Genomic DNA, 94,518 nt, shown 5'->3' on the forward strand with positions numbered 1-94,518 from the left:
GAATTTAAAACTTCCACAATTAGAAGAACAAGAAAAGCTATCAGGCTTTTTATCTCTTTTAAATTCTCGTATCCAAACCCAAAAGAAAATAATTGGAGATTTGAAATTATTAAAAAAAGAAATAACCAAAAAAATTTTTAACCAAAAGATAAAATTTAAAACATGCAATCAAGAAGAATTTCCAATTTGGAAATTAACAAAATTGGAAAACATATTAATCAAATATGAAGAAAGATCTACTTATAGTAATCAATATCCAATTTTAACTTCTGCAAGAACTGGGATATATTTTCAGAAAGATTATTTTGATGATAATGAAGTTGCTAGTAAGGATAACACAGGTTATAATATTGTTCCTAGAGGATATTTTACATACAGACATATGAGTGATGATATTGTGTTTAAGTTTAATATAAATAATCTTTGTGATAAAGGTATTGTTAGTACCCTTTATCCAGTATTTACAACTAAAGGAGTAAATGATTATTTTCTAAAAGAGTATTTAAATGAAGGACAAGAATTCAAAAATTATGCTCTCCTACAAAAGCAAGGTGGATCAAGAACTTATATGTACTTTAACAAACTAAATAAACTAGCATTATATTTCCCTTGTATTCAAGAACAAACGAAAATAGCTGAGTTTTTATCAAAATTTGATGCAAAGATAAATCTAGAAAATAAGTTACTAACTCAATACGAAAATCAGAAAAAATATTTATTGCAAAATCTTTTTGTTTAATAGAGCTTTATTTTCTGGAGAGCCTTGTCAATATTTAAAATCTTGACAAGGCTCTGTTTTCAAACAAACAAATTAGCCAAAAGAAACTTCTTCTGAAGTTCTAATTTTTCTAAAATTTGTTTTTCTGTTTCTAATTTTTCTTGAATAGAAGAAAGAAAATTAGCTATTTTAGTTTGTTCTTCTCTACTTGGTAAACTTATTTTGATATCAAAAAAATCAGTTATACTTATATTTAAAAGTCCATGATTTCTTGCTCCTTCTTGGGCTATCTTTTCTATTTCTACATTGTGATATCCTGAGTCAAAATAATGTTTCATATACTCAGAGTTTATATAGTCGTGGAATCTAAAGCAAATATATAATGTTGAAACGACACCCTTTTTATAATTTATAAGCTGTTTAATTGCTCCCATCGGATAGCCATTTGAATAACTCTTATTATAAGCAAAATCATTTTTTTCTAATAAATAATAATTATCTATGTTTTTAGCTGACACGGATTTACTGAAAAAATCTAATTGGCTAATTAAACCGTATTGTGCTGAAATTGTTAAAACATTTTTATTACTTTCTATGTTTTTTGTTGTTATTCTTATTGATATATCTTTTAATTTTTTTATCTCCCAACTAGAAAAGTTATTTCCTTCATTCTTGAATCTAACTTTTTGAGAAAATATTCTTTCACGCCATCCTTGCATTAAGGATTCTAATTTTTCAATTATTTTCTTTTGGGTTTGTATGCGCTTGTCCATAAGAGATAGACATTCGGAAATCTTGTGTTGCTCTGAAAATGAAGGAAATGATAAATAAATATTAGAAATTCTACCCGCATTAATGCTTAACACCTTAGAACCTTGGGCTTCTCTTTTTATTTGATTTCTTACACTATCAGATTTTAATAAATATCCAAGAAAGCCTTTAAAAAAAATATTTTTTTGCGGTCTTGCTAAAAGGGTGTGTAAGCCTGAAAGTAATTTTTCACCATTAAGATTTGTAACTTCAATACTTTTCCCAACATCGTTTAAATCTTCAGATGCATCTGCAAAAATAATATCTCCTTCTTGACAATAAAAATCTTCTGAAATTCTACTTAGAGGAATATCTTCATTTATATAAGGTACATTTTCTTTTTCTAAATCAAATAGAGTTTGAAATTTAGTATGAATATCTCCATAGTGAATATTTTTTACGGTTCCTGATTCATAATTAAGATTATCTCTTGAATAAGAATTAGTTACTTTGAAGGTCATTAGCTCTCCAAGTTTCTCATTTTCCCATGGATCGGTGAATTGAGAAAACCTTAATTTCGGTACATTTCTCAAATTAGGAAAATTCTTTACACTTTTATTTTCTTCTGTCATCTTGATTATTTATTTGTTAAAATTCTAAGCCTTGAGGATTTTACTAAGCCAAAAAATTAGCTTACTAATCCCAATTCTTTCAAATAAACTTCAATTTCAGAATCAAGTTGAGAACGCTTTGCTTCAAGTTCCTTGATTTCAGCCATTACTGCTTGAATATCAATTTCCTCTTCCTCTTCAAAAGTATCGACATACCTTGGAATATTCAAGTTGTAATCATTATCAGCAACTTCTTGTAAGGTAGCTTTATGACTGAATTTTTCAATTACTGTACGATTTTGATAGGTATCAACAATTTTGTCAATATGTTCATTGAGAAGCACATTTTGATTTTTCTGTTTTTCAAACTCTTTACTGGCATCCACAAACAGAATATCTTCATCGGCTTCACGGCATTTCTTAAAAATTAAAATACAAGTTGGAATACTTGTACCAAAGAAAATATTGGCAGGTAGACCAATAACAGCATCTAAATAATTTTTTTCTTTGATAAGGTATTTTCGGATAACTAATTCTGCTGCTCCTCGGAATAGAACTCCATGAGGCATAACAACTGCCATAATTCCATTCTCATCCAAATGATGAATCATATGTTGTATAAAAGCAAAGTCTGCTTTTGAAGATGGGGCTAGTTTTCCGTATTGTGAAAATCTTTCATCTAAAAGATGAAGCTCATTCGCACTCCATTTAGCTGAGAAAGGTGGGTTGGCAACAATAGCATCAAACGTTTTATCAAGATGTTGAGGCTTTTCCAGTGTATCTTCTTGGCGGATATCAAAATTACTGTAATTAACACCATGAAGAATCATATTCATTCTTGCAAGGTTGTAGGTAGTACGGTTCATTTCCTGACCATAAAAGTCACTTACTTTTGCTTCACGAGCAACACGTAAAAGTAAGGATCCACTACCACAGGTAGGATCGTAAACAGATTTTAATTGTGATTTTCTACTGGTAACTATTCTTGCCAAAATAGTAGAAACTTGCTGCGGGGTATAGAACTCACCAGCCTTTTTTCCAGCACCGCTGGCAAATTGTGCTATTAAATATTCATAGGCATCTCCCAAAACATCAGCGTTAGTATCAGATAAATTGAAATCAATATCATCAAGGTGATATAAGACTTTTGAAATCAATGTGTTCTTTTCGTCTTCTGTTCTCCCTAATTTTGCTGAGGTAAGATCTAAATCATCAAACAATCCTTCAAAGTCATCTTCACTACTAGTTCCAAGAGTAGATTGCTCAATATTATTAAGGATTTTGGAAAGCTCAGCTAAGATGAAATTAGATTTTCCTTCCTGCTTTTGATGTCCTTTTTTAGCAATATTACTAAAAAGTTCAGAAGGTTTTAGAAAATAACCTAGATCTTCAACAACTTCTTCATAAATAGCTTCAACAATTTCCTTTCCAGATTCAGAATTTTCATCAACATCATTATAATCAATATCTTCTCCAGAATCTAATAAAATTTTGCTTGCTGTAAAATGAATTTTTTCAGAAAGATACTTGTAAAAGATAAATCCTAAAATGTAATCTCTGAATTCATCAGCATCCATTTTACCACGTAAAGTATTAGCTATATTCCAAAGTTGCTGCTGCAACTGTCGTTTCTGTTCTTCTGACATTTTATCCTTAATTAAAAACTTTAAAGATATTTTATTTTAGATTAAAAAGAAAGAGTAGAACCGAAAATTTTGTATAATGTTGATGTCTTAATTGTAAGGTATTGTAATATAAATGAATGGTTGTAAAGTTTTAATATTCTTCTACTATGACAACTTGACTCCTCCTACACATCCACCTCCTCAACCTCCAAACCGGCAAATACACAAACACCACAGACAAAATTCCAGCCAACGTTCCCACCACTACAGCCATCGCTGTAGCATCCAGCTTATAATCCTTAGAAAAATTATACTGCCCTAAAAAAAGCATCGCTAAGACCAAAGAACAGGTAATCACGCCATGCAGAATACTCAATTTGGTCATTAACTTTTTAATATTCAACTGTTCATCTACGGTAAATTCAATGGCGCCTTGTCCGGCGGCATCGGTTACCCTTTTGATGATGTCTATGGTGAGGACAACGGGGAGAAACAGGGCCATGGGTAGGGTAAGGCGGGCTAGATTCTGTTCGCCGGAGAAAAAATGGGTGTAGCCCAATTCTTTAAAACTGGCATATGCAATAATAAAGTTAAAGAATACATTCGGAAGGACATAGTAGATCATCCGCTTTAATAAAAAGCGTCTGAGGGTGGTTTTCTTGAGTTTTTTGGGCGGCTTCGGCTTAAATTTCAGTTTCATACAGAGGTGGTCAAGAGCTCAAGGGCTTTATCTTTTATTTTCATAGCTTCCTCTTTCGGAAGGAAGTGTTCATTGGACATAAAGGTGAAATCCATTTGTCGGTTGTAAGTGCTGGTCACAAGAGTGTTGGAGTTCAGCCATGGGAATGCAACTGTGGGACTGATAATTGTCTCGAGTTTAAAATGCTGATAGTCGCCTCGGATATCGATTTTCCCCATATTGGATAAAGTCACATCATGTCCGCCGTTACTTGATTTCAACAGGGAAATCATGCGTTCTACGATCGGGTGCATCTGTTCACCCATCCATAGAAGCTCACGGGCTTCCATTTTATTGATCTTTTCAAAAAGATCTTTCTTAATTTCTTTGGCGTTGTCCATCACACTGTGATTTCCTTTCTTAATAGACAATTCCACAGTCGGCGCAAACGCAAACAGATGATCCTGCTTGATCTCAGGGATAAAGTGGCGCACATCTACCGGGCTGATCACTTTTCCTTTCGCTTTTTCACCCTGTACATCACGGAATGCCTGCATAAAGGCAGCACACAGCAAGGCATGGACGGAAATTCCGTTGGCCTTACATTTTTCGGTAATCTGCGCGGTAGTTTGAGGATCCAGCTTGCGGTGAAGGGCGTAGTTTTTCCCGAGGTTTCTTTTTTTGCTTTTCGATTGCAGCATAAAGAAAAAACGGGCAAATAACAGGTAAAATCGGGCTTTGAATTTTCTGGTACCCGCATTAAAATCCGAAGGCAGAAAATCATCTGCCGATTCAAACGGTTCATAGGGAAGCAGTTCAGCATCAGGATTATCCAGCAGCTGGAGAAGTTCCCGCATCAGGGTCACACTCGTTGTTCCGTCCGAAATACAGTGCGGCATCACCCAAAGGATTTCAGAAGTTTCTTTCCCTTTAACCCATACCAGTCGGGCCAAAGGCTTTTTATCATCATCAAACAAACGGAACCATTCCGTTTCCGATTCATACAGCCAGTCACTTTCCGTTTCCCGTTGTGTGATACGGACCGGGATGGAACTGATGTCCTGTTGTTCGATAAAAAAAGGATATTGCCCGGTTTTCTCATCAATAGATACCCTTAGTAAGGCATGTTTCTGCTGGATTTTATCTAATGCCAGCCTGAAATTTTCCTCCGGAAGCTGTCCCGAAATGCGGGCTGTAAATATAACATTTAAAGGCGTTTTAGAATCTACATACATGATTCTTTCCACCATCATTAATCTTCTTTTCATCATGATACCACTAGATTTTCGATTTGCTGATGAACCGTTTTTATAATCTCATCGCGGATTGCCAATGCTTCAGCGTGAGGTAAGTAACCTTCACTTCCGACAAAGGAAAAATCCATCTCGCCACGATAGGTGGAAACAACAAGCGTAGTCGTATTCCCCAGCGGACCAATCACAGAAGGACTGAAGATGGTATCCACCGTAAATTCTTTGTACTGATGCGGTATCTGGATACGCCCCAGATTGGAAAACATACAGTCGTTGGATGATTTTCCGTTCTTTAGCAGTCTCGTAAAGCTGTTCAGGGCATCATGTCCCGATTCCATCACCATCATGGTGGTGTAAGGATCAAGTCTGGAGGTTTTACGCTCTACCGATTCCTGCATGGAACGAACATTTTCCAGGAAACCGATTTTATCATTCGCAGAAACAACGATCATCAGCCCGAAAGCGAAAATATGATCATTCTTAATCTGGGTGGCAAATCGGCGGATATCTACAGGACACGAAACTTTATTAAAAGCAGCGGTACCTTTTACTTTTTTAAATGCCTGAAGGATCGCCACGGATAAAAAGGTATTAACCGTAATCTGATTGGATTTGCAGTAAGCAATCACCTCCTGGCTTTCCCTTTCATCGAATTTCCAGTGCATCAGGTAATCGTTTTGCCTGTCAACGGCTTTTTTACCCACAGGAATGTATTTGATCACCGTGGCGGCAAGGCGGCCGATAAACCGGGCTTTCAGTTTTTGTCTCCTGCTGTTGAGAATGTTGGCCGGAACCACATCCTGAATACCCAGAATAGGTTTTTCAATGCCGATATCAGCAGAAGGATTGTCTAATACCTGCAGGAATTCATACAGGAAAGCCATAGCAGAACCACCATCGCATAAACAATGGTGGAACGCAAACAGCATATCGGAAACGTCTTCCCCCTTGATCCATACAAAACGGATCAAAGGAAGTTTTTCATAGTTAAATGGAGTGCACCATTCCCTTTTTGACTCATCCTGCCACTGATTTTCATGTTGACGGGCAAGGATTCTTACAGGGATGGATATGGAGGATTCGGGTACATCAAACCAGGGAACGTTTTTTTCATCATGAGCAATAAGTGCCCTGAGCCATGGGTGTTTCTGTTGGATACGGGCCAAAGCCCTCTTGATATCTTCCAAATTGAAGGTACCTCTCAGCCTGAAGGGGATCACTGCATTAAAAGGTTCTGTGCCATCTCCCAAAAGCATGCGTTCGCCAAATAACAGTCGTCTTTTCATATATAAACTTATACCGAAACTAATGTGGATTCTTGTTGTACAAAATTTTCTAATAATTCTACCGCTTTATCATTACCACCCGCCGTGTGGAATGTGTTCTGAACCTCTTTGGCAGCTGCTCTGTACTGAGGGTTTTCCAATAATTCAAAAACAGTTTCACGAAGCGCTTCTACACGAAGACGTTTGTAACGGATGCTGATTCCACAACCTGCCTGCTCAATTAATTTGGCAATATGGAAGTGGTCATAAGCGATAGGGGTAATCAGCATCGGCAGCCCGTTGCGGAACGTATCGTTAACGGTATTGAAGCCGCCATGACAGATGACCATATCCATATGAGGCATTAATTCAGACTGAGGAACAAAGCTGTTGACAATAAAGTTTTCCGGCCATTCCTCAAAAATATCAGGCGGAGTAGCGGCTACCACAGTCACCGGCTGGTCTGCAAAAGCGGCAATTACCTTCTCGAAGAATGCTTTTCGGATATCTACCAGTAATGTTCCTAACGATACAAAGATCTTCGGAGTGGTAGCAGCGTGCAAACGCTCCCATTCAAACGGAGCATGATTCGGACGTCCTTTTACCGGACCTACAAATTTCATATGGGAAGGAACAGTCTCAAATCCGGCGAATGCCTGAGAAGTAAATACCATATTCAGCTTATGGGAATGAATGAAAATACCGTCATCCTCAATTCCTACTTCTTTTTGCAGGTTTTTGATCAGGTTTTGCTGCCATTCCCAGATCTTGGGAGCACTTTTTTCCGTATCTCCCATGACATCCGGTGGTACCGGAGTCGTCGTTACACAAGGGATGTTGTGTTTATGAGCAAATAAAGCGCCCCCGAAGGTGATGCAGTCATTGACGATAACATCGGGCTTCCAGCTTTCTGTTAACCGGCTCAATCCCGGCATCATCATTTTGGCAAAGGGAACATAAGTTTCTTCAAGGGCTAGTTTCATCACTTCGGGACCTGAACAGGCAGGTCCGTCATCTTGTCTTTTTAGAATGCGTTGTATTTCGTCCTGGTAGGGGATAAGATCTTCATGAGGGTAATAGTAAGATCCTCCTTCCGGAATGTGTTCGTCTGATAATGGAGTGATCCCGAACCATTTTACTTCGTGGCCACGGGCAATAAGGCTTACCCCAACACTTAATGTAGGGCTGATATGTCCGGAAAACGGGGGGATAACAAATAAAAATTTTGCTTTTTTCATTTCTGTGGTAGGTGTTAATGCTTGTTCAAGTAAATCAGCTGCAGTGGCTGAACCGCCGGCTTCAACAAAAGATTGTCCGACTTTCCGGGCCGCTTCACGATAATTTGGGTTGTGTAAAATCTGTTGAACGGCCTCTCTCAGGTGATTCGCTTTAAATCTATTAAAATTAAGACGTTCCCCTGCTTCGGTACGAACGACACGTCCTGCAACATGCGACTGGTCATAGGCAATCGGAATCACCACCAATGGAATACCGTTGGATAAGGTTTCTGAAACTGTGTTATGGCCACCGTGGCAGACCACTCCGTCGAGATGAGGTAACAGATCCAGTTGAGGAACCTGCTGATACACCATAAAGTTGTCCGGCCACTGCTCAAAAAGCTGTGGATCTGAAACCACAACAACCGTTAAATCTTCATCTTTAAAGGCATCAATCACTTTCTGGAAAAATGCTTTCTTATGATCGTGATCGAAAGTGGTTCCGATGCTTACGAGAATCTTTTTGTTGGAGGCACTGTTGAGCCTGTTCCAGTCAAATTCACAAGAGATACGGCGTTCCGTAAGAACAGGTCCTGTAAATTGATACTGAGAAGGCAGGTCATCCATTTCACCAAAGAAATAAGTGGATGTTAAAACCAGAGTTAGTAAGTCGGAGGTTGCCAAAGAACGTTCTTCATGAAAGCCAAGTTCTTTCTGCAAGTCGATAATCTGATTGACCTCCCACTCGTGTACTTTCGGAAGCTCATTCATAATTTTAATGGCAGCCGGAGCGGTGACGGAAGTCGCGTAGGGAATTCCCAGTGCTTTGGCAGCAACGGGAGCTGCAAACAGCTGATGGTCCCCGATAATCAGATCGGGTTGGTAAATCTTTAACAAAGCAATGATCCCGTTATAGCAGTGTCTGTTTAGAGGGATCAATACCTCTTCGTACAGGAATTTAACGCTATCGATGCCGTAGACTACTTTTTTTGATATAATATCCAGGTATTGTTCGCTCTCTTTCTTTTCTTCATCAGTCTGATCGTATTGAATAAGAAGAAGCTTTCCACCTTCCGGAAGTTTGGCCTCCAGGGTAGGGTCAAGGCTGATCCACGCTACTTCGTGGCCTCTTTCCAATAGGGTAGCACCAATGCTCAAGGTAGGATTGACATGTCCTGTAAGGGGTGGAACTATAAATGCGAATTTAGCCATGTTTTTGTGTTAAAATTTTAGATAAAAAATCAGTGATGGTCTCTGCGATCATCTGGGGTTCCTGGATAGGAATGTTATGATCACCCGGGATCAGTTCCAGAACTGAATTCCCGATCTGAGTCTGCAGCCATTCTCCTGTAGGCCTGCAATTGGAGTCTGCACCGTAAAGCAATAAGGTGGAAGCTTTCAATTCGTTAAAATCAGCTTCATTCAGGAAATCTTTTTCCCTGATCATATCTGCTTTAATGCTGGTTTGATTAAACAGAAACTCATACATACGATGGTTCTTTTCCATTTGTCTTTTCCCCATCTGAACTTTAGTGGTATCCGTAAAATTGGCTACATAATGCTCCAGAAACTCTTTGCTGTATTCATCAATGATATTGCGGGCCTTTTCATCCTGAGGGTCGGGAGCTTCCGTTACCACCAGTTTATTGATGCGTTCAGGGTATTGTAACGCTGTTTTTAAAGCGATAAGGCCACCGAAGCTATAGCCGGCAAGATGTACCTTTTTCAGTTGCAGCGTATCCATTAAACAAATCAGGTCGGATGACATGGTATCAAGGTCATATCCGTCAAGGAAACGCTCACTCATTCCGTGGCTTTTCAGGTCGTACATGACTACATGGAAATGCTGCGCCAGAATTGGGGCAATATTAAAATAATAAATAGACAGATTGCTGAACATCCCGTGGATTAAAACCACGGTCTGTTCAGCTGTTTTGTTGAGTTCCTGTATATGAACCTGTTTATTATTGACAGTGATTATTGGCATTCGTAGATGTAATTGATGATCATACTAAGGTCAAGATTGATCAGCTGGTCAAGATCCATAGAAGACAACCAGCCTGTAAAATCGATCTGATCTCCAAAATGTGCTTTGATCTTTTCAGAGAAAGATACAATCTCAATACTGTCCATTTCCAGATCCTTGGTGAATGAACTTTCAGGAGTAATATCCATTTCTTCTACAAATTCAGCACCTATCACTTCAGTAATAAAACCTTTTAATAATGTAAAAAGTTCTTCGTGGTTCATTTTTAATGTTGCGTTTACAGTGTCCATCCGATAATATAATTTTGATGTTTAATAGTTTTGATTTCAATGTTGTTGATCCACAGGTGATCATCTTTTATAAGCTCGACTTCGAAGGCTTTTGGATTTCCTTTCAGTCCTGTTCCCAGGAACTTTCCGTAGGCTTCCTTGGCCACCCAGAACCGCGTAGTCCACTCGGCCTGATCTATGTCTTTTAATAATGTTAATTCATGGTCGGTAAATACCATGTCGTAGAATCCGGAGCTGCGTTCTTCAATGGTTTCCATGTCGATTCCTACAGGTTTTCCGTACCGTGCGATACCCACGGCATCCTTTCCTTTGTGAGCCAGTGAAATATGGATGTTTTCCGTAAAATCACTGATGAGGTAAGGTTTCCCCACTTCATTGGAGCGAATCTCAAATGTAATCGGGAAGCAGGCATGATTTTTTTCCTGACGAAGAAGGTGTCTTACAGCATCTTTTACCGCTACACGGCTTACCATCCAGTTTTTCTTCTTATTCGGTAATAATTGCTGGTGATGCTGTTTTTCCGTCTGGTTGAAATACCTTTTCAGGATAAAATCCCATGAAGCCACTCTTGTATACGCCTGATGGAAGTAGAATACTTCAGGAGCAATCTCTTCAGAAAGGCGATTGTGCAACGGTGACATGGAAACATTCCATAAGGCAGCGTCAATTTCCAATCTTCTGTTTTGCCAGCCTGTAATAGAACACCATGGCTTTCCGTCTCTTGTCAGAAGGATGTTGGCAATGGCGAACTCATCATTGAGCTCGGTCAGCATACAGGTACATTCAAAAATACCTTCCTGATCATGCATATCTCCAAAGAATTCTATATCTCTAATTTTTACAGGGAATGCAATACGGTCTTTGACCAACGTAAGCTGTAACCAAAGCCCGAATAATTGTCCTGCATTGTCCAGTAACGAACCTTTACCGCCGTTTCCTTTGATTTTTCCGATAATCCCTTTGGAACCAACGGCAGAAACTTCAGTGATCCCCTGATACCGGTCTCCGTGGAACATATGCATGTCATAGATTTCTTCAGGTGTTCTCTGAATAGGTAAAAGATCACCGATAGAGAAATTGAATGCAGGAACCGGAACGGGAGAAGATTTCAGCAATACTTCGGCATTGGCAAAATTTTCAATATCCAGATACGCATGGTTTTGGGAACGCCATTCTCCTTTTACGGTTTTTTCAAAAGGTTTGGCGACGTTCATCCACTGGAAGACACTTACGTTCATGATTTTATGAACCTGTGTTCCCGGGATTTCTGCTTCGGCAATTTCTGCCAGCTGTTCAAAGATCATGGTCATCGGAATTACCGGTTCCATGTCGGCTACATGAGCCCATCCTTTAGGCTGTCTCAATAAACTGTGATCGATAAGGTACGGATGACTTTCCAGCGTTACGTACAGATCTTTTGAAAAAGTAGTACTTCTCGGTGCTTGCGGTGCTACGGGAGCTACCGGCTGCACAGGAGCAGGACGTTGAATTTTAATATTTGGTTGGTTTTGGAAAAGGGTTAAAACCTCTTCCTGCATACGGATCATATCAGCTACGTTATCCTGGAATGCCTGCACAAGAGGATGTCCCGTTTTGGTAGCGATAGAGGCTGATGCGGTGTATTGTTTTGGTGTTTCAAAGGCGGGAACTAAAGCCTGGGCTTCTTTAAAATTACGGATAATCGGGGATCCCAATTCCAGTTTAATTCCTTTTCCTGACGATTTTTTGGTGTGATTCTGAATATCTAAAAAGTCAAGAGCTATCACTTTGCCCTCAACGAATAGGGATGCGACTACACGCTGCAGCTGAGCCAGTGCAGATCGTGTAGGAACGCTGGACGCAATCGTGCTGAATGCTTTTCCTTTTAAAGTATCATCAATAAAACCTATCAATCCTCCGGTACCGACCTGAATAAAGCATCTTGCGCCTTCCTCATACAATCTTTCGGTCAGTTCACGGAAGCGAACCGGCTGAACAAGGTGTTCTGCACTCAGTTGTCTGATGGCAGCCTGATCCGCAGGATAAGGCTCCAGGGTCGTCGCGGACCATAAAGGGATTTTTGTTTGCTGGAACTGCGCTTTTTCCATTCCGGCAAGGATGACCTCCAGTTTATCAGCGATAAAAGGAGAATGAAATCCGGACTGGAACGGCAATACCTGATGGAAAATCTGTTTTGATTTTAGTAAAGGTACCAATTCATCCAGTGCAGCATTGCTTCCGCAAAGGATGACCTGATTCGGGCAGTTATCATTGGATACGTATAAGTCTGAAATCTCTGCAATAAAAGGTTGTACTACATCAATTCCTGCTCCTATAGCAATGAATTTGGAATCTTTTAATTCAAAAGTTTCAGGATGCAGAACGTCAATCAGCGCTTTTACAGAGTTGGCTTCTGCCAGTTCTGAGGAATATCCTGCAAGCCATTCTCCTAAACTGTGTCCTGCATTCATATCCGGAATGATTCCCAGTTTTTTTAAGGAATTGTCAAGGATACTGCAGTTGTTGAAAATGTTTAAAGCATCGGTTAAAAGACCTTCACCTTCTGTCTCGATAGGTGCTGATAATCCGAAATACCGGCTAACGGTTTCAACCTCACCTTTCGCAAGGCCGTCTAAGCCTGGAAATACAAAGGCTACTTTGCCGCCGTCTTTTAATAGCGGGGCAGAAGTGTACCAGATATCCTGTTTGTTTCTCCAGGTAATATTTTTGGAAACAATTTTAAGTGCTTTTTCAATTCTTGCCGGTGTCGGATCAAATATCGCTACTCTGAAATCTCCTTTTCCAACGCTTGTTTCGTTATTTTGTAAAGCAGAAAGAAGTTCTGCATGAGTGGGTCTTGCCAGTAATAATACGCTGTCTTTTTTCGGCATATCGTAACCTTCCAGCACTACGTGAGCATTGATTCCTCCGAAACCGAAGGCATTCACTGCTGCTACTTTCGGAAGTCCTGTTTTTGACCAGTTTTGGGGTTCCTGTATGGGAGCAAAACGGGTTTTCTGCATATCTGCAATGGGATTCTCACAATATAAGGTAGGTGGTAAAGTGTCATGGTGTAATGCCAGACAGGTTTTGATTAATCCTGCAATTCCGGCAGCGGGCATAGCATGTCCGATATTGGACTTTACCGATCCGATACCGGCTGTCTGAGCCGAATCTTCTTTTCCGAAGAATTGTGCCAGGGTCTGGAGCTCTGTTTTATCTCCAAGCGGAGTTCCGGTACCATGAGCTTCAAGGTAACCCACCTTGTTTTTATCAAGATCAGCATTAGTCCAGGCTTGTTCAAGGGCTTTCAACTGACCTTTTACGGATGGGCTCATGACACTGGTTCCGTTACCATCGCTGCTTACACCTACACCTTTGATAACAGCATAGATTTTATCCTGATCACGAATGGCGTCTTCCAGCCGTTTTAAAACGACGAATCCGCAACCTTCTCCAATCAGTAATCCGTCAGCATCCCTACTGAACGGCTTGATCTGCTGCTGGCGTGACATCGCTCCCAGCTGGGCAAAAATACTCCAGAAAGCGGCATTTTGTCCTGTATGAACTCCTCCTGCGATCATGATATCTGCACGGCCACGCTGAAGCTCCTGTACTGCATGGTCTACAGCAATAAGGGCGCTGGCACAGGCTGCATCTACAGTAAAAGCTGCTCCTCCAAGGTCAAAACGGTTGGCAACAAGTGATGCTACAAGATTAGGAATTAATCCCATTGCAGTATCGGCTGCAAAACGTCCTTTGCGCTCCTGGAAAGCATGTTTTACTTTTTCGATGTCAGCAGTAGATACCTGGGGTAAAAGTTCCTGCAGCAGCGAAGAAATTTGTTCTCCGGTTCTTACGATTTCTATCGCGCGGGTAGCTCCGGGTCCGGTATAGTTTCCTTTACCTATAATGATCCCTGTTTTTTCAAGGGAAGTTTTCTTTTGAAAAACGCCTGCATCTTCCAGTGCTTTCTGCACCAAATCAAGGGTCAGTAAATGATCAGGCTCGGTTCCTTCAACAGCCAGCGGTAAAATACCAAAGGCAGTGGGATCAAATTCATAGTCAGGGATAAAGCCTCCCCGTTGACAGTAAAAACGGTCAACAGGATGGGTAGCATCACTGAAGTGAACCGGATCTATCCGATCGGCCGGAGCCACTTGGGTAGAATCTACTTTATCGACAATATTCTGCCAAAAAGTGTTGGCATCCTGTGCCCCGGGAAAGACACAAGAAAGACCAATGACAGCAACATCTGTTTTCTTCATACTTAGTTTATGCAGTGTTTACCAATTATTTCCTGACATGATCAGTACCTGGCTTTCAGTGCCGTACTTGATCTCGTTAAGGAAGATTTCTTTTCCTTCATCCAATGGAATCATAGAAATTCCTCTGCGTTCGTATTCTGTCTCAAGAGTGGATGAAACCATTCCTGCGCCTTTCCATGGGCCCCAGTTAATAGAAAGTACTTTTCCTTTTAACCTTTTGTTTAAAGCATTAGCATAATCATCCAGTACACTGTTGGCCGCAGCATAATCTGTCTGACCTTTGTTACCATATACGGAAGCAATGCTTGAGAACAATACAACAAACTGGCAGTCTGAGCGAAGCTGTTCAGCCAATACACGAAGGGGTTTCACTTTGGTGTCAAATACACGGCCGAAAGAGCTTGTTGTTTTTTGTTTGAATAATTTATCTTCCAAAAGACCAGCCCCGTGGATTACCCCATCAAGACGATCGTATTTTTCATAAATATTGCTGATCAAAGTACTCAATCCTTCTTCGTCACACAGATCTAATGATTGGTAAATAATGGTATTTCCCAATTCTTCCATATCAAGGATGGTACGTAAGATCTGGTTGTTTTTGAAGACCCTTACCGTCTCTTTTTCAATCTGAGCAGGAGAAGTGAATTGTCCGGATCTGATAAGATAAGCCCTTATTTCCTCTTTGGACTTCAGACCTTCAAATTCTTTCAGGTTTTCAGCTTCTTCTCTCGGGTCTGCTGATCTTCCTACCAGAATATAAGTACAAGGATATGCCTCAGACATATGTTTTACCAGCTCCGCTGTTATTCCTTGTCCACCTCCAAGTACCAGCACAACAGATTTAGAATCTAATTGAATGTGAGCTTCTTCAAGGCTTGTGGACAATGGCGACGGGATGATGTCTACTTTATGTCTTTTTTCGTTTTTATAAATAACCTCAGCAGGTTTGTCATTGGTGAGTATTTCTTTTAAGGTAATTTCAGCAATCTGATCCATTTCCTGAGGGGTGCTCAGGCTGATCAGTCTGCAAGTCGTCTGATCAAATTCTCTTGCCAGACTTTTGAAAAGTCCCGGATATCCCTGGTGATGGCGTAATGCGCGGGCATCATTGATCTCCTGAAGATGAGCAGGAACATCAGAAATAAGGTAAACCCATTTTGCTCTATCAAAATCAAGCTTTTTAATCAAATCAACATGATCAATGATGCTTGGTTTATCAGAAGAGGAGAAGATATCGAGCATAATCAATCCGTCAAAATCGGAAAGGTCTTTTTCAGCATCTACAAGGTCCACAATAGCCCCGTGTTTTTCCAGTTCGCGTTTGATCGCTGAGGTTTGTTTGCTGTTATCCTGAGTGATAGCAAAGCGTTTTCCTTGAAGAACTTCAGTATTTTGTAATAAGGAAGCATCAGTAGGCGTAATATCAAAACGGAGTCTTGACAGTACGTTATTTGCTCCCTCAGGAGCATTAGCTTCCTTTGCTTCACCGGTGATTTCGTTGTTTTCACCATTCATCTCACTGATCCAGCCAGCCAATCCGCGAAGGGTTTTGATGGCAGCCAGTTTTTCCATAATATCATCAGCCTGTTCAAGGTTTTCTCCGAATCCGATTTTATTTTTAAGATCAGCGATGATTTCCATACGCTTGATCGAGTCGATACTTAAGTCTGCCTCCAAATCAAGATCCAAGCCTAACATCTCTTTAGGATATCCTGTTTTCTCACTTACAATATTTAAGATGGCATTTTGAAGATCTTCAAGGGAGAATCCTGTTTGTGCCTGTGGTTTTGAAATAGCAGATTCAGTTATGGATCCGTTTATTTCAGGGGTTGCTGAAGCAGGCGTTCCGGTAAATTCAGTAAGCCATGAAACAAGTCCGCTAAGGGTTTTGATTCCTGCTAATTGTTCCATTACGGTATCTTCATTGGCATTACCGTTGGCTAATGTTCCCAGTTCACTGCGAAGGGTTCCTATGATTTCTACTCTTTTAATGGAGTCGATACTTAAATCGGCTTCAAGGTCCATTTCCATACCCAGCATTTCCTGAGGATATCCTGTTTTATCACTTACTACCTGCAGTAACAGGGATTTGATATCTCTTACCGGAGCCTGTTGTACTGGAGCTACGGCTGACGGAGCTTGCTGATAGGCAGGTTGTTGAGTCGGGATGGCTGCCATTTGCTGTTGTACAGGAGCAGCTACCGGTGTAGTGTATACAGGAGCAGATTGTACATGTGGATTCTGTCCCATGAAGGAAAGCATCACATCACGTTGCGCCTGTATCATCAATTTCATACTATTTAAATATTCCTGGAGCATACGTTCAGCCGTTGACTGGCCTTCCGCTGCCGGAGCTTGTTGGTTGGTAAAACTGTTCATTTGGATTGGATTTAAAATAGGTAATGCACCATTGGAAGGCAGTGTGCCTGTAGTCGGATGTGCAGTTTGTCCGTTAACGCGCCATATCGCCGGGCTTTTCTTATACAATTCAGGCTGTGCGATATCGATCACCTGAACATTTCGGCCCTCAAAAAGTTTATTGATATTGAAATTACGACCTGTACCCAGATATTGGGCTAGCATGCAAAGAAGGTGCGTAAATTTATTACGGCTGTTATCTTCCACATAAAGACTCAGATGATCTTTTTCTATGCAAGATTTTGTCAACCCTGTTAAGATTTTTCCAGGACCTACTTCGATGAATATTCTTGCTCCGTCATTATACATAGCCTGAAGTTGCTCTACGTATCTTACGGGCTGTACAAGGTGATCGGTCAGTCTTTCTTTTATTTCAGACGGTTGAGACGGATATACTGTTGCGGTTGTATTCGACCATACCGGAATCTGCATTTCACCAAAAGAAACATCTTTCAATACGTCGGCATATAAACCTTTGGATTTTGCCAGTAACGGGCTGTGGAATGCACAGGCGACTTCCAGTTTTTTAGCTGAAATACCTTCCTGTTTAAGAACTTCCAAGAGTTTATTGATAGCCTCCGTACTTCCTGCAATCACACATTGTGTAGGAGCATTAAAGTTTACCGGATAACATCCTTCTGCTTTTGCAAGGATAGGTTGTAAGCGTTCGTAAGTTGCACTTGCGGCTACCATGGATCCCGGATCTCCGCCTTGTACAGAGTTCAGAATAGAATGGGCTCTCTGGATACTTAAGTCCACCAGTTTTTCTTCGTCAAATACTCCTGCAAAACATAAAGCCGGTAATTCTCCATAGCTGTGGCCTGCCAGCATATCCGGAACAATCTCCAGAGATTCCAGGAATTTGGCCAATGCCAGATCAACAATTCCTAAAAGAGGCTGTGCCAAGCGCGTATCTTTAATGGTTTCTTTTTGTTGTTTTAAAGCCGCTTCATCAAATGTAGTGGATGGAAATACTACTTTTTCAAGCTCAGGATATTGATCGATAAGGCTGCGCATCGCAGGGAATACTACGAATAAATCACGAGCCATATTGATCCTCTGGCTGCCTTGTCCTGGGAATAAGAAAGCTACTTTACCTTCTTTTTTATTAACGGTGAAAGTATCCTTGGTTTCAATACCTAACAATACCAGCTCAAGCTTCATCATCAGATCTTCAGCGGTGTCTGCAACAATACTGAACTGAATTGGCTTTTCTGAATTGATGCTTAAGCTATAAGCGATATCTTTTAAAGCGATCCCATCATTGATTTCCAATAAGGCTTTGATCCGGCTCGACTGTCCTTTGGCTTCTTCGTAAGTATCTCCACGGAATACAAAAAGCTCTGAAGGCCAGGATTGCATAGCAATAGAATTGTCCTGTTTAGGATGATTCGCAATAACGGTATGGAAATTTGTTCCTCCAAATCCGAACGCACTTATTCCGGCATATCTGTTTTCTTCCGTCCATAAACCACTTTCTGCATAGAAAGCAAATGGACTGGTCTGGGCATTATAATAAGCATTAGGCTGCTGAAGGTGAAGGGTAGGAGGTTTTACTCCATGATAGACTGCAAGAGAAGCCTTGATTAATCCTGCTAGTCCTGCAGCACATTTTGTATGGCCGATCTGTGTTTTTACGGAACCTAAATGGGTTTGTCCCGGCAGGGCTCCTGAACGGCTGAACAGGTTCGTCAATGCACTTAATTCAGTTTTGTCTCCCACTACGGTTCCTGTACCGTGAGCTTCCACCAGTCCTACTGCTGCAGGACTGATACCAGCCTGGCTGTAAGCACGCTCTAAAGCTCTTACCTGGCCAATTTTTCTGGGTGCAGTCAATCCAAGTGCTTTTCCGTCACTTGATCCTCCAACTCCTTTGATAACAGAGTAAATACGGTCGCCGTCACGTACTGCGTCTTCGTATCTTTTTAATACAAGGATAGCAATTCCTTCTCCAAGAGCAATTCCGTCTGCTTCACTGTCGAAGGTAGCACATCTTCCTTTTCTGGAAAGAGCATGAGTACTGGAGAACATCAGATAATCGTTGATTCCGTTGTGTAAGTCTGCTCCTCCGGCAAGAACCATATCGGATTTTCCTAATACCAGTTCCTGACATGCAAGGTCGATGGCTGCAAGCGATGATGCACAGGCTGCATCTACGGTAAAGTTTCGTCCGCCAAGGTCCAGACGGTTCGTAATCCTACCTGCGATTACATTGGCTAAAATACCCGGGAAAGAATCCTCGGTGGTATGAGGGAAAGCTTCCTGTACTTCTGGATGGAGTTCTCCGAAAACCTGCTTATAATATCCCCTGAAGCTGTAGCTGTTGGCAAGGTCATTACCTCCTTCGGCTCCAATGATCACGGAAATATTGTCTCTGTTAATATGTTTTTCACCGTATCCGGCATCTTCCATCGCTCTTTTGGCAACCAGTAAGGTTAATAACTGTGTCGGCTCAATAGCGGCAAGAGATTGTGGTGGGATACCGAATGTCAGTGGATCGAAATCGATTTTTGGAATAAATCCGCCCCATTTGGAGTGCGAGACGTCCGGTCCGTCTGATTCCGGGTGGTAATAAAGGTCTTTATTCCATCTTTCGTCCGGAACTTCCGTCACACTGTCTTTTCCTAAAATGATATTTCTCCAGTATTCTTCAAGATTTTTGGCTCCGGGGAAAATACATTCCATCCCAACAATAGCGATGTCCAATGGTTTTTCTGTGGAAGTTGGTTCTTCAGGAAGGGCGGCACTCTGAACGAATTCATAATTGTCAACCACGGTCTGGTGAAGTTGTTCAAGAGAAATAACTTTATTATGCATGGTTGCCACCTGTCCGATCATATACATGCCCAGATCAAGTTGTTCTTCTTTGGGGATATTAACCAATGTATCACCTTGGCGTTCTATTCCTTTGGCTGCGATACGAAGACGTCCTACGTTGAGTTTTTCAAGTTGTTCCCAAACGACTTTCTTGTCCGTTCCGGCAGCCAGTAATTTTGCCTTTTCTGTGTTAAAATGATCGGCAAAGGCTGTATTCAGGCAACGGGTTTCGTGTCCCGGTGCTGTTTCCAGTAATACGGTGTCTTTTGCCTGCATTGCCTGTAGCTGGAATTCCTGCTGGATAGCTCCGGTTTCTACAGCTTCATGAGTATAAAGGTAAGCTGTACCCATCAATACTCCGATTTTCACACCTCTGGCAGCTAAAGGAGCAGTCATGATCGAAACAAATGCGGTTGAAAAAGCATCATGGATTCCTCCTGCAAAGAATATACTGATAGTCTCAGGGTGATCTTCTTTTAAGATACGCTCAATTTGTTTTTCCCAAAGAACGGTGCTTGACAGCGGACCTACGTGGCCGCCGCATTCACGTCCTTCAAAGATGAAATTTTTAGCTCCTTCTTTCAGGAAAATATCCAGTAGAGCAGGAGATGGAACGTGAAGGAATGATTTTATTCCTGCTTTTTCAAACACTTTTGCCTGTGCTGGTCTTCCGCCGGCAATCAGGACAACAGGAGGTTTGGCTTCTAATATATAGGAAGTCTGTTCTTCTCTTAATTCCTGTGGGGCAAATCCTAAAATACCTACACCCCAGGTTTTTTCACCTGCAAGCTTCTTGGTTTCCATCACCAGAGATTTTGCCGATTCACCTTTTAATAAAGATAAAGCCACAAAAGGTAAAGCTCCGGCTTCTGCTACGGCATTGGCAAATGCCGGCACATCGCTTACGCGGGTCATCGGTCCCTGAGCGATAGGGTAGCGAAGTCCGAGTTCCTGGGCGATAATGTTGTTTTTATCGATAACATGAAGGGCTTTTGCTTGTTTCAAGTGGCCATACATGGCTTCTTTCAATGCAAAAACAAGTTTTTTCAATGTTTTGAAATCTTCATAAAGATCTGTCGCAAGAGAAATGTCTTGTCCCATTGGGATGTAACTGCTGCTGATATCCAGATCTTTGAAGTATGCGGTAAGTTCTTCTGAGGTGATATGATCGGAAATTGCCGGTGAGTTGGGTCTTACCAATACCCTGTGATTGGCTATGATTTTAGTTTCCGTACCATTTAATTTTGAGCATACTTCTTTGACATCCTGAGGAACAGAGCATTCCGGGAATAAGGCTAGCTGACTATCTAAAATAACACCTGCAGCGCCGAGTGACTTCACGGCAGCAGCGGTATGAAGTCCTATTCCTCCCTGTACCCATACCGGTATATCCTGTACCTCCTGGATAATACGCTGGAAAAGGATGAATGTAGATTCGTAACCCACCAGCCCGGCGGCTTCATTCCCTTTGATGATGATTCCTTTCGCTCCGTATTGTTGAGCCAGAAGGGCCTCTTCCAGGTTGGTTACCTGATAGATCACAGAAATTTCAGGAGAAAAATTTACTGAACTTCCATACGGAACAATGGCAAGGCTTACTTTGCCCGGGATCTGAAGAGTATTCTGTTGTTTGGTTGTGAAGTGGATACCATATGAAGGGATATCTATGTGGTTGAGTTGATTCAGTGCTTGCTGGGCAGTTGCTGTGTCTTTTCCTAAGCTTAGTACGGGAAAAGCACCTGCCTGATGTAATTTTAGAATTAGGTTAACGTCCGGTTTTTCAAAAGGGGTTAATCCGATAATAGTCAAGTTTCTCATGGCGTCAATAATTAATTGAAGTGATAGCAAAAAAAATTATAATAAGCTGCTCAGATTCATCGGCATAAGAGCATAGTTTTTTTATGTGAAAAGATTAAAAATGTACTTTTATGACATTGTCAAAAAAAATCCTATTTGATTGATTAATCTCTAATAATGTTTTCCCTTCCAATGTGTTAATGGATTCAAGGGTTATGCCTGGCTTTTCAAAAGGCTTTAGCCTCACAATAATCATATTTTTCATAGTAAATCGGTATTGGAATGATCATGTAATTTTATAAATAAAACACAATATGCATATTTATAATCTGTTTTTATTTGTTATTATTTGTAAAATTTATACTTTGTTATTGATTATAAGTGTAATTTTTCAACTAATTTTCAATATTTAAAATAAAATTATTTAAATCATATTAAAGCATGTTAATTATTTATTTATCCTTATTAAACAGGCTTTTATGGTCTTTATAATTGTAAAAAAAATGATTATAATTAGCATGATATTAAGCAAAGGTAGTGATAAAATATATAATATTTCAATATTAGGAGATTTGTTTTTCTTAATATTACAAAAAAATAATATGGAATTTAAGACAAAAAATTGGGAAAAATTAACATTATGGATTTGATAAAAAGGGTTGTTTTATTTTTGAAAAAAGTGAGTTAAGTAAAGTATTTCACATTTTTAGTTTATGGTTGAAATTTATATTCTTTTGATAGATAACATCATATGGTTCTGAAATGTTAAAAAAACAGATATCGCCGATCTGATAAGATTTTTTTTCATTATTAGAGATATTTTGAAATCTGAACCAGTATTTATCTTTTTTTTGATAAGAATAAAAGTGGAATTATTTATTTGACTATTACGTAAATGTTTACTGTAATTTATATCATTGTATTGTCGTATGTAATAATTTAGCAGTCCTGTTATCCAAAATTTGGAATAGTAATACAAAAACTGATAATATTTTTCCTCTGAAATAATGTCTATTAAAACAGAAAATTTTTATGTATAAAATCTTTTACAGTATGAAAGTGATCAAGAAATTGCTGGTCTCTACTGCGGTAGTATTATCTACTTACTGTTTCAGCCAGATGCCTCATGAGAAATTTGAAAATATTTATAAAGAAATTAAGAAAAAGAATTTTTTCAAAGCGCGGGATCTTTTTGCCGACAATAAAAGGGTATTAAGTGTAGAATATCAATACTTTACAGAAGCAATACTTGATAATGCATTTAACAAACCAGAAAAGTCTAATCAGAAAATCAGCCAGCTGGAAAAGTCGAAAACACCGCTTTCGGATTCACTGATGCTTGCCATAGGCCGTATACGGGAGGATAACTGTATGAAACAACATGACTATGCAGGCGCAAAAAATGCATTGGTTGCAGTTCTTAAACAATTCAGTCATTTGTTAACCGGGGACGAGATAAAAGATTTGAAAAATAATCTTAGAATCTGGACAGCCCTTGAAAATGAACCTCAACAAAAATTGACATTGAACGGTGAAACCAGGTTAAAAATGGAAAAGGACGCAGCTGGTTTAAAGAATCTAAAGGTAAGAGTGGGAGAGGAGACCATGAATTTTATTTTTGATACCGGAGCTAATATTTCTACCGTCTCTGCATCGGCAGCGAAACGTTTAGGTATGAAGATGATCCCGGCAGATATTGATGTGGATGCAATTACCGGTATTTCAGTTAAAGCCGATCTTGCAGTTTGTAAAAAAATAGTACTAGGGAATACAGTCATTGAAAATGCCATTTTTTTGGTATTTGCAGACAATGCATTGAGTTTTCCACAAATCAATTATCAGATTAATGGGATTTTGGGATTTCCCGTTATTGCAGCATTAAAGGAAATGCAATTAACCCAGGATGACTTTTTTATTGTTCCTGAAAAAGAGACTAAGATACCTGCTCTTTCTAATATGGCCATTGATGGGTTAACTCCACTTATTTTTGTAGATGGCAAACATTATAAGTTGGATACAGGAGCTGATCATACGATTTTATATGAACCGTTTTATAGGGAGTATAAAGAAGAAATTGACAACCGGTATAAGGCTACCAGGATAGCAATGGGAGGTGCCGGAGGTAAAATTGAGTATGATGGGTTTAAGATTAATCATACTTTTCATATTCTTGATCAATCGATTAGTCTTAAAAACATTAGCGTACTAAAAAATAAGATTAATAAAGAAACGGTTTACGGAAATATCGGACAGGATGTGATCCGACAGTTTCATACGATGACGTTGAATTTTGATCAGATGTTTATTAAGTTTGATTAATATCCTTTAATAAGAGATCCTATAGACCTATCAATTTTACTCATAAAGTCTGTGTGAAATTTTTACTTGGTATTCATGATAATAAAAACTGAGGAGAATAATGACTTGAGTATCCCAGGCTCAAAACAACTTTATCAATCTGTTTCTACCGTTATGAAAAAAAGACACCATTTAAAATAAAATGATGTCTTACATAGAATATATTAAAAAATTGTAAAGGCTTTTCAGCGGAGGCTTATCTAGTCATTCTGTTTGATTTGAGGGTTATTATTGATTTCTTTATTTGGGATTTGAAATTTAAATTTATCAGGCGTTAGATTAAATCTGCCGAAAGTATGATTTGTACCGGTATACACCCTTTCCAGAGGGATATTGAGCCTCTTCATATCAAACCATGCATAGCCTTCCCCCCAGAGTTCTATTCTTTTCTGAAGGATAATCTCATTGATCAGGTCATTTCCGGATTTGGAAGAAAGGATATATCCCGTATCTCTTTTTGACGCAATATTGAATAATACCTGTCTTGCTTCGGCTTCCCTTCCCTGTCTGGCCAATGCTTCTGCTTCTATATAATACAGAGAAGACGCTCTGATGTAAATATAATCTCCCTCAAAGAGGCTCGGATCTTTAAACTTCCAGCTTACATAAGGAGGATAGTTTTTGGTCTTTCCATTAAAGGTATATTGAGCATTTTGGCTGCCATTAAAAACTTTTTTACGGTAATCTGTTTCCGGGATGGCTTCGTACAAACGTTTATCGATTAACTTACGGATTTGAGCTGCACCGGCATATCCTTCATTGGTATTGTCGAACATCGAGAAGAACGAGGCATAGTAATTTCCGATACTCATCGTGGATATCGTATTATGGAATCCCCAGATAACTTCAGGATTATTAATATTGGAAAATCCGGTCGTTGTATATTCGTTTTCAGTCATTAAAGCGACACCGTCTTTACTTTCTGCTGCATACTGACCTGCTTTTACGTAATTTCCCGTTTGCAGATATACCTCAGCTGCAATTGCTTTGGCTGTTCTCTGGTCAATCTGAGCTCTGGTAGGGCGGGCAAAACTGTCGAGAAGTAGAATAGATTCTTCAATATCTTTCGTTATCTGTCCGTACACTTCTGCTACTGTTGATCTTGGAAGTCCCTGGTTAGGATTGCTGCTTGTGAGTACAAGGGGTAATCCGGGATTTGATTCATGTCCTTTATAATCGTTAGCATAGAATCGGACAAGGTAGAAATAAGAGTAGGCCCTCAGGGCAAGCAGTTGGCCTTTAATTGCTCTGTTTTTGGTACTGGTATCATTTTTTAATTCGTCGAGAAGTTTATTGATGACAAATATTCTTGCGTAAAAAGTGGTCCATACAATTTCTGAAGCTATATTACTGGCGTTGGTAGCTTCATAATTATAAAACATTCCCAAATGCTGGTTGGTAGATTGTATCACATCATTAGACATCAGATCTGCTCCGGCCTTCATGGCCATGATTCCGAAGTCGGAATGTGAGGTGGTTCCCCCGGCTCCGTTGCTTCGAAGGTCGAGATAGATTCCGCCCAGAATTTTTTCAGGGCTCGATTTGTCGGTGTTGAGCTGTTCTCCGGAAATATCACCGTCAGGTAAAGTATTGAGATCATTGGCGCAGCTTGTGCTAAGACCAATAGCTATGGTTGCGATAAAGTATTTTATTGTTTTCATAAATTCTTTTAAAAAGTTAGTTTAAAACCTAAAGAGACACTTGACAACAGAGAATATCTGTATGAATCGGAAACTCCGGTTAGGGAAGCTCTCGGGTCATATCCTTTTCTCTTCGACCATAGATACAGGTTGTTTCCTGTCAAATAGACCTTTAGACCTGATAAACCTGCCTGCTGGGCAAAACCTTCCGGTAGCTGGTAGGAAAGGGTCACATCCTGAAGACTGATATAATCTGACTTGATCAGGTAAAGTGTTGAATTTCCATTTTGATTGGTGGAAGTCAGGTCTACTCGCGGTAATGAAGCATTCGGGTTCTCCGGGGTCCATGTTTTATCCAGATCTGTGGAGTAATTTGAACCATACGTATCTGAGTGGAATAAGCTTCTGTAGATGTCATCATATCCATACCCTCCAAACTGGTAGGCGAAGTTTACAGATAAATTCAGCCTTTTATAAGTGATATCAGTTCCGAATCCTCCATATACTTTGGGAATAGCTGATTTTCCGGTATTGTAATCGGTTGCTTCTTTATAATTGTTGGTAATGGTTTTTTCTTCCTTTTGCGTCGTTGGATTAATGGAAGTGCGATACCATAAAGCATCTCCGTTTTCCGGATTTACTCCTGCAAACTCTTTAAGGTAATACGTATATCGGTCTCCGCCTTCTGTCAAAATAAACAAGCCTGAAACCAGTCCCGTTCCTCTCTGTTCTGCCGGAAGTTTTGTAATGGTATTTTTATAATGTGTAGCGTTGGCATATATACTCCATTGTATATCCTCTTTTTTAAGGATATCTACATTGGCATTTATCTGTACTCCCCGATTGATCATGTCCCCGATGTTGCCATACTTTACATAAGAACCCACATTGGATGGAGCCAGAGGAAGAGCATAAATCATATCCGATACTTTTCGCTCAAAATAATCCGCATTCAGAGTAAGTCTGTTTTGGAAAAATGAAGCCTCAAACCCTGCGTTCAGGTTTTTTGAAGTTTCCCATTTAAGATCTCTGTTGCCTATTTTTTTAGGTGATACAACCGCTTTATCATCACCGAAATTATTAATTCCGTAGATGTCCTGGTATGCATAATAATCTCTTGTGGAGGCATCGAGCAAGATATTGTCATTTCCCTGCTGACCGTAGGAGACCTTTAATTTCAGGGCATTCACCACGGAATTGTCTTTCAGGAAATCTTCTTTGGCAACATTCCATGCGGCCCCCAATCCGTAGAAAGTACCCCATCTGCTTTCCGGAGCGAAAACGGAAGAACCGTCGCGTCTTACATTGGCATTAAAAAAATATTTACCATCATAATTGTAAAGCAATCTTGAGAAATAACCTTCTACAGCATACTCGTAGCCATTCCCAGAAAGATCTGTTATTTTTACCGCATTGTCAAAAGACAGAGAGTTTGGCAATAAAAGCTGCTGTTTGTTTCCTGACATTCCTTCATTTTTGATTTTGTTTAATTCATGACCAATCAAAATGTTGAAGTTGTGCTTATCCACTTTTTTCTGGTAACTCAGCAATTGCTGATGATTCAGTGTGTATCTGAACTGTGATCCTTTGGTAAGGGTACCGCCTACGGATGAAGAAGTTCCTCCTTCTGTGTTTCCGAACTGAAGATTTCTTACATTTTCAAGATAGGCCCCGAAGTTGTAGGTGAAATCCAAACCTTTAATGATTTCATAATTTAGCCCCAGGTTGATATTGGTGATATTGCTTGTGGTTTGTGATTTATCTTTTTGAAGGTTACCTACCGGATTTTCGAAAACGGCATAGGATCTTGTCGCACCGTTAGGACCGCTTCCGTCTCCGTAATCATACAAAGGATTTCCATAGCTGTCATATAATCTCTGATAATTGTCGTCTCTCAAGAAAACAGGATAAAAAGGTGAAATATTTCTTGCAAACTGGAAAGGATTTGAAAACCCGCCCGTTTCACCAAAATCCTGTTTGCTGTAGGTATAGGAAAGGGCACTGGTCAATTTTAATTTTGAAGTAATGGAGTAATCTATATTGGATCGTATTCCGAATCTTTCAAATCCTGAGGAGATAAGGTATCCTTTGTCATCCAGATAATGTAAAGAGGTATATGATTTTACCTGATCGCCGTTGGCATTAATTCCAACGGTCGCCTCTCTTCTTAAAGCCGGCTTGAAAAGAAGTTTTTTCCAGTCGTCCTGATATAATAACCGGGCATCGGGATTAAAAGAACCATCCTGTCTGATCAGTTGGGCAAAAGGTACATTATAAACATTATATCCAAGTCTGTTCAATGCAGTCAACCCTACATCATGTGGAGTAGGACCTGAAGGAACAGCTCCCGGTTGCTTTAGCCTTGCCACTTCACCAATCCTTGCCCTGTTATAAAAAGCAGTATAATAATCCTGTGGTGAAGTATACACCGGATAATCCTGAATGGATCTGAAATTAACTCCCGTTCTCACATCAGCCTCAATGCCAAGTCCTTTATTTTTACCCCTTTTTGTATTCACAATAATGACACCGTTGGCTCCCCGGGAACCATATAGAGCATTGGAGGAAGCATCTTCAAGAAAGGATATACTTTCAATATCAGAGGCTGCAATACTGTTAAGGTTTCCACTGTAAGGAATACCATCCAGGACAATTAACGGATCACTGGATGCGTTAATAGAACCGATTCCTCTCATTCTGATGGTGGGTTGGGAGCCGGGCTGACCGGAAGAAATAACCTGTACTCCTGCTACTTTACCTCCGATTCCCTGAAGGATATTTCCGTTTTGGAGATTAGAAAGGTCTTTGGCTTTTAAAGATTGCACAGATCCGGTGATTTCTTCTTTTTTTTGCTTTCCGAAAGCTACTACAACCACTTCTTTAATGGCGTTTTCTTTGGAAAGGCTGTCTTTAGTTTGTGCAAAGCCATATTCTGCCAATAAGAGCAGGGCCAATACACCGATTTTACATTGTTTTCTTCTCATTCTAGTATCATATTTAAGTTTAAAATTGAACGGGTGTATTACTGTGATTTCTCCGGTTATGAAATAATAATTTCCTACCTCCTTTTTCAGGGAGGATACAATAGGGAGTATTAAAAGCTAGCGGAAGTATGCCCTGGTTAGATCAGGTCTTGAACTGATTGGACTTTAATTCCTACAGTAATGTGTATTTCTTCGAAAGTTATGACATCATCATGGTACACATACACATCATAGATTCGAAACACATATCTTCAGAAATGATAATATGCTTTGAAAGACCTTTATCTGTACAGTTTTTTTGCTGAGCAGCTGCAATAGTCATGATGGTGAGCAGGTAAGAATCAAAGGAGTTCTTATTCATGAGAATAAAGTTTATAATTTTTTTAACTGGGTCAAAATTATTTAATAATTCATGAACATCGTTTAAATGGGCATATGAAATAAATCATATTAGTCTACTAAATTAGTAGGTTAATAGAACTGAATAATTCATTTTATATTTATCTTATTGATATATAGATATTTGTGTTTGCTGCATAAATGTTAAAAAGTTTTAAAAAAAATAGAGTTTGCCGCCATGAATTAAAATTAACATAATAAGTCTATTGTTTTTGTAGACTTTTTGATTATTTTATGATCCTGATTCAAACAGGTACAGTTATTAAACAAACAGGCTTATTTGATTAGTTCTCAGTAATATAGATAAAGTGATGGGCAAGTTTCCCAAAGAATTTATATTGGAAAATTTTATAGTATTAAAATTATAATTGATCATTTCTTAAGGCGGAAAGTAAGAATGCCGAACAAAATCCTTTGTTAAGACTAAGAAGAATAATTAATTTTTCCCAAGGCTGCGGATGTTTTCTAGAAAAATTAATTATATTTTTGAAGATTATTTACCTGCACAATTTCGTATCCGGATATGATGATGGATTAATGACTGTGCAAAAGAGATCCCCAAATTATGATGAGAAAATACTTTACTTACGCTCTGCTTTTTGGATTTCCTTTGCTGGGAGCCCAAACCAAGGCGGACGGACAATCTGCATATCAGCAGAAGTGGACATTATTAGAAAAAGAAAATGCAGCACAGGCTTTTGATGCCGATATTCAGCTATCTGATGCCGAATCGGTATTGGACAAAAAACTATTTCAGCTAAGAAAGCAGTTTCTGGCTGAAACAGAGAAACAAAAAATCCCGATATATAATAGTTCTTTTAATCAGATAAAACCATTGATTGAAAGCACTGCACTATTAAAGATTATTCAGAAAATGCCTAAAGGTGGTTTGCTGCACACCCATAGCGGAGGTCTGGCAAGTATGAAATGGGTTATTTCAACGGCAAGAAAATATAAAGAATGCTACGTTTTTGACCAGAAAGATACCAAAGATTTTATTTACGGACAGCTGGCTTTTTTTGAAAACGGAAAAGTACCTCAGGGATTTGTCAGTCTTGATAAGAAATTGACTGCACAACCTGATTTTGAAAAGGAATTGCTGGGGCTTCTCACTTTAAAACGGGATAACCTGAGCAATTATAATGATTACTGGATTGAATTTGAAAAACGGTTTACCCGCATCAATCTGTTGTTGCCTTATCGTCCTTTTTTCAAAGAATATTATAAAGAAGGTTTCCGTGAACTCCTGAAGGACAACATACAGCATGTAGAGATCAGATATGTCTTTGATGAATTGTATGATTTTCAGCACGGGAAATATCCTCTCACGAAAACTGTTACTGATCTGCAGGACATTGTGAAAGAGATACGTACATCTGATCCACAGTTTAGCTTAAAATTAATCTATTCAAGCTTTAAATTTTTAGATCCCGAAAGCATTGAAAAACAGCTGGAAACTGCATTTGCATTGAAAAAAGAATTCCCGGATATGATTTCAGGATTTGATCTTGTGGCAGATGAGGCTGCAGGGCACAGTATCAATTCTTTTCAGAAAAACTGGAACAAGCTGAATGAGCTGGCCGGGAAATATGGGGTGAATATGCCACTTTTCCTGCACGCCGGAGAAACTACTTCCGTCTTTAACAAAAATATTCTGGATGTTTCATTGCTGGATAACAAAAGAATTGGCCATGGTCTTAACCTGATTTATTTTCCGGAATCCATGAAATTGGTCAAAAAACAGGACAAATTGGTGGAAGTAAGCCCCATCAGTAATCAGATTTTAGGTTATGTAAGCGATATGAGAAATCATCCGGCGAGAGTTTTGCTAAGCCACGGAATTCAGTGTTCCATTAATAGTGATGATCCCAGTGTGTATGGCTATGAAGGGCTTAGTTATGATTTCTGGACCGCATTTGTATATTGGGAACTTGATGTAAAGGCGCTGAAAAAGCTTGTTTTTAATTCAATTAATTATTCTTCATTGAACAACAAAGAAAAGGAAACTGCAATCGCCCATCTGAATACACAATGGAATGATTTTGTTCAGAAAGCAAATTCACAACTAAAATAATAAAAGGTAAGCCGCTTTTATTGGCAATCTCTTAACAACAAAAAGCACCATTCATATCATGGTGCTTTTTTAGTAAAATATCATGACTTCCAAATGGGAGAGTGTGGCTTCATAATTCAAAGTCTTAATTTTAGATTTTTCTGCAACAAACTTTTTAATGACTGACACTTTCCCATACTACTGTAAATCCAGACTATGGATACATTCAAATCTTTGGAAGAATAGCATTTATATGTATAAGCAAACAACATAAAATAAATACTCCACGCATCATCACCGTCAATTCTTCCTTTATTGTATAAACTTATATTTTCTATTCGTAAACAGAGATTCTGTTACAACTTCCCTTAATTGAGATACTCTGTTTATTTCAGTTCTTCTGAACTTTGTCTTATTAAAAACAACAGGATATGAAATCTTTAACAACAACAGAAAATAATAAAACCACATCACAATGGATATAATCAGGTATAATCAAACCGTCATAGAGTAATGTAACCCCTGATCTTTCAGGTTTAAAAAATTTAAAAATACAATAATATGCAAACAATATTAGGTGCTAACGGACAGATTGGCGAAGAGCTGGCCAGAGAATTAAAAAGAAATTTCACTTCCGATATTCGTATTGTCAGCAGAGATGCAAAAAAAGTCAATGATACCGATGAGGTATTCTCTGCAGATCTTTCAAGTCGTGAAAAAGCCATAGAAGCGGTAGAAGGCAGTGAGATTGCTTATTTCACTTTAGGACTTCCGATAAGTTCGGATCTTTGGGAAAAACAGTTTTCTCTTATTCTTCGTAATGTGATTGATGCCTGTAAGGTCAATGGTACAAAACTTGTGTTTTTTGATAATACCTATATGTATCCACAGGATGACAGGGTACTGACTGAAAACACGACATTTGCCCCGGTTGGCAGAAAAGGAAAGGTAAGAAGAAAAATGGCTGATATGGTATTGAAAGAAATACAATCCGGCGGGCTGGAAGCGGTTATCTGTCGTGCTCCAGAATTTTATGGACCGGGAAAGACACAAAGTATTACCAATGCTTTGATTTTTAATAACATCAGAGAGGGTAAAACGCTGAAGGTTCCCTTGAGTGCAGACAAAAAAAGAAGTTTAATATGGACTCCCGATGCGAGCCGTGCCACCGCATTAATTGGAAATACTCCAGATGCCTACGGACAGACCTGGCACCTTCCCGTTGATAAAAGCCACCCGACATACCGTGAATTTATCAGAATAGCGTCAGGGATTTATGGAAAAGATCTGAAATATTCCGTTGTTCCTAAGTTTTTCTTCACCATAGGATCTTTATTCAGTAAAAGAGTGAAAGAGCTGCTGGAGTTGCTACCGAGATATGAGCATGACAATATCTTTGATGATTCAAAGTTCAGAAGTCGTTTTCCTGGCTTTCAGGTAACAGACTACAAAAAGGGAATCATGCAGATAAAAGCAGAACAGCTTTCAGGAAAACAATAAAATCACTACCTTAGAATAGGCTAAAAAGAGTTTTTATCTAACTACATAGACACATAGAAAATGATGATTGAAGGAAAAATACAAGTATGTATTTTATTAAACTAAATCTATATGTCTATGTAGTTTAAAACATCGTAATATCTTAACACTCATAGAACAGTGAGTCTATTTCACTGTCTAGTTTAAAAAAAATGAATAAATCTGAAATGCAACCAATGAAAACTCCGGAAAAAGTTTCATCCATCAGTGCACTGCACCGGTTTTTAGGATTGAGGAAACCTTCAAATCCTTTGATCAGTGTATTTAATTTTGATGATGTACAATTGGAGCCTGAAACCATTCTCAGTACCGTAATAACCGATTTTTATGTAGTTGCCCTGAAAAAAGACTGCGCAGGTGGAAAATGCAAATATGGGCAGCAGTATTATGATTTTGAGGAAGGGTTTATGTACTTTATTGCACCTCATCAGGTTCTGCAGTTTGAAGATATTCTTTTAAACGGTGTAAAAGGCTTTGTATTGGTTGTTCATCCTGACTTTTTCCAAGGGTATCCTTTGGCTTCAACAGTGAAGGACTATGGTTTTTTCTCGTACGCAACCAACGAAGCGCTACATCTTTCCGAAAAAGAGGAAAAATCTGTGATGGATATTATCAGTAATGTAGAACAGGAAATAGATGCCAATATGGATTCTTTTACGCAGGATTTACTGGTCTCTAATCTTGAGCTTTTATTGAAATACAGTGATCGTTTTTATAACCGACAGTTTTTAACCCGGAAAAAGGTGAACAATGATTTACTTTCAAAACTGGAAAATTTACTGGATGATTATTTCAGAAAGGATAAATTGATTATTAATGGGATTCCTTCTGTTCATTTTGTAGCCAATGAACTGAATTTAAGTGCAAATTACCTCAGCGATATGCTTAGGGTACAAACAGGGCAGACCACGCAGCAGCATATCCAAAACAGACTAATTGAAAAGGCCAAGGAATTGTTGTCTACAACAGCGATGTCGGTTTCTGAAATCGCTTACCAGCTGGGATTTGAGCATCCGCAGTCTTTCCATCGTCTGTTTAAAAACCGTACTTCTTTCTCTCCACTGGAATTCAGGGCTTCATTTAATTGATTTTTGTGGTATAAAACAGTAAAAACTAACCGATAAGATTCAGAGATCAGGTTACAACTTTCCTGAATTGGGTTACTTGTCGTCAGTTTGTTATTCCGAAATTTGTGATACAAAATACAAGAGTATGAACACCTTAAAAATTTTAATCATTGTAACCAATGTCAACATATATGCCAGCGGTCATCTGAAAACAGGCCTCTGGCTTAGTGAACTTACCCATATCTATCACGCTGCCAGAGAAAAAGGATATGATATCACCATTGCGAGTCCAGATGGCGGTAATGTACCGATAGATCCGGAAAGCCTCAAGCCTTTTGTTCTGGATAAAATTTCCACGACTTACTGGAATGATGTTTCTTTCCGGCAACTACTGAACAACAGCCAGCGGTTAAGTGATGTTTCCGATATTCAGTACGAGTTGGTGTATCTGGCCGGCGGACATGGAACCATGTATGATTTTCCGGACGACAGAGCCATACAATCCGTAGTTAAAAAACAATACGAAGGCGGAAGACTGGTAGCCGCAATTTGTCATGGTGTAGGCGGGCTTCTGAATGTAAAACTTTCCAATGGGGAATATCTGATCAAGGATAAATCTATGACTGGTTTTGATTGGTTTGAAGAAACCATTGCCAGACGTAAAAGAGAAGTTCCTTTTAACCTGGAAGCCGCTATCAAAGAACGGGGTGCAGATCTGAAGAAAGCTTTCATTCCCATGACTTCAAATGTTGTGGTGGCAGATCATCTTATTACCGGACAAAATCCGTTCAGTTCAAAGGAGATGGCAAAAGTGGTGATGAAGCATCTTGAAAAACAATAAATCTTTTCTTTTTTAAACCGTTTTTAAAAAAACTGATCAATATTTTTGAACAGATCAAAATGGGCTTATATGATAAACCTGTTAAAATTTTAAAACCATGAAAAAAATTATTGTTACTTCCTTCCTTTTTTTTAATCTTTCTCTTGTAAACGCCCAAACCATAGAGTCGGGAAGCCATAGTACAACAGGATATATCAAACCGGACGGCACTATCGAAAACAGGAACCGTTCCACAGTGGGTTACATTAAATCTGACGGAACGATTGAGAATAAAAATCATTCAACAATCGGCTACATCAAAGGTGATGGCACTATAGAAAATGCCGGTCATTCTACTGTAGGCTATGTTAAAAAAGACGGCACCGTAGAAAACAGCAGCCGTTCCACCATAGGATATATCAAAGATAACGGGACGGTCGAAAATAGCAGTCACAGTACTATCGGCTATGCTAATGGTATCAATAAAGAATGGGCAGCGGTCGTGTATTTCTTTTTTAAGCTAGATTAATCCGCCTGCCGTCCAAAAAAAATTACGCCTTATCCCGCGATTAATGATCAAGTCTGTAAATAAATTCCTCAATCTCCGCTTGCCTGGCGTTGGCAAATCCTTTGTCAGTCCCTATTTTTACAAATCCACAGTTTTCCAAAACTTTCTGTGAGCCAAGGTTATCAAAAGCAACACGCCCGAATATAGGTCTGACTGTTTCCATAGCAAGTAGTTTTTCTAATGCTTTCGTAGCGATCCCTTTCCCCCAGAAACTCTTATCAATCCAGTATGTGATCTCTGCATCACCCTCCATCATAAACTTGGCAATACTTCCTGCGATCACTGTATCGACTATAATGGTTTGATTGTTGACTGTGGGATCAGCCAGCAGTTTGGTATATTTAGCAAGATAAGCTTCCTGATTGGCAGAATCTTTTGAGGTAAATGCTGCCAGATGGTTTGCTTCAGGATCAAGCTGAAACCGGAATAAAATGGGTAGATCTGCAATTGTAGTGGATCTGAGTTGTATTTCAGGAATTGTATTTTTCATAGGAGTGATTACGTAGTTTTATTTTCAAATATAATTAAATATTGTTATGGTAAAGTATATTATACGTGTCGTGTTTGTAAGAAAAATAGAATGATCCCGAAATCATAAAATGTAATACATATTTAATGCTGAGGTAATTTCAATACCGATGAAATCCGGTAGTTTCGTGTGCAATTTAAACTAGTAATACATTCTACACCTCATTACCGATCTGATTATGATTCAAAAACAACTCCTTGGCTGGATGCTGATGGTTGCTGTGACCAGTATCGCATGCCAGAACAACCAATTAACCTCTCCCTCAATGGAGGAAGAGCTCCCTTTACAGGTAAATGCTGCTAAAGCGACTACAGATGTAAGTGTGAACCCTTTTGTTGACACAAGTACCTATATCAACTCTGGATTTACTTTTTTAAAGCCTTCCCAGGTCAATAAAAACCGTCAGGCCATTGGAGGAAACTCATACACGGAAGTCTATGGATTCAATATCCCTGAAGAAAACAGAGTCCGGGGAATCCGTTGGAACACTGACGATGAAACTACCTCTATCTGGCGTCCACAGGGCATTGCCGGATTTACCAAAGATGGTATCCGTTACCTGTTGGTGAGCTGGTATGCAAAAGATGATGCCGAATATAAAGGTTCCCGCATTACGCTTATTGACATCAGCCCAAGCTCAAGTACTTATCTTACCTATCGACATATTCTTCTCGTGCAACCTGATATTCCGACAGGCACCACCAATTATACTCAGTATGGCTCCTATGCTCCGTTAAAAGTGCATGCCGGAGGTATTGCTTATTTCAAAGGGAAAATCTACCTCAGCAGCACCAATCTTGGTGTTCGTATATTTGATCTGGATAAAATTATTGAAGTCAGTACGGGAGATGCTACCAATGACAAATGTGGTAAAGATACCAACGGTAATCTGTTTGCTTTCAACTATAGGTATATATTACCTCAGATCGGATTTCAAAAGATCAGTAATGCCAGTCCTTTCTCCACGATACAGGTCAACGATGAAGGAACCCAGCTCTGGACAGGTCAGTATTATGCAGGCAGTGCTGATGCTTCTATTGTTCCTAAAGTCTTTGGATTTCCCATTGATGCTGGAGGCAAACTTCAGAACTCAGGGATTGTTAGTGTAAGTCCGAAGAACAGCCTTTTTGCCGATAACCATGCCCATGGCATTCAGGGGATATTCAGGAAAGGAAACAGAACATGGCTCTCATGTACGGGATCTCCAAGCAATTCTTATGGCTCCAACGCCCGGTTGGCAAGATATACCGATGGAGCTGATGACACTGTACGCTACCGATGGCCCTATGGTGCAGAATCTCTCTATTATGAATCTCAATACAATTATCTGTGGAGCCTTACGGAATACGAACCCAACGCCGGAGCTCAGAATGGCAGTCAGGTCAACAGATGCATTTTTGCAGTGGATTTTTCGAAGTATGAATAAAGGGAAGCTAGATAAAAAGAATTATTACAACAATACATTATTATTTAGCGCATTGTTTTTTTATTTTTTAAACTACATACATACCTAGTTTTAGGAAATTATAAAACGAATTAATCTCAATTTTTCCACACGATTGTTTCGTGTGGTTTTTTATGCAATAATTTTCTTAAAAATTTTTTACCTTCATCAAAACATAATTAATGAATCATAATGCAATTACTACCATTATGAAGGATTGGATATCATAAGTTTTTCTGTCCCAGGTTGTCTGAATTGTTTCAGGAATGAATACAAAAAACTCTTTTATTATCGCACAAGAAGATAAATTCCAACCCCAATGGCAGCATATGCAGTGACTGTGAGAATATCAGCGATGGGCTGTGAAAAGCGTTTTTCCCTGATCCTCTCGGCATCGATCTGGTTTTTATGGAATTTGAGTGTTTTTTTAGCATTGCGAACCGGGTGGGCAACCAGGCTGTCACCTTCCCATCGGTCAACGATCACTTTATAACTTCTGCGTTCAACGTCAATTTTAACATTTTTACCGGCCGTAAGTTTTTCCTGAACATTGACCGGAACAGGAGGCTGCTGTATATTTTGGTTTTGGGGATTACTTACTGCTGTACTTTGCATTTGCGGGGAATTGGTATTGGCAGGAGCTGTATTCTTTTTAGATTCCTGCTTGTTGCCGGTTGTCGGATCCACCTGTTTTTTTACCTGGTAAGTATAGCAACTGGTAAGAAAAAATGAGATGAGGATGAGATAAAGGTTCTTTTGCATTGGCTAAATTTAAGAATTAAACGGAATATTTACTGTTTTCTTTTGAAAGATTCTGTTAAAAAATTCTGTACTGTTACAAATTCCTGTTTTTGTTTTGTCTAATATTGTTTTAGACTCAAATTTTAAAGAATAGTCAATAACAATTGTCAGTATTGAATGACGACAAATAAAAAAGCCTTTCAAAATTATTAAAAGGCTGATTTTATTATTTCAGTAATTGCTGGTCATAAAGAAGATGGTCATCTTCATCAAAGCTGATGATTAGCACCCTATATTGTTTACCAATGTCGTTGTTGAAAAATTTGATTCTTGGCGGAACGTAATCGCTGTCAAACAAATTAGGATTCCAGTACAGCGTTTCGCGGGTATCTTTTTCAATTTTCGCATCATCATCTATCATTCCAATGGGGAAATCCGAGGGTTTATCATAGCCTTTTATGACCGCTGAGTTGTTCTTTTGCGTTTGTGTTTCTTTGCTCTTGGATTTCATATTCCCCTTCATGGTATAGACTGCTACGGCGTTACCTACCAATCCGGCTCCTTTAAGAATCTTTACCATGGCAATATTGTTTACCGGGATATTGGCAATCATATCTGCGTCTGTAGGCATTTCATCCAGATACAATTTAGCTTGTTGCCCACGTATAGAAGGTACATTTACCCCTGAACTGTTTCTCTGGAACGTTAAACCGGCCGCTCTTCCCTGAAGCCAGTCTAAAATATTCACAGCTCCTGACGTATGCTGATCCTCATTGACAAAATCAAATATCGTAGAATTTCCGGAGCTGAACATGCCCGTAGATAGCTGCTTATCCAACTCTTCTTTGGGATCCTTCTTTTTTCCTACCAATTTTATCTGCTCAATTTCTATCTCAGCATTCTCTATTTTCCTATTATTTTTTTGCGTATTGATTGCTCTGGCAATTGCTGGTGGAAGCGTTTTATTTCCGGCAGGTTTTGTAAGGATATATTTCGTGCCCGGGAAATTGCCATTAAAAGGAGTAGGATTTACCAAAGGTTCGGCGGTGACGAATAAATCATTATTACCAGAGTCCTTATTTTCCGAATTTACAAATAAAGAAACATTCACAGGTTCGTCATTATTGAGGTTATTCAAATAAATGTATCCGTTTTGGTCTGTTATAAACTGATTGATCACAGGCTCCTCTTTGCCCATTTTCAACATCAGATTGACGTTGGCATTAATCACCAGTCCGTTATTTTTAATAGGTTTGATCTTGTATGAAAGAAACTGTTGCGAAAGGGTGTGAATGGTAGGTATAGTTCCGCTAAGCACAGAATTCCAGTCAAATCTTTTCCATTTTTCAGAAATAAGAAGAGCATCCAGGGCTTCAGTATTGGCATTATTTGAAAAATATTGTGCCGGGCTGTCTATTTTTGAAGTAAAATCCCCTGTGAGCCAAAGTCCGCTCAGGATATTTTCTTCGTCTGCCTTATTGCTGCCGTCATCCTCACTTACCAAAACAGTATAATTTTTAAAATAAGACTCCGGAGAAAGATCGATGCTGTTAAAAGATCTTGGCGTCTGTTTGATGCTTCGGTCTATAATTTCTGCTTTCTCAATTTTCAGGTTATCGGGTTTTATAAAGCAAAGTCTTTGAGCCACCAGATTGTCCTGATCATCAAAAATGGCTAATTGCAAAATGCCGTTGGCCCCATTGCTGATCTTGGTAGGAATAACGCTTGAAACTTCATTGATCAACTGGTTGATGTTGGCTTTATAAGCAAGGTGGTTGCTGATCGTTCCAACGATTTTATAATGCTGAAGTTGCTGTTTCAGATTTACACCTTTTAAGTTGTACTTAATCCCGTCCTTGGAGCTGTTGACTTCCAGATGGAGACCGCTGTCCGAGACTTGCGGCAGATCTGTTGTTTTAGTTTTTCCGGTATGATCCTGAATGATAACCTGGTATTTTTTCCCCGAAGTTGGAGTTAGGGTAAAAGATCCCACATTTCTATCAAAAGCTTTAAATGTAGTGATGGCGACATTGGGTTTTTCGGTATCAACCACTTTTCCGCTCCAGTTTTCGGGCAGAGAGGTGTCAGATGATAGTCTTACAGCAAATTTTGTGGGAATACCGTTAATGAAAGTTCCACCTTCCGGAAAAGCTTTTGCAGACCAGTCAGAGCTTTTGGAAATTACCAGAGATTCAGGAGAATCGGGATTGTAAACCGGGATACTTTTTACAACCTGAAAGTCTTCATTAAAATTGGTCATATAAGGCGTGTAAGCCCTTACAAAATAAACCTGCTCAGGGAGGCTTTCTTTCAATTGGAAATCACCACTGCCTTCTCCGTTGGTGAGAAGTATTGTTTTCCAGTCTATTAATTTTTTATCAGAATTATACAATTCCACAAACAGAGTAGTCGATAATGCAGAACGGTTGTATCCGTCGAATACAAAACTTTTAAACCATATTTTGTCCCCCGCCGCATATTGGGTTTTGTCAGTCAGTAAGTATACCTTTTCCTGTTGATAATTTTTTTCCAGATTGGTGATTGCTTTTTCCAGTTTGGTTTGTGCCAGTACAGGCTGTCCCATTGAAACAAGCAATAAAAAGAATAGATTTCTCATAGAATCTTAACACATTTTAATCCAACGCTAAATTACTCATTTAAACCTCTCGAAAAGATTCTTATCTCTTATTTTAAAAAATTAATATAAAGAATGCTTACTTAACAATTTGATGGTAGCATTGAAAATTTTTTTTTCATAAAAAAGCAATATTGGTAAAGCATTTTGATGAGAAAGAGCAATACAGAGTGGGACCACATTTTATCCATATATAAAATGTGGTAGGATAAAAACCGTAAAAAAGACTATCTTTAATTAGATGAAATGCTGGTTGGGTATAGGGTAACAGAAATTTATTCTGATGGCGGCAAGATAGTTGCACTTAACCAAGAACCAAAACAAAATATAAACTATGAATAGACAGTTAAAACAGGATTATTATCTTAAAAATGACCGTGCCCAGACTTTTCATTCAGACGTTTTAAAAGGCCTGTCCGCTGATCCGAAAAAATTATCTTCAAAATATTTTTATGATACAACAGGAGACCGCCTTTTTCAACAGATTATGGCGATGCCGGAGTACTACCTTACCAATTGTGAGCTGGAAATTTTTCAAAATAAAACAGAAGAACTTACCAGGGCAATTTCCAATATCAATGAGTCTTTTGACCTTATAGAAATGGGAGCAGGAGATGCTATGAAATCTTCTTATCTCCTTAAAAATTTAGTAGACAAAGGAACGGATTTTACCTACATGCCCATCGACATCTCAGGTAATATTCTCAATGTTTTGCAGCAGAACCTAAAGAAAAAGTTACCTGACCTGGAAATTTTTCCGTTGGAAGGTGACTATTTTGATATGCTTGATAAAGCCACCGGCATTTCAAAAAGAAAAAAAGTAGTGCTTTTCTTGGGCGGCAATATTGGCAATATGGAAATAGAAGAAGCCAGACATTTCTGCAGCGAGGTGAAAAGGAAACTCAATACCGGAGATTTATTTCTGGTAGGCTTTGATCTCAAGAAAAACCCACATACGATTCTTGCAGCATATAATGATCCTGCGGGTATTACCGCTTCGTTTAACCTTAATCTCCTGACCAGGATCAATCATGAGCTGAGAGCCGATTTCAAGGTAGATCAGTTTCAGCATTATCAGAATTATGACCCCGTTTCAGGTGCTTGCAGGAGCTTTCTGGTAAGTCTTTGTGATCAGGAGGTTCAGATCGCAGGCCATTCGTTTCATTTCAAAGAAAATGAACTGATCGATATGGAAATTTCTCAGAAATTCTCGGAACAGGATATCAAAAAACTGGCCGCAGATTCTGGTTTTCATATCCTTATGGAAGTTAAAGACGCTAAAAACTGGTTTGTAGACTCGATCTGGATGGTATAATTTAAAAAGATTGTTTATGAAAAAAGATGCTTTATTCCCAAAAACAATTCCTCATACCCGCTGGTTGAAGAAATTTTCGGAAATCCGGAATCATTCCGTTGAGATCTGCCGCCCTTTGGAAATAGAAGATTATGTCGTTCAGCCCGTCGTTGATGTAAGCCCTCCAAAATGGCATTTAGGCCACACAACGTGGTTTTTTGAAACATTTATTTTACAGCCCAATTTTCCGGATTACGAAGTTTTTGATCCTCAGTACAACTTTGTGTTCAACAGTTATTATGAAACCATAGGAGCCCGCGTTATCCGTACTGATAGGGGCAATCTGAGCCGCCCTTCCGTTTCAGATGTATTTAAATACCGAGAATATGTGGATCGGAAGATGACCGAATTTCTTCAGAATGGCTATCTTACAGAATCCTTGGAGCCGTTACTGGAATTAGGGTTAAACCACGAACAGCAGCATCAGGAATTGTTACTGACAGACATTAAATATATTTTAGGACACAATCCGTTATTTCCTGCCTATAAAAAGGGAAATACTGTACAAAAACAACAAACCGAAACCTCAGAAATGCTGCATTTTTCCGCAGGAATTTATGAAATTGGTTTTAAGGGTGAAGGTTTTTGCTTTGATAACGAACTGGGAAGACATAAAGTGTATCTGGATGATTTTACAATCTGCAATCAGTTAGTGACCAACAGGGAATATCTCGAATTTATCGAAGACGGTGGTTATGAAGACTTTAGGTACTGGCATGCCGAAGGATGGGACTGGGTGCGGCAAAATAACGCAAAATCTCCTTTATACTGGTACTTTATCGATGGTAAATGGATGAATTATACGCTCAACGGGTTACAGGAAGTCGATTTAGAAGAAGCAGTCTGCCATATCAATTTTTTCGAAGCTTCTGCTTTTGCTTCGTGGAAAGGAAAACGTCTCCCAACCGAAGCCGAATGGGAAGTGGCATCAGAATCTTTCGACTGGGGAAAAAGATGGGAGTGGACTCATTCTGCCTATCTTCCGTATCCCGGATTTAAAAAAGAAGCCGGCGCTGTCGGAGAATATAACGGGAAATTTATGGTAAATCAAATGGTATTGCGCGGTTCTTCGGTAGCCACACCTGCCGGACACAGCAGAAACACCTATCGGAATTTTTTCCAGACCCACCTCAAGTGGCAGTTTACAGGAATCAGACTTGCACAATAATTTGGCCTATGATTACAGTTGAATCAGTTTCAAAAAGTTTTAACGGAAAAAAAGCAGTCGATGCCATTTCCTTCCAGGCGGACGCCAGGGAAGTTTTGGTGCTGCTGGGAACGAGCGGTTGCGGAAAGACAACCACATTGAAAATGATAAACCGCCTGATTGAAGCTGATTCCGGGAATATTTTGATCAACGGCAGGAATATTCGGTCGCAGAAAGTGGAAGACGTACGGATGGGGATTGGTTTTGTGATGCAGCATTCCGGATTGTTTCCTCATTATACCATTCAACAGAATATTGCGGTTGTTCCTGACCTGTTGAAGTGGAACAGGAAAAAGACAGTCGAAAGAACTCTGGAGCTATTACACAAGCTTCATCTTTCGGAAGAATTGCTTTCCAGGTTTCCCTATGAATTAAGCGGTGGACAGCAACAACGAGTAGGAATTGCACGCGCCCTGATTGCAGATTCACCCGTTTTACTGATGGATGAACCGTTCGGAGCGTTGGATACTATTACCAAAGCCGATATTCATGCAGAATTCAAATCACTGGAAGAACTTAAAAATAAAACCATTATTCTCGTCACTCATGATGTTCAGGAAGCATTTGACTTAGGTCATAAGATTTGCCTGATGGATAAGGGAAAAATTATTCAGACCGGAACTCCAAAAGAAATGTTATACCATCCTGAAAATGATTTTGTTAAAAATTTCTTTGCTAAAAACAGGCTTTTACTGGAGTATAAAGTAGCCAGCCTTAAAGATGTGAAACTGCTTATGGAGGGCAGTCGCTTATATGACGACCTTGGGCTTTCAGAAAATACTGCGGTCTGGGATGCTCTTCAACGATTGAGTGCAGATATTTCGCTTTCCTCAGACTATGAAAATCTGGTTAAAGCTTTTAATGAATACCGAAAATTTCAGACCGTATGAGTGAGCAGAGTTTTTGGCAATTTATTACCGAACAACACGAAAAATTGCTCACGCAGGTTGTTCAGCATCTGGGACTTACTTTTTTGTCTCTGTTTCTGGCCATCATTATCGGTGTACCCTTGGGGATTTTAATTGCCCGGAAAAGAAAACTTTCAGGTTCTGTTTTAGGAATAGCAGGAATTTTACAAACCATCCCGAGCATTGCTTTGCTGGGTTTTATGATTCCCGCGTTCGGAATCGGAGCTACTCCGGCCATTGTAGCCTTACTGATTTATGCCCTTTTACCCATCATCAGAAATACTTATACAGGAATCACAGAAGTAGATCCGGCGGTGACTGAAGCAGCCAAAGCAATGGGAATGAACAGAACACAAAGGCTTTTCAAAGTTGAGCTTCCTTTAGCAATGCCGGTAATCATTGCAGGCATCAGGACGGCGGCTGTCATCAATGTGGGAGTGGCAACCCTGGCTTCCTTTGTTGCTGCAGGCGGTTTGGGGGAATTTATTTTTGGGGGAATTTCACTGAACAATACCAATATGATTCTGGCGGGAGCAATTCCGGCGGCTTTACTGGCTGTTGTTCTGGACCAGACTATCGCTGTGTTACAGAAATTGAGCTACAAGTCGGTAAAAAAAATACAATATATTGTGCCTGCCCTATTGGTGATCATGGGTGTAATTTATCTTCTGACTTCAGCCCCGGATCATAAGCTTAAGGCTGGTTTTACACCCGAATTTATGGGAAGACAGGATGGTGACCTCGGACTTCGGTCGGTATACGGTCTGGATGCACATCCTCTCGTGGTAAGTGATGCCATTATGTATAAGGCAGCTTACGAAAAAGAATTGGATCTGATCAGCGGATACTCTACAGACGGAAGAATCAAAGCTTTTGACTTATATGTTCTGAACGACGATAAGAAGATTTTCCCTCCTTATTTTGCCGCTCCCGTCATCAAGACAAAAACATTGGCAAAGTTTCCTGAATTAGAAAAAACATTGGATCTTGTCTCAGGAAAGTTCAATGATTCCATCATGACAGATCTGAATTATAAGGCTGATTATCTTAAAGAAAGCCCTGAGAAAATTGCCAGAGATTTTTTAGTAAAAATGAATTTATATAAAGATCCGCGCAAAGGAAATTCACAAACCATAAAAATCGGATCAAAAATTTTTGGTGAACAGTATATTCTTACCGAAATTTACAAAATGCTCATTGAAGGGTACACTGATTATAAAGTGGAGACCAAAACAGGGCTCGGAGGAACCAAAATTTGCTTTGACGCCCTGATGAATGATGCAATCGATTTCTATCCCGAATACACCGGAACCGGACTTTTGGTTTTGCTGAAACCTTCTGCAAAAACTGTAGAAGAAGTATCTAAAAGCCCGGAAAAGACGTTTGATTACGTGAATATGGAATTCCGGAAACAATACGGTATCGAATGGCTGAAACCGCTTGGATTTAATAATGCTTATGCCCTGATGATGCGGAGACAGCAGGCACGGGAGCTTAAGATTAAGAATATTTCAGACCTCAAAAATTATCTGGATTCAAAATAACGACCTAAATGAAATACAATTTCGACAAAATCATAGAGAGAAGGGGAAGTCATTCCGTAAAGTGGGATTGGGGTAAAGAAGATATTTTACCCATGTGGGTGGCTGATATGGATTTCCAAACTGCTCCGGAAGTGATTCAGGCTATCTCTGAAAAAGTGTCACATGGTATTTTCGGATATGGTACCATTCCTAAAAATTTTCATGATTCAGTCATTGATTGGTGGGAGACGAACCATAATTTTAGAATAGAAAAAGACTGGCTCTTACCTGCGACGGGAGTTCTGCCCTCCATTTCGGCCATCATCCGTACTTTTGTGAGGCCCGACGAAAAGATTATTTTGCAGCCTCCTGTTTATAATCATTTTTTTTCCATTTTAGAAAATTACGGGTGTTCTATTGTTTGCAATGATCTGAAATACGAAGCCGGAAACTATACGATTGATTTTGATGATCTGGAGAAAAAAGCATCGGACCCCAAAACGAAACTCCTGTTACTTTGTAATCCTCATAACCCGGTCGGAAAAGTATGGACCAGAGAGGATTTAGAAAAAATAGCTGAGATCTGTTCACGGAATAAAGTAATGGTGGTTTCTGATGAAATTCATTCTGACTTGATTTTTAATGACCGAAAACATATTCCGTTTGTTTCCGTTGCCCGCGACTATAACCTTCAATCCGTGACTTGCGGCTCGCCCTGCAAGACTTTTAATTTTTCAGGGATGCCCGTATCATATCTTATTTCCCGGGATAAAGCTATATTGGAACAGACTTTTAAAACTTTAGAGCTTCAGGAGAACTGTTATCCTAACCCCATTGCGATGGAAGCTTTGATGGCGGCCTATACCAAAGGATATGAATGGAAGCATGAGCTGAAAAATTATCTGTATGAGAACTTTATATTGCTGGAAAATTTTTGCAGTGAAGAGTTGCCGGAAATTAAAGTGATTCCTTTGGAAGCTACCTATCTGGTTTGGCTGGATTGCAGAGCGTTCGGTATAACTTCTGATGAATTGTCGAAGATTCTTTTGATGAAGGGAAAAGTCTGGCTCAATTCGGGAACGATGTATGGTAAAAGTGGTGAAGGCTTTCTAAGAATCAATATCGGATGTCCGAGGGCAGTTCTGAAGGAAGGCCTTGAACGCCTGAAAAAAGCTTTGAAAGAATAAGAAAAGTTGAGATTGTACGACTGTTCTCAACTTTAACAATAAAAAATGTAATCAGATGTAGCTGATCATGTGATTACTGATTAATATAAGCGCCACTTATTGTAAAGTGGCGCTATTTTTTTTGATCGGAAAATTGTTTTGTAATTCCATTGTTGAATGGTAAAACCTTATCAATTATCGTTAGTCTATCCATAAATGTCCTGTAGAGTATGTTCTGGCTTTACCCGCTACAATTACTCTTTCATTTTTGTTTTCACAGAAGAGTTCACCACCTCTTTCTGATAGCTGTCTGGCAAAAAGCGTGTTTTTTCCTAATCTTGCTGACCAGAACGGAATGAGTGAGCAGTGCGCAGAGCCCGTTACAGGATCTTCAAGGATCGATGACTGCGGTGTGAAATATCTTGAAACAAAATCACTGTCACTGCCTGCTGCTGTTACCACAACACCGCCCGGATCCAGATTGATAAGGTCCAGAATGGATTGGTCAACTTTTATATTTTTTATATCTTTCTCAGATTCATATACAAGAACATAGTCTCTCGATTTGAATACTTCCTTAGGCTGTACAGTAAGAGATCGGCTTATCTCATCAGGAAGAGTGGATGTTTCAGGCATTCTTGACGGGAAGTCCATATAATAAAATCCGTCTTTCACATCAACCGTTAATTCTCCGCTTTTAGTTTCAAAAACGATTCTGCTGTTCGGATAATTTAAGATGGAAGCCAGGCAATGAGCAGTAGCAAGGGTAGCATGTCCGCATAGATCCATTTCTATTTCAGGGGTAAACCATCTTAGGTGAATCGTATTGCCGTTATCAATAAAGAAAGCGGTTTCTGCTACGGCATTTTCCTTGGCTATTTGTAAGAGGATCTCATCGGGTAACCAATTTTTTAAAGGAACAACACACGCAGGGTTTCCATGGAAGACCTTGTCTGTAAAGGCATCTATCTGATATAATTCTAACTTCATGATTGATCAATTTTTGGACTGTTGTGAGGGGTGTTTATTTCCCGTACTGTGCAGACCATTCGTTTAACTGTAATTTATTTACTTATTTTGGCAAGATCTCATTGAGTTCAGTACCATTTTCACTAGCAAATTTACGTTTTAAAAAGATAGCAATAGACCGTTTTGTGCCTATTTCATGCATCACCATATATTTGATGATGATGAAGTCGTTTTGATTGTTTATTCTTTTAAATTTTTGAAGCCTTTGCCATTCCAAAAAAAGAAAATCAATATAAAAAAGAACGGGACGGACATTACTTTAGAAATTGTTACGATGAATTCAGTGCCAAAAGAACTGGAAAATAATATATTATCTAAAGGAATAAAGAGTTGGGTTTCTTCTGAAGCTGGGTTTTTCAGAATTTTGAAGTTTTTCTGCCGGATATAGGTTTCCACCCGGTTTTTTAAGGCCAGATTAGATTCTTTTTTTTCGTTTTCAGAGTTCCAAAACACGCTGTACGTATTGTTTTTCAGTGCTCTATTTTCGGTTTTACTAAAAATCTTATTATTGATCCGGTATTGGTAGGTGATATCAGCAGTTGATTTTCTGCTTTTACCTCCTTGCCAGCTTACTTCAACATGCAAAGAATCTCCTTCAACCTCAACCCAATCTGGATGTGTTGTTTTAAATTCTACATACTGAATTTTTGGCGAAACGGAATAAATAAACAATAAGATGATATAAATTACCGTAAGAAAAAGGAAAAAAAGTTTCCTGAAAATGGTTTTGCGGAACACTATAATATAAAGAAGAGTACCTCCTAAAACCGAGAGAATAAAAATGGATATTGGATTGAATATCACAATCAATAGACCAAAAACAGGAACAATAATTTTGAATACAAAATCATCAGATTTCTTTTTGGTGGTTTTCAGGAACTCGTTAGTACTCATTTTTATAATGGGGTATTGCTGAAATTTTTGCTAAAGTAAGAGAATTCCATCGGTCTTGCTTGAAAAATCATAAACATTTTTTCTCTTTTCGGGATTGGTGAGAGCTTGTTTTTCTTAGGCACAGGCTTTTAATTGCTTATTATTGACTTTCTATTGAAATGAAAAAAGTCTTTTTGTATGCAGAAGTGATACTGTAAATAAAAAAAATGAGTCAGCATCACTCTAATTTTTATATTTGTACATATTGGATTCTAACTCTTAAAATACTGTTAGAACTCTAAAAAACTTAAGGAATCTATATACAATTTTACATCATTGTCATTGACTATGTCGAATCTTCGATTAAGAAGTCAGTTTTAAATAAATAATCATGATAAGACTATAAAATACAGGGAAATATGGAATGAATAAAGAAATTAATAGAATGATACTTAATAAATTTATATATTGTTGCTTCAAAACATTGTGATTTATTGACGATGTTTGAAAGTAACCATGGCCAACCAAAACAAAGTAAAAACATGCGAAATATAAAAAGAAGTATCATTCTATTGCTTTCTTTTATTGTGTATTTATCGGCAAAAGCGCAAACAAATACTTCCGGAGATTCCTTAGCACAACGGAAATTATTCCAAAATCTAAAACCCGAATTTGAAAAATACGAAAAACAACACGGAAATTATATTCAGACCAATAATGTAAAAATGCATTATTTAGAGTGGGGAAATAAAAAAGACCCAACACTGGTTTGGATTCCCGGAACGTATAGCAATGGGTATGAATTATACGAAATTATAGACCAGTTGGTAAAAATGAATTTGCACGTAGTTGCTATTGATTACTATGGGCACGGATTTACGTCAATTCCTTCAAAAAATCCGTCTGTTTACCACGTTGCAGATGATATCAAGTTTCTTTTAGATACAATGAATATAAAAAAAGCAATTATTGGAGGCTGGTCTAGAGGAGGAACCATAAGTTCGGCATTTTATGATGCTTACCCGGAAATGGTTCAGGCTCTTATTTTGGAAGATGGTGGTTCTGTGGCCTGGGATTTTCAGACAAAGGCTGCTAATATTGCGAAAGATATTGAGGAAACCAAACAATATTATACCAACAAAAAAACAATGATTTTTGATACCGATTTTGATGCTTATTGGTGGATCTATAACAATTGGGGGATAAAAGGAAAAGAAAATGAAAAACTGAAAAAAGAAATCTTTACTTCCTATGCCCGGATCAAGAAAAATGCCAACGGGAAGTATGAAGTAAATCCCGGTGCAGAAGAGCTTACCGGAGAAAACTCAGCAGAAGAAAATATCGCCATTATTTATACTCCCTTTACTTCCAAAACGGCTTTTGGTGCCTCAACACACCAGCTGAATCCTAAAATTATTTATCGGAACCTGGATAAACCTTTGCTTATTTTAGATCCGGTTAGTAAAAACGACTGGTTCGATTTTAAAGAAGAAAATGACGAGCTTACGAAGGAACATCAACCTTTTATTGTTCACAAAGTGTATGAAAACACCTGGCATGGCGTAAAAGACGAACGTCCAAATGAAGTAGTGAAAGACATTAAAACATTCTTACTTAGTAACAAGCTGATAAAATAAAGCTTCCATTTTTCATAAATCCCTAATCATTCAAACAGCGGTAGAGTAAAAACATTTGAAATGAATTTTAAAATCGTATTGCCATTTTTATTTTTAACCATCAATTTATCGCTTGGGCAAAGCATAGCATTAAAAAAGCCGGGATTGCTTGACAAATCGCTGAAAAAAGACAGCGTTATTGCTGAGTTTTCAGAACTTTATCATTTAACCAATACCATTCATCCCGGGCAATTTATGTTTTGTTCAAAAAAAGAATTTGATCAAACTTATTTATCTTTAAAAAACAGCATAAAAACAGATCTTTCACTTGTAGAATATTATCAATTGACAGCCACTTTAATGGCAAAAATTAAAGACGGGCATACAGCAGTTGATAGGGGACGAATTATTGGTTTACTCAACGATAGGTTAGTTTTTCCTTTCAGCATCTATAAAATTAAGGATCATTATTATCTGGATCAATCATCCCAGGAAAATAAAGAATATGCGGGATTGAGAATTCTAAAAATAAATGGAAAAGACATTAATGCTGTGGTGAACGATATTAAACAATACATTCATCTTGAAGGCAGAAATGAAACAGGATTAAATGTACGGTTCAGTAATTTCCCCTTTTATTATTTTATTTATAATCAGACAGATAAATTTGAAATTGAATATGTAGACCGTAATAACCATAAACAGAAAAGTGAGTTTAAGGGGATGCCATTTAAAACCTATACAAGTAATATTTCAAAAAAAACAGAACCTTTAACCACAGAGTTCCGAACAAACAATTTGGCTATTTTAAAATTCCGCTCATTTGAAAATGGATATAATGAATCGGACAGGAAAATTGCTGAGAAACAGTTAGACCGCTTTTTTACCCAGCTAGACAGTTTAAAAACTGAAAATTTAATCATCGATTTACGGGATAATAGTGGCGGTTCTGCAGATATTGCCAACTATTTATTTTCCTATTTATCCAGTACTCCTTATTACTATTTTGATTATGTAGGAGCAAAATATAAAAGTGTAAAAGACTGGAAACATTATGCTCAATATCCGGACAATATTGAAGAAATAAATCTGAGTGAAACAAAATTCAAGGATGGGTTAAACTGCTACACAGAAACTGACGGTACAGATGATTGGTGGCTTGAACTCCAGCAAAACAAACCCAATTTTTACAAAGGAAAGATCAGTATTTTAATCAATGGCGGATGTTTCTCAACCACTGGGCATCTGTTGGCATTGATGAGAGAATACAAAATCGGGAAATTTTACGGAGAATATTCACAAGGAAGCAATTACAGCAATGCAGGCGGACAGGCCTTTGTTTTGCCCTATTCTAAAACCTTGGTCTGGATTCCTACTTTTCAATACAGGATGAGAACCCCTCATTTTATTAATGATCCAAAAGGAATTAAGCCGGACGTTGAAATACAAACAGAGCCGGATGATCTGAGAACAGGATTTGACAGGCGGATGGATTTTGTGATGAACCAATACTAATGATTTGAAGTGCATTCTGAAGACATTGTTTTAAATATAAATTTGTTGGTTGTACTTTTTACTCGTTGGATGGTAATTTTTCTGATTGAAAGATGAATGTAAAGTTTATAAATAACTCCGTTTTATTGTACGTAGACAAAGTGATGCGACTTCATCGCTGATGAAGTATTATGCTTATCCATCCGCTTCAAGGAATCAACAAAGTTGATTCTATCTTTGCTCCCTTAAAAATAAGCAGTTCCAAAAAAAATCTTTGCGTCACAAAAAAATATCATTCGTACATTCTTTTTTTAATCATAAAATTCTTAAATCTAGGTACTTTTCCGTTCGTATTTTATTTGTAAGTTAGTGTCGCAAAAAATAGGATAGTATAAAATACACCGAATGAGCTTTAATAAAGGAGAATTTGTACTGTTTTATCTTTCACTATTAAAAAAATATACACCAAAACCTAAAATTTATTATAATGAAGAAGACCCTGATTATTCTATCCATAGGCACTTTGCTTACTGCCTGCAACAAAAAGACTGAACAGAAAACAGAGGCTGCAAAGGACAGTCTCGCCATAGGAAATACTGCAGGTACAGAAAAATCTCCGGGAGAAACTCAATTTGATATTAATTCCATCCCGGTTTCCACCGCTGAAGTGGGCGAACTTCCCTTTTTTAGCCTGCCTAAAGGACTGGAATTCCAAAACAAACCGGTACAAAGAAGCTATGATATGTTATTTTTTCCTCTTAAAGAAGTAATGACACCAATAGAAGGAAAAGTATGGAAGACATATGTAGTCAACGAGAAAAGCAATACCGAAGAATGGTCGCTGCCCTATTTTCTGAAAAGCTATGATGACGCGATTACAAAAGTGGGTGGTGTGAAAATATTTGATGGTAAAGTTTCCCAACAGGAGCTCGACAGAATACAACCTGAAGCCAAATATTTTGGCGAAGAAGGCTCTATAGACTATTGGAACGAACCCGTGAAAGTATATGTTATCAGAAGACCCAATGGCGATGATATTTATATTCAGCTCTATGGAAATACTTCGACCGGAGCAATACAAATTCTACAGAAAGCACCGTTTAAACAAACGATTTCCATCTTAAAATCTGATGACATAAAAAAAGAATTGGATACTAAAGGCAAGGCGGTATTGCATATTAATTTTGATACCGATAAAGCGAGCTTACAGCCCGATGGCAAAAAAGCCGTAGATGAAATCACAAAAGTCCTGAAAAGCGATAACAACCTAAAATTGGCCATTAACGGCTATACCGATAACAGCGGAAACGATGCCCACAATCTCCAGCTCTCAAAAGACCGCGCTACAGCGGTATTGAATGCGATCGCCACTTCAGGCATTGATAAAACAAGGCTTTCAGCTGAAGGTTTCGGAAGCAAAAACCCGATGGCGGATAATGGATCCGAAGAAGGGAAGGCACAAAACCGTAGAGTGGAGCTGGTGAAAAAATAATGTAAGCACTGTAATAAATTATGTAATGATGAAAATCAGATATTGTACCCTGTTATTGGGAATGCTTTGTACTCATCTTTTTGGACAGACTTCTGAAAAAATAACTTTTAAAGATACCCGGAACCATTATCTGAAATTAGTTCCGGAGGGTAAAGCTGAAGGAATACTTGTTATTTTACCCGGTGGTGGTGAAAATGGCGAAAAAGTAATGAATCAGATTAATCTGGATGATCTGGCATTGGAAAAGAATCTTATCGTATTATTTCCAACCTGGGAAGATGGGGATTTTGGATTTCATATAGAGCAGAAGTTTTTAGACAGAATAGTAAAAGATACAGTAGAAAAGCATAAAGTTTCTAAAGATAAAATATCAATTGGAGGGCTTTCCGGCGGTGGTATGCTGGCTGTTACCTATGCTGAAAGAGCAGTTAGGGACAAAAACACCTATTTTATCCCCAATTCAGTATTCGCTGTTGATGCACCGTTAGATTACGAGAATATGTATTACAGGTTGCAGAGAGAGATCGAAAGAAACTATTCTGATATTGGAACTAATGAAGCTAAATATCTCACGGCTGAAATGGTTGATGCCATGGGTACACCGGATAAAAACAAAGCCAATTACCTAAGAGAATCTATGTTTTCCTACCGTGAAAAAGATGGTGGTAATGCAAAATATCTCCTGAATATCCCTATTCTTATATATACAGAACCGGGAATTATATGGCAGATGGAAAACAGAGGAAGGGATATTTACGACCTTAATGTGGCAGATATTACGGCTATGATTAATCTTTTGCGACTAAAAGGTCACAAAAACGCTGATCTTGTCATCACCAATGATCGTGGAATCCGTCCGGACGGTACAAGACATCCTCATTCCTGGAGTATCATGGACTCTAAAGAATGTTTACTCTGGATACTAAAACATATGAAAGCATAAAGTTGCGATATTAAATATACAATCAAGAGATGAATCAAACTGATTCATCTCTTGATTATTTTGCTCTTTTATTAAGCTTCAATACATTCTAAAAGATCTTTATTAATTGTTTGTGTTCTGTAGTGGACATTCCGCGTGGAAAACCGGGATAAACAATCTTGTGTCCACCATTTTCTGGTTTAATTTTGTCCTTATTGACAACAATTTTTTGTTTTGACCGTTTAATTTGCTTTCTGACTCAATCTTTTCTTCAGATCATTATTAAATGTCAGTATTTTTACGATCATCAAATAGCTTCTGAACTATGAATTTTACACGCTTTTTGCTAATTTGCAACTGTAAAATAAATGTATGTTTCAAAATATTATCAAAAACATCTCACGATTTGTTACCCTAACGCCGGAAGAGGAAAATATATATGAAGGTTTGCTGACCCTTCAGAAGTACCCGAAGAAAACACACCTTCTGCGCGAAGGGGAGGTTTGTCAGTTCGAAGGGTTTATAAAGCAGGGCTGCGTTCGAACGTATTATCTTGATGAAAACGGTTTTGAAGTTACCCTTCTGTTTGCTGTTGAAGACTGGTGGATTACCGATATTGATTCTTTTAATAATAAAACGCCCTCAAAGATTTTTATAGAAGCCCTGGAAGACACCGAAATTTATATGTTGAATCCGGAAACTAAAGAAGAACTCATGCAGAAGGTTCCGAAGTTTGAAAGAGCGTTCCGGCTGATGATGCAGCGGTATGTGGTGACGCTTCAAAACCGGCTGGTTAACACCATTTCTCAACCCGCTACAGACCGTTATCTGGAATTTATCAGGGTGTATCCTACAATCCCGCAGCGAGTAGCACAGTATTATATTGCATCATACCTTGGTGTTTCAAAGGAGTTTGTAAGCACCATTAGGAAACGTTTAGCGGATAAAGAGAAACAAAAATAAGACATAGAGATTTTCCTTTCCAGGAGAGGCTGTGAAAAATAAAAAATATGAAGGTGGTTTATACAGAATGTGTAAATCATCTTTTTTATTTAGAGTAAAAGAAAAAGTAATTTATTAAACCAGTTAAATTTCTAAGATTTTTATCAGTTCTACATTTGCTGTATTAATTTAAACCATAAAAAATGATACAGGAAAACAAAACAGCAGAAGGCTTGGGAATGCCTTGGGAAGATATCTACGGATACGCACAGGCGGTAAAAAAAGGAAATACCGTTTGGATTTCCGGTCAGTTGGGCCACAACAAGAATGGGGAATTGGCAGAAGGAATGGAAGAACAGATGAAACAAACCTATGCCAATATCAAAGAATTATTGTCAAGATATAACATGACGATGGAAAATGTGGTGGAAGAAGTTATCTATGCAATGGATATGACAACAGCGTTTGAGGCAAGGAAAAATTTCAAGACAGAATTTTACGATTACCCTAAATCTGTAGCCAGTACAATGGTTGGAGTAAGTGGACTTGCATTGCCGGGACAGCTAGTCGAAATTAAAATTGTGGCGACTGTTTGAGTTTCTTTATTTTCTAAAAATATGATTTATTAAACCAGTTAAATGTACATTATGTTTCATCACTCTAAATTTACAGTATCAAAAAGACGGAGATTTTGGATTTATTAAAATTTTTTTATTATTTCCGATTTGAACATTATTTGATTTCAGAAAGTATAGAGGTTTTAATGATGGATTTTCCGATGGTGATGTAGTGATAAAAATTAAACAGTGTCTTTTTTAAGAGTGAAACGTGTGAGGTGTTTAGGCTTGGATTTTATGATCTAAGCCTATTTTTTTTGTTTGTATTTAAAGTGTTGTTTTAAGTTTAAATAGTTTATTATAAGTGTTTTTGTTGGTTGTTATTTAGGTTTTGATTAAATAGAGTGACAACGTTTGAAAATAAATTCAACTTTTTATCATTAAGGGTAATTTATTAAACTAGTTAAATGTGTAGTCTTTATGATCGCCCTAAATTTGCCATATCAAAATCAAAAAAATACTCAGTAAGGTTTTAAAATTTAAAATAAAATTCTTACTAAACAACATTTAAAAATTGAACATTATGAAAAAGTTAATCTTAACATTCGCAGCAGTAGTAGTATCGGTAACAGCATTCGCTCAGAACGCAGGGAAATCAATGCTGAATCCAACAAACCACGCTTTGGTTTTAATTGACCACGAAGGACAGATGGCATTCGCAACAAAAAGCATCAGCATGGAAGAACTGAGAAATAACGTAGCCTTAATTTCCGGAGGTTCTAAGATCTTCAATATTCCTACAGTGGTAACTACAGTAGCAGAAAAATCGTTCGCAGGGCCTGTTTTTCCTGAAATTTCAGAAATTTATCCTGAAGTAACAAGTAGGTATGTGGACAGGACTACGATGAACACTTGGGAAGATGTAAATGCTCATAAAGCCATCACAGGAAAAAATAAAAAGAAACTGGTTTTAGCAGGTCTGTGGACAAGCGTTTGTGTGGTAGGTCCGGCTTTATCTGCTATTGATGAAGGGTATGAGGTGTATATCATCACAGATGCTTCTGGTGATATCTCTAAAGAAGCTCACGATCAGGCGGTTACAAGAATGGTTCAGGCCGGTGCACATCCAATTACATCCGTTCAGTATGTTCTTGAATTACAGAGAGATTGGTCTAGAAAAGAAACGTATAAACCAGTGAATGATTTAATGAAAAAATATGGTGGTGCTTACGGTTTAGGAATCCAGTATGCACAGGATATGCTTAAACACTAATCAATTTCAATAATGGCAGGTTGAAAACCTACCTGCCTTTTCTTTTTTCAAACCCCTAAAAGTAAATTATGAAATCACTACATAAAATTCTATTCTCAATGGTGTTAGGAGCAGGATTGATGAATGCTCAGAAAGCTGACTTAATTGTAACCAACGGAAAAATAACAACGATGGATGATAAAAATCCGGAAGTTCAGGCAGTTGCGATTAAAGACCATAAAATTTTCCGGACAGGAACGAATGCTCAGATTTTAAAACTAAAAGGAAGTTCTACAAAATTAATTGATGCTAAAGGAAACAGAGTGATTCCCGGACTATTTGATAGCCATTTACATGTAATTCGCGGGGGAAGATTTTATAACACAGAGCTTCGGTGGGATGGGGTGAAAACCTTGAAGAGAGCTTTGGAAATGCTGAAAGAGCAGGCTCAGAGAACACCGAAAGGACAATGGGTAAGAGTGATTGGTGGCTGGAATGAATATCAGTTTGAAGAAAAAAGACTGCCCACTTTGGCAGAAATCAACGAAGCAACGGGTGAGGTCCCAACTTTTGTAATGTATCTCTACGGAAAAGCCTGGTTGAATAAAGCTGGTTTAAAGGAATTGAATATTAACGGTGACACCCCCAATCCGTCTCAGGGTTTAATTGAAAAAGACAGCAACGGAGAACCGACTGGTTTGTTGGTGGCAGAGCCTAATGCATTTATTCTGTATTCAACTTTAGCAAAATTACCTGAATTATCAGAGGCAGAAAAAGAAAATTCTACCTTACAGTATATGACTGAACTCAATCGCCTTGGAGTAACTGCTGTGATGGATGCGGGCGGTGGTTTTCAGAATTTTCCGGACGACTACGGAACAACGGATGCTCTGAATAAGCAGGGAAAGATTACGGTTAGATTACCTTATTATCTGTTTGCTCAAAAGAAAGGTTCTGAATTGTCTGATTATACAAAATGGACCGGAATGGTTGATATTGATGACCACGGGCATAATGACCATAATGAAATTGATTATCATGTGAATGGAGGGGGAGAAAACCTGGTTTCAGATGGTGCCGATTTTGAAAATTTTCTTTTTCCAAGACCGGAATTACCTGCAACAATGGAGAAAAATATGAAAGATGTGGTGAGTCTTTTGGTAAAAAAAAGATGGCCTTTCAGAATTCACGCAACCTATAATGAAAGTCTTACAAGGTTTTTAAATGTCATTGAAGAAGTCAATAGAGAGACCCCTTTGAACGGATTGGTCTGGTTTATTGACCATGCTGAAACAGTGTCTGAAGAAAACATGAAAAGAATTAAGACCATGGGCGGAGGTATTGCAGTGCAACACAGAATGGCCTATCAGGGGGAAAGTTTCATCCACCGCTATGGTAAAAAAGCAGCTTTGGCTTCTCCCCCTGTAAAGAAAATGCTTGAAATGGGAATTCCGGTTGGGTTGGGAACAGACGGAACCAGAGTGGCAAGTTATAATCCGTGGGTTGCTTTATATTGGATTACTTCAGGAAAAACTTTGGGTGGAACTCAGGTTATGGCAAAAGAAAACGCTCTGGACAGAAAAACAGCTTTATCACTTTCTACTTTTGGAGGGTATGAGCTTATAAAGGATTATGAAAAAGGAAAAATCAAAGAAGGATATTTCGCAGACCTTACCATTTTAGACAGAGATTATTTCAGTGTTAATGAAGAAGAAATTAAAGATATTACTTCCAAATTAACCATTGTGGACGGAAAAGTAGTGTATGGAGACGAAACATACAAGCAAGTTGCTCCGGCTTCACTTCCAGTACTTCCAGAATGGTCTCCTGTAAAATATTACGGCGGATATCAGACCAAATAACGAAACTAAAAGCTACTTCGCTCCAAAATTCCCCTCCCTTGGAGGGGTGGCGAAAATTCAAAGAATTTTTGACGGGGTGGTTTAAAAGAATCACTATCCAATCATTTTCAAACCTACAACTATGAAAAAGTTCATCCAAACCATCACCAATACGAGCCTTGAAGGAAAATTAATTCACATTGCATTATTGATTTTCAGAATAGCACTATCATTAGAATTAATCTTTGCTCACGGACTGAAAAAACTCGGAATAGGTGTTGCGGAAGCAGAAAAGGTTCCCAATCCATTAAATCTTCCGGAAGCATTCAACAGTCTTTTTGCTGACGCCGCTAACTTGTTTTTTCCTGTATTTGTCATCTTAGGATTCTTGACAAGAGCAGCCGTTTTACCAATATTAGCGGTGACTTTAACCGGATATTTTGTCCTTCATTGGAATGATGCTTTACTGATAAAAGATACACCGTTTATGTATAGTTTATGTTATTTGTTTCTGCTTTTTGTGGGCCCGGGGAAATATTCTATTGATCATTATATAAGAAAAAAATTACAATGAAAAAGCTGATTAAGATAGTATTGATTGTTCAGATTATGCTTCCCATTGTGGTTTCAGCACAATTTAAACTCATGAGGTTTGATGAGAATTATGCAGCGTACCGGGATTCAACAAAAACATTTTACAATGCTCTGAAATATATTCCGCTTTCTGAAAATAATAACAGTAAATATTTATCCTTAGGCGGAGAAGCAAGAGCAGAATTTGTGGAATTTAATAATGAAGACTGGGGCAGATTGGGAATTGGAAGCAATCCTTTTTTTATCCAGAGATATACGGTTCACGGTGATTTGCATTTAGGGTCAAGGGTAAGGGTTTTCGGGCAGTTGAGAAGTGCCTGGGAGAACGGAAGGAAGAACGGACCAAGACCAATTGATGAAGATCATCTTAATGTTCAGAATCTCTTCCTGGATGTAGATGTCGTTAAAAATGAAAAAGAAAAATTAACCGTTCGTGCGGGGAGACAGGAACTGGATTATGGAAGTGGAAGATTGATTTCTGTGCGGGAAGGTCCGAATTTAAGACTTTATTTTGATGGATTGAAACTAATGTATCAAAGAGGGAATTTCAAATCAGATGCTTTTGTGATGATGGCAAGCGAAATTAATACCGGAGCCTTTGATAATAAGATTTCAAAATCTGTAAGCCTTTGGGGAAGTTATAATACCTTGATTCTTCCGGAAAGTGGGAATTTAGAATGGTATTATCTGGGAATTCACAGAAAGGAATCCCGTTTTGAGGATGGAATAGGAGATGAGACAAGACATACTTTAGGCGGCCGGTTTTGGAAATATGGAGGCGGTTTTATTTACAACTTTGAAATGGCGTATCAGTTCGGGAACTTTAGTAAAGGAACAATAAGTGCATGGACCGCTTCTGCGGATATAGGGTATATGTTTGAAAATGTGAAAGGAAAACCCACCATCAACCTTCGTAACGATTATATTTCAGGCGACAGAAATAAAGGAGATGGAAAATTGGGGACTTTCAATCCGCTCTATCCGAAAGGTGGGTATTTCGGATTCAATCCACAAATAGGACCTGTGAATCTTATCGATATACATCCTTATGCAACCCTAGATTTGAGTAGTAAAATAACAGTTCAGGCAGATGTGGTTTTCAATTGGAGATATTCTTTACAGGATGGTGTTTACAGGCCAAGCGGCTCATTGAACCTCACTTCCATGAACTCTAAAAAGAGATATATCGGAACCGCTTTTTTAGGGAGTTTTAATTATAAAATCAATCAATTTTTAACCTTCAATACAGGAATCCAGTATTTCAAAACCGGTGCATCTGTAGATGATATTATCGAAAATGACAAAGACGGACTTTTTATTAATTCAAGAATAGTATTCAAATTTTAATGAATCGGATCTTTTTAATTATCTCACGTCAATGCTGAGAATGATTTCTAAAACTAACTTTGATACATACTAAAACTTAAACATTTAAAACAATTATTATGAAAAATATAGTAAAGAATACATTGGGTAAATCCATGGTAATTACCGGGTTGATTTTTTCAACGTTAACTTTTTCTCAAACAACAACTGCAAATTCCTCTGTAGTTCCCACAGCAGTTGGAACTTCAAAAAACTGGGGCTCTGTGGATGGGATTTCAATGATTGGATTGGTTCAGGGACCATCTTCTGCAGAGGCTCAATTGCAGGTTGCCTGTGTTTTTGAATATACGGATAATGACATCCACAGTGCTCAGGCATTACCCGCAAATCTAAACGGATTGGTGCATTTGGATGAAGCTTTGAAAGGAGAATTTACAAAAATAAGACAAGGCGGCTACTTCAAAGGACATTCTTTGGAAACCATTTTGATTTCTCCTCCAAAAGGTTCCATGTCTGCAAATAAACTGTTGCTAATTGGTTTAGGAGACCGAAACCAATTCACTCCAGAATTGATGACATCTGTGGGAGAGGTTGCAGCACGTGAAGCCATGAGATTAGGAGTAAGTAATTTTGCCTTTGCAAGCGATTTAAAAGATGCCGGTATTGATTCTCCAACAGCTCTGGTAGCAGGAAATGTAGTAAGAGGTATTGTGAATGCAAACCGCTCCGAAGTGTATTTGAAAGAACATAACCTTTCCAAAACCAAGAAATTAGAAAAAGTATATCTTCTGGCAGGGCCTTCATTCTTTGAAGTTGCCGGAGGAGGAATTAAAGAGGCTATTGCGGAAGTTAAGAAATAGCTTTACGCTGATAGGTTTACTTCACTGGAAAGTATTAATTACATATTACTATTCAATAACAATGGCGTCTACTGGAAATAGTGGGCGCCATTTGGTTGTGTGTAACCTGGTTTTATATTGGGAGACAATGTTTTTGTTAGAGCCAACGTAATATTACTATCTCCATGAATTCATTTTATAGTTTGAAAAGTTGATTTTCATATCTTCTATTCTGTCTTCAAGGGCTTGAATGCCTGTGTGCAGATACATTTCTTTTTCAGATTCATTCAGAATATAAATGATATCAAATCCTGGGCTGGGATTGGAAATAGGAACAGATAATGCAATATTGCCGTCCTCCTCAAAAACATAATATTTCCAATCTTTCTTTTCTAATAATTTCTTTTTATTCATAATTTTAATCAATTTTCACGAAAGATGTAGATGAACAAGCCACAAAGGTAGGCATATCATGATCTACAAATTATGTCGTCTAGAAATTAAGAATATAGGATTAGATATTTTTTTTTAATTTCTCTTGAAAAAGACTTGATAATCAATAAGATCATTTTCTTAACTTGCTCTAAAATTAGGAGACTTCAGGGAGCGAAGGTCTCTTCAGAAGGGTTGAGAATGGAGTATATCATTTATTTTCATTAATTTGGCGATTAAATAAAAGTCTTATTTAAAAACTAATAATTATCTAAACTAATGTCAGAACAAACACAATTAGAAGCTGCTGAGTTACCAGAAAATAATGCTACACCAGATTCTAAAGGAAATGAAAAATATCGTGTAGCACTTGAATTAGCTTATTATGAAGGTCAAATCTCTTGGCAAATGAATGTACTTTTTGTGGGTCTCAATATTGGTTTGGGAGCTTTACTCCAAAAAGAGCTAGAAAATCTCTGCAAAATTAATATATCAACATTTATACTTTCAATAGTTGGAATTATTATTAATATATACTGGTTAGGAACATTTTTGAGAAATAATCGTTACTATAAATTTAGGATGACTCAAGCTCGTAAAGCTGAACCTGATGATTATAGTTTAGTAAGTGGGAATGGATATGAGTTTTCTAAAGGGAGAGAAGTGAGGCTTGGTCCAGATGAGGATGATAAACTACAATTGAGTTGGATAGAAAGAAAATGTAGTAATAAAAATGCTGTAAAAGTTTCAATTATTTGTTTTCTCGTATGTTTTGGCCTTTTGCTAATTTGGTCAATTATAAAATCAATTATAAAATATTTTCCACATGATTGTATCAGATAGTCTAATTGATGGATGTATATTAATATCAAGAAATAATTATTTTATTTTTTATTATCAGTTAAATTAGCAATTCTATGAACAATGAGGAAATTCGATGACTATACAGAAATATTTGGTAATTGGTGTAATTTTACTGATCGTTTTGATGAACTAAAAGTTTATTCTAAAGAACTTGAAAAAATAATTAATTTTGAAGCGGAAAATTACAGAATAAATAGAGAAACCTTTGAATTGGGAACTGACGAATTTGAACGTCAATTTCATTTTGTAAATGAGACTTTTATAAAAAACTTAAGAACATCGGTAATTGTTTCGCTTGTTACTATTATTGAAAATGAATTTCATAATTTCTGTAATATGTTAAAACTAATCAAGAATTTAAAAATAAAGCATAATTCTTTTAAAGGAACAATCTTAGAACAATTCAAAATTTATATAACTGATGTTTACTCCTTAAGATTTGACTTAAATGCAAATGATTGGCAACTCTTAAATGAGATAGTTGAATTACGAAACTGTATTGTTCATCATGATAGTAATTTAGAAGACTGGTATGGGAGAAAATTTGCAAAAGCTGAAACAATAAAAAACTTATCTAAGAAAATCTCTGACATTGAGATAGACAATGATTTAAACAATATAAATCTAAATAATGGATCCTGTGAAGAATGTATTAGTATTGTAGAATCCTTTTTTAGCAATCTTTACAAGCATACCTTAAGCCTATTTCCTAAAAATGAAAGTTAAAAGGATATCTTAGCTGCGCAAAGTCTCCTGACTTTGAGCTTGTAAGTGGATCAGTATTTTCAGGGGACTTTTTCAAAATTTCGTCACAAAAAAATCCCAACTCTCGTCAGGATTTTCTCTTATTTTGGTTTTTAAATTCTTTTTGTAGTCGATCGATCTCACTTTCAATCTTCTTTAATTCTTTTTCATTGAGTTTTGTAAATAAATGTAATAGATCAATCTCAAGAAAATTACAGAATGTAACAAGACTTTCAATGGTGGGATTAGTTTCTGCTCTTTCAATTCTACCAACATGGTTGCTTGAGATATTAAGCTCATTTCCAAGCTGAAACTGTGAAAGCCCTCTTTTCAACCTATATAATTGAATAAGCTTTCCAATTTGAAATTTTAATTCCTCTATTTCCCATTTATACATTTAGTAAATTTTGGACTTTCTAAAATTTTTCATCAACACATATATGTGTTTTTGTTGTTTTTTTCTTACATTTATAAAAAAATACATACAATGAAAAAGATAAAAACAAATTTCACTCCCCGGTTTCGGGCAGGGAAGAAGCACTCCGGCTTACAGCTGATGGAAACTTTCTTTCAGTTCAATGAGCTGGATATTTCCAAAGAAAGGCTCAGCAACATAATGAATTATGCCGTAAAGAGAAATAGCTGGATCAATGAAGATCCGGCAGTGATCTTTGAGTTTTACCAGTCGATGAGGTCGTTAATCCGGGCAGGCTATCTCATCATGCTGAAGGAAAGAAAATGGACAGTCGATACCAAGACTGAAAAGATTTCCCCGTGGGTTCTTGGCTTGCTTTCGGAGAAGGAATACCGGAATCCACTGCTGGTTTTCAAAAAAGCATTCAGAGAATACACCCTCAAAGAATTTGATTATTTTATGTCAGGAATCGTTTATTTCTCAATGGGCATCTATGAAAATCTCCCGGAAAGGAATATCGTGATGCCCTACATCCATACGGTTAAAATGCTGGATGCTGCTCACCTTATTCTTCAAAGAAGGAAAGAAAAGAAAATGGCTGATACCCATTCTGAATAAGATTGAAAAGGTTGAAGGGTATTGATACAGATAATGAATGTGCTGATCATATGTTTTTCTGACGCAAAGTTTTCATTTTTTAAACTGATGATTCTATCCCTTATCATCATAAAATAAGGGTAATGATTAATTAACTTTGCATAATTTTTTGGATCAAGACCAAAAGTTGGGGAGAATTTGAATTTTATGTTTAAATATAAAGAAAAACGACGATAAAAAACGGGTGGACTTCGATGGGTAATGTTTAATGGACCTGGGAAGCAGGAGCGTTAAAAAAAATGAGATTGAATCCGTTAAAAAATTTCCACTGTTTAGCATGGCTGAGATTTTGAGTCGAAGAATAAGGATTTGATTCCATGCGAGTTTGGAAATTTTAGGAGTCAATATCAATTTTTAGAGGATGATTCCGGTCTTGAATTTTTGTATACTTTTGTTTTAAGACAAAAGTATAAATGAAAAAATCGCTGCTTAAAAAAGTAACGATTTTTTTAATTAGTGGCTAAACAAGCGTAACTTCAAACACGTATTGTTAAAATTCCATGATTGAGTCTAATCCTCTTCGTAACCCTTTGAAAGTATCTATATTTTTGATGGCAAGAAGCACTCCTTTTACATAGGGCTCCGCACTTTCTCCGGAATCATGTCTTAGGATTAATTTTTCTCCTTTGAGTCCAAAGATCGTTTCAACGCCGAGTGTGTGACCCGGCAGACGAACAGCATGAACCTGTATACCGTTTATTGTTGCGCCTCTTGTTTCTTTATTTCCTATGGTATCATCTATGGCTACAGCTAGTTCGGGCTTTTGAACTTTAGAAAGACGATAAGCCAGTTCTGCCACTGTTCCGCTTGGTGCATCAATTTTTTTAGCATCCGCATAGTCAATGATTTCATAGTGAGGGATATATTTTGCAGCCATTTCAGCAAACTTTTGCAATAAAACAACAGTGAGAGCAAAGTTTCCTGCAGCAAGAACAGAAGTATTATTTTCATTGGCAATACGCTCTATTTCTTCATAGTCTTTATCCGTAAGTCCTGAAGTTCCAATAATGACTTTTTTGCCTTTTTGCAAAGCCGTGTGGATATTGTGCTTCGCGATCACCGGTTTGGTAAAATCTACAAAAATATCAAATTCTACATGTTCTATTGCATCTTCTATAGATTTAAATAAGGGTATATTGTAATCTGATTTTAATGACAGAATCTCTGACAGATTTTTCCCATCTTGAGATAAAGAAAGTCCGCCTGTTAATATCATTTCGTCATTATTAAATATTGCTTTGCTAATTTCAGAACCCGCCCATCCGGTGGCTCCCGCAACAAAAACTTTTTTCATAATATTATTTTTTTATTGAATGTTATTTTTACTATTAACCTATCTTAAAGATAGTTTGAATTTCAACAGATGAGTTTCCAGGTATTGAATATATAACCTTTCTATACCTTTCCCTTTGATAAATTTTTATCGTTTAACAGTAAATGCTTACTATAAATTCATCTGATTGTAGAAAAACAGGAGGTGTATCTATTTGATAATACAAATTTACGATTGGTATTTTTATTAAATTTGCCAGAATTATTATATAAAACGCCAAAATGAAATGTGGATTATCAGAAAAAAGAAAAGGGGAGTTTGATGATGAAATTAATATCGATGCTTATGTCTGGTATGAGAAAGACTGGACCCATGATGACTATGATCATACTCATCAAAGATATCAGCTGACTTATGTTGAAGAGGGGTATCAGTATTTTCACATTGAGAATAAAATCTATCTGGTTCCACAAAATCACTTAATCTGGATTCCTTCAGGCAAAAAACATCATACTCAGTCGGAAGCCAGTACGGTTAATCTGATGGTGATTTTATTCAAAACGGTTTTCGACAATGATTTTTATAATAAAGTGCATGTTTTTGCAGCGCCTCCGGTTTTGAGAGAAATGTTACAATATGCCTCAAAGTGGAATAAATTATTGGAAGAAAATGAAGAACAGGGATATTTCCTGACCGCTTTATTGAATAGCCTTCCTCATTTCTGCACAGAGAAAGTAGGTTTGCAAATTCCGATTCCGGTAGATCCAAGATTACTGCCTGTATGCAGTTATATTAATAAGAATTACATGGAACAGGTAAGTATAGATGATTTGGCTGATGTATCCTTAATGTCTGTAAGAAGCCTTCAGCGTATATTTAAGCGGGAAACAGGGATTACGATCCAAAAATATATGCAGCTGATTCGTATTTTAAAAAGTATTGAACTTATTGATACAGGAGAATATACTTTAAGCCAGATCGCTTTTATGATTGGTTATAAAAGTCTGTCGGCTTTTACCAATTCCTACTTTGGGATTATGAAAGAAAAAGCCAAAATTATCGGGAGATCTTAAAGTTTTGATTTTAAGATCAATGATGAAGAAAAGCTTAGTTATAAAAATAAAAAAGGCACCAACTACAGTTGGCGCCTTTTGGTTACCTAAAAAGTGTCTAACTTTTTTGGGGCATTTATTATTGTGCTTTCACTTGCTCTATCTTGATGTATATTTTAGAAAGGTTGGGTTGGGCACTTCCAGAAGTGGGTGCTCCTGCCATAATGGTTGCGGTATAAGCGGTTTTTGAAGAAGCATTGCTGTCTATCCAGGTATATCTTCTGTGTTCAGGTCCGCCACTGGCTCCGTCTATAATCCCTACGTTCCCCCAGTAAGCGTTTCCTACTGCCCCTGTGCCTTGAGGGTACCAGGTTGCTGATGAGTCTGCCATACCACCCCATACTCCTGAGGTAATATTGTTTGTTGTTACCGCTGAACCAATATAACCCCCATATTCGGTATTGTAATTCCAATAGAGATTCACGGTAGCACCTGTATTATTATACAATTGTACATTGGGAACGGCAGCAGTTGTACCACTTGTAGTGTCAAATATTACCCTTATGGAATACTTACCATCCGGAGTAGTCAGAGGAAAAGTATAGGCTTGTTTCCCGTTGGCATCAGTTGTTAGGGTAGGATATCCCATGGCAGCAACGGGTGAAATGTCAGCACGGCTGCTATTTCCCACTGTAGCAGTACAGTTTTGTGCTGCTGTTAAGAAAGGGATTGCAGAGCTGTTCAGAGGAAGAGTCATATCATTCGCAGTGGTAGGAGTTCCGGTTACGGAGAACACCAATTCGCCATCACCAAACTCTAAAGTTCCGGGTCTTAGCTGGAAAGTTAATCCGTTCACTGTAAAAGGAGCTCCTGAATTATACGAACCACCATTTCCCTGGCTATAGGTAACTCTAAGGTTTCCGTTGAAAGGAGTACCCGGAGTATACGTGGAAGGATTTAAATAAGCTGTAGTACATTGTAATGCGGAAATCGCCGGAGAAATGGCATTGGTTGCTTGGGTAAGCCTTTGCCATACAACGCCATCAAAATAATAATAGCCCATAGCAGTAACATTGATACGCTGCCCTGTAGCATCTCCACCGGTGACATCCGTAATATAAATTAATGCTCCTCTCTGATCGCTGCCATAGCTCGCCGTATTGGCTGTAAGTTCAGCCCTTGTAAGCCTTGGAGCCTGTAATCCGTACGTTTGCGTGTTATCCGTAAGTATGCCCGAATTGTCTCTTTTAGCAGATACATCCATTGTTGTTTTGGGAACACTTGTATTGATACCAACTTGGGCAAATGAGAATCCGGCAATAAAAATAGCACTGAATTGTGTAAATTTTGTTTTCATATTATGGTGTGATTTTGCTAAGTCAAATATAACTTATTTTATGAAAAAAAATAAAATAATTCCTTAATAGATGAAAAAAAATTAATTAACTTGTAATATTTTATAAAAATGTAATGGGTTTAAATTGAATTGCAATTTATTTATTTTCAGTAATTTATGTGGGGTTGTGACAATTGATGTTAAATTTAATTTTTCTCTGAAATAAAATGTTTTTTTTAAAAAAGTATTGATATTTATCTCTTTTTCACATCCTGAAGGTAAGAAGTGCTATAAACACATCTGATAAATTGTCCAGATTTTAAAATACCGCATATCTTTTAATCATAAATAATTTCGCAGGACCTTGGAGTAAATACGTTTTACAACCAATCCGGTTTATGGGTATAAAAAGTAGAATTAACAATTTTATAAAATATAATCGGATACATCAGGGTATTTCCTGCCAAAATTTTTTCTATATTTAGATGAAGTATATTAAAGATAATGCCGATAAACCTACTACCTCCGGACGGAGGCATGTTATATAAAGAAACAGATATGGCACAGCTTTTCCCTGAGCCGTTAAATGCAGTAACTGCTGTATTTTTTTTAGCCTTAGCCATTTTCTGGACCATTAAAATGAAGGGTAATTTTAAAAGATATCCTTTTTTATCTTACTGCTTGGTTTTATTATATATCGGAGCCATAGGCGGAACTGTCTATCATTCATTCAGGCAGTGGCCGGTATTTATTATGATGGGTTGGCTGCCCATTATGTTACTCTGTCTGTCTGCCGGATTTTACTTTGTAGCGCAGAGCACCAGATGGTACTATGCTGTTATAATAGTTCTTGTCTATCTGATATTGATGTTGGGTTTGAGAAACTGGATGTTGACAGATAATACTTCTCTCTTTATCAATATCAATTATGCATTGATGGCCTCATTTGTACTTTTCTCGGTGCTAAAGTATTTGATTTTCACTCAATGGGAAGCAGGCAAATGGGTTGGTTTTGCTTTATTGTCGTTTGTTCTTGCACTCACTTTCCGTATCGTTGATCAATGGGGATGGTTGAGCTTCGGAACACACTTTTTGTGGCATACTTTCGGAGCGGCAGCTACATTTTGCATGTTTAATTATATCTATCTTACACGAAATACAATTGAAAATAATAAGTAATTAAACTTAACCACAAAAGGCACAAAAGATTTTAGACACTTAAGTGATTTTAAGTGAAATTTTTGTGTATAGGAAGTACACAGATTTTTTGATGGATAGGTACTTAATGATGTTTTTATGCCACGAATGCACGAATATCTATGTAAGATCTGCTCAGTCGGATGAATCTGTGGAAATAAAAGCCTCCGTCTGCGAGAATAAACCTTATAAAAATTGTGTTTTAATAAAAAATAATCGTTTTTTTTATGAAATTCACAGTCTGCTTCTTTTAATGTTGAAAGAAAGATGATTTACTTATATTTGCCCTGCAAAGTAAAATTAAATGTTCAAAAAAGTAAGCACTGTATTTATCCTTGGATTGAATACGGTTTTTTGTTCGGCCCAACAGGTTCGGCCCTCCAAATCATCTGAAATTTACCGTGAGCTCAAAACGCTTAAACAGCTGCCTAAAGTTTTATACCTTGCAGCTCATCCTGATGATGAGAATACGGGATTGTTGTCATGGCTCATCAATGATCAGAATGTAGAAACGGGCTATTTATCCCTAACACGGGGAGACGGTGGTCAGAATTTATTAGGAACAGAGCAGGGTGCTGCATTGGGCTTAATCAGAACACATGAGCTGTTGGAAGCAAGAAAGTTGGACGGCGCCCGGCAGTTTTTTACCCGTGCGATTGATTTCGGGTTCTCTAAAAATACTACTGATACTTTTAAACAATGGAATGCAGACAGTATTACAGCAGATGTGGTCTGGGTAATCCGTCAATTCCGTCCTGATGTTATCATTTGTCGCTTTCCACCTACTGCTGCGGCAGGTCACGGACAACATGCAGCTTCGGCAGTAGTGGCGGAAAAAGCTTTTAAGCTGGCAGGCGATAAAAATGCTTTTCCGGACCAACTGAAATATGTTAACGTATGGCAATCCAAACGCGTATTGTGGAATACCTTCCGTTTTGGTGGAGTTAATACAACCGCTGAAAATCAACTGAAAGTTACGGTTGGGCAATATGATCCACAATTGGGAATGGGCTATGGTGAACTGGCAGGGCTAAGCAGGAGTTTACATAAAAGCCAGGGTGCCGGAACACAGTCTGTCGCTGGAATCAGAACTGAATATTTTGCCCATGTCAGTGGTGAGCCTGCAAAAGCAACCCTTTTTGACGGAATACCTAAAACCTGGACTTCACAAGGAAACGCTGATATAGACCAGTCTCTGGATAAGATTATTTCCGCTTTCAGCTTCAATAACCCTGACCTCAGCTTACCTGCTTTGCTTGCCTTACGGAAAAAAGTTGTAGCGCTAAAGGATGCAGATGTAAAAAAAGACAAACTGAAATCTCTTGACCATATCATTGTAAGCTGCGTCGGGTTTATGGGCGAGGTGATTACCAATCAGGCTGAAGCAGTTGCCGGCAATCATTACAATTTCAGGTTAAATCTGATTTCAAGAGCTGCAGACCCTGTTGTGTTAGAAAATGTAAAATGGGTAAATCAATCTGAAAGCTTCAACAGAAAACTATCAAAAGATTCGTTGATTACCCTCCAGCATGACATTCAGATTCCTGAAGATGCAGCACTCACAGAACCTTACTGGTTGGCAAAACCTCCTGTAAATGCAGCAACTTTCTCGGTTCCAAATGATACCTTAGTCGGTTTACCTGAAGCAGAGTCACCTTTGAATGTTTTGCTTGGGTTAAAAATCGGTTCTGAAAAGTTTCAGGTTCAACTTCCTTTATCTTTCAAAAAATTAGACCCCGTGCGTGGTGATGTCGTGGAAGCTTTGCGCATTGTTCCTGCACTGGAACTGAAGTTTACACAACCGCTTTATTTAGTCAGGGAAGATGAAGATTTACAATTGAATTTAAATGTGAAAGTCAATTCTAATAAACCGTATCGTAAAGGTGTTCTAAACCTCATGTATAACGGAGAACGATTAGGTGGAGCTGATGTAAGTCTGAACAATGGAAAAGATACTACCATCAATTACGTTATTCCAAAAACCAAGCTTGCTGCCATTAATTCTGCCCGTTGGCAATTGGATGCCAGCTTTGTTGCAGATGGAGCCACTTTTAATAAAAAGCAGGTATTAATTCAGTACCCTCATTTACCATCCCTACAATATTTTGCTCCTGCGACGGTAACCGTAATGAAAGGTGATATTCAGGCGAAGATTAAAAAAGTAGGATATATTGAAGGTGCGGGCGATTTTATTCCTGAGTTCCTACGCATTGCAGGTATTCAGGTTGACGTTCTGAAAGATGAAGATTTTTACGGCAACTCAGATGAATCCATCGAAAATAATAGTCGGAACAAGCTCTCGCAATATGATGCCATTATACTTGGTGTTCGCGCCAATAACACAGAGAAAAAGCTGGGTCGCTGGATGCCATTTTTATGGTCTTATGCAAAAGCCGGAGGTAATCTGGTGATGCAGTACAACACCAACCAGGATACAACCGTTGATCAATTGGGAATGTACAATTTCAGTATTGCCAATAAGCGGGTCACTGAAGAAAATGCATCGGTTAAGTTCTTAAATCCGGGCCATAAATTGCTGAACTTCCCGAATAAAATTACTGCAGATGATTTTAAAGGCTGGATACAGGAGCGGGGTGCTTATTTCCCTGCCCAATGGGATGCAGCGTATGAACCGCTTTTTGAAATGTATGATACAGGCGAAGAACCTCTGCAGGGATCAACGTTATATGCCAAATATGGTAAAGGTAATTTTATTTATACCCCGTTGGCGTTTTTCAGACAGCTGCCTGCGGGAAATGTGGGAGCGGCACGTTTATTTTTTAACTTTTTATCTGCACAGAAGAACTGATGAACAAGCAACTTAAAAATTGGAATACTTGGTACATACTATTAGCAGCTGCATTAGTATTACAGATCGCATTTTATTATTGGTTTACTAAATTCTGGGCATGAGTACTATAGACTGGACAGTTCTTATTTTTACACTCTTGGTAGTGGTGATTTATGGTGTATTCATTGGTCGTGGTCAGAAAAGCAACGAATCTTACCTGAAAGCAGATAATAAAATGCCGTGGTACATTGTGCTTTTAGGAATTATGGCTACGCAGGCCAGTGCCATTACATTTTTGTCTGCACCGGGCCAGGCTTATACAGACGGCATGCGTTTCGTACAGTATTACTTTGGATTACCTCTCGCGATGATTGTGATCTGTATCACTTTCATCCCGATTTTTCAACGTTTAAATGTTTATACAGCTTACGAATATTTAGAAAACCGTTTTGATAAAAAAACAAGGGTACTCACGTCGCTGCTTTTTCTTTTTTCCAGAGGTTTATCAACAGGAATCAGCATTTATGCTCCGAGTATTATCTTATCAAGTGTTTTAAACTGGAATATTTACTTAACCAATGTTTTAACAGGAGGTATTTTGTTGATTTATACCTATGTTGGTGGTGCAAAAGCAATTGCCCACACCCAGAAATTACAGTTTCTTATTATTCTGGGGACAATGGCTTTTGCGGGATATCTGCTTATTCAGAATATGCCGAATGGAATTGGTTTCCAGGACGCACTCTATCTCGCCGGGAAATCTGGAAAGCTCAATGTCATTACTACAGAATTCGATTGGAAAGATAAATACAATATCTGGAGTGGGTTAATCGGCGGTTTTTTTCTGGCATTATCTTACTTCGGCACAGATCAGAGCCAGGTGGGGAGGTATATTACAGCGAAAGACAATACCAATGCAAAAATGGGCTTGTTGCTGAACGGATTGGTTAAAATCCCGATGCAGTTTGCTATTCTGCTGATCGGTGCTTTACTTTTCGCATTCTTTTCTCTGAAACCGGCTCCGATTTACTTTAATGAACGGTCTTATCAATATTTAAAGGAAAAGCAACCTGAGCAGGCGGCAATTTTTGAAAAAGATCATCAGGATTTACAAATAAAATTTAATGCCGAATCAAAAGAAATTCTAAAGCTCAAGGAAACTCATTCTCCCCAACTCAAACAAAGAATTCAGGATTTTAAAAATACCCAGACCCAGGTTAAAGAACTTCATGGAAGGGTAGAGGAAGCGATCAACAATTCAAACTATAATGCCGAGAAAACGGATACCAACTATATATTCCTGTATTTTGTAAAAAATACCTTGCCTGTAGGAATGATAGGTTTGTTATTCGCCGTTATTTTTCTGGCCAGCTGGGGTTCCATTTCGGCAGCGTTGAATTCCCTTGCTGCATGCTCATTAAAAGATGTTCACTTAATATTCAGCAAAGAAATTCCTGACGATAAGACCGAATTGAAATATAGCCGGCTGCATACTTTAGCATGGGGAATCTTTTCAATCGGTGTTGCGATGTTTGCGACACAGATGGGATCGCTTATCGAAGCGGTTAATGTATTGGGTTCTCTTTTCTACGGGCCGATACTGGGAATTTTCCTGGTCGCATTTTACTATAAAAAAGTTGACGGCCCGAATGTATTTATTGCTGCCATTTTATCGGAAATTACGGTTATTGCCGTGTATCAGTTCGATGTCGTTTCTTTCCTCTGGCTCAATGTAATCGGGGCAGCAGCAGTCATTATATTTTCTGCCGTTGGGGTATTGTTTTATAAGCATAAAGCAGTAAATTCGTAAGCAAACAACAGTAAGCATACAAATAAACAAAAATATTATGAAAACCATCATCAAATCGGCAACCGTACTTGTTGCGACCATGACAATCTCCCTGAATGCCTTTGCACAGGATACTAAAAAACCTGCCAGCCCTCCTGCTACTGCAACGGGAAAAATTAAAGATGCAAACATTACCATCGCCTATAGCAGCCCTTCTGTTAAAGGACGTACCATATGGGGCGGTTTGGAAGCTTATGATAAAGTCTGGCGGGCAGGTGCCAATGAAGCCACTACTTTCGAAACGGATAAAGACCTTACCGTTCAGGGTAAAAAACTGCCTGCAGGTAAATATAGTTTTTTCCTGATCCCTAAAGAAAGCGGAACATGGACCGCAATTTTTAACAAAGAGCCAAAGCAATGGGGAGCTTATAAATACGAACAAGCCAAAGACGCCTTACGTGTTGATGTAAAAACAAAAGCTTTACCGGCAACACAGGAAAACTTGGTATATAAGATAAACAATAATGGTTTCACAATGGATTGGGATAAAATCTCGGTTCCTGTAGAAATAAAATAAATGTAAAAACAAAAAATCCCGCTACTGCGGGATTTTTTTTTTACATTTTAATCTTAAAGATTATTTATCTGTTCAGATGAGCCTGTTTCTATTTTCCTTCGAGAATTCCGATAACATAAGGGATTTTGTCTTCCTTCTTTTCATAAATGTAAAATCTGTAAGCGGATGGAGATATTTCGTCTTTTACTAAAGTAACAAAGCCGGTTGGTGTACATTGATCAACACCTTCTTCAATTACTTCCTTGAACAGGATTTTTTTTCCTTCATCTTTTATCAGGTGCCATTTACCAGCACATCCTAGCACGGGATAAGAAACTATAACATTTTGTTTTGTAGACAAATCGACATTAATAGCCCAGGACTCATTTTCTCCCTTTTGAAAACCTACTCCTGTAAGTTGTTGGGAAAATAATAGGGCAGAAGGTAATAAGGCTAAAAGTGAAATAATTTTTTTCATAGAGATAATTAATTAAAAATGTGACGGTTTAATCGGGGGGCTTTAAATAAAAAATAACATCCATAGTTTATTTTATTGGAGATTTTCCCGGTTTGTAAACTTCGTGTTGTAATACTAAAAATAACATGGAAAATTTGCTCTTTTTTACATGTTACATAGTAAATAGATTCTCTGCTTCATTTTGATCCCGCATTTTCTTTATTTGATTGTAATTAGTTTTTGGTTGATAAATATACTTTCCAGTACCTCTGTACCTCTACATTATTCCATGACGTTTTTTCAGCAATAACCCTTTATACATATAGTTTGATTGATAAATTATCTGTTTCCTGTATTGAAATAAATGAGTACAAATATTGATAAAATAAAATAAAAAAACAAAAAAAGTTTATTTATACACTTAATTAAGTATATTTGTATACTAATTTATAGGTTATGAATTTTAATCTTATAAAAGCTGTTGTTGAACTTGTTCAGCAATTCACACAGCAAAATGAAGGTAAATCGGTATACAATAACGATTTGCAGGGGTTTGTGAGATGGATCAGTGAGTCCCGCTCTGAGGCGCATGATCCGAATTGGATAGGTAAGGAATCAGGAAGGAGTCCGGAGAGCATGATCAATACTTTATTGATAAGGATGGGAAGATATGCCAAATCGTACTCAAAGTCGGCAGTGGGAAACTCAGTTTTCTCCAGTCAGGATGATTTTATATATCTCATAGGGCTCAAAACAAAAGGGGCGATGACTAAAATGGAACTGATTCATCATAATGCCCATGAGAAATCAGCAGGCATTCTGATTATTAACCGATTGATTCACCATGGATGGGTGGCACAAAGTGTTTCTGAAACTGATAAAAGAGCAAAATATATTAACATAACGGAGAAGGGGCTTGCGGTGCTGGAAGAGCATATGAAGGATATCCGCAAGGCTTCCCGCGTGGTTGTAGGAAATCTTAGCCATTCCGAACAGATGCTGCTCATTATAATCCTCTCGAAATTGGACGAATTCCATGATTCATTGTATCGTATGAATCTGGAAGTAAAGGATCTGTTGGATGAGGCATATAAAAAATTAAACTGAGCATATTGAAGAACCAGTTAAAACAAGAAAATAAATAACAATGAATACGGGAAAGGCAAGAAAGAGAATTGCGGTGATAGGATCCGGGTTTTCGGGACTCTCCGCTGCTGCGTACGCTGCGAAAGCAGGGGATGAGGTGCATGTATTTGAGAGACATCCACAACCTGGAGGGCGTGCAAGGCAATTTACAACCGACGAGGGATATGTTTTTGATATGGGCCCAAGTTGGTATTGGATGCCGGATATTATCGAAGGCTTTTTCTGTGATTTTGGGTATAAAGTAGCTGATTTCTATGAATTGGTTTCCTTGGATCCTCAGTTTGAGATGGTTTTTTCAGAAGAAAAAATTATGGTTCCTGAGAAAAGTAATGACATCCGCGAGTTATTCGAAAAGATAGAACCGGGCGCTGCTAAGCAGTATGATCAATTTATGAAGTCCGCAAAATACAAGTATGAGGTAGGTATGCAGGATTTTGTGACCAAACCATGCTATAATTGGTTTGAATTTGCCTCTTTAAAAATAGCAGGTAGTATCTTTCAACTGGATCTTCTCAGCAATTTCAGGAAATATGTGTCCGGTTATTTTTCTGATCTGAAATTAAGATCCCTGATGGAGTTTCCTGTAATTTTCCTGGGGGCGGCCCCTCAGAATATTCCCGCTCTCTATAGCCTGATGAATTATGGAGGCTATGTTTTGGGAACCAAATATCCGATGGGAGGTTTTTATCAGCTTGTATTAGCGATGCAGAAAGTAGCTGAAAAACAGGGGGTAGTTTTTCATTTTAACCAGGACGTCCAGAAACTCAATACGGAAGATGACAGGATCCACTCCATACGGATTGATGGTAAAGACTACGAGTTTGATGCGGTGATTGCTTCTGCAGATTACCATCACACAGAGACTTTAATCCCTAAGTCCCTGAGAAATTACAACAATACCTATTGGGAATCCAGAACCTTTGCACCTTCATGTTTAATCTATTATCTGGGAGTCAAAGGGAAAATAGCAAATTTAAAACATCATACCCTGTTTTTTGAAAACGAGCTGGATGATCATATTGACTGTATTTATAAACATAAAAAATGGCCTTCCAGACCTCTTTTTTATTCATGCTGTCCTTCAAAAACAGATCCCGGTGTTGCGCCCGAATCCTGTGAAAACCTCTTTTTATTGCTTCCCCTTACACCGGGAATACACGACGAAGAAGCGGTAAGGGAAAAATATCTGGTAGAAATGCTGGAAAGGATCGAAAAGCACACCGGTGAAGCTGATCTTATGTCCAGAATAGAGTATAAAAAAAGTTATTGTGTAAGTGATTTCATGGCAGATTATAATGCGTACAAAGGAAATGCGTACGGATTATCCAATACTTTATCCCAAACGGCAGTATTAAAACCCAAGATAAGAAACAAAAAGATCAGGAATCTTTTTTATACAGGACAATTAACGGTACCGGGACCTGGAGTTCCTCCATCATTAATTTCAGGAAAAATTGTAGCATCTGAAGTCAGTAAACTAAAAATAGAAAAAAATGAAAAAATTGTTTGATGAATTGTCTTACGAAGTCAGTAAGTGCACGACACAAAAATACAGTACCAGTTTTTCATTAGGAATACTGGCCTTAAAGCCATCCATCAGACCTGCCATCTATGCCGTGTATGGATATGTGCGTCTTGCTGATGAAATTGTAGATAGTTTTCACGGTTATGATAAGGAGAAACTTTTGAAGAGATTACAGATGGAGACTGATGAGGCCATTCAGGAAAGAATATCTCTTAATCCTATTCTGCATTCATTTCAGGAAGTGGTCCGACAGTATGCGATTGATCAACAACTGATCCGTCAGTTTCTGCATAGTATGGAAATGGACCTGCATCAAATTGATTACAATTCAACACTGTACAATGAGTATATCCATGGGTCTGCAGAAGTGGTAGGGCTGATGTGTCTGCAGATTTTTACAGAAGGCAATAAGCAGCAGTATGAGAAGCTTAAACCTTTTGCCATGAAGCTGGGATCCGCTTTTCAGAAAGTTAATTTCTTACGCGATCTGAAAGATGATTACCAGGTGCTGGGTCGTACTTATTTTCCTTCCCTGAATATGTCCGTATTCAATAATACCGTTAAACTCCGGATCGAAAAAGAAATTGAAGAAGAATTTAAAGAAGCATTACAGGGGATAAAAAAACTGCCTGGGTCTTCCATTTTCGGGGTGTACCTGGCGTACAGGTATTATTTGTCGCTGTTTGAAAAAATAAAAAAAACCAGCTCACAGCATATGTTGCAGCGAAGGATCAGAATTGCCAATTCACAAAAGATATTGGTGGCATTGAAAAGTTATATACGATATAAATCCGCTTATTTCTAGTCTGTAACAGCGGCGCCGGATGTATTGTTCGGAAAGGTAAATAAGCATAAAAAATAATATGATGTACAGATTATACAGAGAACAGCAGCTCAACTGCAGTATTGAAAGAGCTTGGGAATTTTTTTCATCTCCAAATAATTTATCAGAAATAACGCCCGAGAGCATGAATTTTGTGGTTCACTCAAAAGATGCGGATCAGCCGATTTTTAAAGGAATGGAAATAGATTATACCGTTTCTCCCATATTGGGAATCCCGATGAAGTGGAAGACTGTGATCAGCCAGGTAGAAGATTTAAAAAGTTTTACAGACTTTCAAAAACAAGGACCTTATAAGTACTGGAATCATCATCATGAGTTCATTGCCAATGATAAAGGCGTACTGATGAAAGATACAGTAGATTATCAGCTTCCTCTGGGAATTTTGGGACGACTGGCCCATACAATCCTGGTAAAGAAGAAACTCAAAAATATTTTTGATTTCCGATACCGCGTATTGAACGATCTTTTTAATAACAAAGCTAAAAGATAATTGATATGAATTTTCTGATCGTTTTGGCAGTGTTTATTTCTATGGAGGGAGCCACATGGCTCATCCATCGCTACATTATGCATGGGTTTTTGTGGAGCCTGCACAGAGATCACCATGATCATAGCCATGAAGGAAAGCTTGAGCGGAATGATCTGTTTTTTTTCATTTTTGCAACCCCTGCTATTGCCTTGTTGTACCTGGGTGTGAAGCAGGATTTCAGTCATTGGTTCTATATCGGTCTCGGAATAAGTCTTTACGGGATGGCGTACTTCTTTGTTCATGATATTTTTATCCATCAAAGGACAAAGATCTTGACAAAAACCACGAATCCTTATTTCCTGGCTATAAGACGTGCCCATAAGCAACATCACAAACATCTGGGAAAGGAAGAGGGCGAGTGCTTTGGTTTTTTATGGGTTCCTGTTAAATATTTTAAAATGTATTTCAATAAATGATGCCTTACACCTACATACTTATTAACTTTTTTACGGTCATTATTTGCTTTTTAGCATCTTTTGACAGACGGATACAATTTAATAAGCTCTTTGTCAAATTTCTGATCTCATCTACCATCGTGGCGATTCCCTTTATAATTTGGGATATATGGTTCACGCATAAAGGAGTGTGGTGGTTTGATCACTCCTATACTTTAGGATATAAAATAGCGGGTCTTCCTCTGGAAGAATGGCTGTTTTTCTACTGTATTCCTTTTGCCTGCGTTTTTACCTATTATTGCTTTGAAAAGTTTTTTACCCTGCAATGGACTAATGCTTTTAATAATCTTATTGTATTTACCTCCCTCATTGTTCTGAGTGTGGTGGGACTTCTTTATTACGAAAGAATATATACGCTGCTTACCGTTATCGTAACCATACTCACACTGGGGTACCTCCATTGGATTGCAAAAAAGGAATGGATTGCAAAGGCGAGCCTGATTTACCTGATTTTAATGCCCGGCTTTTTCGCAGTAAACGGAATTCTGACAGGATCTGTCATCCCTTCACCTGTTGTGAATTATAATCCTCATGATTTTTTAGGCATTAGAATGGGAACCATTCCCATTGAAGATGCTGTTTACGGCTACAGCCAGTTCTTGTTAAATATTTACGTTTTTAAAAAAATAACTAAAAATGATACATAAAAGAATTATTGGACTTTTAAGTATGCTCGGATTGGTATCAGTCTTGGCTTCATGTTCTTCTATACCTGAAAAAGCACAGCCTGTGAATCAGTTTGATGTCAACAGATATATGGGTACATGGTATGAGCTGGCAAGATTTGATTACAGGTTTGAAAAAGATCTTGATAATGCCATGGCACAGTACAGTCTGAATACAGATGGAAGCGTTGATGTGGTCAACAGCGGATATAATTTTAAAAAGAATAAATGGGTATCTGTTAACGGTACTGCAAAGTTCAGAGGAGATAAAAATACGGCCTCCCTGAAGGTGAGTTTTTTTGGACCTTTTTATTCCGGATATAATGTAGTAGCTCTCGAAGACTATACCTACGCCCTGGTTGCAGGAAAGAATCTCGACTATTTGTGGATTCTTTCCCGTGAAAAAAATATACCTGAAAATATTAAACAGCGCTTCCTCCTCAAAGCAAAGGAAATAGGCTATGATATCTCAAAGCTCATCTGGGTGAAACAGGATAAGAAAAGTCCGTTTGACCATAAATAAACAATCTAAAATAAATACAATGCAAAAGATACAGGCACAATCAACCATACCTACAGATTATGGTATATTCACGGTGTATGCATTCTCAGAAACCGATGATGACTGGAGTCCTCATCTGGCTTGGGTTGCGGAACATACTGACTTTGCCGGGACCGTCAATGTAAGATTCCATTCCGAATGCATTACAGGAGAGGTTTTTCATTCACAAAAGTGCGAATGCGGGCAACAACTGGATGCAGCTATGAAATATATGTCTGAAAACGGAGGAATGATCATTTATCTCAGACAAGAAGGAAGAAATATAGGAATTATTAATAAACTTAAAGCGTATCAGCTTCAGGAACAGGGCTTTGATACGGTTGAAGCTAATCTGAAACTGGGACTGCCTGCAGATGGAAGAAATTTTAACGTAGCAGTTGAAATACTGGAGATTTTAAGGGTCAAAACGATCAACCTGCTGACCAACAATCCGGATAAACTTAAATCTCTTGAGAATACTTCCATTATCCTTAATGAACGGATTCCCTTGGAAATTGATTCCAATGAAATGAATCAAAGCTATCTGGAGACGAAAAAAGGGTATTTCGGTCATATGCTGGAAAAAATTTAGATTCCCGTAAATACATCTTATAAAAAATAGATACCACACATTTTCAACATGATAAATGCAGCGAAAAATGAGTATGCATTTGATTGTTAAGTGTATACATGAAATTAGAAATGGAATCGCTGGTCGTATATTGCAGTTTTAAGAAATTTTAACGTTTCAGAATTTTTTTTAGGCATGGTCATTGTATATTTATATACCAAATTATTAAATATTATATTATGAACAATTCAGATTATAACAAAGCGGAAAATGCAGTCAATGAAACTGAAAACTCTTTAAAAAATGCAGCAGATAATGCGAAGTGGAAGATCAGTGATTTAGCGGATAAAGCTAAAGATTATATCAATGAAAAAAGAAATAACGATGAAGAAGCTACTCAGGAAGACTGGTTGGAAAGAGTAAAATCAAATATTTCAGATGCCTGGGAAGATATTAAAGATAAAGCTGATGAAGCATGGGAAGGTACAAAGGATGCTGCCGAAGATGTGAAAGCTGAATGGAGAAAAAAAACAAATTAAGTTAGTCACGAAAAGGCCGGAGCTGATAAAGCAATGGCCTTTTTATATTTTTTTTGGTATATTAATACACTATATAAGGGGCGTTACGATACAGTAGGGCTCCTATTTTTATGATTTCCATGATGCTAATTGAATGGATGAAAATATAATGCTAAAGGAATAAAATAAAAATCCCCCAATAAAGGGGGATAAAAACTAATAACCATGAAAACTCAAATTAAACATGAGAATCGGTACAAAATTAAAACATATGTTTAAATTTTCCAAATAACTGAGATAAAATGTGGTATCTAAATGTTTTTTTATTAAGATTTATTTCAATATTTGATTTAAAAACAGCAGCAAGATGATCGTGATCATAATGTTTAAGCCATTATTTTGATACATTAGAATCTATATTGTAAGTAGTATTTATTTTATGAAAAAAAACTTTTTTGAACGGTTTTCGGATCGTGCCGTATGTATGACCGGAAGTGCAGAAGCATTTATAACAGCAAGCGCACTTGTTATTATTTGGGCTATTACAGGTCCTGTTTTCAATTACTCTGAAACGTGGCAGCTTGTCATCAATACAGGAACGACTATTGTGACTTTTTTAATGGTTTTCCTGATCCAAAAGACTCAAAATAAAGATTCTAAAGCAATTCAGATTAAACTCAATGAGTTAATTGCTTCCTATGAGAAAGCAAGTAACCGATTGGTTGCTATTGAAGATCTGACGGAAGAGGAACTGGATAAGCTCCATGCTTATTACGAAAGGTTAAGCACTTTAGCAAAGGATAAATCAAACAAAAATTCAGGTGACGCTGATCAATCTTCACCCGTAACTAATACATAGCGTTTTTATTATGATTGTAAAACCTTCTCAAATCGGTCAGGCTGATGAGCTGTCAGTAAAATCTCTGGTATATTTTATTATTGAGCTTGAAAAATTGTTTAAACGTATCGGGGAATGTCTCCTTTCTGCTAATGAAACGGTTTCAACAGCTGAAAGTGTAACCTCAGGTTTTTTGCAGTTTTCCTTCTCTCAGATGAAAGATGCTTCCCGGTTTTTTAAGGGAGGACTTACCGCTTATACATTAGAAGAAAAAGTGAACCTGCTTCAGGTAAATCCTCACGAAGCGAAAGAGCATAACTGTGTTTCACCCCATATTGCCGAAACCATGGCGCTACATGCCGCGGAACGGTTTAATACAGATTGGGGAATTGGAGTAACCGGATATGCTACTCCTGTAGAAGAATCTAATGGGAAGCTGTTTGCTTATTTTGCCATTTCCTACAGAGGAAACATCATTCTTTCCGAAAAGCTGGATCTTCATTCAAGAACAAAACCAATCAATGCTCAGTTGTATTACAGTGAATTTATACTGGGATGTTTTAAGCTTGAACTGGATAAGCATAGATAAGGTGAAAATTCCTCATAGATAGTAGCTGGGCTTGGAAAAACAAAACTTTGTCGAGAAAACGCTTCATGAGCATTCTTTTAATAACAAAAAAATAGATATAGAATACCTGAAAGAACTCTATATCTATTTTTTATAATTTTACTTCATTAATTAAGGGGCTTCCTTCCCGTTAAGAGATTAATGACAATAACGATAATAGCAATAACCAGAAGAGTATGAACCAGATTTCCGGTGTCCATACCAGGAATGATTCCCAGGATTCCTAATAGCCAGGTGATGATGCAGATCACTGCAATAAGCCATAATATACTTCTCATAATAATATTTTTTGTGGGTGATTGTTTGTGATGTCAGGATAAAATTATTGGTGTCGTAGTCCTTTATGGTGGTAGATTACCTCCTTACTTATTTTTCTTTGCTTTACAGGAATCTTTTCACCTGCATTATCATACCAATGTTGATAAGAAACGTCATAAAGTTCCGGAATTTTAAAATGAATTTCCTTGCCATTTTTATACAATTTATTATCATAGGAACGATAAATCGTATCTTCTGTATAAGTAACTCCATCTGGAGCGATGAATGATTTTTTCTTCCGGCTTTTTTTTCGTGAACCCAGATAAAGTAAATAACCTCCGGTTATGAATATTAATGCTATTTTTACTGTATTATTCATGCGATAGATATTTGTTAATATAATTACAATTATTTTGCCAATAGTTAAAATGTGGTATATTTTACGGTGGTGCTGTATCGCATAGAAAATCAGTGGATACTATTTGATCCCGGCCAGCAATCAGGGATGGTGTTTTCCTGAATATTATCAGCTTTTGATAACAGTCTGGCGGGATTTCAGTTGTAAGAATTTTATATAAATTATAATGGTAATTGATGAAGAGGTACTACTTGGAAATGGTGGTGAAGTTCAAATATATGGTGCAAAAGAATCAATACTGCTGGACGGTTCTTTACCTAAGTTTTATTTTCAGATTATTTCGGGAATTGTTAAACTCAATACATACAGAGATGACGGTAGCGAAATCATCTACAGTCTGCCATCAGAAGGACACTGTTTTGCAGAAACCTTTCTATGGCATGAGACGCCATATTGTATAAATGCAGTAGCAATTACCGAAGCAAAAATCATTAAACTGCCAAAGGCAGACTTTATGCATTTGATCAACTCAAATTCTTCATTACTCAATAATGTAATGGCTTATACTGCAGAAAGAATGTTCTATCGTTATAAAATGCTTGATTTGCTCTCGACGAGCAGTTCCGCAAAAAGGGTTTTAGGCGTTTTACATTTTCTGAAAAATCATGATAAAGTGGAAGAGCCCTTTATGTATATCGTGCCATTCAGCAGGCAACAGATAGCGGATATTACCGGACTTCGTTTGGAAACAGTTGTCAGAACAGTGAAAAAGTTGGAACAGGAAAATCATTTATGTATACTCAACGGGAAAATTTGTCTTTAGAATTTATTTATTCTTATATAGAGTACAATAATACTTTAGACTAAAGACGTAAAAAGAGGCCTAAGCCTCTTTTTACCATCATGTATTATTTTGCTTTGCTGTTGAGGGTAGTATCAGCCACTTTGGTGAGAAGACTGTCACATTTTTTCTCTTCGCTAAGTGTGTCAAGGAAGTTTTTGAGACATTGCTTTTCCTTCAGCACTTTCGCAAATGCAGCTAAAGTCCCGTAAGTAGCTATTTCATAATGCTCTACTTTTTGCGATGCAGCAATAATTCCGGCATCTCTTACTGAACCTGCTTTAGTTTCTTTTATAATGCTTTTTCCTTCATCCAGCAATCCCTGCATGGCATCACATTTTTTTGCTTGTGGTTTTTTACCAATGGCTTTAAAACAATCCTCAAGTCTCTGAACATGCCCTTTGGTTTCCTCAAGATGCTTCTCAATAGCATCCTTCAGTTTTTTATCCGTGGCATTTTTCATCATTACCGGTAATGCTTTAACCAATGCTTTTTCTGCCCAGTAAATATCCTTTAAAGAATCTTCGAAGAGATCCTTCAAGTCTTTGGCAGCATCTTTCTTTGCCGGTGTTTTAGGTGTTACTTTTTTGGAAGAAACCTTGCTGTTTGATGATGTTGTAGTTGTCCTTTTTCTGGTGGATTTTTTAGTTTCCATAACAATATATTTTTTGTGGTTGATAATGGTACACACTGCAAGTATAGGACCACAAGGAGATAATATGATGTTTTGTGGTATGTATTGATCGCTTAGGAAGGGTGCTTTCAGAACAGTTGCATTACTGTTGCCATTGCCCATATCTGCATTACTACGGTTTGTTTTTCATCTAAATTCAGACTTCAAATAAAAAGCTGGAGCTGGCATAGCCGGTCTATGATTGCTCATGGTTGAAGAGCGGTTGTAAAAAACATAAGGATGAGTACCATCAATTAAATTCACTAAAATCTTTAGCCCTGACGGAATTTTTTATTAAAGTAATTTCTGAATAAAATGTTGCTAACATGATAAAGGCTCCACCCAATAATAAGCGTATTGTAATAAGTTCATCAAGAATAAAGTAGGATGCAATAGTTCCAAAAATCGGTTCAAATAAATATATGATTGCAACTTTCTCAGCGTTGATATATTTTTGTGCTAACATAGAAACAGTATACATATATGTGGTTGAGAACAGAGCACAAAATATTACTGAGAACCAGAAGTTTCTATCCGTTGGAAACCAATTTTTAATAACTTCCGTACCGGTATAACAGAAGGATAATAATGAACAGATTGCAAACATGGGTATTATTGTTCCTGCAATATCAATATTTTTATTTTCTCTTTCTACTTGTATCAGGTATAAGCTAAAACCCAATGTCCCAAACATTGTATACATTGAACCTTTGTTGATTTTTAAATCATTCGTCAATGCAATAATACATAGGCCTGTTAATGCTATTAGTGAGGTTGTCCAAATTTTACTTGGAATTCTTATTTTGTAAAATATCCATTTCATAACGGGTATTACAACTACACCTAAACCCGCTATAAACGTACATTGTGATGCTTCAATATATTTTAAACCTAAAGTTTGAAAGACGACACCCAGCATTAACGGAATAGCGAGTTTAGAGCTTGCTTTTAAGGTGTTCAGATTGATTAATTTTAAATATTTGGAAAAAGAAATTGCTAAAGCAACCGTTGCCATCAGGAATCGATAGGATAAGAATAAAGCTGGTTTTGAGCCTGTTATCGCATTCTTTGTAACTGGGAAAGAGATGCCCCAGAACGCTGTACCTATAATAAGCAGTATATAATATATGTTTTTCTTTTGCATTTTCTTAAATTGTATTACTGGTTTATATCAATTAAAATATCTTCTTGCTCTAGCTAAAGAGTTACATTCTGGTTACAGTCTCTGAAATGAATATCATTCAATCGGCTATAACCCGAAGCATTCAATCATTAGAAAATGAGTTTGGATTTCATCTTTTGTGAAATAATGTTAAGCTTACTTGTACCGGAATATTCTTACAGAAAAAAGAACTTATTCAGGCGCGTATCCAAAATTATCATCTCTAAACTTCTGTCAGGATAAAACTTCTATCATTATATCATGAGTAAGTTCCAGCCCGGTTTTCAACAGATCTTTTTTCCTGATTTGTCAGGCGGACTAATTATTCCTTTTATTGAGCATTTTACAATTCAGATGTTGATCATTATAAATAAGAGAACTGGCGTTGGAGAGATCATCAATCATCTTTTCAAATTGATGGCTGTTGTGCAAGTCAATCAGATAATTATTAAACTGAGGATTGTTTTTAATGGAATTCATGATTTGTGTTATGATTTTAAAAATTTTACTTCTATAAATATTTTTTTAATGTGATACGTAAGTATTAATTATACGATGGGTTCAGACGCAATTACTTTAATTTTCATATGATTGAAATAAATCACTTATTATTGAAATATTTGCGGATAATGGCATGGTTGTCCTTTAAACCTTTTATAGTTTTCGACCGTTTTAGACACACCTTTTAAGGGGGCGCTGCATGTGAATGTTATTATCTGTGGATAGTTGTATTGAGGAGACCCTTTATATTTTTGTAACAGGTGTCATGATGATTCAGTCTTTGCATAAAAAGCTGATCCTTGAATTGATAGAATGATTTTATTACAATTCATTAATCCATATATATAAATTGGTTTCCGAAGTAAGATTCAACTTCTTACGCAATCTGTATTTACGATTATCTACTGATCCTATCGAAGATTTTTTGTAAAGGGCAATCTCCTTTGTCTGAATATTGAGTTTTAGAAAAGCACATAATTCTATATCATTGGGTGTCAGTTCAGCGTTCAACTTAAGAAGCTTTTGGTACAATTCCGGGAAGGTTTGTTGAAAGGTTATCAGGAAATTTTTATCGTTGGTTTTTGCCGATTCAAAAAGAATAGAGATTTGTGACTGGTCCGGAAGATTTTTTTGTAGTGTTTCATCCATATTTTTATTGGCAGAGCCATTTTCAGACTTCTCGCGAAATAAAACAGGAGGTGTCTTTTTTCTTTTCTTTACATAATACATAAGAAAACCTGTAAAAATGATAATGACAATCAAGCCGATAAGGAGTATTTTTTTTGTGTTGGTATGTATTTCCTTATATTCTTCCAAAGCCTCTTTTTTACTGATCCTATTTTGGCTTAAAAGTGCTGATTGATTGATAATAACTAGGCTGTCATTTAATCTTTTATTTTTTTTTACATAGTAAAGCTCCATATCAGGATTTTTGGTTTTTTGGTAATAATCTGCCATAAATTCATAAATAGGAAGATAAAATCGTGGACGATTAAGCTGCTTTGCAATGACTAATCCTTTATTATAGTATTCCAAAGCTTTTTGCGGATCCTTTTTATGATCGATCTCCATCCTTCCTCGTTCCATATATAAAGCAAAAATAGAGTTTTGATCATTTTCTTTAAGGATGATTTGCTCTGCCTGATCAAGGTATTTCTCAGCGTCTGCCAATTTATTATTAAAGGCAGCAATAGACCCCATTATTCGTAAAGATTGACCAATGCGTTTATTTTTTGACGTATACTTATCTGAAATCTTTATTGCCTCACTATAGGCATTTTTAGCGAAATAAGTCATGGAATCCTTATAGATTTTGTTTTTACTGGCTTCAAATGCATAATGGCAATAATCCACTAAAAAAAGGTATACTGAGCTTTTTTTAAAATGTAACTGATCCTTATCCTTTATAGAATTACTTGCTGCCAGCGCGTTACTAAAACTTTTTCTGGCATTATCATAATCAGCGGCCATCGTTAAGGCTGTCCCCTTAGATTCATACAAGGCTGTTTTGTAATAATAGTCGTTAAGAGATTCAGAAAGGGATAAGGCTTCAGGCATGAGTTTCAGGCACGCATTATTGTCTGATCTGTTGACAAAAATCTGTGCACGCTTGCTTATTGCTATTAACATTCCCATCTTGTTGTCATCTTCCTTTGACAGGTCATACAGCTCCTGACATATGGCAAGCACTTTATCATCACCATAAGTATTCTGAAATTTTTCATCATTAATTTGCTTGATTTTGCTGTCAATATTCTGCTTAAGGAAGTTTTGAGAAGAAACAAAAATTGGCAAAAACAAAATAAATAAAAATGTTTTCATCGTTTCAAATAAGATCTATTTTAAAATTACAAATTGTTCTATAATCTATTAGTAAATTGTAGAAATTCATATCTGTTAACACAAATATTCTAATACCAACTTGTACACCAATTTTCATAGTTTCTTATCTTTTAATATGTTTACCATAATTTTATCATCTATTATTACTTATGATCAGATAGTGAGTACATTACATCTGTTGACTCAAAGAATAAATAATTGTTTCTGAAAGTCAATCATACTGCCAAGTATTTTTCACAAAAAAGCCAGTTAAAAGTAACGGGCTTAATAGCAAAATAATTATTGAACAAAACAAAATGTGTTATTTAAAATATGTTACAAAAATCTCTTTATAGTGTTTTTAGAATCTTAGATTTACCATTGAAATTTATAATGAACGCGCTAGTAGAACATTCATCAGAAACGTTCCCGTCCAGTTACTGTTATTAGAACCATTGTTTCCTACAAAATCTATTCTTGCTACCGAAACTGTCAACCTGGTTTTTCCATTTGTTCCGTCATTAGCCAATTTTACAAAGGACCCTGTGAATACATCGGGATAGCTGGAATTATTTCCGCAGGTAATAATAGGATACATATTCTGAAGGTTAAAAGGAGTTCCCTGATACTCATAGACAAGGGTCATTCCACTGGTGTTGTTATGAGAGCTTTCAAATTCATAGCCCCTGGAAGTCTTACTTATAATCCACCAACGATTACTCGCCGTTCCTGAATCAAAATTCGTATTACTATGACCCGTCCAGTCTGGGACACCAGGACTACTCAATCCTAATCCATGTGGAGGAATAGTTAATTGAACGCCGTATACTTCTAGCTGACTCGGTTTTGAGATGCCGGTAAAAGAAAGATCCCAGGTTCCTCCGGTCGCATTGGCATTATTCACTACCTCGACATAACTGCCTGCCGGAATTCTAAATTGGGTCACCAAGTTATTATCCACTCTTAAGGCATTCCCGTCTGAAGGCCCCAGCACGATGGCAGAAGTTGAAATGTTTTTAATCTTGTAAATTCTTCCTGTAAAACTTTTATTAGCGGTTTGGATAGACGGCAGTTGAAAATTAGAGTCACCCGTACCATTATATGTAAGATAAAAGTCATTAACAGACATTAAATAATTATTAACCTTAATTTCCTTATAGTCTGCTTCAAAGGAACCATTAACCACTAATGTGCTATTGGGTGTATTTGTATTTACCCCGACCTGGGCTTTTGGGAACAGGCACATACAAGAGAGTACAAGTCCGAAAATAATTTTTTTTTTCATAAATAATATAATGCTTTTTTGTTATTGATGTATTTCCTGTACAAAACTACTTTCTACTATAGAATTTTAAAGAATAAGTAATCTCTCAATGATACACTAAAGTCTCACAATATCTCACGGATAGTGCTTTTTTATATGTATGTTCCATGATATACTGTAAAAGAATATTTTTCATCTTAACCTCATTATAGACTCTAAAAATGATGTCTTTAATAGCATGGATTCCTCCAATCATTGACATTAAGAATTAAGTTACCGAAACCATTTTTGTATTGAGCTTACCGGATAATTATGCATAAAAAACCTCTTGTAAAACAAGAGGTCAAATAGGTATTATGATTTAAACGACCACGGGTCAAACCTTAATAACCGGCTGTCAATCAAATTGCAGCTAAATTTCAAATCTTTGTAGCATGGGAATTATTTATGTTGTAGAACCTACCATCAAAGCATTATTGTGCTATTTTCAACCACCTAATATCCAAAAATTTTCCGCCATTTGGCTATGGAATTGCGGCTTACTCTAAAATACAGAGAGATTTGGCTGTTGTTATACCCGTTCTCCTTCTGAAAATCCAACATGTAGAGTATATCAGTCTTGCTATAGCTTCTATGCTTATTTTCACCTATGCCTGAAGGAGTGTTTCTCTCTGTGTAACTAAAAATAAGAGTATTCAATTTAATCACATCTAAAGCTGATAAGTCTTTCTTTTCAAGAATTTTAAGGCATGCAATTTTATTGACAGGTTTTTTTTTAGAAAGAATATCGTTGAAAATTCTATGATAATCAGGTTGTAAACTATTCATTATTGTTATTTTTGATATTTATCAATCCATTTGTAGAGTGTTGCTTTTGGTATTTTATAATCCCGCATTACCTCATTTTTAGTTTTCTCACCAGCTGTTATAGTCTCTAATATAAATTCAATAATCTCCTTTGTGTAAACATGTTTTCGAAATTGTGGTAACTGGGATTTGGCAGTTACCGTCGCGCTGCTGTATTCATTACTTCTGGGAGGGCTAAACAATATCAAATGTTGGGAATAAAGCCTGAAAAAATCATATTCAAGAAGTTTGCTCCATTTTAACAGCAAATCGGAGGGGAGATCAACGCGTTTATACATTTCATTAATGTCAGTTTCTGTGCATCTAAAGAAATTGCAAATACGACTCATCTTAATGTTCAATTCATCTACTCTCGTCTGGATTAACTGCCCAATATTCAGATTCTTAAAATCAATATTCATTTAGCTTATTTTTTAGGTGTTGAAATACAAGTGCTATATCTTCCATCGGTCTTTGGTTTAGTAATATGTTTTCATGTAAAGTCTTCTTTTCATCAATATTTAAAATAGCAACCATTTTATAGCCAATAGACTGACCCACAATATAATTACAATAGCATTCTTTATCATATGGTTACTTTTTTAAATACATATTATTTTAGAGTGATTAGATTTGTTAATTCAAAATTACTATAACAGTACTCTTTTAAAGACTTTCAATACTCTCAATATTTCACAGAGTAACTCCCGATTTCTTGCAGAAATAAAAAACCGCACAAAAAATACTGTGCGGTTACATTAATAAAAAAATATAAAAGAGTTACTAGTTCATTGCTTATTGGTTTCTGAGGAAAAAATATTGAATCGCATATATTTATACCCGCGTAGCTTATCTACTCAGGCATTTAATGTGACTCATATTATCACACTAATCAATTCGCATCATAGATTGTTTATCAATGTAGATTGGGGTCTTCTAATTTTTCCATAGACGAATCTGAAAGAAATAAATACTGCTATATCATTGTCAAATTCGATAAAAACAACTTCTTTTCCAAATAAATAATTCTTTTTAAATGTATAATACCACACATGATCTTCAAATACGTTTTCGCCTATACCATCCTGTTCGATAAATTCCTCTTTTGTCATGCCAATGTTATAATCTTTATTATTTATTCTCATAATTTGCATAAACTCAATTAAACTGCTTCCTGATAACTAAAGTACCTGGCTGTATTCAATTCATCCATTATCTATCGTCTAGACCAATTACCTGTTCTTCAGTTATTCATATACATTATTTTTCCTGATTTTGTACTTAAATAGCCCAATTTAATAGTGTCTTGACATTAGCCTGTTGGTAATGATGACACGATATCTACTTCGTTTATTTTTGTCTTATTGATACTATCACCCAAAAGCCCACAATTCAATTGTAGCTGTTTGAAATTCAAAGAATGGCAAAGTACTGATCGGAATACTGAGTATGCATTTATTGCATTAATGATGTTTGTTATTAATCTTTAAAGAGCAGCTTAAATACTGTACATATATCAATATCTGTCTCAGGTTTTTCCAAAAAATAACAGGCGTTAAAATTTGATATATGAATTATTTTAATGGTCAAAAAGAGAGAGACAACCAATTTATAGTTGTCTCCTTCAGTGTTCTTAATAAATTTTTTCAAACACTTTTATTGATGATTTGTTTCGTGTAAGCCAAATAAAGAAAAAATTACAGTGGTTCAATACTTTGAACTGAAGATTATCCATGTGCCTTCTCGGAAATATCTTTCCATTCTTCAAAACTGGCCAAACGCTGTTCATAAGTGTTCTTGACCGCTGGATACGCAATCTTTCCAAGTAGCAGTCGTAAGGGTGGGTTAGGAGAGTCAACCAGCTTCTCTATGGCCGTTACTGTGGCTTCGGGGTTTCCGTAAATATCGGGTGTTGCACTTTTTATGAAGGCTTCTTTCACCGGATGATATATTTCCATCGGTTCAGTTTGAAAAGCTGATGCTCCTGCCCAATCCGTGGCATAACCATTGGGTTCAACCAAAGAAATATTGATCCCCATTTGCTTCACTTCACTTGCCAGTGTTTCGCTAAATCCTTCCACCGCAAATTTGGAGGCATTGTACAATCCTAATATAGGTAAAGTAACCAACCCCAGAAAGCTGGAAACCTGTATAATATGACCGCTTTGCTGGGCTCTCATGATAGGCAGTACTGCCTGGGTCATCCATAGTGTTCCAAAAAAGTTAGTTTCCATCTGGTCACGTGCTTCTTTTTCGGAAGTTTCTTCAATGGCACCGAAAAGACCGTATCCGGCATTATTAATCAGTACATCGATCTTTCCAAACTGTGCATAGGCTTTTTCAACAGCCTCAAAAGAATCTTTACGGCTATTGACATCAAGTTGAAGGGGAAATACGTTGTCCCCGTATTTCTCAACAAGATCATGTAACGTTTCTTTGTTGCGTGCTGTGGCAATGACTTTATCGCCACGTTTTAAAAATGCTTCTGCCCAAAGTCTCCCAAATCCGCGGGATGCTCCGGTAATAAAAATGGTTTTTGACATAATTTCTATTTTAGAATATTAATATTATATATATGACCTATCGGTCATTTTTGTTTTAAAAAAATTAAGACAACTGTGCCTCAATCATTTTTTTCAGACTTTTATTGATAATACTCATTTTATCAATTTTCTTAGTGGTATTACTTATAAAAATGCCTCCTTCCAGCATGGCAAACATTATGGTAGAAAATTCTTCGTGATTCCAGTCGGCTTTAAAAATGCCCTTTTCAATGCCTTCTACAATAATTTCACTGATCAGGTGCTGACTTTTATTCACCAGATCCGCTACTTTCTTAAGTATTACCTCATTTTGGTCATCAGCTTCCATTCCAAAGTTCAGCATCGGACAACCTCCGGCTACCGGAGGATTTAAGGGGTTCTTAAATGCATCTATATAGGCAAATAATTTATCCTTCGGATGTTGAAATTTATTTATTGATGCTATTACTTTCCTTTGTAATTGATCCATATTATAATCTACAGCAGCTTCTACTAATACGTCTTTATTGTCAAAATGAACATACAGGCTGCCTTTGGAAAGCTTGGTAACATCCATAATATCACTCATTGCTGTTGCTGCCATCCCTTTTTTGTTAAAAAGTGGAGCAGATTTTTCAATGATCATCTGCCTCGTACGTTCACCTTTATTCATCTTATTATTATTTTTTACGCAACAAATATAAATGACCTTTCGGTCATTTCCAAAATGTAAGATAACTTTTTTCAATATTTTTTTAAAGAAAATATAATGCGCCGAGTTTTGACGCTATGCGCCTCTATCTTTGCTTCAGTAATCAAGGGGATAATCCTAGGCACTTTATACTCACGGTTACTACAGATAAATCATAAAAATTAATAGTAAAAACAAGTAAAAAAAAGATTATGGAAAATTATGGACAGACACACAATGAGATGATTAAAACTATTATGAACACCATTAAACTGTCTCCGGACATGACTGCCGGACAGAAAAAGGAGACTGTTATTCAGGGATTTGCGGACACTTACGGAAAGGACAATATAGATCTTTTTGTACAGGGTT

At 37.4% G+C, this 94,518-nt stretch carries 79 protein-coding genes; 44 read left to right on the forward strand and 35 right to left on the reverse strand.

Annotated elements, in window-relative coordinates:
* Window positions 1-739: restriction endonuclease subunit S (locus tag M030_RS24220; RefSeq protein WP_228375252.1), on the forward strand; the 739-nt coding region annotated here is incomplete at its 5' end.
* Between the two features lie 59 nt (window positions 740-798).
* Here M030_RS24220 and M030_RS24225 read toward each other — a convergent pair.
* From M030_RS24225 to M030_RS0114385, 10 genes are all read right to left on the reverse strand, one after another.
* Window positions 799-2,100, reverse strand: coding sequence for a restriction endonuclease subunit S (locus tag M030_RS24225; RefSeq protein WP_051585086.1), 1,302 nt, complete (start codon window positions 2,098-2,100; stop codon window positions 799-801).
* Window positions 2,101-2,156: 56 nt separating this feature from the next.
* Window positions 2,157-3,725, reverse strand: coding sequence for a type I restriction-modification system subunit M (locus M030_RS0114345; protein ID WP_027374129.1), 1,569 nt, complete (start codon window positions 3,723-3,725; stop codon window positions 2,157-2,159).
* A gap of 130 nt (window positions 3,726-3,855) precedes the next feature.
* Window positions 3,856-4,404 (reverse strand): hypothetical protein, encoded by a 549-nt coding sequence (locus tag M030_RS0114350; protein ID WP_027374130.1) that lies wholly within the window; start codon window positions 4,402-4,404, stop codon window positions 3,856-3,858.
* Window positions 4,401-5,654 carry a condensation domain-containing protein gene (locus M030_RS0114355; RefSeq protein ID WP_027374131.1) on the reverse strand — a complete coding sequence of 418 codons (1,254 nt, stop codon included), beginning with the start codon at window positions 5,652-5,654 and terminating at the stop codon, window positions 4,401-4,403. Before M030_RS0114355 ends, M030_RS0114350 begins: the two co-directional genes overlap by 4 nt.
* A complete protein-coding gene (locus tag M030_RS0114360) occupies window positions 5,651-6,922 on the reverse strand; it encodes a condensation domain-containing protein (RefSeq protein WP_034722701.1) in 1,272 nt (423 codons plus the stop codon). The genes M030_RS0114355 and M030_RS0114360 overlap by 4 nt, the downstream gene beginning before the upstream one ends.
* An 8-nt stretch (window positions 6,923-6,930) precedes the next feature.
* Window positions 6,931-9,330 carry a glycosyltransferase gene (locus M030_RS0114365; RefSeq protein WP_027374133.1) on the reverse strand — a complete coding sequence of 800 codons (2,400 nt, stop codon included), beginning with the start codon at window positions 9,328-9,330 and terminating at the stop codon, window positions 6,931-6,933.
* Window positions 9,323-10,105: an alpha/beta fold hydrolase gene (locus M030_RS0114370; protein WP_027374134.1), complete on the reverse strand. Its 783-nt coding sequence runs from the start codon at window positions 10,103-10,105 to the stop codon at window positions 9,323-9,325. The genes M030_RS0114365 and M030_RS0114370 overlap by 8 nt, the downstream gene beginning before the upstream one ends.
* Window positions 10,096-10,395, reverse strand: coding sequence for an acyl carrier protein (locus tag M030_RS0114375; RefSeq protein WP_002977699.1), 300 nt, complete (start codon window positions 10,393-10,395; stop codon window positions 10,096-10,098). Before M030_RS0114375 ends, M030_RS0114370 begins: the two co-directional genes overlap by 10 nt.
* Window positions 10,383-14,642, reverse strand: a complete 4,260-nt coding sequence (locus M030_RS0114380; protein ID WP_027374135.1) for a type I polyketide synthase — start codon at window positions 14,640-14,642, stop codon at window positions 10,383-10,385. The genes M030_RS0114375 and M030_RS0114380 overlap by 13 nt, the downstream gene beginning before the upstream one ends.
* An 18-nt stretch (window positions 14,643-14,660) precedes the next feature.
* The gene (locus M030_RS0114385) at window positions 14,661-21,695 is read right to left on the reverse strand and encodes a type I polyketide synthase (RefSeq protein WP_027374136.1); all 7,035 of its coding nucleotides are present in this window, start codon (window positions 21,693-21,695) and stop codon (window positions 14,661-14,663) included.
* A gap of 1,011 nt (window positions 21,696-22,706) precedes the next feature.
* Here M030_RS0114385 and M030_RS0114400 point away from each other — a divergent pair.
* Entirely contained in the window at window positions 22,707-23,993 is a 1,287-nt protein-coding gene (locus M030_RS0114400; protein WP_027374137.1) for a retropepsin-like aspartic protease, read from the forward strand.
* 239 nt (window positions 23,994-24,232) lie between these two features.
* Here the strand turns inward: M030_RS0114400 and M030_RS0114405 are convergent, their stop codons facing one another.
* The 3 genes from M030_RS0114405 to M030_RS25570 form a co-directional block, all read right to left on the reverse strand.
* Window positions 24,233-25,693, reverse strand: a complete 1,461-nt coding sequence (locus M030_RS0114405) for a RagB/SusD family nutrient uptake outer membrane protein (protein WP_027374138.1) — start codon at window positions 25,691-25,693, stop codon at window positions 24,233-24,235.
* Between the two features lie 8 nt (window positions 25,694-25,701).
* Complete coding sequence (locus M030_RS0114410; protein WP_027374139.1) at window positions 25,702-28,656, reverse strand: SusC/RagA family TonB-linked outer membrane protein; 2,955 nt, start codon at window positions 28,654-28,656, stop codon at window positions 25,702-25,704.
* A gap of 199 nt (window positions 28,657-28,855) precedes the next feature.
* Window positions 28,856-29,017 (reverse strand): hypothetical protein, encoded by a 162-nt coding sequence (locus tag M030_RS25570; protein WP_155860259.1) that lies wholly within the window; start codon window positions 29,015-29,017, stop codon window positions 28,856-28,858.
* A 603-nt stretch (window positions 29,018-29,620) separates the two neighbouring features.
* On the opposite strand from M030_RS25570, the gene M030_RS0114420 reads away from it, so the two are divergent.
* The 5 genes from M030_RS0114420 (at window position 29,621) to M030_RS0114440 (ending at window position 35,063) form a co-directional block, all read left to right on the forward strand.
* Window positions 29,621-31,129: an adenosine kinase gene (locus M030_RS0114420; protein ID WP_027374140.1), complete on the forward strand. Its 1,509-nt coding sequence runs from the start codon at window positions 29,621-29,623 to the stop codon at window positions 31,127-31,129.
* A gap of 540 nt (window positions 31,130-31,669) precedes the next feature.
* On the forward strand, window positions 31,670-32,608 hold the full coding sequence (locus M030_RS0114425) for an NAD-dependent epimerase/dehydratase family protein (protein WP_027374141.1): 939 nt from the start codon (window positions 31,670-31,672) through the stop codon (window positions 32,606-32,608).
* Between the two features lie 215 nt (window positions 32,609-32,823).
* Complete coding sequence (locus M030_RS0114430) at window positions 32,824-33,735, forward strand: helix-turn-helix domain-containing protein (protein WP_027374142.1); 912 nt, start codon at window positions 32,824-32,826, stop codon at window positions 33,733-33,735.
* Between the two features lie 124 nt (window positions 33,736-33,859).
* Window positions 33,860-34,555 carry a type 1 glutamine amidotransferase domain-containing protein gene (locus M030_RS0114435; RefSeq protein ID WP_027374143.1) on the forward strand — a complete coding sequence of 232 codons (696 nt, stop codon included), beginning with the start codon at window positions 33,860-33,862 and terminating at the stop codon, window positions 34,553-34,555.
* Between the two features lie 97 nt (window positions 34,556-34,652).
* On the forward strand, window positions 34,653-35,063 hold the full coding sequence (locus tag M030_RS0114440) for a 5-fold beta-flower protein (protein ID WP_027374144.1): 411 nt from the start codon (window positions 34,653-34,655) through the stop codon (window positions 35,061-35,063).
* A gap of 40 nt (window positions 35,064-35,103) precedes the next feature.
* Here the strand turns inward: M030_RS0114440 and M030_RS0114445 are convergent, their stop codons facing one another.
* The gene (locus tag M030_RS0114445; RefSeq protein ID WP_027374145.1) at window positions 35,104-35,592 is read right to left on the reverse strand and encodes a GNAT family N-acetyltransferase; all 489 of its coding nucleotides are present in this window, start codon (window positions 35,590-35,592) and stop codon (window positions 35,104-35,106) included.
* Window positions 35,593-35,809: 217 nt separating this feature from the next.
* Between M030_RS0114445 and M030_RS0114450 the strand changes: the two genes are divergently transcribed.
* A complete protein-coding gene (locus tag M030_RS0114450; RefSeq protein WP_051585088.1) occupies window positions 35,810-37,057 on the forward strand; it encodes a hypothetical protein in 1,248 nt (415 codons plus the stop codon).
* A gap of 306 nt (window positions 37,058-37,363) precedes the next feature.
* On the opposite strand, the gene M030_RS0114455 is transcribed toward M030_RS0114450, so the two are convergent.
* Window positions 37,364-37,837 (reverse strand): hypothetical protein, encoded by a 474-nt coding sequence (locus M030_RS0114455; RefSeq protein WP_027374147.1) that lies wholly within the window; start codon window positions 37,835-37,837, stop codon window positions 37,364-37,366.
* Window positions 37,838-38,042: 205 nt separating this feature from the next.
* Window positions 38,043-40,433 carry a TonB-dependent receptor plug domain-containing protein gene (locus M030_RS0114460; protein ID WP_027374148.1) on the reverse strand — a complete coding sequence of 797 codons (2,391 nt, stop codon included), beginning with the start codon at window positions 40,431-40,433 and terminating at the stop codon, window positions 38,043-38,045.
* A 352-nt stretch (window positions 40,434-40,785) separates the two neighbouring features.
* Here M030_RS0114460 and egtD point away from each other — a divergent pair, with 352 nt between their 5' ends.
* From egtD to M030_RS0114485, 5 genes are read left to right on the forward strand one after another with little or no spacing between them, the layout of a single operon-like run.
* Window positions 40,786-41,766 carry an L-histidine N(alpha)-methyltransferase gene (gene egtD / locus M030_RS0114465; protein ID WP_027374149.1) on the forward strand — a complete coding sequence of 327 codons (981 nt, stop codon included), beginning with the start codon at window positions 40,786-40,788 and terminating at the stop codon, window positions 41,764-41,766.
* A 16-nt stretch (window positions 41,767-41,782) separates the two neighbouring features.
* A complete protein-coding gene (gene egtB / locus M030_RS0114470; protein WP_051585089.1) occupies window positions 41,783-42,973 on the forward strand; it encodes an ergothioneine biosynthesis protein EgtB in 1,191 nt (396 codons plus the stop codon).
* Window positions 42,974-42,981: 8 nt separating this feature from the next.
* On the forward strand, window positions 42,982-43,902 hold the full coding sequence (locus tag M030_RS0114475; protein WP_027374151.1) for an ABC transporter ATP-binding protein: 921 nt from the start codon (window positions 42,982-42,984) through the stop codon (window positions 43,900-43,902).
* Window positions 43,899-45,464, forward strand: coding sequence for an ABC transporter permease/substrate-binding protein (locus tag M030_RS0114480; RefSeq protein ID WP_027374152.1), 1,566 nt, complete (start codon window positions 43,899-43,901; stop codon window positions 45,462-45,464). Before M030_RS0114475 ends, M030_RS0114480 begins: the two co-directional genes overlap by 4 nt.
* Window positions 45,465-45,472: 8 nt before the next feature.
* A complete protein-coding gene (locus M030_RS0114485; protein WP_027374153.1) occupies window positions 45,473-46,630 on the forward strand; it encodes a MalY/PatB family protein in 1,158 nt (385 codons plus the stop codon).
* Between the two features lie 180 nt (window positions 46,631-46,810).
* On the opposite strand, the gene M030_RS0114490 is transcribed toward M030_RS0114485, so the two are convergent.
* Entirely contained in the window at window positions 46,811-47,599 is a 789-nt protein-coding gene (locus tag M030_RS0114490) for a PhzF family phenazine biosynthesis protein (protein ID WP_027374154.1), read from the reverse strand.
* A gap of 219 nt (window positions 47,600-47,818) precedes the next feature.
* Window positions 47,819-48,532 carry a hypothetical protein gene (locus M030_RS0114495; RefSeq protein ID WP_027374155.1) on the reverse strand — a complete coding sequence of 238 codons (714 nt, stop codon included), beginning with the start codon at window positions 48,530-48,532 and terminating at the stop codon, window positions 47,819-47,821.
* A gap of 521 nt (window positions 48,533-49,053) precedes the next feature.
* Here M030_RS0114495 and M030_RS0114500 point away from each other — a divergent pair.
* The 11 genes from M030_RS0114500 to M030_RS0114550 all read left to right on the forward strand — a co-directional run bounded on the left by M030_RS0114500 (window position 49,054) and on the right by M030_RS0114550 (window position 61,407).
* Window positions 49,054-50,148 (forward strand): alpha/beta fold hydrolase, encoded by a 1,095-nt coding sequence (locus M030_RS0114500; RefSeq protein WP_027374156.1) that lies wholly within the window; start codon window positions 49,054-49,056, stop codon window positions 50,146-50,148.
* Between the two features lie 60 nt (window positions 50,149-50,208).
* The gene (locus M030_RS0114505; RefSeq protein WP_081806342.1) at window positions 50,209-51,642 is read left to right on the forward strand and encodes a S41 family peptidase; all 1,434 of its coding nucleotides are present in this window, start codon (window positions 50,209-50,211) and stop codon (window positions 51,640-51,642) included.
* 466 nt (window positions 51,643-52,108) lie between these two features.
* Window positions 52,109-53,113, forward strand: a complete 1,005-nt coding sequence (locus tag M030_RS0114510; protein ID WP_027374158.1) for an OmpA family protein — start codon at window positions 52,109-52,111, stop codon at window positions 53,111-53,113.
* A gap of 25 nt (window positions 53,114-53,138) precedes the next feature.
* Window positions 53,139-54,056, forward strand: a complete 918-nt coding sequence (locus tag M030_RS0114515) for a hypothetical protein (protein WP_074941808.1) — start codon at window positions 53,139-53,141, stop codon at window positions 54,054-54,056.
* Window positions 54,057-54,407: 351 nt separating this feature from the next.
* A complete protein-coding gene (locus tag M030_RS0114520; protein ID WP_027374160.1) occupies window positions 54,408-54,998 on the forward strand; it encodes a Crp/Fnr family transcriptional regulator in 591 nt (196 codons plus the stop codon).
* Between the two features lie 182 nt (window positions 54,999-55,180).
* Window positions 55,181-55,573, forward strand: coding sequence for a Rid family hydrolase (locus tag M030_RS0114525; protein ID WP_027374161.1), 393 nt, complete (start codon window positions 55,181-55,183; stop codon window positions 55,571-55,573).
* Between the two features lie 544 nt (window positions 55,574-56,117).
* The gene (locus M030_RS0114530) at window positions 56,118-56,807 is read left to right on the forward strand and encodes a hydrolase (protein ID WP_027374162.1); all 690 of its coding nucleotides are present in this window, start codon (window positions 56,118-56,120) and stop codon (window positions 56,805-56,807) included.
* 68 nt (window positions 56,808-56,875) lie between these two features.
* A complete protein-coding gene (locus M030_RS0114535; protein ID WP_027374163.1) occupies window positions 56,876-58,648 on the forward strand; it encodes an amidohydrolase in 1,773 nt (590 codons plus the stop codon).
* A gap of 121 nt (window positions 58,649-58,769) precedes the next feature.
* Window positions 58,770-59,201, forward strand: a complete 432-nt coding sequence (locus M030_RS0114540; RefSeq protein ID WP_027374164.1) for a DoxX family protein — start codon at window positions 58,770-58,772, stop codon at window positions 59,199-59,201.
* Window positions 59,198-60,568 (forward strand): alginate export family protein, encoded by a 1,371-nt coding sequence (locus M030_RS0114545; protein ID WP_027374165.1) that lies wholly within the window; start codon window positions 59,198-59,200, stop codon window positions 60,566-60,568. Before M030_RS0114540 ends, M030_RS0114545 begins: the two co-directional genes overlap by 4 nt.
* Window positions 60,569-60,666: 98 nt before the next feature.
* Window positions 60,667-61,407 (forward strand): M17 family peptidase N-terminal domain-containing protein, encoded by a 741-nt coding sequence (locus M030_RS0114550; protein ID WP_027374166.1) that lies wholly within the window; start codon window positions 60,667-60,669, stop codon window positions 61,405-61,407.
* Between the two features lie 156 nt (window positions 61,408-61,563).
* On the opposite strand, the gene M030_RS0114555 is transcribed toward M030_RS0114550, so the two are convergent.
* A complete protein-coding gene (locus tag M030_RS0114555; protein ID WP_027374167.1) occupies window positions 61,564-61,800 on the reverse strand; it encodes a hypothetical protein in 237 nt (78 codons plus the stop codon).
* 297 nt (window positions 61,801-62,097) lie between these two features.
* Here M030_RS0114555 and M030_RS0114560 point away from each other — a divergent pair, with 297 nt between their 5' ends.
* Window positions 62,098-62,661: a hypothetical protein gene (locus M030_RS0114560; RefSeq protein ID WP_027374168.1), complete on the forward strand. Its 564-nt coding sequence runs from the start codon at window positions 62,098-62,100 to the stop codon at window positions 62,659-62,661.
* Between the two features lie 81 nt (window positions 62,662-62,742).
* The gene (locus M030_RS0114565) at window positions 62,743-63,408 is read left to right on the forward strand and encodes a hypothetical protein (RefSeq protein WP_027374169.1); all 666 of its coding nucleotides are present in this window, start codon (window positions 62,743-62,745) and stop codon (window positions 63,406-63,408) included.
* Window positions 63,409-63,514: 106 nt separating this feature from the next.
* Here the strand turns inward: M030_RS0114565 and M030_RS24230 are convergent, their stop codons facing one another.
* A complete protein-coding gene (locus M030_RS24230) occupies window positions 63,515-63,823 on the reverse strand; it encodes a helix-turn-helix domain-containing protein (protein ID WP_051585090.1) in 309 nt (102 codons plus the stop codon).
* Window positions 63,824-63,913: 90 nt separating this feature from the next.
* On the opposite strand from M030_RS24230, the gene M030_RS0114575 reads away from it, so the two are divergent.
* A complete protein-coding gene (locus tag M030_RS0114575; RefSeq protein ID WP_027374170.1) occupies window positions 63,914-64,459 on the forward strand; it encodes a hypothetical protein in 546 nt (181 codons plus the stop codon).
* A gap of 529 nt (window positions 64,460-64,988) precedes the next feature.
* Here the strand turns inward: M030_RS0114575 and dapB are convergent.
* Window positions 64,989-65,792 (reverse strand): 4-hydroxy-tetrahydrodipicolinate reductase, encoded by an 804-nt coding sequence (gene dapB / locus M030_RS0114580; protein ID WP_027374171.1) that lies wholly within the window; start codon window positions 65,790-65,792, stop codon window positions 64,989-64,991.
* A gap of 260 nt (window positions 65,793-66,052) precedes the next feature.
* Here dapB and M030_RS0114585 point away from each other — a divergent pair, with 260 nt between their 5' ends.
* Window positions 66,053-66,844 carry an AraC family transcriptional regulator gene (locus tag M030_RS0114585; RefSeq protein ID WP_027374172.1) on the forward strand — a complete coding sequence of 264 codons (792 nt, stop codon included), beginning with the start codon at window positions 66,053-66,055 and terminating at the stop codon, window positions 66,842-66,844.
* A gap of 118 nt (window positions 66,845-66,962) precedes the next feature.
* Here M030_RS0114585 and M030_RS0114590 read toward each other — a convergent pair whose 3' ends face one another.
* A complete protein-coding gene (locus tag M030_RS0114590; protein WP_027374173.1) occupies window positions 66,963-68,180 on the reverse strand; it encodes a hypothetical protein in 1,218 nt (405 codons plus the stop codon).
* Between the two features lie 483 nt (window positions 68,181-68,663).
* On the opposite strand from M030_RS0114590, the gene M030_RS0114595 reads away from it, so the two are divergent.
* The 4 genes from M030_RS0114595 (at window position 68,664) to M030_RS0114615 (ending at window position 74,513) form a co-directional block, all read left to right on the forward strand.
* Entirely contained in the window at window positions 68,664-69,338 is a 675-nt protein-coding gene (locus tag M030_RS0114595) for a hypothetical protein (RefSeq protein WP_027374174.1), read from the forward strand.
* Window positions 69,339-69,660: 322 nt separating this feature from the next.
* Entirely contained in the window at window positions 69,661-72,165 is a 2,505-nt protein-coding gene (locus M030_RS0114600; protein WP_027374175.1) for a PIG-L family deacetylase, read from the forward strand.
* A 100-nt stretch (window positions 72,166-72,265) separates the two neighbouring features.
* A complete protein-coding gene (locus M030_RS0114610; RefSeq protein WP_027374176.1) occupies window positions 72,266-73,957 on the forward strand; it encodes a sodium:solute symporter in 1,692 nt (563 codons plus the stop codon).
* 37 nt (window positions 73,958-73,994) lie between these two features.
* Window positions 73,995-74,513 carry a DUF2911 domain-containing protein gene (locus M030_RS0114615; RefSeq protein ID WP_027374177.1) on the forward strand — a complete coding sequence of 173 codons (519 nt, stop codon included), beginning with the start codon at window positions 73,995-73,997 and terminating at the stop codon, window positions 74,511-74,513.
* Window positions 74,514-74,601: 88 nt separating this feature from the next.
* Here M030_RS0114615 and M030_RS0114620 read toward each other — a convergent pair whose 3' ends face one another.
* Complete coding sequence (locus tag M030_RS0114620; protein ID WP_027374178.1) at window positions 74,602-74,970, reverse strand: hypothetical protein; 369 nt, start codon at window positions 74,968-74,970, stop codon at window positions 74,602-74,604.
* Between the two features lie 435 nt (window positions 74,971-75,405).
* Here M030_RS0114620 and M030_RS0114625 point away from each other — a divergent pair, with 435 nt between their 5' ends.
* The 11 genes from M030_RS0114625 (at window position 75,406) to M030_RS0114675 (ending at window position 83,170) form a co-directional block, all read left to right on the forward strand.
* Window positions 75,406-76,056 carry a MarR family winged helix-turn-helix transcriptional regulator gene (locus M030_RS0114625; protein ID WP_027374179.1) on the forward strand — a complete coding sequence of 217 codons (651 nt, stop codon included), beginning with the start codon at window positions 75,406-75,408 and terminating at the stop codon, window positions 76,054-76,056.
* A 40-nt stretch (window positions 76,057-76,096) separates the two neighbouring features.
* Window positions 76,097-77,605 carry a phytoene desaturase family protein gene (locus M030_RS0114630; RefSeq protein WP_027374180.1) on the forward strand — a complete coding sequence of 503 codons (1,509 nt, stop codon included), beginning with the start codon at window positions 76,097-76,099 and terminating at the stop codon, window positions 77,603-77,605.
* Complete coding sequence (locus tag M030_RS0114635) at window positions 77,589-78,425, forward strand: phytoene/squalene synthase family protein (RefSeq protein WP_027374181.1); 837 nt, start codon at window positions 77,589-77,591, stop codon at window positions 78,423-78,425. The genes M030_RS0114630 and M030_RS0114635 overlap by 17 nt, the downstream gene beginning before the upstream one ends.
* A 58-nt stretch (window positions 78,426-78,483) precedes the next feature.
* Window positions 78,484-78,954: an SRPBCC family protein gene (locus M030_RS0114640; RefSeq protein WP_027374182.1), complete on the forward strand. Its 471-nt coding sequence runs from the start codon at window positions 78,484-78,486 to the stop codon at window positions 78,952-78,954.
* A 5-nt stretch (window positions 78,955-78,959) separates the two neighbouring features.
* Complete coding sequence (locus M030_RS0114645; RefSeq protein ID WP_027374183.1) at window positions 78,960-79,409, forward strand: sterol desaturase family protein; 450 nt, start codon at window positions 78,960-78,962, stop codon at window positions 79,407-79,409.
* Window positions 79,409-80,095: a lycopene cyclase domain-containing protein gene (locus tag M030_RS0114650; protein ID WP_228375269.1), complete on the forward strand. Its 687-nt coding sequence runs from the start codon at window positions 79,409-79,411 to the stop codon at window positions 80,093-80,095. Before M030_RS0114645 ends, M030_RS0114650 begins: the two co-directional genes overlap by 1 nt.
* Window positions 80,085-80,636: a lipocalin family protein gene (locus M030_RS0114655; RefSeq protein ID WP_027374185.1), complete on the forward strand. Its 552-nt coding sequence runs from the start codon at window positions 80,085-80,087 to the stop codon at window positions 80,634-80,636. Before M030_RS0114650 ends, M030_RS0114655 begins: the two co-directional genes overlap by 11 nt.
* A gap of 19 nt (window positions 80,637-80,655) precedes the next feature.
* The gene (gene ribA, locus M030_RS0114660; RefSeq protein WP_027374186.1) at window positions 80,656-81,246 is read left to right on the forward strand and encodes a GTP cyclohydrolase II; all 591 of its coding nucleotides are present in this window, start codon (window positions 80,656-80,658) and stop codon (window positions 81,244-81,246) included.
* A gap of 218 nt (window positions 81,247-81,464) precedes the next feature.
* Entirely contained in the window at window positions 81,465-81,764 is a 300-nt protein-coding gene (locus tag M030_RS0114665) for a hypothetical protein (RefSeq protein ID WP_027374187.1), read from the forward strand.
* Between the two features lie 418 nt (window positions 81,765-82,182).
* A complete protein-coding gene (locus tag M030_RS24235) occupies window positions 82,183-82,602 on the forward strand; it encodes a low affinity iron permease family protein (RefSeq protein ID WP_051585093.1) in 420 nt (139 codons plus the stop codon).
* 10 nt (window positions 82,603-82,612) lie between these two features.
* Window positions 82,613-83,170: a CinA family protein gene (locus M030_RS0114675; RefSeq protein ID WP_027374188.1), complete on the forward strand. Its 558-nt coding sequence runs from the start codon at window positions 82,613-82,615 to the stop codon at window positions 83,168-83,170.
* Between the two features lie 146 nt (window positions 83,171-83,316).
* Here the strand turns inward: M030_RS0114675 and M030_RS25575 are convergent, their stop codons facing one another.
* Together M030_RS25575 and M030_RS0114685 are read right to left on the reverse strand one after the other, a co-directional pair.
* Window positions 83,317-83,487, reverse strand: coding sequence for a lmo0937 family membrane protein (locus M030_RS25575; RefSeq protein ID WP_027374189.1), 171 nt, complete (start codon window positions 83,485-83,487; stop codon window positions 83,317-83,319).
* A 44-nt stretch (window positions 83,488-83,531) separates the two neighbouring features.
* A complete protein-coding gene (locus M030_RS0114685) occupies window positions 83,532-83,846 on the reverse strand; it encodes a hypothetical protein (protein ID WP_027374190.1) in 315 nt (104 codons plus the stop codon).
* Between the two features lie 205 nt (window positions 83,847-84,051).
* Between M030_RS0114685 and M030_RS0114690 the strand changes: the two genes are divergently transcribed.
* Window positions 84,052-84,648 carry a Crp/Fnr family transcriptional regulator gene (locus M030_RS0114690; RefSeq protein WP_027374191.1) on the forward strand — a complete coding sequence of 199 codons (597 nt, stop codon included), beginning with the start codon at window positions 84,052-84,054 and terminating at the stop codon, window positions 84,646-84,648.
* An 85-nt stretch (window positions 84,649-84,733) separates the two neighbouring features.
* Here M030_RS0114690 and M030_RS0114695 read toward each other — a convergent pair whose 3' ends face one another.
* From M030_RS0114695 to M030_RS0114745, 10 genes are all read right to left on the reverse strand, one after another.
* Entirely contained in the window at window positions 84,734-85,321 is a 588-nt protein-coding gene (locus tag M030_RS0114695) for a ferritin-like domain-containing protein (protein WP_027374192.1), read from the reverse strand.
* A 268-nt stretch (window positions 85,322-85,589) separates the two neighbouring features.
* Window positions 85,590-86,483: a DMT family transporter gene (locus tag M030_RS0114700; protein ID WP_027374193.1), complete on the reverse strand. Its 894-nt coding sequence runs from the start codon at window positions 86,481-86,483 to the stop codon at window positions 85,590-85,592.
* A 336-nt stretch (window positions 86,484-86,819) separates the two neighbouring features.
* Window positions 86,820-86,981: a hypothetical protein gene (locus tag M030_RS25580; RefSeq protein WP_155860260.1), complete on the reverse strand. Its 162-nt coding sequence runs from the start codon at window positions 86,979-86,981 to the stop codon at window positions 86,820-86,822.
* 342 nt (window positions 86,982-87,323) lie between these two features.
* Window positions 87,324-88,823: a tetratricopeptide repeat protein gene (locus tag M030_RS0114710; protein WP_027374195.1), complete on the reverse strand. Its 1,500-nt coding sequence runs from the start codon at window positions 88,821-88,823 to the stop codon at window positions 87,324-87,326.
* A 388-nt stretch (window positions 88,824-89,211) separates the two neighbouring features.
* Complete coding sequence (locus M030_RS0114715) at window positions 89,212-90,108, reverse strand: hypothetical protein (RefSeq protein ID WP_123840902.1); 897 nt, start codon at window positions 90,106-90,108, stop codon at window positions 89,212-89,214.
* 474 nt (window positions 90,109-90,582) lie between these two features.
* Entirely contained in the window at window positions 90,583-90,915 is a 333-nt protein-coding gene (locus M030_RS0114720) for a hypothetical protein (RefSeq protein WP_034722709.1), read from the reverse strand.
* Window positions 90,916-90,920: 5 nt separating this feature from the next.
* The gene (locus tag M030_RS0114725) at window positions 90,921-91,355 is read right to left on the reverse strand and encodes a transposase (protein ID WP_316931421.1); all 435 of its coding nucleotides are present in this window, start codon (window positions 91,353-91,355) and stop codon (window positions 90,921-90,923) included.
* 480 nt (window positions 91,356-91,835) lie between these two features.
* Window positions 91,836-92,078, reverse strand: a complete 243-nt coding sequence (locus M030_RS0114735) for a hypothetical protein (RefSeq protein ID WP_123861642.1) — start codon at window positions 92,076-92,078, stop codon at window positions 91,836-91,838.
* 582 nt (window positions 92,079-92,660) lie between these two features.
* Window positions 92,661-93,476, reverse strand: coding sequence for an SDR family NAD(P)-dependent oxidoreductase (locus tag M030_RS0114740; RefSeq protein ID WP_027374200.1), 816 nt, complete (start codon window positions 93,474-93,476; stop codon window positions 92,661-92,663).
* 64 nt (window positions 93,477-93,540) lie between these two features.
* The gene (locus M030_RS0114745) at window positions 93,541-94,128 is read right to left on the reverse strand and encodes a TetR/AcrR family transcriptional regulator (protein WP_027374201.1); all 588 of its coding nucleotides are present in this window, start codon (window positions 94,126-94,128) and stop codon (window positions 93,541-93,543) included.
* Between the last annotated feature and the right edge of the window lie 390 nt (window positions 94,129-94,518).

It is taken from the genome of Chryseobacterium sp. UNC8MFCol (assembly GCF_000482305.1).
Lineage (GTDB): Bacteria > Bacteroidota > Bacteroidia > Flavobacteriales > Weeksellaceae > Chryseobacterium > Chryseobacterium indologenes.

Bases quoted from the DNA above. Each gene is read 5' to 3' on its own strand.
- M030_RS0114690 (WP_027374191.1), top strand. From the start codon at position 84,052: ATGGTAATTGATGAAGAGGTACTACTTGGAAATGGTGGTGAAGTTCAA.
- dapB (WP_027374171.1), bottom strand. From the start codon at position 65,792: ATGAAAAAAGTTTTTGTTGCGGGAGCCACCGGATGGGCGGGTTCTGAA.
- M030_RS0114710 (WP_027374195.1), bottom strand. From the start codon at position 88,823: ATGAAAACATTTTTATTTATTTTGTTTTTGCCAATTTTTGTTTCTTCT.
- M030_RS0114510 (WP_027374158.1), top strand. From the start codon at position 52,109: ATGAAGAAGACCCTGATTATTCTATCCATAGGCACTTTGCTTACTGCC.
- M030_RS0114430 (WP_027374142.1), top strand. From the start codon at position 32,824: ATGAAAACTCCGGAAAAAGTTTCATCCATCAGTGCACTGCACCGGTTT.
- M030_RS0114615 (WP_027374177.1), top strand. From the start codon at position 73,995: ATGAAAACCATCATCAAATCGGCAACCGTACTTGTTGCGACCATGACA.
- M030_RS0114625 (WP_027374179.1), top strand. From the start codon at position 75,406: ATGAATTTTAATCTTATAAAAGCTGTTGTTGAACTTGTTCAGCAATTC.
- M030_RS0114635 (WP_027374181.1), top strand. From the start codon at position 77,589: ATGAAAAAATTGTTTGATGAATTGTCTTACGAAGTCAGTAAGTGCACG.
- M030_RS0114715 (WP_123840902.1), bottom strand. From the start codon at position 90,108: ATGAAAAAAAAAATTATTTTCGGACTTGTACTCTCTTGTATGTGCCTG.
- M030_RS0114505 (WP_081806342.1), top strand. From the start codon at position 50,209: ATGAATTTTAAAATCGTATTGCCATTTTTATTTTTAACCATCAATTTA.
- M030_RS0114410 (WP_027374139.1), bottom strand. From the start codon at position 28,656: ATGAGAAGAAAACAATGTAAAATCGGTGTATTGGCCCTGCTCTTATTG.
- M030_RS0114525 (WP_027374161.1), top strand. From the start codon at position 55,181: ATGATACAGGAAAACAAAACAGCAGAAGGCTTGGGAATGCCTTGGGAA.
- M030_RS0114375 (WP_002977699.1), bottom strand. From the start codon at position 10,395: ATGGACACTGTAAACGCAACATTAAAAATGAACCACGAAGAACTTTTT.
- M030_RS0114590 (WP_027374173.1), bottom strand. From the start codon at position 68,180: ATGAAAACAAAATTTACACAATTCAGTGCTATTTTTATTGCCGGATTC.
- M030_RS0114370 (WP_027374134.1), bottom strand. From the start codon at position 10,105: ATGCCAATAATCACTGTCAATAATAAACAGGTTCATATACAGGAACTC.
- M030_RS0114520 (WP_027374160.1), top strand. From the start codon at position 54,408: ATGTTTCAAAATATTATCAAAAACATCTCACGATTTGTTACCCTAACG.
- M030_RS0114380 (WP_027374135.1), bottom strand. From the start codon at position 14,642: ATGAAGAAAACAGATGTTGCTGTCATTGGTCTTTCTTGTGTCTTTCCC.
- M030_RS0114695 (WP_027374192.1), bottom strand. From the start codon at position 85,321: ATGGAAACTAAAAAATCCACCAGAAAAAGGACAACTACAACATCATCA.
- M030_RS0114700 (WP_027374193.1), bottom strand. From the start codon at position 86,483: ATGCAAAAGAAAAACATATATTATATACTGCTTATTATAGGTACAGCG.
- M030_RS0114405 (WP_027374138.1), bottom strand. From the start codon at position 25,693: ATGAAAACAATAAAATACTTTATCGCAACCATAGCTATTGGTCTTAGC.
- M030_RS0114420 (WP_027374140.1), top strand. From the start codon at position 29,621: ATGATGAGAAAATACTTTACTTACGCTCTGCTTTTTGGATTTCCTTTG.
- M030_RS0114595 (WP_027374174.1), top strand. From the start codon at position 68,664: ATGCCGATAAACCTACTACCTCCGGACGGAGGCATGTTATATAAAGAA.
- M030_RS0114535 (WP_027374163.1), top strand. From the start codon at position 56,876: ATGAAATCACTACATAAAATTCTATTCTCAATGGTGTTAGGAGCAGGA.
- ribA (WP_027374186.1), top strand. From the start codon at position 80,656: ATGCAAAAGATACAGGCACAATCAACCATACCTACAGATTATGGTATA.
- M030_RS0114645 (WP_027374183.1), top strand. From the start codon at position 78,960: ATGAATTTTCTGATCGTTTTGGCAGTGTTTATTTCTATGGAGGGAGCC.
- M030_RS0114560 (WP_027374168.1), top strand. From the start codon at position 62,098: ATGTCAGAACAAACACAATTAGAAGCTGCTGAGTTACCAGAAAATAAT.
- egtD (WP_027374149.1), top strand. From the start codon at position 40,786: ATGAATAGACAGTTAAAACAGGATTATTATCTTAAAAATGACCGTGCC.
- M030_RS0114495 (WP_027374155.1), bottom strand. From the start codon at position 48,532: ATGAGTACTAACGAGTTCCTGAAAACCACCAAAAAGAAATCTGATGAT.
- M030_RS0114630 (WP_027374180.1), top strand. From the start codon at position 76,097: ATGAATACGGGAAAGGCAAGAAAGAGAATTGCGGTGATAGGATCCGGG.
- M030_RS0114675 (WP_027374188.1), top strand. From the start codon at position 82,613: ATGATTGTAAAACCTTCTCAAATCGGTCAGGCTGATGAGCTGTCAGTA.
- M030_RS0114460 (WP_027374148.1), bottom strand. From the start codon at position 40,433: ATGAGAAATCTATTCTTTTTATTGCTTGTTTCAATGGGACAGCCTGTA.
- M030_RS0114655 (WP_027374185.1), top strand. From the start codon at position 80,085: ATGATACATAAAAGAATTATTGGACTTTTAAGTATGCTCGGATTGGTA.
- M030_RS0114440 (WP_027374144.1), top strand. From the start codon at position 34,653: ATGAAAAAAATTATTGTTACTTCCTTCCTTTTTTTTAATCTTTCTCTT.
- M030_RS0114725 (WP_316931421.1), bottom strand. From the start codon at position 91,355: ATGAATATTGATTTTAAGAATCTGAATATTGGGCAGTTAATCCAGACG.
- M030_RS0114500 (WP_027374156.1), top strand. From the start codon at position 49,054: ATGCGAAATATAAAAAGAAGTATCATTCTATTGCTTTCTTTTATTGTG.
- M030_RS0114385 (WP_027374136.1), bottom strand. From the start codon at position 21,695: ATGAGAAACTTGACTATTATCGGATTAACCCCTTTTGAAAAACCGGAC.
- M030_RS25570 (WP_155860259.1), bottom strand. From the start codon at position 29,017: ATGAATAAGAACTCCTTTGATTCTTACCTGCTCACCATCATGACTATT.
- M030_RS24225 (WP_051585086.1), bottom strand. From the start codon at position 2,100: ATGACAGAAGAAAATAAAAGTGTAAAGAATTTTCCTAATTTGAGAAAT.
- M030_RS0114745 (WP_027374201.1), bottom strand. From the start codon at position 94,128: ATGAATAAAGGTGAACGTACGAGGCAGATGATCATTGAAAAATCTGCT.
- M030_RS0114435 (WP_027374143.1), top strand. From the start codon at position 33,860: ATGAACACCTTAAAAATTTTAATCATTGTAACCAATGTCAACATATAT.
- M030_RS0114360 (WP_034722701.1), bottom strand. From the start codon at position 6,922: ATGAAAAGACGACTGTTATTTGGCGAACGCATGCTTTTGGGAGATGGC.
- M030_RS24235 (WP_051585093.1), top strand. From the start codon at position 82,183: ATGAAAAAAAACTTTTTTGAACGGTTTTCGGATCGTGCCGTATGTATG.
- M030_RS0114555 (WP_027374167.1), bottom strand. From the start codon at position 61,800: ATGAATAAAAAGAAATTATTAGAAAAGAAAGATTGGAAATATTATGTT.
- M030_RS0114450 (WP_051585088.1), top strand. From the start codon at position 35,810: ATGATTCAAAAACAACTCCTTGGCTGGATGCTGATGGTTGCTGTGACC.
- M030_RS25575 (WP_027374189.1), bottom strand. From the start codon at position 83,487: ATGAGAAGTATATTATGGCTTATTGCAGTGATCTGCATCATCACCTGG.
- M030_RS0114600 (WP_027374175.1), top strand. From the start codon at position 69,661: ATGTTCAAAAAAGTAAGCACTGTATTTATCCTTGGATTGAATACGGTT.
- M030_RS0114585 (WP_027374172.1), top strand. From the start codon at position 66,053: ATGAAATGTGGATTATCAGAAAAAAGAAAAGGGGAGTTTGATGATGAA.
- M030_RS0114530 (WP_027374162.1), top strand. From the start codon at position 56,118: ATGAAAAAGTTAATCTTAACATTCGCAGCAGTAGTAGTATCGGTAACA.
- M030_RS0114735 (WP_123861642.1), bottom strand. From the start codon at position 92,078: ATGAGAATAAATAATAAAGATTATAACATTGGCATGACAAAAGAGGAA.
- M030_RS0114540 (WP_027374164.1), top strand. From the start codon at position 58,770: ATGAAAAAGTTCATCCAAACCATCACCAATACGAGCCTTGAAGGAAAA.
- M030_RS0114545 (WP_027374165.1), top strand. From the start codon at position 59,198: ATGAAAAAGCTGATTAAGATAGTATTGATTGTTCAGATTATGCTTCCC.
- M030_RS0114620 (WP_027374178.1), bottom strand. From the start codon at position 74,970: ATGAAAAAAATTATTTCACTTTTAGCCTTATTACCTTCTGCCCTATTA.
- M030_RS0114490 (WP_027374154.1), bottom strand. From the start codon at position 47,599: ATGAAGTTAGAATTATATCAGATAGATGCCTTTACAGACAAGGTCTTC.
- M030_RS0114650 (WP_228375269.1), top strand. From the start codon at position 79,409: ATGCCTTACACCTACATACTTATTAACTTTTTTACGGTCATTATTTGC.
- M030_RS0114550 (WP_027374166.1), top strand. From the start codon at position 60,667: ATGAAAAATATAGTAAAGAATACATTGGGTAAATCCATGGTAATTACC.
- M030_RS0114720 (WP_034722709.1), bottom strand. From the start codon at position 90,915: ATGAATAGTTTACAACCTGATTATCATAGAATTTTCAACGATATTCTT.
- M030_RS0114425 (WP_027374141.1), top strand. From the start codon at position 31,670: ATGCAAACAATATTAGGTGCTAACGGACAGATTGGCGAAGAGCTGGCC.
- M030_RS0114610 (WP_027374176.1), top strand. From the start codon at position 72,266: ATGAGTACTATAGACTGGACAGTTCTTATTTTTACACTCTTGGTAGTG.
- M030_RS0114475 (WP_027374151.1), top strand. From the start codon at position 42,982: ATGATTACAGTTGAATCAGTTTCAAAAAGTTTTAACGGAAAAAAAGCA.
- M030_RS0114345 (WP_027374129.1), bottom strand. From the start codon at position 3,725: ATGTCAGAAGAACAGAAACGACAGTTGCAGCAGCAACTTTGGAATATA.
- M030_RS0114640 (WP_027374182.1), top strand. From the start codon at position 78,484: ATGATGTACAGATTATACAGAGAACAGCAGCTCAACTGCAGTATTGAA.
- M030_RS0114665 (WP_027374187.1), top strand. From the start codon at position 81,465: ATGAACAATTCAGATTATAACAAAGCGGAAAATGCAGTCAATGAAACT.
- M030_RS0114565 (WP_027374169.1), top strand. From the start codon at position 62,743: ATGAGGAAATTCGATGACTATACAGAAATATTTGGTAATTGGTGTAAT.
- M030_RS0114350 (WP_027374130.1), bottom strand. From the start codon at position 4,404: ATGAAACTGAAATTTAAGCCGAAGCCGCCCAAAAAACTCAAGAAAACC.
- M030_RS0114400 (WP_027374137.1), top strand. From the start codon at position 22,707: ATGTATAAAATCTTTTACAGTATGAAAGTGATCAAGAAATTGCTGGTC.
- M030_RS0114575 (WP_027374170.1), top strand. From the start codon at position 63,914: ATGAAAAAGATAAAAACAAATTTCACTCCCCGGTTTCGGGCAGGGAAG.
- egtB (WP_051585089.1), top strand. From the start codon at position 41,783: ATGAAAAAAGATGCTTTATTCCCAAAAACAATTCCTCATACCCGCTGG.
- M030_RS0114365 (WP_027374133.1), bottom strand. From the start codon at position 9,330: ATGGCTAAATTCGCATTTATAGTTCCACCCCTTACAGGACATGTCAAT.
- M030_RS0114515 (WP_074941808.1), top strand. From the start codon at position 53,139: ATGATGAAAATCAGATATTGTACCCTGTTATTGGGAATGCTTTGTACT.
- M030_RS0114445 (WP_027374145.1), bottom strand. From the start codon at position 35,592: ATGAAAAATACAATTCCTGAAATACAACTCAGATCCACTACAATTGCA.
- M030_RS0114685 (WP_027374190.1), bottom strand. From the start codon at position 83,846: ATGAATAATACAGTAAAAATAGCATTAATATTCATAACCGGAGGTTAT.
- M030_RS0114480 (WP_027374152.1), top strand. From the start codon at position 43,899: ATGAGTGAGCAGAGTTTTTGGCAATTTATTACCGAACAACACGAAAAA.
- M030_RS25580 (WP_155860260.1), bottom strand. From the start codon at position 86,981: ATGAATTCCATTAAAAACAATCCTCAGTTTAATAATTATCTGATTGAC.
- M030_RS0114355 (WP_027374131.1), bottom strand. From the start codon at position 5,654: ATGATGAAAAGAAGATTAATGATGGTGGAAAGAATCATGTATGTAGAT.
- M030_RS24230 (WP_051585090.1), bottom strand. From the start codon at position 63,823: ATGTATAAATGGGAAATAGAGGAATTAAAATTTCAAATTGGAAAGCTT.
- M030_RS0114455 (WP_027374147.1), bottom strand. From the start codon at position 37,837: ATGCAAAAGAACCTTTATCTCATCCTCATCTCATTTTTTCTTACCAGT.
- M030_RS0114740 (WP_027374200.1), bottom strand. From the start codon at position 93,476: ATGTCAAAAACCATTTTTATTACCGGAGCATCCCGCGGATTTGGGAGA.
- M030_RS0114485 (WP_027374153.1), top strand. From the start codon at position 45,473: ATGAAATACAATTTCGACAAAATCATAGAGAGAAGGGGAAGTCATTCC.